At 52.2% G+C, this 115,343-nt stretch carries 91 protein-coding genes, 1 other RNA gene and 2 pseudogenes (2 of these 94 running past the window's edge); 6 read left to right on the top strand and 88 right to left on the bottom strand.

Annotated elements, in window-relative coordinates; translation table 11 throughout:
• From ftsZ to NST84_RS22800, 25 genes and pseudogenes are all read right to left on the bottom strand, one after another.
• Positions 1-538 carry the beginning of a cell division protein FtsZ gene (ftsZ, locus tag NST84_RS22680; protein WP_342562390.1) on the bottom strand. The gene continues 581 nt to the left of window position 1, outside the view, so the window shows 538 of its 1,119 coding nt (coding positions 1-538); it begins with the start codon at positions 536-538; its stop codon lies off the left edge, out of view.
• A 64-nt stretch (positions 539-602) separates the two neighbouring features.
• The gene (gene ftsA, locus NST84_RS22685; protein ID WP_342562391.1) at positions 603-1,868 is read right to left on the bottom strand and encodes a cell division protein FtsA; all 1,266 of its coding nucleotides are present in this window, start codon (positions 1,866-1,868) and stop codon (positions 603-605) included.
• A 344-nt stretch (positions 1,869-2,212) separates the two neighbouring features.
• On the bottom strand, positions 2,213-2,968 hold the full coding sequence (locus NST84_RS22690; RefSeq protein ID WP_342562392.1) for an FtsQ-type POTRA domain-containing protein: 756 nt from the start codon (positions 2,966-2,968) through the stop codon (positions 2,213-2,215).
• 64 nt (positions 2,969-3,032) lie between these two features.
• Positions 3,033-4,316 (bottom strand): UDP-N-acetylglucosamine 1-carboxyvinyltransferase, encoded by a 1,284-nt coding sequence (murA, locus tag NST84_RS22695; protein WP_342562393.1) that lies wholly within the window; start codon positions 4,314-4,316, stop codon positions 3,033-3,035.
• A gap of 236 nt (positions 4,317-4,552) precedes the next feature.
• On the bottom strand, positions 4,553-5,668 hold the full coding sequence (murG, locus tag NST84_RS22700; protein ID WP_342562394.1) for an undecaprenyldiphospho-muramoylpentapeptide beta-N-acetylglucosaminyltransferase: 1,116 nt from the start codon (positions 5,666-5,668) through the stop codon (positions 4,553-4,555).
• A 5-nt stretch (positions 5,669-5,673) separates the two neighbouring features.
• Positions 5,674-6,771, bottom strand: coding sequence for a stage V sporulation protein E (gene spoVE / locus NST84_RS22705; RefSeq protein WP_342562395.1), 1,098 nt, complete (start codon positions 6,769-6,771; stop codon positions 5,674-5,676).
• A gap of 49 nt (positions 6,772-6,820) precedes the next feature.
• Positions 6,821-8,239 carry a UDP-N-acetylmuramoyl-L-alanine--D-glutamate ligase gene (gene murD / locus NST84_RS22710; protein ID WP_342562396.1) on the bottom strand — a complete coding sequence of 473 codons (1,419 nt, stop codon included), beginning with the start codon at positions 8,237-8,239 and terminating at the stop codon, positions 6,821-6,823.
• A gap of 3 nt (positions 8,240-8,242) precedes the next feature.
• Positions 8,243-9,208, bottom strand: coding sequence for a phospho-N-acetylmuramoyl-pentapeptide-transferase (mraY, locus tag NST84_RS22715; protein ID WP_342562397.1), 966 nt, complete (start codon positions 9,206-9,208; stop codon positions 8,243-8,245).
• A gap of 20 nt (positions 9,209-9,228) precedes the next feature.
• Positions 9,229-10,635, bottom strand: a complete 1,407-nt coding sequence (murF, locus tag NST84_RS22720; protein WP_342562398.1) for a UDP-N-acetylmuramoyl-tripeptide--D-alanyl-D-alanine ligase — start codon at positions 10,633-10,635, stop codon at positions 9,229-9,231.
• Entirely contained in the window at positions 10,632-12,119 is a 1,488-nt protein-coding gene (locus NST84_RS22725; RefSeq protein WP_342562399.1) for a UDP-N-acetylmuramoyl-L-alanyl-D-glutamate--2,6-diaminopimelate ligase, read from the bottom strand. The genes murF and NST84_RS22725 overlap by 4 nt, the downstream gene beginning before the upstream one ends.
• Before the next feature lie 51 nt (positions 12,120-12,170).
• On the bottom strand, positions 12,171-14,096 hold the full coding sequence (locus NST84_RS22730; RefSeq protein ID WP_342562400.1) for a stage V sporulation protein D: 1,926 nt from the start codon (positions 14,094-14,096) through the stop codon (positions 12,171-12,173).
• A 139-nt stretch (positions 14,097-14,235) separates the two neighbouring features.
• Entirely contained in the window at positions 14,236-16,392 is a 2,157-nt protein-coding gene (locus NST84_RS22735; protein ID WP_342562401.1) for a penicillin-binding transpeptidase domain-containing protein, read from the bottom strand.
• A gap of 109 nt (positions 16,393-16,501) precedes the next feature.
• Entirely contained in the window at positions 16,502-16,897 is a 396-nt protein-coding gene (locus tag NST84_RS22740) for a hypothetical protein (RefSeq protein ID WP_342562402.1), read from the bottom strand.
• 28 nt (positions 16,898-16,925) lie between these two features.
• Positions 16,926-17,879 (bottom strand): 16S rRNA (cytosine(1402)-N(4))-methyltransferase RsmH, encoded by a 954-nt coding sequence (gene rsmH, locus NST84_RS22745; protein WP_342562403.1) that lies wholly within the window; start codon positions 17,877-17,879, stop codon positions 16,926-16,928.
• A 39-nt stretch (positions 17,880-17,918) separates the two neighbouring features.
• Positions 17,919-18,356, bottom strand: coding sequence for a division/cell wall cluster transcriptional repressor MraZ (gene mraZ / locus NST84_RS22750; RefSeq protein ID WP_342566499.1), 438 nt, complete (start codon positions 18,354-18,356; stop codon positions 17,919-17,921).
• Between the two features lie 393 nt (positions 18,357-18,749).
• Positions 18,750-20,021: an adenosylhomocysteinase gene (locus tag NST84_RS22755; protein ID WP_342562404.1), complete on the bottom strand. Its 1,272-nt coding sequence runs from the start codon at positions 20,019-20,021 to the stop codon at positions 18,750-18,752.
• Positions 20,022-20,058: 37 nt separating this feature from the next.
• The gene (gene bshC, locus NST84_RS22760; RefSeq protein ID WP_342562405.1) at positions 20,059-21,690 is read right to left on the bottom strand and encodes a bacillithiol biosynthesis cysteine-adding enzyme BshC; all 1,632 of its coding nucleotides are present in this window, start codon (positions 21,688-21,690) and stop codon (positions 20,059-20,061) included.
• A 160-nt stretch (positions 21,691-21,850) separates the two neighbouring features.
• A complete protein-coding gene (locus NST84_RS22765; protein ID WP_342562406.1) occupies positions 21,851-22,771 on the bottom strand; it encodes an ATP-binding cassette domain-containing protein in 921 nt (306 codons plus the stop codon).
• Positions 22,772-22,884: 113 nt separating this feature from the next.
• A pseudogene (locus NST84_RS22770) lies at positions 22,885-23,098 on the bottom strand (peptide ABC transporter ATP-binding protein); the annotation flags it as partial.
• A gap of 14 nt (positions 23,099-23,112) precedes the next feature.
• A complete protein-coding gene (locus NST84_RS22775) occupies positions 23,113-24,066 on the bottom strand; it encodes an ABC transporter permease (protein ID WP_342562407.1) in 954 nt (317 codons plus the stop codon).
• A 3-nt stretch (positions 24,067-24,069) separates the two neighbouring features.
• Positions 24,070-25,002 carry an ABC transporter permease gene (locus NST84_RS22780; protein WP_342566500.1) on the bottom strand — a complete coding sequence of 311 codons (933 nt, stop codon included), beginning with the start codon at positions 25,000-25,002 and terminating at the stop codon, positions 24,070-24,072.
• Positions 25,003-25,225: 223 nt separating this feature from the next.
• Positions 25,226-26,944, bottom strand: a complete 1,719-nt coding sequence (locus NST84_RS22785; RefSeq protein WP_342562408.1) for a peptide ABC transporter substrate-binding protein — start codon at positions 26,942-26,944, stop codon at positions 25,226-25,228.
• 150 nt (positions 26,945-27,094) lie between these two features.
• Complete coding sequence (locus NST84_RS22790; RefSeq protein ID WP_342562409.1) at positions 27,095-27,481, bottom strand: DUF3397 domain-containing protein; 387 nt, start codon at positions 27,479-27,481, stop codon at positions 27,095-27,097.
• Between the two features lie 6 nt (positions 27,482-27,487).
• Positions 27,488-28,465, bottom strand: a complete 978-nt coding sequence (locus tag NST84_RS22795; protein ID WP_342562410.1) for a 2-dehydropantoate 2-reductase — start codon at positions 28,463-28,465, stop codon at positions 27,488-27,490.
• 152 nt (positions 28,466-28,617) lie between these two features.
• The gene (locus NST84_RS22800) at positions 28,618-29,268 is read right to left on the bottom strand and encodes an RsfA family transcriptional regulator (RefSeq protein ID WP_342562411.1); all 651 of its coding nucleotides are present in this window, start codon (positions 29,266-29,268) and stop codon (positions 28,618-28,620) included.
• Between the two features lie 339 nt (positions 29,269-29,607).
• On the opposite strand from NST84_RS22800, the gene NST84_RS22805 reads away from it, so the two are divergent.
• Together NST84_RS22805 and NST84_RS22810 are read left to right on the top strand one after the other, a co-directional pair.
• Entirely contained in the window at positions 29,608-29,844 is a 237-nt protein-coding gene (locus NST84_RS22805; RefSeq protein WP_342562412.1) for a DUF2626 domain-containing protein, read from the top strand.
• Positions 29,845-29,994: 150 nt separating this feature from the next.
• The gene (locus NST84_RS22810) at positions 29,995-31,125 is read left to right on the top strand and encodes a hypothetical protein (protein ID WP_342562413.1); all 1,131 of its coding nucleotides are present in this window, start codon (positions 29,995-29,997) and stop codon (positions 31,123-31,125) included.
• Here the strand turns inward: NST84_RS22810 and NST84_RS22815 are convergent.
• A complete protein-coding gene (locus NST84_RS22815; protein ID WP_342562414.1) occupies positions 31,117-32,361 on the bottom strand; it encodes an extracellular solute-binding protein in 1,245 nt (414 codons plus the stop codon). The two genes, NST84_RS22810 and NST84_RS22815, sit on opposite strands and share 9 nt — an antisense overlap.
• Positions 32,362-32,782: 421 nt before the next feature.
• A complete protein-coding gene (locus tag NST84_RS22820; protein ID WP_342562415.1) occupies positions 32,783-34,114 on the bottom strand; it encodes a PhoH family protein in 1,332 nt (443 codons plus the stop codon).
• A gap of 104 nt (positions 34,115-34,218) precedes the next feature.
• Here NST84_RS22820 and NST84_RS22825 point away from each other — a divergent pair, with 104 nt between their 5' ends.
• Positions 34,219-34,800, top strand: coding sequence for a YhcN/YlaJ family sporulation lipoprotein (locus NST84_RS22825; RefSeq protein ID WP_342562416.1), 582 nt, complete (start codon positions 34,219-34,221; stop codon positions 34,798-34,800).
• 68 nt (positions 34,801-34,868) lie between these two features.
• Here the strand turns inward: NST84_RS22825 and NST84_RS22830 are convergent, their stop codons facing one another.
• The 12 genes from NST84_RS22830 to NST84_RS22885 form a co-directional block, all read right to left on the bottom strand.
• The gene (locus NST84_RS22830; RefSeq protein ID WP_342562417.1) at positions 34,869-35,324 is read right to left on the bottom strand and encodes a pyridoxamine 5'-phosphate oxidase family protein; all 456 of its coding nucleotides are present in this window, start codon (positions 35,322-35,324) and stop codon (positions 34,869-34,871) included.
• 115 nt (positions 35,325-35,439) lie between these two features.
• Complete coding sequence (locus NST84_RS22835) at positions 35,440-36,519, bottom strand: LCP family protein (RefSeq protein ID WP_342562418.1); 1,080 nt, start codon at positions 36,517-36,519, stop codon at positions 35,440-35,442.
• Positions 36,520-36,601: 82 nt separating this feature from the next.
• Complete coding sequence (locus NST84_RS22840) at positions 36,602-36,898, bottom strand: YlaH-like family protein (protein WP_342562419.1); 297 nt, start codon at positions 36,896-36,898, stop codon at positions 36,602-36,604.
• Positions 36,899-37,033: 135 nt separating this feature from the next.
• Positions 37,034-38,878: a translational GTPase TypA gene (typA, locus tag NST84_RS22845; RefSeq protein WP_342562420.1), complete on the bottom strand. Its 1,845-nt coding sequence runs from the start codon at positions 38,876-38,878 to the stop codon at positions 37,034-37,036.
• Between the two features lie 205 nt (positions 38,879-39,083).
• A complete protein-coding gene (locus NST84_RS22850) occupies positions 39,084-39,596 on the bottom strand; it encodes a hypothetical protein (protein ID WP_342562421.1) in 513 nt (170 codons plus the stop codon).
• Positions 39,597-39,785: 189 nt separating this feature from the next.
• A complete protein-coding gene (locus NST84_RS22855; RefSeq protein ID WP_342562422.1) occupies positions 39,786-40,445 on the bottom strand; it encodes a TerC family protein in 660 nt (219 codons plus the stop codon).
• Positions 40,446-40,547: 102 nt separating this feature from the next.
• Complete coding sequence (gene thiI, locus NST84_RS22860) at positions 40,548-41,837, bottom strand: tRNA uracil 4-sulfurtransferase ThiI (RefSeq protein WP_342562423.1); 1,290 nt, start codon at positions 41,835-41,837, stop codon at positions 40,548-40,550.
• Complete coding sequence (locus NST84_RS22865) at positions 41,834-42,988, bottom strand: cysteine desulfurase family protein (RefSeq protein ID WP_342562424.1); 1,155 nt, start codon at positions 42,986-42,988, stop codon at positions 41,834-41,836. Before NST84_RS22865 ends, thiI begins: the two co-directional genes overlap by 4 nt.
• A gap of 163 nt (positions 42,989-43,151) precedes the next feature.
• Positions 43,152-43,859 carry a lytic transglycosylase domain-containing protein gene (locus NST84_RS22870; RefSeq protein ID WP_342562425.1) on the bottom strand — a complete coding sequence of 236 codons (708 nt, stop codon included), beginning with the start codon at positions 43,857-43,859 and terminating at the stop codon, positions 43,152-43,154.
• 198 nt (positions 43,860-44,057) lie between these two features.
• The gene (locus NST84_RS22875; protein ID WP_342562426.1) at positions 44,058-44,465 is read right to left on the bottom strand and encodes a hypothetical protein; all 408 of its coding nucleotides are present in this window, start codon (positions 44,463-44,465) and stop codon (positions 44,058-44,060) included.
• Between the two features lie 14 nt (positions 44,466-44,479).
• Positions 44,480-44,704 carry a DUF1540 domain-containing protein gene (locus tag NST84_RS22880; protein WP_342562427.1) on the bottom strand — a complete coding sequence of 75 codons (225 nt, stop codon included), beginning with the start codon at positions 44,702-44,704 and terminating at the stop codon, positions 44,480-44,482.
• A gap of 223 nt (positions 44,705-44,927) precedes the next feature.
• Positions 44,928-45,425: a YpuI family protein gene (locus NST84_RS22885; protein ID WP_342562428.1), complete on the bottom strand. Its 498-nt coding sequence runs from the start codon at positions 45,423-45,425 to the stop codon at positions 44,928-44,930.
• A gap of 287 nt (positions 45,426-45,712) precedes the next feature.
• Between NST84_RS22885 and NST84_RS22890 the strand changes: the two genes are divergently transcribed.
• Positions 45,713-47,611 carry a S8 family peptidase gene (locus NST84_RS22890; protein WP_342562429.1) on the top strand — a complete coding sequence of 633 codons (1,899 nt, stop codon included), beginning with the start codon at positions 45,713-45,715 and terminating at the stop codon, positions 47,609-47,611.
• A 24-nt stretch (positions 47,612-47,635) separates the two neighbouring features.
• Here the strand turns inward: NST84_RS22890 and NST84_RS22895 are convergent, their stop codons facing one another.
• On the bottom strand, positions 47,636-49,081 hold the full coding sequence (locus NST84_RS22895; RefSeq protein ID WP_342562430.1) for a PLP-dependent aminotransferase family protein: 1,446 nt from the start codon (positions 49,079-49,081) through the stop codon (positions 47,636-47,638).
• A gap of 93 nt (positions 49,082-49,174) precedes the next feature.
• Between NST84_RS22895 and NST84_RS22900 the strand changes: the two genes are divergently transcribed.
• Positions 49,175-50,404 carry a PLP-dependent aminotransferase family protein gene (locus NST84_RS22900; protein WP_342562431.1) on the top strand — a complete coding sequence of 410 codons (1,230 nt, stop codon included), beginning with the start codon at positions 49,175-49,177 and terminating at the stop codon, positions 50,402-50,404.
• A gap of 65 nt (positions 50,405-50,469) precedes the next feature.
• Here NST84_RS22900 and NST84_RS22905 read toward each other — a convergent pair whose 3' ends face one another.
• From NST84_RS22905 to NST84_RS23065, 33 genes and pseudogenes are all read right to left on the bottom strand, one after another.
• On the bottom strand, positions 50,470-50,712 hold the full coding sequence (locus NST84_RS22905) for a hypothetical protein (RefSeq protein ID WP_342562432.1): 243 nt from the start codon (positions 50,710-50,712) through the stop codon (positions 50,470-50,472).
• A gap of 397 nt (positions 50,713-51,109) precedes the next feature.
• An RNA gene (rnpB, locus tag NST84_RS22910) (RNase P RNA component class A) lies at positions 51,110-51,518 on the bottom strand.
• A 62-nt stretch (positions 51,519-51,580) separates the two neighbouring features.
• A complete protein-coding gene (locus NST84_RS22915) occupies positions 51,581-52,696 on the bottom strand; it encodes a Nif3-like dinuclear metal center hexameric protein (protein ID WP_342562433.1) in 1,116 nt (371 codons plus the stop codon).
• Positions 52,672-53,469 (bottom strand): class I SAM-dependent methyltransferase, encoded by a 798-nt coding sequence (locus NST84_RS22920; RefSeq protein ID WP_342562434.1) that lies wholly within the window; start codon positions 53,467-53,469, stop codon positions 52,672-52,674. The genes NST84_RS22915 and NST84_RS22920 overlap by 25 nt, the downstream gene beginning before the upstream one ends.
• A complete protein-coding gene (locus tag NST84_RS22925; protein ID WP_342562435.1) occupies positions 53,445-54,269 on the bottom strand; it encodes a hypothetical protein in 825 nt (274 codons plus the stop codon). Before NST84_RS22925 ends, NST84_RS22920 begins: the two co-directional genes overlap by 25 nt.
• A 94-nt stretch (positions 54,270-54,363) precedes the next feature.
• Entirely contained in the window at positions 54,364-55,497 is a 1,134-nt protein-coding gene (gene rpoD / locus NST84_RS22930) for an RNA polymerase sigma factor RpoD (protein ID WP_042179394.1), read from the bottom strand.
• 40 nt (positions 55,498-55,537) lie between these two features.
• Positions 55,538-57,358, bottom strand: a complete 1,821-nt coding sequence (dnaG, locus tag NST84_RS22935) for a DNA primase (RefSeq protein WP_342562436.1) — start codon at positions 57,356-57,358, stop codon at positions 55,538-55,540.
• 41 nt (positions 57,359-57,399) lie between these two features.
• Positions 57,400-57,879: a YaiI/YqxD family protein gene (locus NST84_RS22940; protein WP_342562437.1), complete on the bottom strand. Its 480-nt coding sequence runs from the start codon at positions 57,877-57,879 to the stop codon at positions 57,400-57,402.
• 254 nt (positions 57,880-58,133) lie between these two features.
• The gene (glyS, locus tag NST84_RS22945; protein ID WP_342562438.1) at positions 58,134-60,215 is read right to left on the bottom strand and encodes a glycine--tRNA ligase subunit beta; all 2,082 of its coding nucleotides are present in this window, start codon (positions 60,213-60,215) and stop codon (positions 58,134-58,136) included.
• Positions 60,208-61,095, bottom strand: a complete 888-nt coding sequence (gene glyQ, locus NST84_RS22950) for a glycine--tRNA ligase subunit alpha (protein WP_039876047.1) — start codon at positions 61,093-61,095, stop codon at positions 60,208-60,210. Before glyQ ends, glyS begins: the two co-directional genes overlap by 8 nt.
• 437 nt (positions 61,096-61,532) lie before the next feature.
• Positions 61,533-62,288, bottom strand: a complete 756-nt coding sequence (gene recO, locus NST84_RS22955; protein WP_342562439.1) for a DNA repair protein RecO — start codon at positions 62,286-62,288, stop codon at positions 61,533-61,535.
• Between the two features lie 36 nt (positions 62,289-62,324).
• On the bottom strand, positions 62,325-62,468 hold the full coding sequence (locus NST84_RS22960; RefSeq protein WP_342562440.1) for a YqzL family protein: 144 nt from the start codon (positions 62,466-62,468) through the stop codon (positions 62,325-62,327).
• 107 nt (positions 62,469-62,575) lie between these two features.
• Positions 62,576-63,469, bottom strand: coding sequence for a GTPase Era (gene era, locus NST84_RS22965; protein ID WP_342562441.1), 894 nt, complete (start codon positions 63,467-63,469; stop codon positions 62,576-62,578).
• A gap of 951 nt (positions 63,470-64,420) precedes the next feature.
• A complete protein-coding gene (locus tag NST84_RS22970; RefSeq protein WP_342562442.1) occupies positions 64,421-64,840 on the bottom strand; it encodes a cytidine deaminase in 420 nt (139 codons plus the stop codon).
• Between the two features lie 290 nt (positions 64,841-65,130).
• Entirely contained in the window at positions 65,131-65,526 is a 396-nt protein-coding gene (locus NST84_RS22975; protein ID WP_342562443.1) for a diacylglycerol kinase family protein, read from the bottom strand.
• Positions 65,526-66,023, bottom strand: coding sequence for an rRNA maturation RNase YbeY (gene ybeY, locus NST84_RS22980; protein ID WP_342562444.1), 498 nt, complete (start codon positions 66,021-66,023; stop codon positions 65,526-65,528). The genes NST84_RS22975 and ybeY overlap by 1 nt, the downstream gene beginning before the upstream one ends.
• The gene (locus NST84_RS22985) at positions 66,020-68,281 is read right to left on the bottom strand and encodes an HDIG domain-containing metalloprotein (RefSeq protein ID WP_342562445.1); all 2,262 of its coding nucleotides are present in this window, start codon (positions 68,279-68,281) and stop codon (positions 66,020-66,022) included. Before NST84_RS22985 ends, ybeY begins: the two co-directional genes overlap by 4 nt.
• 17 nt (positions 68,282-68,298) lie before the next feature.
• Positions 68,299-69,270, bottom strand: coding sequence for a PhoH family protein (locus NST84_RS22990; protein ID WP_342562446.1), 972 nt, complete (start codon positions 69,268-69,270; stop codon positions 68,299-68,301).
• 15 nt (positions 69,271-69,285) lie between these two features.
• Positions 69,286-70,467, bottom strand: a complete 1,182-nt coding sequence (gene yqfD / locus NST84_RS22995) for a sporulation protein YqfD (RefSeq protein WP_342562447.1) — start codon at positions 70,465-70,467, stop codon at positions 69,286-69,288.
• Positions 70,464-70,757 (bottom strand): sporulation protein YqfC, encoded by a 294-nt coding sequence (gene yqfC / locus NST84_RS23000; RefSeq protein ID WP_277471149.1) that lies wholly within the window; start codon positions 70,755-70,757, stop codon positions 70,464-70,466. The genes yqfD and yqfC overlap by 4 nt, the downstream gene beginning before the upstream one ends.
• Positions 70,758-70,984: 227 nt before the next feature.
• Positions 70,985-71,599 (bottom strand): hypothetical protein, encoded by a 615-nt coding sequence (locus tag NST84_RS23005; protein WP_342562448.1) that lies wholly within the window; start codon positions 71,597-71,599, stop codon positions 70,985-70,987.
• 16 nt (positions 71,600-71,615) lie between these two features.
• Entirely contained in the window at positions 71,616-72,617 is a 1,002-nt protein-coding gene (floA, locus tag NST84_RS23010; protein WP_342562449.1) for a flotillin-like protein FloA, read from the bottom strand.
• Positions 72,618-72,680: 63 nt separating this feature from the next.
• Positions 72,681-74,078 (bottom strand): nodulation protein NfeD, encoded by a 1,398-nt coding sequence (locus tag NST84_RS23015; RefSeq protein ID WP_342566501.1) that lies wholly within the window; start codon positions 74,076-74,078, stop codon positions 72,681-72,683.
• A gap of 173 nt (positions 74,079-74,251) precedes the next feature.
• The gene (locus NST84_RS23020; RefSeq protein ID WP_039876079.1) at positions 74,252-74,695 is read right to left on the bottom strand and encodes a GatB/YqeY domain-containing protein; all 444 of its coding nucleotides are present in this window, start codon (positions 74,693-74,695) and stop codon (positions 74,252-74,254) included.
• Positions 74,696-74,710: 15 nt separating this feature from the next.
• The gene (gene rpsU / locus NST84_RS23025) at positions 74,711-74,884 is read right to left on the bottom strand and encodes a 30S ribosomal protein S21 (protein ID WP_005547957.1); all 174 of its coding nucleotides are present in this window, start codon (positions 74,882-74,884) and stop codon (positions 74,711-74,713) included.
• A gap of 138 nt (positions 74,885-75,022) precedes the next feature.
• The gene (locus tag NST84_RS23030; protein WP_068729315.1) at positions 75,023-75,382 is read right to left on the bottom strand and encodes a histidine triad nucleotide-binding protein; all 360 of its coding nucleotides are present in this window, start codon (positions 75,380-75,382) and stop codon (positions 75,023-75,025) included.
• Positions 75,383-76,483: 1,101 nt separating this feature from the next.
• Entirely contained in the window at positions 76,484-79,900 is a 3,417-nt protein-coding gene (locus NST84_RS23035; RefSeq protein WP_342562450.1) for an AAA family ATPase, read from the bottom strand.
• 1 nt (position 79,901) lies between these two features.
• Positions 79,902-81,086, bottom strand: coding sequence for an exonuclease SbcCD subunit D (locus tag NST84_RS23040; protein ID WP_342562451.1), 1,185 nt, complete (start codon positions 81,084-81,086; stop codon positions 79,902-79,904).
• 68 nt (positions 81,087-81,154) lie between these two features.
• On the bottom strand, positions 81,155-85,240 hold the full coding sequence (gene addA, locus NST84_RS23045; protein ID WP_342562452.1) for a helicase-exonuclease AddAB subunit AddA: 4,086 nt from the start codon (positions 85,238-85,240) through the stop codon (positions 81,155-81,157).
• Positions 85,237-88,758 carry a helicase-exonuclease AddAB subunit AddB gene (gene addB, locus NST84_RS23050; RefSeq protein WP_342562453.1) on the bottom strand — a complete coding sequence of 1,174 codons (3,522 nt, stop codon included), beginning with the start codon at positions 88,756-88,758 and terminating at the stop codon, positions 85,237-85,239. Before addB ends, addA begins: the two co-directional genes overlap by 4 nt.
• Before the next feature lie 232 nt (positions 88,759-88,990).
• Positions 88,991-89,212 (bottom strand): annotated as a pseudogene (locus NST84_RS23055) (ABC transporter transmembrane domain-containing protein); the annotation flags it as partial.
• 292 nt (positions 89,213-89,504) lie between these two features.
• Positions 89,505-89,999: a hypothetical protein gene (locus NST84_RS23060; protein ID WP_342562454.1), complete on the bottom strand. Its 495-nt coding sequence runs from the start codon at positions 89,997-89,999 to the stop codon at positions 89,505-89,507.
• A gap of 7 nt (positions 90,000-90,006) precedes the next feature.
• Entirely contained in the window at positions 90,007-91,407 is a 1,401-nt protein-coding gene (locus NST84_RS23065; protein ID WP_342562455.1) for a class I SAM-dependent rRNA methyltransferase, read from the bottom strand.
• A gap of 98 nt (positions 91,408-91,505) precedes the next feature.
• Here NST84_RS23065 and NST84_RS23070 point away from each other — a divergent pair, with 98 nt between their 5' ends.
• Positions 91,506-92,498: a Na/Pi symporter gene (locus tag NST84_RS23070; protein WP_342562456.1), complete on the top strand. Its 993-nt coding sequence runs from the start codon at positions 91,506-91,508 to the stop codon at positions 92,496-92,498.
• Positions 92,499-92,593: 95 nt separating this feature from the next.
• On the opposite strand, the gene NST84_RS23075 is transcribed toward NST84_RS23070, so the two are convergent.
• From NST84_RS23075 to NST84_RS23145, 15 genes are all read right to left on the bottom strand, one after another.
• Positions 92,594-93,421 carry an energy-coupling factor transporter transmembrane component T gene (locus tag NST84_RS23075; RefSeq protein WP_342562457.1) on the bottom strand — a complete coding sequence of 276 codons (828 nt, stop codon included), beginning with the start codon at positions 93,419-93,421 and terminating at the stop codon, positions 92,594-92,596.
• Positions 93,418-95,124, bottom strand: coding sequence for an ABC transporter ATP-binding protein (locus tag NST84_RS23080; RefSeq protein ID WP_342562458.1), 1,707 nt, complete (start codon positions 95,122-95,124; stop codon positions 93,418-93,420). The genes NST84_RS23075 and NST84_RS23080 overlap by 4 nt, the downstream gene beginning before the upstream one ends.
• A gap of 97 nt (positions 95,125-95,221) precedes the next feature.
• A complete protein-coding gene (locus tag NST84_RS23085; RefSeq protein WP_342562459.1) occupies positions 95,222-95,782 on the bottom strand; it encodes an ECF-type riboflavin transporter substrate-binding protein in 561 nt (186 codons plus the stop codon).
• 177 nt (positions 95,783-95,959) lie between these two features.
• On the bottom strand, positions 95,960-98,167 hold the full coding sequence (locus NST84_RS23090) for an Ig-like domain-containing protein (protein WP_342562460.1): 2,208 nt from the start codon (positions 98,165-98,167) through the stop codon (positions 95,960-95,962).
• Between the two features lie 159 nt (positions 98,168-98,326).
• Positions 98,327-98,764, bottom strand: coding sequence for an NUDIX domain-containing protein (locus tag NST84_RS23095; protein WP_342562461.1), 438 nt, complete (start codon positions 98,762-98,764; stop codon positions 98,327-98,329).
• A gap of 590 nt (positions 98,765-99,354) precedes the next feature.
• Complete coding sequence (gene mtaB / locus NST84_RS23100) at positions 99,355-100,698, bottom strand: tRNA (N(6)-L-threonylcarbamoyladenosine(37)-C(2))-methylthiotransferase MtaB (RefSeq protein WP_342562462.1); 1,344 nt, start codon at positions 100,696-100,698, stop codon at positions 99,355-99,357.
• Positions 100,699-100,701: 3 nt separating this feature from the next.
• Complete coding sequence (locus NST84_RS23105; RefSeq protein WP_342562463.1) at positions 100,702-101,466, bottom strand: RsmE family RNA methyltransferase; 765 nt, start codon at positions 101,464-101,466, stop codon at positions 100,702-100,704.
• Positions 101,467-101,548: 82 nt separating this feature from the next.
• Positions 101,549-102,241 carry a site-2 protease family protein gene (locus tag NST84_RS23110; protein ID WP_342562464.1) on the bottom strand — a complete coding sequence of 231 codons (693 nt, stop codon included), beginning with the start codon at positions 102,239-102,241 and terminating at the stop codon, positions 101,549-101,551.
• A 2-nt stretch (positions 102,242-102,243) separates the two neighbouring features.
• Positions 102,244-103,293 carry a 50S ribosomal protein L11 methyltransferase gene (gene prmA / locus NST84_RS23115; RefSeq protein ID WP_342562465.1) on the bottom strand — a complete coding sequence of 350 codons (1,050 nt, stop codon included), beginning with the start codon at positions 103,291-103,293 and terminating at the stop codon, positions 102,244-102,246.
• A gap of 108 nt (positions 103,294-103,401) precedes the next feature.
• Complete coding sequence (locus NST84_RS23120) at positions 103,402-103,965, bottom strand: DNA-3-methyladenine glycosylase I (protein ID WP_342562466.1); 564 nt, start codon at positions 103,963-103,965, stop codon at positions 103,402-103,404.
• A 156-nt stretch (positions 103,966-104,121) separates the two neighbouring features.
• Positions 104,122-105,780 carry a DUF4179 domain-containing protein gene (locus NST84_RS23125; protein WP_342562467.1) on the bottom strand — a complete coding sequence of 553 codons (1,659 nt, stop codon included), beginning with the start codon at positions 105,778-105,780 and terminating at the stop codon, positions 104,122-104,124.
• Entirely contained in the window at positions 105,740-106,303 is a 564-nt protein-coding gene (locus tag NST84_RS23130; protein WP_342562468.1) for an RNA polymerase sigma factor, read from the bottom strand. Before NST84_RS23130 ends, NST84_RS23125 begins: the two co-directional genes overlap by 41 nt.
• A 106-nt stretch (positions 106,304-106,409) precedes the next feature.
• A complete protein-coding gene (locus NST84_RS23135) occupies positions 106,410-108,863 on the bottom strand; it encodes an EAL domain-containing protein (RefSeq protein WP_342562469.1) in 2,454 nt (817 codons plus the stop codon).
• Between the two features lie 156 nt (positions 108,864-109,019).
• A complete protein-coding gene (locus NST84_RS23140; RefSeq protein WP_342562470.1) occupies positions 109,020-110,237 on the bottom strand; it encodes an MFS transporter in 1,218 nt (405 codons plus the stop codon).
• Between the two features lie 173 nt (positions 110,238-110,410).
• A protein-coding gene (locus tag NST84_RS23145; RefSeq protein WP_342562471.1) for an amino acid adenylation domain-containing protein crosses the window boundary here: on the bottom strand, positions 110,411-115,343 show its 3' portion. It continues 11,138 nt past the right edge of the window; the window shows 4,933 of its 16,071 coding nt (coding positions 11,139-16,071); the start codon falls outside the window, past its right edge; its stop codon occupies positions 110,411-110,413.

A 115,343-nucleotide genomic window follows, 5' to 3' on the forward strand; every position in this document is an offset into this window, starting at 1 on the left:
GCATCGGCGTTTTCTTGTCTACAATTTCCAGGAGCCGGTCATTTGGAATAACAATCAGCGTATCGACCTTTTCCTTAAGTGCTTCGATTCCGAGTTCTGCCTGATTAGCACGCTTTCTGCCTTCAAACGTAAACGGACGGGTTACAACCCCCACTGTCAGGGCTCCGCATTCTCTGGCGATTTCGGCAATCACAGGTGCTGCGCCGGTACCTGTACCGCCGCCCATTCCTGCGGTGACGAAGACCATATCTGCACCCTTAAGCGTATTTGAAATCAGATCGCGGGACTCCTCGGCCGCTTTCTTGCCTACTTCAGGATTGGCACCTGCGCCAAGACCCCGGGTAAGCTTGTCCCCGATTTGCAGTTTATGCTCCGATTTGGCCATATGCAGCGCTTGGGCATCTGTATTAACCGTGATGAACTCAACACCCTGAACGCCATTTTCAATCATCCGGTTGACAGCATTGCTTCCGCCGCCGCCTACGCCGATGACCTTTATTTGCGCCAAGCTCTCCATTTCAAAATCAAATTCCAACATATTGATTCCATCTCCCCCTTGAGTAGTGCTTGGATGGCCGGTCCAAGTATATCTGGACTTACTCTTATATGAACTCGCTGAACATATTTTTTATACGCTCCATCAGACCCGGCTTCTTATCCATCTCCTGGCTTGGAGCAGCGCTTTGCTTGCTTCGGTTGACCGTCTTCTTATTCGCGCTTCCGCCCGTATTGCTGCGTACGCGGAAACGGCGGACGACATTATGCAGAATGCCCACACCGCCGGTAAAACCCGGGTCGCGGACTCCGATATAGTCAGGAACAGCAATGCGCACAGAAGCCGCTAATTCAGTCTGGGCCGCCTTCAGGACGCCCGGCATAGATACAGTACCACCCGTAAGTATATAACCTCCGGGGAGCTCATTGTAACCCAGCCGCTTAACTTCCTGGCGGATCAGATGGAAGATTTCCTGGACTCTCGGCTCGATAATGGCTGCCAGATCCTCCTGGTTAAATTCCTTTTCCACATTGCTGCCGATACGGAGCACTTTGAACACAACGTCTGAAGCAGCATCATCGATCCAGGCGCAGCCGTATTTCAGCTTTACCTTCTCCGCCTGATCCGTAAGTGTTCGGAGTCCATAGGCAATATCATTGGTTACAAATTCTCCGCCGATTGGGATCGTGGAAGTGGCACAAAGAGAACCCTCTTCATATACGGCTACTGTCGTGGAGCCTGCACCGATATCAACCAGTACTGCACCCATCGATTTTTCATCTTTGGACAGCGCCAATCCGCCGGCTCCAAGAGACATCAGCACAAGATCCTTCACCTTCAGCCCTGATTTCTCTACACAACGAAGCAGATTATGTATTGGCGTCTTTGCCCCGGTTATAATCGTCGCCTCAACCTCAAGGCGGACTCCGATCATACCGCGGGGGTCCTGAATTCCTTCCAGACCGTCGACGATATACTGCTTGGCGACAACATCGATGACTTCTCGCTCTGGCGGCATTGCAATAACCTCGGCCGCTTTGATGACGCGATCAATGTCCTCTTCGCCAATCTCCCGATCTTCATTCTGGACGGCTACGACGCCATGACTGGACTGCAGACCGATATGATTGCCGGAAATCCCGACATAGACCTCGGATATTTGAATACCGACCATCTGCTCCGCATGCTCCACAGCGCTTCTGATCGATTGCACAGTCTGATCAATATCTACAATCGCACCCTTGCGTATCCCTTCCGAATCAGCAGATCCAACGCCAATAATATTAAAGGTTCCATTAGTAACTTCCCCAATAATTGCCCGCACTTTGGATGTACCGATGTCCAAACTAACAATGATGTCATTGTTGCTCAAGCCCTATGGCACCTCCTGTTATAATCATGATAAAAAAGGATGCTGAAAAAACACACGATTCCCATAGCCGGGAAGCTTCTCTGTACATATTCAACATCACTATTCCTTTCCCTCTTTTTTCTACAATTTTTTTGAATGGGATAATATGGAGTACCGGGTTTGAATAGGGAGTATCTTTTAACAGTCCGGGATATGCAGCTGCTCTGCAAGAAACAAATGGGATAATAAGAAAAAAGCAATCATATCCGGATATATTTCAAAAAATCCGCAGAAAAAAGAGGGATACACCTTATTGCCCGTAAATCCGATTGTAGCATTTTTTCCGCATTATTAGTAGGGACTATTTACTCTTGTGTGTCACCTGCGTCCTCATCATCAGCTACGAAGGGCACATACGTATCAGCCTCCAGCATTTTGATTAGTCCGGGCTCCTCGGTCTCTATTACCTGATTCAGGTATTCTACCTTATCTTTAAGCAGAGAGATTGCGGTAATCACCTCGAAATGCGAACGGGTGTACAGCTTAATCCGGTCCGGAAAGGATAAAGTCGGCGAAGGCACGATCTCGGAGATATCGCTGGTCAATTCATTGGGAATCTCCGCTAATGCCTGGCTCAGCTTGGTCTTATATGGGTCTTCTTCCTTCCAGCCGGTCAAAATAGGCTTCTCCACCGCAATCCCGGTCTCATTTACCTTAACTGCAGCTCCGCTGGACAGTATGGCCTCTAAGGTCCCCTGTTGATCCAGTTCGTAGGCTACAGCCGGATACTCTTCAATAGTAACATTAACAATTCCGGGGAATTTCTTAACCACTGTGGCCTCCTGGACGGTTTTTAGCCCCTTCAGCGATTCTTCCACAGAACCAGCCGAGGCTGCGAAGAACTGTCCGCCGATTACGAGGCCGCTTCTCTCCAGCAGTTCTTCCCTGGATGCATATTTGTTACCCTGAAAATTGATTTCCGTGATGCGGCTGACGGATGAGCGGAAAAAGATAACGGCCAGCAGCGCCAAAAACAGCAGCAGCAGGACAGCCGTAATTTTACGGCTCATTTTTTTAACAGGCTTGTCCTCTTTTAGACGAGGAAGTCGGGTTTTAGGCATTCTCATATCTCCGTAATAAGGCCCTGTCTCCTTCCCGGGCAAAAGCCGAAGGAGACAGGGAGCTTTAATTGGCCAAATCAAAGGGACCCGGTACAGGTACTTTGCGGCTGATGCGTGCACCCAGCTTCTGAAACAGCAGCTCAATGCCGTCATATCCGCGGTCAATGTGGTGGGCCTGCTCAACGACAGTAGTTCCCTGGGCAGCGAGACCGGCGATCACCAGAGCAGCCCCCGCCCGCAGGTCAGTTGCCTCCACCGTAGCCCCGTACAGCCGCTGCACACCGCGGATAAATGCCCGGTTCAGGTCGGTGGAAATATCCGCCCCCATGCGGGCCATCTCCTCCACATGCTTGAAGCGTCCCTCAAATACCGTCTCTTTGATAACACTGAAACCGTCGGCCAGCGACAGCAGCACCATCACCTGAGACTGTAAATCTGTTGGAAAAGAGGGGTATGGTGAAGTCACAATCCGTTCTACCGCACGTGGACGCCCCATGCAGCTGACATTAATTATATCATTGCAGACTGTGATTTGAACACCTGCACGCCTCAGCACGTGGATGAGCGAGGATAAATGACCGGCATTGGTATGCGTCAGTGTAACACTTCCGCGCGTCGCTGCAGCGGCAATCATAACCGTTCCGGCGACAATCCGGTCAGGAATCACCTCATACGTACAAGAATAGAGCTTTTCGACGCCGCGGATTGTAATGGTATCAGTGCCTGCGCCGATAATCTGGGCACCCATCGCATTCAGGAAATTCTGCAGATCCTGGATTTCCGGCTCTCTGGCCGCACCCGATATTGTAGTCGTTCCCTCAGCCATTGCCGCCGCCATCATAATATTCTCTGTGGCCCCGACACTGGGATAATCAAGATGAATGTCGCTCCCCTTCAGCCGGCCGGCCCGGCAGGAAATCCTCCCGTTGCTCTCCTCAATCTCGGCCCCCAGCAGCTTCAGTCCCTGCAGGTGAAGGTCAATCTTGCGTTCCCCGATTGCACAGCCGCCCGGCTGATAAATCGTCACCTCACCGAATCTGGCCAATAAGGGTCCCATCAGAAAAATGGAAGAACGCATCTGCCGCATCAAATCCTCCGGTACATGGGAAGTGCTTAAGGTTGACGTATCCATTGTTACTGTCTCTTCCTCATGCACAGCCCTGCAGCCCAGCCGTCCCAAAATATTCAGCATCGTCTCGATGTCCAGCAGCTTCGGCACATTATGCAGTGAGTGAACTCCTTCGGCCAGCAGGCTTGCCGCCAGGATCGGCAGTGCCGCATTTTTTGCTCCATGGATACGTATGGTGCCTGACAGGGGACTTCCACCCTCAATCACCAATTTGTCCAATGTATCACCTCCGAGATTACCGCTCACCCACCACCGGCCTTCCCTTTAACAATCAGTGAAATGCCCGGAAGCAAAATATCCGTTTCAGCATCTCGCCTTGCAGGAAGACCATGGGTGATTGTCACGATTATAGGATTATCCTATGTTCATAACCCCGGGTGTGTGACAGCAGGAGGATAACAAGCGCCTATGGTACAGCAGCCTTTTCTTTATAGCCGCCGGCAGCAGCTCACATTTTACTTTTTCTGTTTGGCGGCAAGCCGCCGCAGCTCGCTGACGACCAGCGCAGCGGAATCTCTTTTGCCCAGACGTCTGGAAGATTCCGCCATGCTGCTCCGCAGTGATTCTGCCCCGATAATCCGCTGTACCGCTTCATACAGGGCCTTACCGTTCAAATCCTTCTCCAGCAGCACGACAGCCGCCCCTTCGCGTTCCAGCTGTCTTGCATTCGCTTCCTGATGATTGTTCGTTACATTAGGGGACGGAATGAGGACGGAAGGAATGCCCAAAGCCGTAATCTCGGCCAGAAAGGAAGCGCCCGCCCGGTTCACAATCAGCGAGGTGCATGCCAGCACCTCAGGCATATTGTGGACATAAGGGAGCACATGCAGCCAGCTTGGCTCTCCCCCGAGCTTCTGACGCAGAGCCTTGCGGGTTTCTTCAAAGTAAGACTCACCTGTTACATACACGTAATGAACCCCATTACCCTTACCCACAAATGGTACCATTTCAATCATTGCCTGATTGATCGCCCTGGCCCCGCCGCTGCCTCCCACCACAAGCACCACTGTACTTCCTTCCGGAATTCCCAACGAGGCATAACCGCGCTGCGGGCTGGCAGCAGTTACGGTTGTAGCACGGGGATTCCCGGTATAGATCACGTTTTTGCTGCCCGGAAAAGCAGGTTCTGTGCCTTCAAAGCTTACGGCCACCGTATCGGCATACCGGCTGAGAAACTTGTTCGTCAGTCCGGGAATCGCATTCTGTTCATGGATCAGCGTCGGAATTCCCAGACGGGAAGCTGCATAAACAACAGGTCCGCACACGTACCCTCCGGTGCCGATAACGACATCCGGTTTGAACTCGCGCAGCATTTCCTTGGAGGCCTTGACCCCTTTCAGAAACCGCATGATTGTCTTTACGTTGTCCATGGAAATCTTCCGGCGGAAGCCGGTAATATCAATAGCTTTAAATGGAAGATTCTCCTGGGGAACCAGCCTGCTCTCCAGACCGCGTTTGCCGCCGATATAAAGAAAGGCCGATCCGCTCTCTTCCGCTTCAATCTGTCTGGCGACGGCAACGGCGGGATAAATATGCCCGCCCGTGCCTCCGCCGCTTAATACGATACGCATTTCTTTCACCTCGCATAACGGGATAGATTCAGTAAGATGCCGAGTGCTGTGAGCATCAGGGTCAGTGAAGAACCCCCATAGCTGATCAGCGGGAGGGTAATGCCAGTAACAGGCATCAGACCGATAACCACGCCAATATTAATAATGACCTGCACAGCCACCATGCTGACAATACCTACAGCCAGATAACTGCCGAACCGGTCCGGCAGGCTCATAGCTACCTTCATTCCCCGCCAGATCAGGATCAGGAACAGGATCAGAACGGCAATGCCCCCGATGAAGCCCAGCTCCTCAGCAAGAATGGAAAAAATAAAATCAGTCTGCGGCTCCGGTACGTAGCTGTATTTCTGCCGGCTCATTCCGAGCCCGAGACCGCCGAGGCCGCCGGGACCGATCGCATACAGCGACTGGATGATCTGATATCCCGCGCCAAGCGGATCAGACCACGGATCCAGGAAGGCTGTAATCCGCTTCAGCCGGTAAGGCGCAGCGGCAATCAGTCCGGCAAAGCCCAGCACGCCAACCGCCCCCAGCGAGAGCAGATGCTTCATCCGGGCGCCCGCTGTAAAGACCATCATCAGAGCCGCACCGAACATAACGGTGCCGGTGCCAAGGTCCGGCTGAAGCATAATCAGCGCGAACGCCGAGCCGATCAGGGCGAGCGGCGGCAACAGGCCGCGCGTGAAGGTGGAGATGTCATAATCATCCTTGCCCAGCCAGTTGGCCAGGAACAGAATCATCCCCATCTTCATAAACTCAGAAGGCTGAATACCGAAGCTGCTGATCCCCAGCCAGCTCCGTGCACCGCCGCGGACCACTCCAATGCCCGGAATTAATACCAGGACGAGCAGGATAAAACAGAGGATCAGGGCCGGCCGGGCAAATTTTTTCAGCACCAGGTAGTCCGTATTGGCGGTTACGAACATCGCGACGAGGCCAAGTCCGGCAAACAGCAGCTGTCTTTTGACAAAATAAAACGAATCGCCATAATTGCGGAAGCCCAGCACGGACCCGGCGCTGTAGACCATTACCATGCCGATGACCAGCAGGACAAGGATCGGAACCAGCAGCCAGATGTCAGGCGCATGACGCGATTTGTTCATCAGGAGCACACCTCTTGCATCCGTAGTAGGGGCTTATCCACCCCCCTACTTAAAGGTTATGCACCGCCTCTTTAAAAATACGCCCGCGCTCCTCATAGGATGTAAACATATCCCAGCTGGCACAGGCAGGAGACAGGAGAACAACTTCTCCAGGTTCCGTAAGAAGGGAAGCCTCCCGCACAGCCTGCTGCAGCACGTCGGCGGCGCTCTCCCCATTATCGACGGAGATGATATGCTTTACTCCTGCCATAGCGGCAACTTTGGCCAGCTTGTCCCTGGTTTCACCCAGGACGACAATCCCCTTCAGTCCGCCGAGGACAGGCAGCAGCTCCATATAATCGGAGCCGCGGTCAAGGCCCCCGGCGATCAGCACAAGCGGCTGCTTGAAGGAGCCCAGCGCCATTGTGGTCGCTTTGGAATTGGTAGCTTTGGAGTTGTTATAGTAGGCGGTCCCCACTTTCTCTGCGACATACTCCAGGCGGTGCTCAACGCCGCGGAATGAAGCCAGAACCCCGGCCAGCACCGCAGGATCAGCGCCTGCGGCAATGGCAATGCCGCAGGCTGCCAGCGCATTCTCTACATTGAAGCGGCCAGGCAGGCCGATCGAGCTGACCTTGGCAATTTCCGTCTCATGCTCGCTGTAATCGCGGTAGATGATGACCCGCTCCAGGTCATCTTCGGTATCCGGTACATAAGAAGGCCGGACAAAGATCCCCTGGACCAGCTTCTCACTCATGGAGAAAGGCAGGATACTCGCTTTGATGTAAGGAACCAGCTCGCGGCAAACCGGGTCATCCCAGTTCAGCACCGCCGTATCTTCCGGACCCTGGTTGGCAAACAGCTTCGCTTTGGAGGCTACGTAATCCTCCATGCCGCCGTGATAGTCCAGATGAGTCTCGGCTAAGTTCAGCAGGGCGCCTACTTTCGGACGGAACGTCTCAGTTCCTTTCAGCTGGAAGCTGCTTAGCTCCACAACCATCCAGTTATCCTCACCGGCCTCTTGCGCGGCCTGGCAAAGCGGGGTACCGATATTGCCGGCAACAATCGGATTCATTCCGGCGGCGTCCAACATTTTGCCTACCCAGGTAGTCGTGGTTGTCTTCCCGTTGGAGCCGGTAATCCCGATCATCGGCGCTGCGCAGATACGGTAGGCTACCTCCACCTCGGTGACAATTTCAATGCCGAGCTCCAGTGCCTGTTGCACCGGAGGCACCGAATACGGGATTCCCGGATTCTTCACCACCAGGCTAACACCTTCATGAATCAGCCCTTCCGGATGCCCTCCGCATATAACAGAAATTCCCAAAGTTTCCAGTTCGGAAGCTTCGGGACTTTGATCTCTTTCCTTTTTGTCATTGACCGTTACAACCGCACCGCGCTCATGCAGCACTTTGGCCACCTGGACGCCGCTTTTCGCGAGCCCCAGGACGACCACTTGTTTGCCTTTGTATTCATCTGGATGCTTCATTCCTTACAACCCCTTGCTCAAGATTAGTCCTACAGCAGCCAGTACCAGACCTACCGCCCAAAAGGTAGTGACAACCCGCCATTCCGACCAGCCGCCCAGTTCAAAGTGGTGATGAATCGGGCTCATGCGGAAGATACGCTTGCCGCGGGTTTTAAAAGACGCTACCTGCAGCACAACCGACAACATCTCGATTACAAACACGCCGCCGATAACGACGAAAAGCAGCTCACTTTTGGTAACAATGGCAATGGCTCCGATAGCGCCGCCAATCCCGAAGGAACCGAAGTCGCCCATGAACACTTTAGCCGGGTGGGCATTGAATACGAGAAAGCCGAGTACGGCACCAATCATCGCTGCGGCGCAGACACCTGCGGCAATCGAGGTTGCCTGCATGGCAATAACGGCAAAAGCGGCAAGTGCAATAGCACTGACCCCGGACAAGAGTCCGTCAACACCGTCCGTAAAGTTTACCGCATTGGTGACTGCCATCATCATGATGATAATGAACGGATAGTAGAACCAGGCGCCCCAGTCAAAGCTGATATCGGTGCCGGGAATGCTGATTCCGGTATTATGACCGGCATTGATCAGCAGCACGCTCAGTACGATGCCTACCAGAAGCTGGCCGGCCAGCTTTTGGCGTGCTGTAAGCCCCAGCGAACGCTTAAAGGCAATTTTAATATAGTCATCCAGGAACCCGATCAGCCCGTAGCCGAGCGTAGCCACCAAAAGAACATAAAAATCCGAATTTACTACAGAAAATTTCAAAAAGGACAGCGTAAACGCCACCATGATAATAATACCGCCCATAGTCGGCGTTCCCGCTTTTTTCAAGTGGGATTGCGGTCCGTCGTCCCGTACCTGCTGCCCGAATTTCATTCTGCGCAGCAGCGGAATGAATAGCGGAGCGGCAATGACCGCAAGGATAAAGGATACAGCACTAGTCAGCAGCAGAAGTTGATAATCCATGGGTACACCCCCTCCATTATTTATGTCTGTTTAAAATAATCATTAAGACTGTTCAGTGTTTCCTCCAGACGCATGCCTCTGGATGCTTTGAACAGCACGATATCTTTAACGGCGGCTTTGCTGTTCAGGGCAGCTGACAGCTCTGCCTTGTCGGTAAAGGCAAACACCCGCTCAGGCCCAAATTGCTTGACTGCAGCTTCTGCCAGGAGGGCTGAGAGCGGTCCATAGGCAAAGACCAGATCCGTCAAAGCCGGATCCAGATACTCGCCGATTTCCCGGTGAAAATCAGCTTCCTCCGGACCAAGTTCCAGCATGTCCCCCAGCACAGCGATCCGTTTGCCGGCTGTTTTCATAGACTGAAGCACATCAATAGCCGCCTTCATCGAGGTCGGACTGGCGTTATAGGCATCATTCAGCAGTGTCAGTCCCGAGGCGGTCAGCATCACTTCGATCCGCATACCGGTCAGCTTGAGCCGTTTCAGCCCTTCCTCAATGTTCGCCTCGGTAATGCCGTAATGACGGGCAACCGCAAATGCGGCCAGTGCATTACTGACATTGTGACGGCCCGGAAGCGGCAGTGTAAAAGCACGCTCCTCATTCAGGTAGGCAGTTGTAAACGTCATTCCGCCGATATGCGTCATCATCCCTGTAGGATAAGAATCGTTACCGGCAGTGAATCCGAAACGGAGGGTTTGCATCCCTTCCGGCGCACGGAAGGCAGACTCGGCCATCACTTCGGCAAGAAGCGGCTCATCCCCATTATAAATAAGCAGGCCGCCAGGCTTCAGCCCTTCAGCAATTTCCAGCTTGGCCCGGGCAATCTCCTTACGGGAGCCGAGCTGCAGCAGATGCGATTCACCTATATTTGTAATGACCGCAACATCAGGAGCAGCCAGCGAAGCCAGCAGGGCGATTTCCCCCCGCGCGCTCATCCCCATCTCCAGTACGGCAATCTCTGCATCCTCGCTCATGGAGAGCACCGTCAGCGGCAGCCCGATATGATTGTTGAAATTCCCCTGGGTTTTATGAACCTTATATTGGCCTTCCAGCAGGGAAGTAACCATATCCTTGGTTGTCGTTTTGCCGTTACTGCCCGTTATAGCCACAACCTGACAGCCTGTTTCGCTTAAATAAGCAGCAGCCAGCGTCTGCAGTGCAGTAAGGGTATCGTCAACCAGAATAACGGCGCCCTCCGGTGCAACACCTTTATCCCGTTGCCACAGCGTAGCCGCAGCCCCGGCAGTTAGTGCTGCCGCACTGTAATCATGACCGTCAAAATTGTCCCCGGTAAGGGGAACAAACAGACAGCCTGATGTAATTTTGCGGGAGTCAGTAACGACTCCTGCTATTTCCAAATCCGGATCTGCAGCGGAACCCGTTGCTCCTCCGCACATGTCAGCGATTTTTTGCAGCGTTCTTGTAATCAATAGCTTCGGCCCCTTATAACTTCTTTAGCGACAAGGCGGTCATCGAAATCATGAACCACTCCGCCGATCAGCTGGTAGGTCTCATGACCTTTCCCCGCAATCAATACTACATCGCCGGGGCTTGCCATTTCAATAGCATTTCTGATTGCCTCGCGGCGGTCCGGAATCATCTCATACTTCTCCTGCAGAACCCCGTCTTCCCTGAGGCCGGCTTCAATATCCTGCAGAATCAGCAGCGGATCCTCTGTCCGCGGGTTATCTGAAGTGACAAACACATGATCGCTGTATTTTGCAGCAATTTTGCCCATAAGCGGGCGTTTCGTCTTATCCCGGTCCCCGCCGCATCCGAACACAGTCAGCACCCTGCCGCCGGCGAACTCGCAAACGGCTTTCAGTACATTCTCCAGTCCATCCGGTGTATGAGCGTAGTCCACAATGACTGCGAAATCCTGACCTGCGTCAACCGACTCTACCCGTCCGGCCACTCCTGCCACCGACTCCAGAGATGCTTTGATCTCCTCCAGCGGTATATCTTCGAGCATTGCAGCAGTTATGGCAGCCAGCGCATTGTACACATTGAATTTGCCGACCATACGCAGCGAAATGTCTGCTTCTCCCTTAAACGTCTCTACATGGAAAAAGGTTCCTTTTGACGTAATCGAAATTTGCGATGCCCTCACGTTGGCGCTGTTGTCAATGCCGTATGTAATCACTTCTGCTGCAGTCTGTGCGGCAAAATAAACACTCGCCTCATCATCGGCATTCAGCACTGCATATTTGCGTTCTTCCTTCCAGGGTGAAATCACGTTGCCCAGACGCGAGAAGAACAGCCCTTTGGCCGCACGATACTCCTCCATCGTATGATGATAATCCAGATGATCCTGGGTTAAATTTGTAAAAATTGCTGTGCGGTAATCCGTGCCCTTTACCCGTCCCTGCTCAAGCGCATGGGAGGATACTTCCATTACACAGCATTCCACACCTTTCAGCGCCATATCGTTCAGGGTACGCTGCAGCTCAAGCGACTCCTGCGTCGTGCCGGAGGCCGGATAGATCTGGCCGTCATATTGCAGCTGGATCGTGCCGATCAGCCCGGTTTTCAGCCCGTGATCAGACATAATCCGCTCAATCAGATAGGTGGTGGTTGTTTTGCCGTTTGTTCCGGTCACACCGATCATTTTCATCCGGCTGCTTGGCGACCCGAAGAAGGCATTCCCGAGCACGGACATAGCAAACCGGCAGTCATCGACGATCAGCTGCGGCAGGTCCAGATCCAGCTTGCGTTCAACAACCAATGCTGCTGCACCGCCGGCTGCCGCCTGCGGTGCATAATCGTGGCCGTCTACCGTAAAACCAGGCAGGCAGATAAACAAATCCCCGGGCTTTACCTTCCGGGAATCTGCCTGAAGATTCGCAATTTCAGTTTCCCCGTCCCCGTGCAAGCGCGATGCCGCAAGACAGGAAGATAATTCTTTCAATTTCATAACTAATCCCTCACTCTGCAATTTCGGATAAGAAGACTGGCCTTACCTCTATCATTGACTTGAAGTACCCATATAAATCCTGATTGTTGAACCTTGTTCAACCCTTGCTCCCGCTTTTGGCGCCTGATTAATAACCGTGTCTCCGGTACCTGAGCGGGCGAGCGTAAAGTTCATATTCAGATCCTCATAAATGTCCTGCACGGTCGCCCCTGTAAGATCGGGAACCGTAACAATCGGAGTTTCACCATATTTGTAGGTTTTGGGAAGCTGATCCTTACGTTCTGGAACCTTCAGATAATGCAGCGAATCCTCCAGGATATTCTGGACGATCGGAGCAGCTACTACGCCCCCGAACTGTATCCCTTTCGGATTATCAACTGCTGTGTATACTACAATCTGCGGATCATCTGCAGGGGCAAACCCGATAAAGGAAACGATATGCTCTGTCGGAGAATAGCGCCCGTTAATAACCTTTTGTGCCGTCCCTGTCTTGCCTCCTACCCGGTAGCCGTCAATAAAAGCCGGCCGGCCCGTGCCTTTGGCAACTACGCTCTCAAGGGCAGCGCGCACCTTCTTAGATGTCTCTTCGGAAATAACCTGCCGCACTTCCTTGGGCTCAACCTCGGATACCGTCTCGCCCGTTTCCGGATTGATCCAGGCCTTGGCCACATGCGGGGTGAACAGCTTGCCGCCGTTAATAGCTGCCGATACAGCGGCAATCTGCTGAATCGGCGTAACCGAGACACCCTGGCCGAAAGCAGTGGTAGCGAGCTCCACCGGACCCACCTGGGACAGCTTGAACAGGATACCGCTCGCTTCCCCGTTCAAATCGATGCCCGTTTTCGCCCCGAAGCCGAAATTACGGATGTATTGAAACAGGGTCTCCTTGCCGAGCCGCTGCCCCAGTGCAACAAACCCGGGGTTGCAGGAATTCTCAACCACTTCAAGGAAGGTCTGGCTGCCGTGGCCGCCTTTTTTCCAGCAGCGCAGCCTGGCGCCCCCGACCTCTACATAGCCAGGATCGAAAAACTGCTCATTCTGCAGATCAACCTTATTCTCTTCCAGCGCAGCTGCAAGTGTAATGATTTTGAAAGTGGAACCCGGTTCGTAGGTCATCCAGATGGGCAGGTTGCGGTTATACACCTCAGCATCGTACTCCTTGTACGAGCCCGGCTCATACCCCGGCCGGCTGGCCATGGCCAGAATCTCACCGTTCTTCGGGTTCATGGCAATGGACCATGCGCCCTGCGCCTGATACTTCACCATAGCCTGATCCAGCTCACGTTCCATAATCGACTGGATTTGCTTATCGATGGTCAGCTGCAGGCTTAGACCTTCCTGCGGCTCGGAATATTTCTCCGAAGAACCCGGCATCAGCCGTCCGCCCGCATCAGACAGATAGGAGACGTTTCCCCCGATCCCCCTGAGCAGCTTGTCATATATGCTCTCAATACCAGTAATGCCCTGATTATCGATTCCGGTAAACCCGAGAATATGCGCAGCCAGATCGCCATAAGGATAATAACGTTTGTTATCCTCAGCCACAACGATGCCCGGCAGCTGCAAATCACGGATGCTCGCGGCAAGCTCCATCGTAATTTTGCGGCCGCCGGGCTGTAGCTTAACCGATGACTCACGTTTGGACATCAAAGTGACCAGCTTCTCCTCAGTCATGCCGAGGAGCGGAGCCAGCTGCTGAGCTGCCTTTTGCTTATCTTTCACCTGCACGGGAACGGCATAAACCGTTGGCGAGCTGACATTATAAGCCAGTGCAACACCTTCACGGTCCAATATTTCACCGCGCTTGGCAGTATAAGGAATATTGCGGCGCCACGACTCCTCCGCCTTGGCACTCAGCTTTTCGCCCTGATAAAGCTGTACATAAGCAAGACGCACAGTCAGTGAACCGAACACCACAGCCAGTCCGAGCAGTGTCCACAGCATTCTCCGCCGGGTTACAACCTTCGAAACCTTCATTCCGCTTTCCCCCGCTTTCCCTCGTAATAGACATGATCTCTTATCTTCATGACTATTCGGGACAAACAGGGGTTAGAACAAGCCCCGCTGGCGGTACAGCGGAATCCGTAAAGATCTTTTTACCCGGATATGCTGGGCATTAACCTCCGCTATCCCCGGTATCCTCTGCCTCGTCCTTAGCCGCAGCTACCGGGATGTTTTCGCCGTACTCATTAAGCGGATTAAGCTTCAGCTGCACCAGCTTCTTGCCGTTCTCGGTTGATACCGTCTGCTCGGTGACATATCCTTCGCCCTCGACGGAAATCTTAACCTTCAGCAAATTAAGCACCTCCAGCGCATCCCTCAGCGATTGTCCCTTAAGATCAGGGATCGCTGCCTGTTCACCCTGCTGGCTTAACAGATATATCCGCTGTCCCGAGGCGAGTAAAGTGTTTGCCTCCGGATACTGGCTGACTACGCTGGTTCCGCTGCCGACTGTTTCGAAATCATAACCCTGATCCAGCAGCAGTTCTCTGGCTTCTTTGACCGACTTGCCGGTCAGCGCCGGTGTAGAGCGCTGTACTACTGCAGTTTTGGTAACCTTTGTGCTCGCCGCTGAACCAACGACCGTTTTCGGCACACCCATGTACTGCAGTGACTGCGACACAATTTCCTTAAATACAGGAGCTGCAGCTGTTCCGCCGCCGACTTCAACATTGGGTTCATCGATAATAACGATAACTGCAATCTTCGGATCATTCACCGGAGCATAGCCGATAAAGGATACCAGCACCTTGGATTTGACGTAATCCTGGCCTTCTACCTTTATCGCTGTTCCCGTCTTCCCTGCTACCCGGTAACCTTCAATATAAGCATGTCTACCGGTACCGATATTCTGGTCTGATACAACCTGCTCCAGATAGCTGCCGGTTTCCCGGGCGCTTTCCTCCGTAATGACCTGGCGGACAACCTCTGGCTCGGTAACCGTTATCTCTCCGGTATTCGGGTTGCTGATCTCCTTGATCACATGGGGAACCAGCAGCTTGCCACCGTTAGCTATAGCTGCAACAGCCGTAAGCTGTTCAATCGGGGTGACCTGCACTTTACCGTGTCCGTAAGCCAGTGTTGCGTACTCAACAGAATACTGCGGCGTAACCCGGCCTGAGACCTCTCCGGGAAGATCAATACCTGTCTTCTCTTCAAAGCCAAAATCATGAATATACTTCATCAGCCTATCCTGCCCGAGCATTTCGAAGCCCAGCTTTACAAAGGCAACGTTGCTGGAGCGCTTCACCCCTTCAAGAAAGGAGATTTCCCCCCATCCCGCACGGTTAATGTCATGAAGCGGCTGGCTGTAGCCCTTAATCCGGATGGATCCTGATTTAAAGGTAGCATCTGCATTAAACAAATCCTCCTGCACCGCTCCGGCCAGTGTGACAATTTTGAAGGTCGAGCCCGGTTCATAAATGGACTTGATTGCATGGTTCAGGAAATTCTCCTGATCACCTGCATACTTCCAGAATTCATTGGGATTAAAGGTTGGCATGTTGGCCAAACCGAGAATCTCCATCGTATTCGGGTCGGCGGCAATGACGGTCATACTCTTAGGCTTGTACTGGTCATAGGCCTTCTGCATGGCTTCTTCAATATAACGCTGAATCGTACTGTCAATGGTCAGCTTGATATCGCTGCCGTTCACAGCAGGCTGGTAGGTGTCCTGGGAGTCCGGAAGCTTAATTCCCTTACCATCACTCTGATAGTAAAGCTTGCCGTTCGTGCCCTGAAGCTGTTTGTCAAAATAGCTTTCCAGCCCCATGATGGCTTCGCCGTCCCGGTTTGTGTAACCCAAAATATGCGCAGCTAAAGAGTCCTTAGGATAATAGCGCTTCTGCTCCGTGATCAGTCCGATTCCGGTTTCGAGCGTATTATGCTTTTCCTCCAGCTCTTTATTGAACGCCCTCACTTTATCCGCGAGCTCTTTATCTATTTTCCAGCCTTCGTTACGGATTTCACGGTTCTTCAAGAAGTTGCCTTCATCATCCTTGGCTTCAACCAGCTTCTTCAGTTCCGCTTCCGGCTTGCCGAGCAGCTTATTAAGCCCCTTGATCACTTCTTCGCCAATTCCCTTTTCAGCAATGACCTGAGGGTTTACAACGACTGTATACGCTGGAACATCACTGGCCAGTACACTGCCGTTACGGTCTTCAATGGTACCCCGCTTCGCCTTGATAATCGAGGTATGCGCCCATTGGGAGACTGCCTCCTTATGCCAGAAATCATTCTGTACAACCTGAATCCAAAATACCCGGATGACCAAAACAAGAAAAAAGAGGGTAATACACCCTCCTATAAACAGCGTGCGAAGTTTTATTCTCTTGACCATAAGGTAACCTCACAAACTCTATTATTGCGGCTTCTGCCAGCCGCTAATTGTCGTTTCCGTCAGCTGCCTTACCGTTTGCGGACACATAGATTGCAGAGTCTTCAGACGGCTGGACATATCCCAGCTTTTTGGCCTTTTCGGCTACCAGCTGCTCCAGTGTCTGCTTCTCCATCTGATAAGTGGCAATTTGCTTCTGTGTTTCAGCAATGTTGCTGTCCAGCTTTTGTGCCTGCATGTTCAAATCATAAATATGGACGTAACGCCAAATCAGGGCGACAGCCACCAGCACAAATGCTCCCAGGGTCAGCATATAACTCAGCTTCTCCTGTGTCGGCAGTACATTTCGTCTGGTGACGACTTTCGTCTTCTCGCGGTAAAGCGGGTTTACCTCTTGTTTTCTTTTAGGTTGAACTGCTAAATTGCCGCGGGTGTAGGCCATCTCTCTGACTCTCCTTTATCGTCGTTTTCTATAATTTCTCTGCAACGCGCAGTTTTGCTGAACGGGCACGCGGGTTATGTTCCAGCTCTTCCTCAGAAGGAACCAGCGGCTTACGGTTAACCAGCTTTAGCTTGCCTTCAGCGCCGCATACACAAAACGGAAAGTCAGGTGGACAAGTACATCTGCTCAAATAACTGCTGAAAATCTGTTTGCAGATTCTGTCCTCCAGCGAATGAAACGTAATAACGGATACTCTTCCTTCAGGCGCCAGACAGCGTACAGCTGCGTGCAGCCCTTCTTCAAAAGCTCCCAGTTCGTCATTCACGGCAATTCTTAGTGCCTGAAAGCTGCGTTTTGCCGGATGTCCTCCAGTTCTGCGCGCAGCTGCCGGAATGCCTTCCTTGATCAGCTCCGCCAGCTCACCAGTGTTCGTAACCGGCCGTTCCTCGCGTCTTTCCACAATTTTGCGGGCAATCCGCCGCGAGAATTTTTCTTCTCCATACTGGAAAAGCACGCGGGCGATTTCCTGCTCAGGCCAGGTGTTGATCACTTCGGCTGCAGTCAGCTCAGCGGACTGATCCATCCGCATATCCAGCGGGGCATCGTGATTGTAGCTGAATCCCCGCTCCCCTTCATCAAACTGGGGAGAAGATACGCCAAGGTCGAACAGTATGCCGTCTACCTGCGGAACTCCATCCTTTTGCGGAACAAACGGCAGTGTCTTCAGAACCTGTTCCAGGTCACGGAAGTTGGTTTTAACCATTACCACCTTGTCGCCGTATTCAGCCAGCCGTTCTTTGGCATTATTCAGAGCCCAGTCATCCTGATCCAGACAGATCAGCCGGCCGTTGCCGCTGAGTTTGGACGCAATCAAAGAGCTGTGTCCGGCTCCGCCAAGCGTACAGTCGACATATATGCCATCCTCTTTGATGTGCAGCCCCTCTGTCGCTTCTTCTTTAAGCACCGTGATGTGGTGAAACAAGCTGCATCCCTCCAGGGCAGTATTCGAATTGTGTATGTGTTATAGATCAAAATTGAAATCTACCAATTTCTCGGCAATCTCGTTGAACGATTCCTCTGACTGTTCGAAGTACTGTTCCCATAGCTCTTTGTTCCAGATTTCCACCCGGTTCGAAACGCCCAGAATAACACAGTCCTTATCCAGCTTAGCATATTGCCGTAAATTAACCGGCAAATTAACCCTGCCTTGCTTGTCCCATACACATTCTGTCGCTCCCGAGAAAAAGAAGCGGCTGAAGGCACGGGCATCCGATTTCATCAGTGAAAGGCTTTTGAGCTTTTGCTCCATGATTCCCCATTCTTCCATGGGATAAACAAATATGCAGGAATCGAGGCCGCGGGTGGCAACGAAAGAGGCTCCGAGCAATTCACGGAATTTAACCGGAATGATGATCCGGCCTTTGTCGTCAATGCTATGCTGGAACTCCCCCATAAACATCGATTTTCCCACTCCCTGCTACCGATTCCCCACTTTGCCCCACTTTACACCACCTAAGCATAATAGATTCGCCATTAAAAATCAAAAACCTTTTTCATATCCGAGGTAATTTTTTCTTGTTTGTCAAGTCTTCATTTCTACAAATCTTTGCAGTATTCTTCAGCCCTTTTACACATTTTAATTTTCCCCAATCAAAATATTGAGCGTTAAGCTTCAGAAAACGGGGTATATAATATCTTGAATCCTAGTAACCCTAGACTAAAGTCGGATACCCGCAGGAGGGCAGTATGGGCATATATATCGAAGTTAATCCGTTCATTAATTTACCTGAGACAGCAAAATGCCCGGGCCATTTGCATGGCTACCGGGCATTTGCTGATCCATACACTTTAATTAATCATTCAGATTCCAGCTGTCAAGATATTCAACTTGAGCCGGAGTCAGGCTGTCAATTGAAATTCCCAGGCTTTCCAGCTTGTAGCGTGCTACCTGCTCATCCAGCTCGTAAGGAACATTTTCCACTTTGACACCGATGTTTTTGTAATTGTCGTTTACATATTTGAGCGACAGCGCCTGCAGGGCAAAGGTTGTATCCATGATTTCTGCAGGATGGCCATCCGCCGCTCCCAGGTTGACCAGTCTGCCTTCAGCCAGCAGGTATAGCTTGCGTCCGTCCTTCAGCAGATATTCTTCGATATTCTTACGGACTGTGCGCTGGGATACGGAACGCTCGGACAGCTCTGGTTTGTTCACTTCCACATCGAAGTGCCCGGCGTTGCAGAGAATTGCCCCGTCCTTCATCACATCGTAATGTTCACCGCGGATTACATAACGGTTACCTGTTACGGTTACGAAGAAATCACCATGCTTGGCTGCTTCCTTCATCGGCATCACCTGGAATCCGTCCATATGGGCTTCAACCGCTTTAATCGCATCTACTTCGGTCACGATTACGTTGGCACCAAGGCCCTTTGCACGCATCGCTACACCCTTGCCGCACCAGCCGTAACCGACTACAACGACTGTTTTGCCGGCTACAATCAGATTGGTAGTCCGGACGATGCCGTCCCAGGCCGACTGGCCAGTGCCGTAACGGTTATCGAACAGGTACTTGCAGTAAGCATCATTGACAGCAACCATAGGGAACTTCAGGATGCCTTGCTTCTGCAGCGCTTTTAAGCGAATAATACCGGTAGTTGTCTCTTCCGCACCGCCGCGGATATTCTCCATCAGGTCCGGCCGCTCCGAGTGCAGCAGTGTTGCAAAATCGCCGCCGTCATCAATAATCAGATCCGGCTTGTTTTCCAGCGCTCTGATATTCAGAGCCTTGAACTCCTCAGGAGTCGGGTTATATTTGGCGAATACTGTAATTCCGTCTTCGACAAGCGCCGCACACACATCGTCCTGCGTGGAAAGGGGGTTGGAACCGGTAATGGTCACTTCGGCACCGCCGGCTTGAACCACTTTTGCCAGGTATGCTGTTTTGGCTTCCAGATGCAGTGTAATCGACACCTTCAGTCCCTTGAACGGCTGCTCCGCTTCAAACTGCTCACGGATGCGGTTCAATACCGGCATATGCTGGCGGACCCAGTCGATTTTGAGATGCCCTTCCGGGGCAAGCGACATATCTGCAACGATACTGTTTTGTTTCGACAATGAACTCATAAAAATACCTCCTATTAATTTGGATTAAACCGTGTTCCTACATATATATAATGCGATGTGTTCCGCTGAAGTCAGCGGGCATCGTAAGCAGCTCATCCAGCCAGGAGAGACCGTAGCGGTTCAAATAGTACATGACGTTATAGGCTCTTTCCTGCAGCTTGCCTGCAGGCATGAGCGACAGCTCAATCCGTTCCCACTGGCGCAGGGCGGCTTCATTCTGCTTCTCCATAGCATCCTGGGCTTTTGCCTGCAGGAAGGAGATCTGATCCATAATCTTGTCTTTGTTGTTGTTCCCCAGCTTGAGCAATCCGGCCTGGATGCTGCCGAGCTGTTCAATCAGCGGCTCATACATTGCTGTAAAAGCTCGCTTGGTCTCCTCGAACCGGCGTCCAAGCTCCAGCTCGTCCTGGGCAGACAGCCATTCCTTGCGCTTTGCATCAAGACCATTACGGACATCGCTAAAGGAAAGACCATACTTATCCATATGTTTATGGAGCGTGCCTTCAATAATCGTAAAGGACATACGCGGCATAATCAGCGGCATCTTGTCGTTCACCACACTGAATGCCTCACGCGGTATCGCCCAGTAGGCAATTTCCCCTTGTCCCAGCACAGTGGCCAGTACCGGCAGAACATAATTCTGCATCAGCGGACGGGTTAGCACATTGTTGCTGAACCGCTCAGGGTGTTCTTCCAGCTCAGCCAGCAGCCCGCTCTGTGAAAAGGACACGATTCCTTTGCGGTCGCTGAATCCGTCTTTTGTCTTATGCAGGAGGAGCCGTGCACCTTCATGTATATAGAAGATATTAGCATTGCCAGGTGTTACATCAGCCTGCAGCTCATAGCCGGCTGCTGTAATATCCCCTGCCGACTGCTTGTAAGCAGCCTCAAGCTCATCGTTCCGTTCGATGAGGGTAGCAAAGAACGGGCGCTCCAGGCTGCGCAGTGCAGGATCTGCAGAATCCAGCAGAACAAGCCCGAATTTGCCGAACAGTGAGCCTATCAGCTTGGCAAAAGCATCGCTCATGCTGCAGCCTCCCGCTGATGATTCGCGGATAAACTGCATAATCTCCGGTTTAAATTCACTTTCTTGCAGCATCCCGTCCAGCAGCTCAGTTACCTGCTGCCAGCTCTCCTGTCCTACTGAAATGGCGCTGACCGAAGCCCGAGGCCCTTCCGGCTTGTCCATTTTGATTTTGGCAAGCTCGCCGGTTCTGCTTAATACGTAGGTATGATTGACTTCATCCCAGTCATGATCCTCACCGGCAATCCAGAACAACGGAACGACAGACCGCCCAAGCTGGGCCGCAGCTTCTTTGGCCGCCAGAATTGCCGTAGCCGCTTTGTAAACAACAAAAAGAGGTCCTGTGAACAGGCCGCTTTGCTGTCCACCGGTAATGACCAGTGTTCCCGGCTGCTCCAGCAGGGATAACGAGTCCATTACTTCAGGATGATTGTTATGCTGCTGATTATAACCGCGCAGAACAGCAGCCACTTCAGTACGCCCGGCGCGCTGATCCTCTGTACTGTCCAGCCAGTCCGCCCGTTCCCTCCGGCTTGTCTCGTTTCTAAAATCCCCGCCGTACAGCTTGTCCACTGTTTCATAACGTTCTATATAGTCGCGGGCAAGCTTAGAGCCGCCCGTTAACGGTTCCGGTACTACATTCATCTGCAATTGCCTCCTGTTCTACTTCCTGCTGTATGTAAACATCTAGTCTGTAAACTCTATATGATTGTATCCAAAGTAACGGCGCGCGTCAAAGAATTCCGGCTGACGCATAACAGGCGGGAGCTTAACGCTCCCGCCTGCATCTGTAATACTGTATCCATTAAGCAAATTTTTTGGCAACAAAGTGACCTTTTGAAACTTCTACAAGCTCAAAGTCACTGTCATTGGATTTATCGCCAGCCGCGAAAATCGGGCTGCCAAGCTCATCATGCAGATGAATCCGCTTTTTGTTCGCTTCCACTTCCGGGTCCGGTTCAGGGATCGCCGACAGCAGCGATCTGGTGTACGGATGGAGCGGGTTGGCATACAGCTCTTCACTCTCTGCCAGTTCCACCATTCTGCCCAGGTACATAACCGCTACGCGGTCACTGATATGCTTAACCATGGACAGGTCATGCGCGATAAAGAGATAAGTAAGACCAAGACGTTCCTGCAATTCCTTGAGCAGATTGACAACCTGTGCCTGGATCGAAACGTCAAGCGCCGAAATCGGCTCATCACAGACGATAAATTTAGGATTTACCGCTAGCGAGCGGGCAATCCCGATACGCTGGCGTTGTCCGCCGGAGAACTCATGCGCATAACGGCTGGCATGGTCATGGTTAAGACCAACCATATCCAGCAGCTCTTCAATCCGCTTTTTGCGTTCAGCGCGGCTTCCGGCCATACCGTGAATATCCAGCGCTTCACCGATAATATCAGAAACCGTAAACCGGGGGTTCAGCGATGCGTACGGATCCTGGAAGATCATCTGCATATCGCGGCGCATTGTCTTCATTTTACCTGGAGACAATTTGTAAATATCGGTACCATTGTACTTCACGCTTCCGGCAGTCGGTTCATATAGACGGAGAACCGTACGGCCAGCAGTAGTTTTACCACAGCCGGATTCACCTACCATCCCGAGGGTTTCACCCTCACGGATAGAGAAACTGATATTATCAACAGCCTTAAGAACTTTACCTTTGCCTACATTAAAATATTTCTTAAGACCTTCAACTTCAATAAGGTTCTTACTCAAACGTACTGCACCTCCTTGGCCATCGAATGCAGCATTCAGCTGTGCGCATTATGCGTTTGCTGAATGCTGTGACTCTATAAACTTGCGCCTGAATAGTCACATCAAGCGCCGGATTCGTGGAGATATTGGTTAAAGCGAGCCTCAGCATTTTTGATGCCCGCTAATTGAAGCATCTCAATACCTTGCTGTTTCGCTTCGGCCGCTGACATTTCTGATGTGTGATCAAAACTTCGGTTATCTGTCTGCCCACTTTGATCGTAGGGTTCAAAGAAGTCATCGGGTCTTGAAAAACAAGCCAATATCTTTACCGCGAATACGTTACATTTGTTACATGCTATTGCTTATTTTTTCAGTTTAGGATCCAGTGCATCACGAAGACCGTCACCAAAAATGTTAAAGGACAGCATGATCAAGCTTACCAGAATAGCCGGGAACAGGAAGCGCCATGGATAGTACAACCATCCGGTCAATGAGTCATTGATCATCGATCCGAGGGATGCGACAGGTGCTTGTACACCAAGTCCCAGGAAGCTCAGGAATGCTTCAGCGAAGATCGCATTCGGAACGGACAGGGTAATCGTTACAATAATAGGACCAACCGCATTAGGAAGCAGGTGGCGGAACAACAGTCTCTTGGAGCCTGCACCCATGGAGCGGGAAGCAAGGACAAATTCACGGTTCTTAAGCTGCATGATCTCACCGCGTACAATCCACGACATGTTAATCCAGCCGGTAATGGTTAAAGCCAGGATAATGGTACCAAGGCTTGGCTCCATTACAACCAGCAGCAGGATAACTACCAGCAGGTAAGGGATGGCATACAAAATTTCTGAAAACTTATTCATAATGTTATCAACACGTCCGCCGAAATAACCCATGATGCCGCCATAAATAACACCGATCAGAAGGTCAATTGCTGCTGCAGCCAGACCTACGATCAGCGAGATACGGGCTCCATACCATGTACGGACAAAGATATCGCGTCCCAGATCATCAGTGCCGAAAAAGTGTTTGTTAGCGAATGAAGGGGGCTTATTCGTATTGAGCAAGTCATTAGAATAATAGTTGAACTTTGATAAATATGGTGCAAAAATAGCAGCCAGTACGATCAGGCCCAAAACACCAAGTGCGGTCATTGCCATTTTGTTCTGGCGCAGACGCTCCCAGGAATCTCTCCAGGACGAAAGACTTTCGCGCTGGATTACTTCAGCCTGCTTTTCATCAATTCCAATTTGTTTGAAATCTTCAGGTTTCAGGTTCGCGTCAAACGATGTCAAATTATTATTAGATGCCAATTCTTAGCCCTCCTTTCCTCCACTTAATTTGATCCGAGGATCTACAAAGACATACGCGATATCCGTCAGGAAGCGTGCAACCATCAGCAGTACGCCGTAGAAAATGGTAATCCCCATAATTACGGTATAGTCACGTGTACTAATGGCTTCCACAAACTGTTTGCCGATACCGCCGATACCGAAAATCTGCTCAATAACTACCGAACCGGTTACAATGTTAGCAGTCATTGGTCCAAGATAGGTAACAACCGGCAAAATCCCGTTACGCAGCACGTGGCGGCTCAGAATTGCTGGCCAGCTCAGACCTTTGGCTTTGGCTGTCTTAATGTACTCCGAATGAAGCACTTCAAGCATACTGGAGCGGGTCAAACGGGCTATAAAGGCTATAGGCTGCGCTGAGAGCGCCGCTACAGGCAGAATGTAATATATTGGTCCTTTAAATCCGGAAACCGGTACCCAGTGGAATTTATAGGCTAGTACATATTGTAATACAGAAGCGACTACAAAGCTCGGAACCGCAATCCCCAGCACCGCGATAACCATGGCGGCACTATCTATAAACTTACGGTGATAGAGTGCGGCTATCATACCGAGGAATACCCCGATAATAACCGACACGATAATTGCGACAATTCCCAGCTTCAAGGACGCCGAAAACGTCTGTCCGATCAAGTGGGTTACATCCTGGTTCAAACGCTTCATGGATACACCCAGATCACCTTGGGCAATATCACCCAAATACTTAAAATACTGATGATAGAGCGGCTTGTCCAGACCGTACTGCTCATATAAACGCGCTTTTATTTCCGGCGGAACTTTTTTCTCAGAAGTAAACGGGTCCCCCGGAATAGCTTTCATTAAGAAAAAGGTTGCTGAAATGAGCACAAACAGCGACACGAGCATGTAAAACAGCTTATTGGCAATATAACGAACCATCCCCATCAACACCTCCTTCGACATTTTTTTTAGGCACACTAATTGATTTTATGCAAAAAACGGCAGTTTGTCTATTTTCTAATTTTGTAATCAAAAGAAATCATTAACAAAAAGCCTGAAATGCAAAAAAAAGGGATATATATGGAATTCCACATATATATCCCGAAGTGTAACGCAACCTTCAGAACTAACTATTCAGTTTAGCTAACTGAAGTTTCTAATCTTAGTGCTCGAGCAGGTAGCCGCGAGTCAGGTCGATTGCACCGCTGAAGTCAAGAGTAACACCTTTGAGGTACTCTTTAGTCAGGGAGTTATTAGTGTAGTAGTACAGCGGAATCAGAACTTGATCATCACCGATCAGCATCTGCTCAGCTTTAGCAAACATTTCTTGGCGTGCAGCCAGGTCGGAGCTTGCTTTAGCATCGTTGATCAGTTTGTCGTATTCTGGGTTAGCGTAACCTGTATCATTGTTACCGCCGCCAGTTACCCACATGTCAAGGAAGGTCATTGGATCATTGTAGTCCGCAGTCCAGCCTGCACGTGCAACCTGATAGTTCAGGTTTTGACGGTTTTCGATGAACACAGCCCACTCTTGGTTAACTGTTTGTACATCGATACCCAGGTTGTTTTTCCACATATCAGCAATAGCCAGGGCAATTTTCTTGTGGCCTTCACTTGTGTTGTAAGTCAGTTCGAAAGTAGGAAGAGCTGTAAGTCCTTCTTCTTTCAGACCTTCAGCCAGCAGTGTTTTAGCTTGTTCTACATCTTCAGTGAAGTAGCTGTCTTTAACTGCAGTACGGTATTCACCGTCAGCACCTGCGATACCCGGAGGTACGAAACCGAATGCTGGAAGCTGTCCGCCCAGTGTTACGTTGTCAATCAGAACCTGACGGTCAATAGCCATCGACAGGGCTTTACGGATTTTAGCGTTTGTGAAAGGTTTTTCAGTGATATTGAATTCATAGTAGTAAACAGATGCGATTCCTTTTCTTACGAACTCGTTAGGAAGCTCTTTGGACACGATAGGAATCTGGTCTGTAGGAATTTCGCCTGTAGGACCGCCGGCGCGGTCAAGCTCGCCGTTCTTGTAGCTCAGCAGTTCAGTCGCACCGCTGTTAACAAGGGTGAAATCGATCTTGCTGAGTTTGATGTTTGCAGCATCCCAGTACTTGTCGTTCTTAGTTACTTGCAGGGATTGTCCAGTAGTCCACTCAGTCAGTGTGAACGCACCATTAGTGATCATGGTGTCTTTGCTGGTTGCCCATTTAGCATTATCCTCAACAGTTTTGTGTACAGGATAATAAGTATAGAAGGACAGCAATCCAAGGAAGTATGGAGTTGGAGCTTTCAGCGTAACTTCAAGAGTTTTCGCATCAACGGCTTTAACGCCTACTTCGTTGAAGTCTGTAACTTTCTTAGTAAAGTATTCTTCACCATTTTTCAGGTAGTACAATTGGTAAGCATATGGTGCAGCTGTTTCAGCATTAGGATCAAGCACGCGTTTCCAAGCGCGGACAAAATCACCAGATTCTACAGCGTCGCCGTTGCTCCATACTGCATCACGCAGGTGGAAGGTATATACCAGACCGTCAGCGGAAACATCCCAGCTTTCAGCAATACCTGGCTCAGCTTGGCCAGTCTCGTCATTCATACGAGTCAGACCTTCGTACATTGTTTTGAGGACAGTGTTTGCTTGGCTGTCTTGAGCCAATGCAGGGTCAAATGTTGGTGGCTCTGCGCTCAGGTTAATTCTAAGCGTCTGGTCAGCAGCCAGTTTCTCATCACCGGTGTTACCTGTGTTCGTTCCAGCATTGTCACTCGGCGCATTAGTCGCCGCTGCGTTGCCGCTGTTTGCATTGTTGTTACTTCCGCAGCCGGCAAGCACTGTGCCGATTACGAGAACCAATGCAATCATGAGCAAAAGACTTTTACTCTTTTTCATCTAGCAGTTCCCCCTAAATAGAATGTGGTATATGGTTTATGATTATACAACCAGTGGTCAAAAAAATCTAGAGCAATATTTTCTGAAAACACATTTTTTTTAAAACTTAAAAGTTTTGTGACATTGACGCTTTACCGGAGCAATGGAACATTACATCGCTTGTAATATGTATTGAATAAGGACTATGAACAAAAAAAGAATGTACAGGACACCTAAAAAAAAGAATGACATCCGCCAAACTACCCGGAATAACCGCCTCCCGTCGACCTTTCCCTTGATCCGGTTCTGGGCTCCGCCAATCAGTCCGGCGGATATTAATACAATAAGTAGTATAAAATAAAACCCCGATTTCGCATTAAAAAGAATATTGAACAAAGCTGAAACAGAAAGCAGTAAAAATAAAGTTGTCACATCCATTGCCAGCAGCAAAGTCTTTTTTCTATCCCGTTTGAACCCGGTTCCGATGAAATAGACTATTAAAAAAGGAACAACCGGAATGACACCCAATGTGACAAACGAGTTTTGCAGCAGCTCCAAACAGCGTCACCTCTCTCTCGCACTCATGCCTTCGACAAGCTGGCAAATCCAGCGGTGCAGTGGAACCTCAATTCCCCGGCGCTCAGCCATTTCCACAATACTGCCGTTAATCCAGCGGATTTCCGTACTCCTTCCGGCGAGTACATCGGCCAGCATGGATGAGATATTGCCTGCAGTTGCCCGGCATACCTCGGTAATATGCTCCCAGGCATCCATCTCATAGGCAATTCCGCAGGCATCATATACGGAAACCGCTTCAGCATACAGTTCCTTCATTAGCTGCACCCGCTGCCCGGAGGCCAGCAGCTCGCCATTCTGTATGCGCCATATCGCAGTAAGCGGATTGATCACAGCATTGATTAAGAGCTTCCGGTAAATCAGGGTATTCACTTTTTTCGACATAGAGGCGGAAAATCCTGCTGTTAAAAGTGCATCCGTGAAACTTCTTGCTGCCGCATGATGCGTCAGTTCTTCCGTTTCAAAGGTAGTATGACCCTTCTCTTCCTGTCCTATGTAAATTTCGCCTCTTCCGGTATGAATAACTTCTGTCGATGTTTTTCTTTTTGCCCCTTCTGTAGTCACTGCAGCCCAGATTGAAGCATGCGGCAGCAGCAGCCGGAGCTTCTCCAGGTGTCCGTACCCGTTTTGAAAGCAGACGGCTTTTACGCTGCTGCTGCTAAGGGGGCCCAGTATGTCCGGCAGTTCATGATGAAAAGCCTGCTGTTTAAGGGTAATGGCTACCCAATCAGCGGGCTCACACAGATAAGTTTCAGCAAATGCATCTGCACTTGAGGCAAAAAATGCTGTCCCCGGGATAACGGTCGGGGCGGCTCCATCCTCATAGCTGACCGTCAGCCCCTCTCTTATGAGAGCATCGGACTGCTCTTTGCTCCGGCACCATATCCTGATGTCCTGGCCGGCCTGGATCAGCTTGCCTGCCAGTAACAGCCCTATGGATCCGGCTCCGATAATGTCTATTTTCATACCCTTTTACGCATCCTCCCAATAATTTCCCCCATTATAGCCTGCTGCTGCCTGGAAATGCAAAGTACTCCCCGCTCACCTTTAACAAAAAATAAAAGCCGCATAACGCTTGCCTTCCGGCACTCGTCAGCAGCTTTTAACGAAAGAGATGGCTATTCCATCCGTTCCAGGTTACCGTTTGCATCCATTTTGAACCTTGTTTTCATCTCTTCTTCCTCTTCATTCAGAAACGCCAGTCTGCGCGCCCGGTCCATAATCTGGATTAGAGCCTTGTAATCATCATTTACCACGCGGTAATCACTTTGCGCAAGGTTAACCTCTTTGGAGAGCCGCTCATTCTCCGCCCGCAGCTCCGTCAGTTCATCTTCCTTATCCCGGAGATCACGCTCCAGCATTTTCAGCTGACGCCCTGCTTCCTGGAATGTCCCTTTCCACTGTCTGAGAAACCGGATGACTGCGTCGATAGATAAGGAGCTTTCATTCAGGTTGTCACTTCGCCCGTAATCCTCTTCAATGTCACCAAGAACCAGGCCGGCTACCTGCGCTCCCCTGTTCACCGGCTGCTTTTTCAGATAACTGCGCTTTTGGCGCTGTCCTTTCGCGATCCCGATTGCATCCTCATAGCTTTTACGGACACAGCTGTTCCAGCGGAACCCGCAGGCTGCCGAGGTTCTTCCGATTTTTTCGCCCACCTCTTCAAAAGCGGCAAGCTGGGTACTGCCTTCCCGGATATGACGCAGCGTTATTTCGGCCAAAATCAAATCATCTTCCGCACTCCAAGCATCCTGTCTAACGGCTGTCATAAAGCCTAACCCTCCTAACAACATCTCAAAGTAACCATCTTCATAACCGGCAGCTCCGCCGGATAGTGAATAGGATAAAAGCTGCTTACTCCATTTCTATGCCTCTGCTAGAGTTCATAGAATCTATTTGATACTAAATTGTATTTCCATTTTGCTTAGACATCATACGCCTGACGCTATATTTTCCCATCCAGAGAATATGTCAACAGCAAAAATCATATTTATTATAAAATCGCACATTTTTTTTCAATGAATTCGTTTACAGTTTTTTGACAAACAGGTATAATAGATCCAAAGAAGCGTTTTTCGGGAATCATTTCTAAGAAGGGGGATACTCTCTTGGACCGTATGTTCCGCGTATTGGGATTCTTCACATTAGTCATCGGGCTTATGGCCTTTGCCGGCAATCTGACTGAAATGGCTTTACTCTTCTTTTTACAGACCGCCTTTTTTGTTGTACTGGGCTATATGAAGTTTACGGAAAAAACATATATTCTGCTCTTCTGGGGCTATATGATCGTGACATTCACGGGATTCAGCTACTGGACGGTCTTTCAGATGGGGCTACCGTTGTAACATTAACTTTAAACTAATGGAGGTGCTCCTTGATTCAAGGAACACCTCCTTTTTTTGTGTGCTCCCTTAAGAAAAGAGGGTATGATATTTTAACAGGACAAAACATATTAATAGTACATAACCGTTCATTCTGCAAAAGGTGGTGATGTGGTGCTCTCCCGCAGCAAAATAATCCGAAGTTCCGCCTTCCTGATCATTCTCATTCTGCTTACTGTACTGCCGCTTGCGTCAACGGCTTATCTGTCAGCAGGCAGCGGCTCCACAGCCGTACCTCCGCCTGCCTTCGAGGATAATGAAGAAACGCGCAGACTGTTGGAGCAGACTCTGTCTTCCGCAGAAATCGAAAAAGAAATTGCCAGAATTACCGCCGAACAAGCCGCTCTTGAGCAAAAAGCAGCAAAACTGAAGGATCAGGCAGCAGACCAGCAAACCGCGATAGCTGACCAGCAGGAACGCGCAGGTGCCGTTGTCCGTTCTTATTATACGGGTGAGCGGGACGGGCTGCTTGCCGCCGTATTGTCTGCCAAAAGCATCAGCCGGGTGCTTGCGCTGTACGATTATTACGAGATTATTATCAGGCGGGATCATGATATCCTGAGGCAATATGAAGGGAATTATAAAGAGCTAAAAGCAACGCTGACAGCTGCAGAACGCAGTTCAAGGGAGCTCGAGGAGCTTAAAACCGCACTTTTGGAGCAGAAACAGCGGGTAGCTGTTTTGAACGAGGAGATTGAGGGCGGCATCAGGGCAAGCAGTGATCCGGAGAGTATGAGTGCTCTTTTGAATGAATTCACCAGGTATTGGGAGAACATCGGGCTGCACGAGGTTAAAACCTACTTTAAGGCGCTTTCCTCAGCCATGAACCGGCTTCCGCAGTTTGTCCAGGGGCGCGAGGGGATTCTGACCCGTAAGGGGATGACCTATAATCTTGCACTAAAAGAAGAGGATTTGAACGAGTTTCTGGTGTCGGAAAATAAGCTATTTAAAGATTTCGGCTTTGCGTTCAGTAACGGCAGCGTTATTGCCACAGGCTCAAGCGGTGGTTTGACCCTGACCTTATCGGGCCACTACTCCATTCAGGAGGAACCGGTGAATGGCCTGATGTTCCATATCGACAATGTGGTGTTCAACGGGCTGGAGCTGCCGGAATCCACCCGCCAGGATCTGGAGGATGAATTCGATCTCGGGTTCTATCCGGGCAAGATCGTCTCCTTCCTGCATGCGACTGAGGTGGAAAGCAAAGACGGCGTGCTGTATGTGAAGCTCTCTATTTCATTCTGATTCCAGACCTATAGACGCCTTGTATTCGGCTGCACCCTGCTTACCGGTCAGCAGCAGGGTGACCGCTTCCGAAACGGCATCCCAGCTGCTTCCTCCCGGAAGCGCAGTGATATCTTCTTCCGTTAACAACAGGCTTCCGTCAAACGGAAGAGCAGAAATTTCCGGCTGTGCTGAACGGTACAGCTCCTCCAGCGCCGGCAGCCGCCGCGTATTCTCCAGCCATTCGAGCTGTGCAGTGGGGGAAGTGACATATGCCAGCCAGTTCACCGCCGTTTCCGGATTGGAAGAGCCCGCAGGAAGAGCAAAAAAACGGCTTTGCATCGCTTCATATCCACTCTTTCCAGACACTCCTGCCGGCGCCTCCGCGGACAGTGAAGCATTGCCGTGCAGCTTCCACTCGGACAACGGAAGTGCAGCCAGTGCAAGCTTGCCGCTCTGCAGCATGTCCCACACATCCGTATTAAAGCGGCTGCTCAGATAGAAGTAACTCCGGGCAATTTCTACCCACTCCAGTGCAGCTGTATAATCACCGGCCATACTAAATCCCATGCTTTCCAGCAGCGCAGAGAAGCCATATGGATTGCGGCTGTCCATAGCCAGCAGGTACTGCTCTTTATCAGGCTCCCTCTGCTGCTGTTCCCTCAATCCGTTCAGGAGCCCGCTCCACTCCTCCAGGCTAACCGGTGCTGCAGTAAACCCCAGCTCAGCCAGCCGCTGAGGAGAGTAGACCAGTACATAAGGATCTATATCCAGCGGAACCCCCCAGTCATAGCCGTTCCACTGCATCTGCGGAATAAGCGCGGTAAGCGGCGCACTGCCCGGCACACTCTGATAGACGTCCACCGGGAGCAGATATCCGCGTGTGGCGAGATCCGGAATATTCCGGCCGTCGGTCATGATAATATCAGGACTTTCTCTTGTCGCCAGCTCCTGTTTGAGCATCACGGCATTTTCCTCATTGTCTACATTGCTGATCGATACCTGGATTCCGGTCGACAGGGTGTAATTGCTGCTGATCCGCTGCAGCGCCTTCAGCTCAGCGCCGCTCATGGACACACGGATGTTGAGACTGGTCACATTGTTCTTGTCTTTGGCATCCGGCAGCTCAGACAGGCTCAGCGGCTGTCTCGGCGGATTTGTCCCTTCTGTGGTATCGAGCTCCATGCTTGGCGACAAGCTTGTCAGCGCCAGCAGCAGTACCGCAAACAGCAGCCAGTAGTTCTTGCGTTTCAGCATGGTTCCGTCCCTCCTGTTTAAATACCTTTCCCTATTTTACCAGAGATCAGCGCTAATGTCTTTGGGTTGTGAAACCGTTCTCTTTCTATTATATATGTAATGGGGCAGGATGCTGAAAAGATTGCTGCCGCGATAGTAAGATTCATTCCAAGAAAGCTTTGGGCTTCCGGCCGCTGTTGTCTGCAGATTTTATGATTGTATGTATACCGCTGTTCGCGGGGGAAATCCGCAGACAAAGGCGGACGCTATCGCTCCTACAGCTCCAAACCTTCTTTCCACTCCTCTTATCGCAAAAACAATCTTAAAACCTCCCGCCCCGCTGGGGCGGGCAGGCAAAAAGCCGGGAAGGTGATCTCCCGGCTTTTTGAGGATACAGACTTGCGGTTATGCAGCCCGGGCTCTGCCCGGGAGCTGCATGTATTTACAGCAGATCGGCAGCCAACTGGGCCAGGCGCGAACGCTCGCCCTTTTCTAAAGTGATATGGCCGCTGATGCCCTCCTGCTTGAACTTTTCAACAATGTAACTGAGACCGTTGCTCGCCGCATCCAGATAAGGATGGTCAATCTGCTCAGGGTCGCCCATCAGGATGACCTTACTACCTTCACCGGCGCGGGAGACGATGGTCTTCACCTCATGGCGGGACAGGTTCTGCGCCTCGTCGATGATAATGAACTGCGACGGAATGGAGCGTCCGCGGATATAGGTGAGTGCCTCGACCTGGATGCTGCCCAGGCCCATCAATATTTTATCGATATCTCCGGCCTTCTTGGTATCAAACAGGAACTCCAGGTTGTCGTAAATCGGCTGCATCCACGGGCGGAGCTTCTCGTCCTTCTCGCCGGGCAGGTAGCCGATATCCTTACCCATCGGTACGACGGGCCGGGCGATCAGCAGCTTTTTGTAGCGATGCTCATCCTCAACCTTAAACAGCCCGGCGGCAAGCGCCAGCAGCGTCTTGCCTGTTCCCGCTTTACCGGTAATGGTCACGAGCGGGATATCCTCATTCAGCAGCAGCTCAAGCGCCATCCGCTGCTGTGCGTTGCGGGCGCTGATGCCCCAGACGGCGTCATTTCCGAGATACAGCGGCTCAAGTCTGGACGCATCACTGTTCACTTTGAGCAGAGCCGACTTCCCGCTGCCGATTTCATCCTTCAGAATGACGAATTCATGCGGATACAGCTTAAAGGACAGGTTCAGCTGCTTCACGGACAAGGAACGGTTGCTGTAATATTCATCAATCAGCGACGGATGAACCAGCAGTGACTGATAGCCTGTATACAGCTCATTCAGGTCACCGGTGCGGTCGGACAGATAATCCTCCGGCGTTATTCCAAGCACATCCGCTTTAATGCGGACGAGTACATCTTTACTTACGAGTACCACAGGGCGCGGTTCAGCTTTTTCGTTCTCCTCAAGGAGATAATTAAGCGCTACAGCCAATATCCGGTTGTCATTGGTGATTTCCCCGAACATCTCCTGTACCTTTACGAAGCTGCGGTGGTTAAGCTCCACCTTCAGCGTACCTCCATGCTCCAGCTCCACCCCGCTATGCAGGTGGCCCAGCTCACGGAGTCCGTCTAACAAGCGTGACACGGTGCGGGCGTTGCGGCCGATTTCATCGGCGTTGCGCTTCTTGGAGTCGATTTCTTCCAGAACTACAGCCGGAATGACTACTTCATTCTCCTTAAACGCAAAGATCGAATTGGGGTCGTGCAAAAGCACGTTAGTGTCTAGTACAAATATCTTTTTCATGATATCCCCTCCACAGCGCCTGGTTTGATTGATCATACATAACTCTTTTCAGCAAGGGCAACATAAGGTAAAGTACTGATTTTTGACTGAAAGGAGTATTTCATATGAGAAAATCAATGTGTCTGTTGCTGGTACTGCTGCTGCTGACAAGCTGCGGTATCGCTAATAAAGAGTCATCACCCTCTCCTCAGAGTAAACAATCGCCTGAAGCGTTAAGCAGCCAGGGGGATTACGGGGTGCAGCAGCTGTCTGACGACAACGCCAACGTCCGCGGGAGTAACATGGAGTCCGGAACCGGACAACCTTATAACGCTCAGGATAACAGCGATGTTGCATTGAAGGACCATTTTGAGCAGTTGGCCAAAAGAGTACCGGGAGTAAACGGAGCCCACTGTGTCGTCATGAACAATGTGGCTGTAGTCGGCCTTGATGTCGACGGGTCACTTGAGCGTTCCCGGGTCGGAAGCATTAAATATTCGGTAGCCGAGGCAATCCGCAAGGATCCCCGCGGTGTAAAGGCACTGGTCACAGCCGATATGGATCTTTCAGGCCGGCTGGATGACATGGGCCGCCATATTTCGCAGGGTAACCCGGTTTCCGGCTTTGCCTCCGAATTGGCAGATATTATCGGCCGGATCATCCCTCAGCTGCCCGGGGATACGAAGCCGCAAGGTAACAATCAATAATAGGTCCGCCGCTGAATCACTCCCTTATATTGGTATAACAAGTAGACAAAAAAAGCCTAGTGAGATAATCACTGGGCTTTTTGCATGGCGGCAAACACTTGTCCGTCCAGCTTCTCAGCTGCACGGGCATCATATACCTTGGCATATTTCGGGGCGGACTCAAGCGCAGCGCCATAAAACAACGCATTACGGACCGCTTCAATTTCAACATCAAAACAGCACAACTTAAAAGGCACATCCGGAAGCGGATCCTGCTTCACCGCAGCACGGCCGTTAATGGCGTGAACAGTTCCCTCGCCAAATACCGTAATCGTCACAAGCGGGTTAACCTTCATGTTGTTCACCAGCCGTGACCGGTGATCGACTGCCAGACGCAGAACAGAAGGGGAAACGGCGTAAATCCAGGAAATAGCTGTAGACGTAGGTCCTCCCGTTTCGGCATCCACCGTGTTAAGAAGAACAAAGGTCTCAGATTGCAGCATCGAAAGCAGGGATTCATTAAGCTGAGCAACGGCTTCGGACATAAGTACAGGCCCCCTATGCGGCAAATGTGCATTCAATTTATTATATTATAGCATACGCGTAAACTTGCATTCAATTTAGAGATGTTTCCATACAGCTGCTCAATGTGCCTTGGAATCAGTTACTGGAGCCTGTTGCTGCAGCACCGGCTAACGTAGCCTGGAGGCTCTGTTTGGCGTTATCCAGCTCTGTATCGTTAATATATACATACGGGCTGCGCCAGGTACCTGTTACCGGGACAAAAGAGATATTCTCTTTGGAAATCTTCCAGTAGGTAGCAATCATGCTCTTAATCTGCTCATTCTCAATATCAGTTTCCAGATTATTGCCGACTGCGTCCATAACCTTGCCGATTTTGAGTACACCGCCCAGCGACTGCATCTGTCCGACCAGCGCGTTCAGCACCTCATTCTGGCGCTTGTTGCGGTCAAAGTCATCCGATGCTGCTGTTTTCGGGCTGCAGTTGGACTTGCGGTACCGTACATAATCAAGCGCGTCATCCCCGCCCAGCTGTGCCGGACCCTTTTTGAGATTAATATCGGTTCCGTCCACACTGTCGGTATAGCACATATCAGCGCTGATGTTCACATCTACCCCGCCCAGCTCATCCACAATGTCCCGGAAGCCCTGGAAATCGAGTACAGTAACATAATCAATATCAATCCCCAGATATTTGCCCATCATCGTCTTCATCTCATCCTCGGCGGATAGGCCGGATGTATCTTCTTTACCCTTGAATCTTGCGTAGTAGGCATTAATCTTGTTCTTCTTATAACCGCTGAGCTCCACGTACGTATCACGGGGCAAGGAAACGACCGTTGCCGACTCTGTATCCGGATTCAGTGCAGCCACCATAATAACATCCGTCAGATTGGAGGGATGCTTAGGACGGTTGTCCGTGCCGAGCAGCAGCATGGTCAGCGGCTTGGCCGAGGCCAGCTGTCCGCTGTCTACAGCCTGGTCTGTACCGAAGCCGCCCTTATCGAACTTATAGTACAAATACCCTGCATATCCCAGTCCGCCCACCACGGCAATCAGTACCAGCGTCAGCAGCATTCTGGTCAGCCTTGCAAAAAAGCTGCGCTTTTTAACTTTTTTCTTAATTGTTTTGGTTTGCGGGGCAGTCCGGTTCTGTTGTCCCCTGCCCCCCTGCGGTCCGTTTGATCTTGGAGGCAGGCTTCCTTTTCTGGTATTCATAATGGAATAAAGTCCTTTTCAATTCACATGGATTTTGGTTCAAGCTACAGACTTAGACGAAATCCGCAGGCAAAAGTTGCGGTTACCGTTGTTTGTCCGGCGCTGCAGCCTTCCGTTTCTGCCGGGCCTCCACCATATAGCGGACCCTTACCAGCAGCATAAGACCTACTGCTACAAGCAGGCACTGGATAATCGGCAGCTTGTCATGCTGAAAGATCAGCAGCATACCGGAGCCGAGCGCCATCATCAGGTACAGTACAATCTCCTTGCCTAGCGGAAGCTTTTGATTCACACGGAAGACACGGTTATACACATAAGTCAGTAAAACAAAAATAACGATATAAGCGATTATCGGATGATCAGCGAACCAGCTCTGCACAGCCGTCACTCCTCCCGGAAATAAGGTCGCTTACATTATAGCATTCCTGCTCTTATTAATCCTTAAATTTAAGCAACCGCCATAAGACGCAGAAAAGCCGCCGGATTACTAATCCGGCGGCTTATGGCTGTCAGCTTAAGCCTGGCTAGCTTGAGCCTGCTTACGCTGCTTCTCTGCACGCTCGCGCTCACCCTTGTTAAGGATCTTCTTGCGCAGACGTACGGATTTAGGCGTGATTTCACAATATTCATCATCATTCAGGTACTCAAGTGCACCTTCCAGTGAGAACATACGCGGAGTTTTCATTTTTACCGTTTCATCCTTGGTAGCAGAACGCACGTTAGTCAGTGCTTTCTCCTTACAGATGTTAACGATAATGTCGTTATCACGGGTGTGTTCACCAACGATCATACCTTCGTAGATGTCAGTACCCGGCTCCAGGAACAGAATACCGCGGTCTTCAACACCCATCATGCCGTAGAATGTAGTTGTTCCGGTTTCGCTGGATACAAGTACGCCCTGATGACGTCCGCCAACCTGGCCGCCAATCAATGGAGCATAGCTGTCGAACGCATGGTTCATTACGCCATAACCGCGTGTCAGCGTCAGGAAGTGTGTATTATAACCGATCAGTCCGCGTGCCGGAATCAGGAATTCCAGACGTACCTGGCCGGTACCGTTATTGATCATGTTAACCATTTCAGCTTTGCGAGTTCCAAGGCTCTCCATAACGGAGCCCATGCTCTCTTCCGGAATATCGATGAGCAGGCGCTCAAGCGGCTCCATCTTGGCTCCGTCGATTTCCTTCACGATAACCTCAGGCTTGGAAACCTGCATTTCATAGCCTTCACGGCGCATATTCTCGATCAGGATACCCAGGTGAAGCTCACCGCGGCCGGATACGACAAATGCGTCAGGACTGTCTGTTTCATCTACACGCAAGCTGACATCTGTTTCAAGCTCTTTGAACAGACGCTCACGCAGTTTACGGGAAGTTACCCATTTACCTTCTTTACCTGCAAACGGGCTGTTGTTCACGAGGAACGTCATTTGCATAGTAGGCTCATCAATTTTCAGAACCGGCAGCGCTTCAGGGTTAGCCGGATCAGCAATCGTTTCACCAATGTTGATATCCTTGATTCCGGCAATTGCGACGATATCGCCTGCACCGGCCTCTTCGGTTTCAACACGCTTCAGGCCCTGGAAGCCGAACAGCTTCTCGATACGGGCAGTTTTACTCTTGCCGTCACGCATAATAACTGTTACGGACTGGCCTTGCTTGATAATACCGCGGTTAACACGTCCAACAGCGATACGTCCCAGATATTCGTTGTAATCCATCAGGGTTACCAGGAACTGCAGCGGCTCGTCAACTTTTTCGGTTGGAGACGGGATGTACTTGGTGATGGTGTCATAAAGTGCCTGCATGTTATCGTCCTGTTTCTCAGGATCAAGGCTCGATGTTCCGTTAAGCGCGGAAGCATATACAACCGGGAATTCCAGCTGGTCATCGTTTGCTTCAAGCTCAATGAACAGATCCAGTACTTCGTCGATAACTTCCTTCGGACGGGCAGCCGGACGGTCAATCTTGTTTACAACAACAATTGGTGTCAGGTTCTGCTCCAGCGCTTTGCGCAGAACGAACTTCGTCTGCGGCATGCAGCCTTCATAAGCATCAACAACGAGCAGTACGCCGTCAACCATCTTCATAATCCGTTCCACTTCGCCGCCGAAGTCAGCATGGCCCGGTGTATCTACGATGTTGATCAGGAACTCTTTATAGGTAATTGCTGTATTTTTGGCAAGGATCGTGATACCGCGTTCCCGCTCCAGGTCGTTAGAGTCCATAGCACGTTCCTGCAGGGTTTCATGGGCGCTGAAAATACCGGATTGCTGCAGCAGCTGATCGACGAGCGTTGTTTTACCATGGTCAACGTGGGCAATAATCGCGATATTGCGGATTTCTGTTCTTGAATGCATGATTTGTATCCAAATCCTCTCATTTATCAAATTAAAAATGTTTAAATTCTTGACATGTCACGGCAATCTCACAAAAGAAGCGCCTGGCAGAAAGCCGACGCTTCAACATTTCTTAATTCTATAGTGAAAGCACCATGAAAAGCAAGTCTTTTTATGAAAAAACGATTTCCAGCTCCGTTTAATTTTTCTAGTTCACAGAGCGTGATTACCAGCCGCCGTTCCATTTTTTGTGGCTTCCCGGCTTTCTGCGGCCAATCATCAGCCAGATTCCCGCAACTACCAGCATAATGCCGAGCAGATAGAACACGCCTGTACCAATCATGCTGAACACCAGAAGTGCAATACTAAACAGCCCGAGAATGACAGAAAAGGCTGTAAGACCTCCGGTCCGTCCCGGAGAATAAAACGCATATTCATACAGTCCTACAGCAACCCCGAGCAGCAGCACCGGCCACAGATGACGCATATATCCCCAGCCCCAGGTATTGCAGAAGCCCAGCAGCAGCCCGTAGACCGTCAGTATGCCGGCGGGAACCAGTATCATGGCTGAAGCCCTGCGGCTGAAAAAGAGCACATGCAGGAACAGGCCTGGAATCAGAATGACGAGCGGCCATAAGGTCCGTCCGAGAAATCCGAATACCCCCAGCTTTCCCAATAAAATAATAAGGCCGGCGGCGGCAATGAGGATCCCCAGTTTCATGTCTTTATTTGATGACATTGTTCACCTATCCCTTCATAGTTCACTTCTTTTCGCTGGATTCCTTTTATATTCTAGCTGAAACTGCCATAAAACGCCATCATTCAGCAGCATTTCCCTTCTAAAAAACGGCTTTCCCCGGCGCAGCAAAAAAGGCTGTGCCAAAGCTTATCCAGCTTGTGGCACAGCCTTCATTATTGCCGTTTTCGCTCAGGCCGATACCAGCCTTTTCCTGAATACGCCTGTCAGGACAACAATGATGCCCAGGGCAATTGGAAGGAGGGTGTGGTAGGAAGGCAGGAAGAACGAAATGACCAGCCCGAACTTGGCATCATGCAGCAGCATATCCCCCGCAGTATGCGCGAGAATAAATGCCCCGATGTAGACCAGAACCGGAAAACGGTGCAGCCAGCCTACAATAAGACCGCTTCCCCACACGACAATCGGAATACTGAGCATGATCCCGATGACAATCAGTGCCAGATCCCCTTTGGCTATCCCGGCAATGGCCAGTACATTGTCCAGGCTCATGACGAAGTCGGCCAGCAGGATGGTACGGATCGATCTCCATACGCTTGAGCCCTCATCACGGACCGTGACCTCATCCTCTTCCTCCAGCAGCAGCTTGAAGGCAATCCACAGCAGCAGAATCCCTCCGCCGGCTTGGATATAGGGGATCTGGAGCAGCAGCACAGCGGCAAAGGTCAGCACGCAGCGCAGGGCCACAGCTCCTGCAGCCCCCCACCAGACAGCCAGCTTCCTGTGCTTCTCGGGCAGATTTTTGCTGGCCATCGCGATCACCATCGCATTGTCCCCGCTCAGCACAAGATTGATCATCAGAATTTGACCAAGCAAAACTATCGAATCCATAGATTTCTTACCTCCCCGGACTACATGTATTACATGTATGTCCACAGAGGGCAAGCTATGCTACCTGTCCGGTTATTTATGCCGATACGAAAACAGGCAGGCCTAGAACCATTCCTCCTGCAGCCCTGACTGGGCAGGCACAAGGTCATGCGGCTTTTCATCACCGTAGGGGGTTATGGTGATCGTCTCTGTTCCTGCGACCGCTTCATCCAGCCGGGCTGAGTATCCGGGCAGGGTTGCCTCGATTTTATCAATAATCCGCAGGTTCGGGTTGGTTGTGGGCGATTTCGGAACAAACAGAGTACAACAATCTTCATATGGCAAAATCGACAGGTCATACGTTCCGATTCTCTGTGAAAGCTCCACAATATCGCTCTTATCCATCATCACGAGCGGGCGGAGCAGCGGCAGCGGTGTGGCGCGGCCGATAACATTCATGCTGGACAAGGTCTGGCTGGCCACCTGCCCCAGGCTGTCACCCGTTACTATCGCAAGCGCGCCTTCCCGCTCTGCGAGCTGGGTCGTAATTCTCAGCATCGCCCGCCGCATCAGCGTAATGATCAGGTTATCCTGCCCGATTCCGGTAAAAGAGGTCTGCACCTCGGTGAACGGAACCAGGTGCAGCTTGATTACCCCTGCATAACGCGACAGTACACGCGCCAGATCAACAACCTTCTGGCGGGCAAGCTCACTTGTATACGGGTAGCTGTAGAAGTGGACACATTCCACTTCCAGCCCCCGGCGCATCGAGGACCAGGCTGCTACCGGACTGTCGATGCCGCCGGACAGAAGCAGCATCGCCTTTCCGTTCGTTCCCAGCGGAAATCCGCCGACACCGTCAATCTGATCGCAGAAGATATACGTAGACCCCTCACGGATTTCCAGCTTCAGCTCAAGCGCTGGCGATTTCACATCAACCAGCAGTCCCGGATAACCCTGCAGCAGCGGGGTGGAAATCAGCTTATTCATTTCAATGGAGCCGTGCGGGAAGTCTTTCCACACACGCCGTGCGCTCACCTTGAAGGTAGTCCCCTGAGGCGGGGCAATAATCTCCAGGAAGCTGCGGCTGGCAGCCAGAATCTCGTCAAAATCCGAGCGCGAAACCTTGACCGGACTGATGGAAGCGATGCCGAACACATTCTTCAGCGCTTCGGCCAGCTCACGCCCGGGTTCCCCGTTCAGCGTGACATAAATCCTCCCGAATTCCTTGCTAAGCACAGCCTTAGGATAAGGCTTCACCATCTCTTTGACATGGCGCAGCACGGTCTTCTCAAACCGGTTGCGGTTCTTGCCCTTTAGTGTAAACTCCCCGAAGCGCAGCAGCAGCATATCCGCATAATCTATACTGCTTCCGCGGCCTGCCGCGGCTTCAGTCCCATTCTCTCTCATCATTCCGTTCTGCCCCTCTCTCCAATCTTCAATGCCTGTACAGCAGCCAGCAGCGCCTGCTCCAAAGCTGCTATATCAGCCTGTGCATGGGCATCGCCCAGGCTGATGCGCACCCCGCCGAGCGCGGCGGCGGCATCCCTGCCCATCGCCAGCAGGATCCGGCTCGGCTCCGCCAGCCGGGAGGAACAAGCGGACCGGGTAGCGACCGTCATTCCGAGCTCTTCCAGCTTACGGGCCATCACTTCGCCATTAACGGCCGGATAGGAAAAATGCACAATATGCGGCGCCCCGTCTCTGCTGCTGTTCACCACAAATTCCGGAATACCGGATAAAAAATCCAGCAGCCGGTTCCGCAGCGGTATAATCTGCTTATTATAAGCTTCCCTGTTTTCTGCACTCATGCGAACTGCCTTGGCCGAGGCAACGATCGCGGCTACGTTCTCCGTGCCTGCGCGCGCCCCCTGCTCCTGTGACCCTCCGGTAAGCAGCGGGAACAGTGTGATGCCCTCTCTGACATACAGAATGCCAACCCCGCGCGGGCCGCGGAGCTTATGGGCAGACAGGCAGTACAGATCAGCCTGCCATTTTTTCAGCTCAGTTGGCAGCTTTCCGAAGCCCTGCACGCCATCGACATGCAGCAGCGTGCGGTGATTGGCGGCCTTGACCAGCCGCCCGATCTCCGCCAGCGGCTGTACAGCCCCGGTCTCATTGTTGACATGCATCACGCTGACCAGAACGGTGTCCTTCCGGACTGCTTCGGCAATACAGGCAGGATCTACCACCCCGTTGCTGTCAGGAGCAACAAAGGTAACCTCCCAGCCCAGCGCCTGCAGCTGCAGGCAGCTTTCATACACAGAAGGATGCTCGATCTGCGTAGTAACGATATGGCGTCCCCTGCTCTGGTACTGCAGGGCAGCACCTTTAACAGCAAGGTTATTGCTCTCCGTGGCTCCCGAGGTGAACATAATTTCGTGCGGAGCTGCCCCTAGCGCGGCTGCACATACCTCTCTGGAGCGGGTAAGCAGCCGGTCTGCTTCCATGCCTGCGCGGTGCAGGGAGGAAGGGTTGGCATAATGAAGCCCCATGATCTGGCCCATTGTCTGGACCACTTCCTCATAAGGCGGGGTTGCTGCGGCATAATCCCAGTACAGCATATATTTAAGTTCTCCTTTAAATTGTTGGCTAATCCCATTAGGCAATGATCTTATCAAGACCTCTAGAATACCTCAAAGTACACGCCGTATAAAGTCCTGAACGAAAAAAGACCAAACGGCCAACCCCGTCGCAAAAGTCCGGGAATGCCGTTTGATCTTACTATTATAGCGCGTATTCCGCGCGGGCGCGGTCAATTTTGGTAATGTAGGCCTGGGTTTCCTTGGGAAGCTGGCTCAGCTTCTGCATCAGCTCTTCATCATTGCTTACCCCAAGCTTGCTCACCCGTCCCGGTCCGGCATTATATGCGGCCAGCGCCATCTTCTCTTCTCCGTCATAACGCTTCAGCTGATAGGACAGATAACGTACACCGCCGTCGATATTCTGGGCCGGATCAAACGGATCGGATACGCCCAGCCCGTTCGCCGTTCCATCCATCAGCTGCATCAGCCCTTTGGCTCCTGCCGATGAGACTACATTCGGGTTAAACGAGGACTCCGTGTCGATCACCGCTTTGATCAGGTCAGCCGGTACGCCGTATTTGGCACTCGCCGTCTGAATCAGCTCTTCATAATCCGTGGGTACAGTTTCGGTAGTACCATCAGAGACACTGCCGTACCCGACGCTCGTTGCACCAAGCTGCTGCCAGATCAGGCTGCTGAGCGCTGCACTGTCTGTAAGTATAGCTGCTCCTGAAGGGTTGCTTCCGTCCGCTGGCTGCGCGGTAAGCTGCTTCAGCGTAGCAGCAAATTCGGATTTGGACGAGCCCGGAGCTTCAGCCGTGCTTTTTCCGGCGGGCAATCCGGTGCTTGAGCGCAGGTTCACCCATTTCAGCTGCCCAAGTCCGCTTGCTGCCGCTGGATCTATACTCATATAACGCATCCCTCTTTCTGATTCATTCTGTATATACATGCACTGTTAGGAATAGGCTCTATTTTAAATTTTAGATACGCCTTTATTTTACAATTCATTTATTGGAAATGCTATATATCGACAGAAAAAAACAGACTTTCGACCCTCATAGTTAGGTCTAAAAGCCTGTTTCGATTGTTCCGCCCTTGGTTTAAACAGCTATCTTGCAAAAGGAATCATTACAAAATAGCTCAGTGTAGATACGATGCCCAGCCCCATTGCCCAGGCGCCTGCCGTTTTTTGCCCGCGGGAATAAGCACTGTAACCAAGCACCGCAGCTACAGGACCGGCAATGATCGACCAGATGAATAACGATACAATCCCGAACCCGAGTGCGATATAGCCCAGTTTTCTGCTGTCGGCTTGATTACCGGCTGTTTCCCGGGTCTCTGCACTGTCTCTGCTGGCCGTTTCCGGCCGGCGGACTAGGGGCGGGCTTACCTCAGCAGCATACTCTTCCCGGTGGGACGGATCCCGTCTCGGGTAATCCACCCGGCTGCGCGGACGCAAGATCACTTTTCTGCGCTGCCCCGGATCATGCTTCGTTCCCTCATTTTTCGGATCCATTGGCCATCATCCTCCTACTCGCCCGGCTTAAAGGTCAGACAGCAGGTTGCAGACGATGTACCGGCGTGATCATGGTGCTTGCCACGGCTTGTCAGCTCTTCGGCATATTCTTCCTTGAAGGCGCTGCCTGCATGCTTGTCGATCTCAATGACAATTTCCTCGGCCCGGCATACATTTTGTGAACCCCAATAATGGCAATTGCTGACGCTGCATCTTACAAGCGGTTTGGCGTTTGACATGTTATCATCACCTCAGCATCATTATGTCCCCGCGTCTTCCTCCGTATGCGGTTAAGGAGCTGCCACCTGCTGGTTCAGCAGGCAATGTAGAACTTTAGCAGAGAGGCACGCTTTTTAAATTACGCTCCATACCTTCAATGTGGCACAGCAAAAAGAAACCGGACCTGCCATATGCTATGGCAAGCCCGGTCCCTTGAATGAGTGCTGCAAAATTCTGTATAGATTATACCTGGTTCTGCATGCGTTTTTCGGTCAGATAATCGTTTTCGTAGTAATTAAGATCATCCCGCAGCTCTTCGTACACCTTGGTGATCTCCATAATAATGTCGCGTGCCGGACGGACAGGCTTTTTGCGGAAGCGGATGGCATCCTGGCCTGTATAAGCGTAACGCCCGTCTTCGGAATAGCTTTCATTTTTTGGATAAAAGAAGTTGTTCACTCCGTAATGATATACGTTGTAAAGCGCTTTTTGCGCGAAATCCTGATCAAATGTAGCGCGGCGCAAGGCCACTCCGAGCTTCTCGTAAGACATTTCGGAGAAAACCAGCAGATGGCGGAGATCGGACAGAAAGCCTTGATAAAATGCTACTGTTTCCTCATCCTCTTCCGTTACCAGCTGAGGCAGCGCATGATTGTTCAGGAATAGTTCCATTTTTCCGATTACGGTTTTCAATTTCTCTCTCGTCGTTTCACATAGTTTCTGCACATTAGCTGCTGACATGGCGGTTGCTCCCCCTTATTAGTCCTTGCTCTTATTGTTGGTTAAATACAGGTATTTCCAGGAAAAGTTATTCTCATCCCGGCCTCGAAAAGGCAGTGCAAGCGTTTCATTTCTTAGATAACAGTATAACAAAAACTTCATTGAATTGATACTTGGCCCGGACAGGCCGTTTAATGAGTATGATATTAACACAAAAACACAGCACAGGGTATCCTTTTCTGTAATGCATAAAAGCAGCGCTCTCTTCTAAACCTACAGCTATACGATACCTTGAAGGAGCGGTAAATATGTCCCGAAAAAATATGACTGTCGCCGGTCTGATGACCGCTGCGTTCACTGTGATTCTGCTTACTTTTCTGCTTCGCCCCACTGAAGAAACGAAGCCGAGGCAGGCAGCCCTCCCCGCGGTTCCCGGTCCTGTGCAGGAGAAGACCATCAAGAAGACCTCTCTCGTTCAGGATGTCAGCGCTACCGACCGCTTGAACCGGACTGATGTCAGTAAACATCTGCGGACCATGCTAGCCGAAACGCACGGTGCGCTTCCCCGGGATATTTCAGCATATGCCAAGCGCCTGCAGCAGGGACACGGGCATATCACCATGCTCATGTGGATTGATTATCAGAACCACAAGACAAGCACATTCAAATCTTCGCTGCCGGAAGGCACCGACCAGGAGAACAAACAGCTGCTGAAATACCTGAATACGGCAAAAGCCGCGATCAAAGGCCACCAGTCGTATGAATCGCCTTCTTTTATAATCGGAGATAAAAAGTATTACTTTACAGCCCAGCGTGACCAGGAGGGCAAGATCGGTGTCATCGCTTTAATCAGCCAGAATATTCTGGACCGAGTGGCCGATCATCAGCTCAAAAATCTGCGCCTGATCCCATATCCGAAGGAAGGCAAATACCGGGTTGAATCGGTCCATGCCGATACCCTGAAGGATATCACGGTTAAAACGGGCCATGACAATGAGAATGCCAGCCATTTTTACGAAAATGAAATTGTTGTCCGTTTCAAAAACGGCCATCCAACGCCAGGCCAGCTTCAGACAATATCCGCAGATATCCGCTGCAAGCAGCCGCGCAAGCTGGGGTATGCCTATATTTTCCGCTCGGATAAACTGAATTACTCCCGGCTCAAAACCTATTTCGAGAACAAGTGGAGTCCGGAATATACAGAGCCCCACTATATGTATTTAACCAATGATACCCCGTACGAAAATACCGGCACTGGAGTCGTTACACCTAACGACCTGCTGTTCTCCACCTATCAGTGGAACCTGCCGGCTATTGAAACCGAACAGGGGTGGAATTTGTCAAAAGGGAGCAAGGAGGTGGTCGTCGCGGTAGTGGACACCGGGGTCCAGGCGAGCCATCCTGATCTGCAGGGCCAGCTGCTGACCGGCTATAATGCCATCAGCAACGGTTCTGTACCGGATGATGATGTAGGACATGGAACGCATGTAGCCGGCATTATCGGCGCCGTTATCAACAACGAGGAAGGTGTGGCCGGCATCAGCTGGTATAACAAGATTCTTCCGGTAAAAGCGCTCGACAACTCCGGTGCGGGTACCACCTATTCTGTTGCCGAAGGTATTATCTGGGCTGCCGACAACGGGGCCAAGGTCATCAACCTGAGCCTTGGCAACTATGCGGATTCGCAGTTTCTGCATGATGCAATTAAATATGCGTATGACCGGGATGTGGTCATCGTCTCTGCCGCAGGCAATGACAACACGGAGCGCCCGGGCTATCCGGCCGCTTACGAGGAAGTTCTGGCTGTGGCCGCCACCAACGCTGCAGGTGAAAGAGCCTCTTTTTCCAATTATGGGGATTATATTGATGTAGCCGCTCCCGGCGAAAGCATTGCCAGCACCTATCCGGATAACCAGTATGCCGCCCTCTCCGGCACATCCATGGCCAGTCCGCATGTAGCTGCGCTTGCAGGGCTGGTCCGTTCACTCAATCCGGAGCTGACCAACAAAGAGGTTATGGAGCTGATGACCGCAAATGCTGTTGATCTGGGTGAAGCCGGTCATGATAAATATTACGGCTGGGGCCAGGTGGATATTTACAAGACGCTGCGGGCCGCAGGCGGCAGCGATGTGCCGCTGCAGCTGTTTCCGCAGCATGTCGGCCGGCAGCTGAAGAGTATGCAGGAGAACCCGGACAATGTTCATTAAAATAGAGCAGCTGACTGCCTTGGCTTACGCCTGACGGCCGGCTTTCAAATGCTCTGTCAGCAGCTCCAGGAACAGCCTGAGCCCCTCTTTCATATCGGCCTCCTTCATTTGGGAATAGCAGAGCCGGATGTTCCTGGAGGGAATCTCACCGGAGTAGCAGACGTCGCCCGGAAGGAAGGAAATCCCTGCCTGCTCTGCCCTTGCATGCAGCTTCCCGATTCCTTCTGCATCCGGCAGCTGCAGCCACAGGTTCAGCCCGCCTTCCGGCACGTTCCAGATAACTCCCGGCGGGGCGTAGCGTTTCAGCAGCTTTACAGCTGCCTCCATCCTTCCCCGCAGCAAGGTACGCAGCTGTTTTGCATAAGCATCATACCTGCGGCTGATGAACGGCAGGACTGCCCGCTGATTCAGCAGTGGGCTGCCGAGATCGCTCGCCGATTTGGCGGCGATCAGTCTGGACAGGATGTTGCCTCCGGCAGCTACGCAGGCGATCCGGCAGCCCGGCGCAATGACTTTGCTGAAGCTTTTCATATAAACCACATGGCCCTCCTCGTCCATCGACTTGATCGGCGGCGGGGGCGGCTTGTGAAAATAAAGATCACTGAACGGATCATCCTCGACAATCAGGCAGCGGTAGCTTCTGGCCAGTTCCAGCAGCCGCTGTCTTCTTGCTATACTCATCGTTACACCGCTCGGATTCTGAAAGGTAGGGTTGGTATAGATGACCTTAGGCGGCCGCTTGTCACAGAGCCTGGTAAGCACGTCGATCCGCATTCCCTCACTGTCCATGGGGACAAAGATCATCTCCGCTCCGCGTCCTGCAAAAACATCAATCGCCCCGGTATAACTGGGCCCCTCCAGATATACCGTATCCCCGGGACCGACAAACGTCCGGGCAACCAGATCAATCCCCTGCTGCGTACCGCTCGTAATCATCACATCCGAAGCCTGGACCTCCACTCCGCGGCTGTGCAGATGCCGGCACATCACTTCACGGAGCTCGGCATCACCCTGGAAATTCCCGTAGGTGGCCATCAGCTCAGGCTGGCCGGTTACCAGCGCGGACATCGCAGCCCCGATAAACTGCAGCGGCAGAAGCTCGCTATGAATGGCTGCAAGATGAAAGGGATACTGCACAGCTGAATAGTCAAAATTGCGCCAGAGCTGGGCCCGCGGCAGAAAGTCGTCATACCCGTCCTGCCAGGCGGATCCGGAATCCTGCTCATTATGCGGCCTCGCAGCAACGAAGCAGCCTTTTCCCTGGCTGCAGAGGATATGACCATGGCTCTCCAGCTCCGCATAGGCTTTGCTTACCGTGACCTGGCTGACCTTCAGCGAGGAGGCCAGACCGCGTACAGAAGGCAGCCGGGTGCCCGGCTGCAGCAGGCCGGAGGTGATACGCTGAGCCAGCGTATCGCTGATCTGCTGCGGCAGGGACTTGCTGCTGCTGCGGATTAAATCAATGTGCATCTGCCTTCCCTCCCAACTGTTATATTCAGCGCTTTACTGTTATACCGCTATGCCGTTATGATACAACAAAATTCAACTGCGGGGAGATTTTTTATGAAGATCCAATATGCTGAGATGACGAACCATCTGGGTTCATCAGCCGTTCGCGATATACTCAAGGTTACACAGGGCAAGGACATTATTTCGCTGGCCGGCGGGCTGCCCGGGGAAGAGCTTTTTCCGCTCGCAGCCGTGCAGGATGCTTATAACCGCGCTCTCTCCGGCAGTGCCTCGGCACTACAGTACGGGCTTACCGAAGGCTATACACCGCTGCGTGAAGCAGTAGCCGCACGGCTAGCGCGTCAGGGGATTCCTGTTCAGGCAAGCGATATGCTGCTCACCACAGGCTCCCAGCAGGCGATCGATCTGTTCTGCAAGGTGCTGCTCAATCCGGGGGATAAGGTGCTGGTTGAAGCGCCGACTTATCTTGCGGCTCTGCAGGTGCTGAACTCTTACAGGGCTGATATCATCACTGTAGAGGGTGATGCATTCGGTATGCTGCCGGAGCATCTGGAGGAGCAGCTCAAGCTGCACCGTCCTAAGATGCTCTACACTGTTCCTACTTTCAACAACCCTTCCGGAGGCAGCTGGAGCAGGGAGCGCAGAGAACAGGCTGTTGCTTTGTGCCGGCGCTATAATGTGCTGATTCTGGAGGATAATCCCTATGGGGAGATCGCATTTGATGAAACGCCCGGCGCTTATCCTCCCTCAATGGCTGCCATCGACAGAAGCTCCGGAGAAGAGCAGTGTGTCGTATACACCGGAACCTTCTCTAAAATCGTCGCACCGGCCCTGCGTACCGGCTGGATTACCGGGCCATCTGAGCTGATCAGCGTCATCGCCAAAGCCAAGCAGGCTGCCGATCTGCATTCCAGCGCCATTGACCAGCGGGCGCTTTATGAGTTGCTTCAGCATTTTGACATCGACAGCCATATCCGGCTCATCTCGCGGGAATATCATTCCCGGATGAAGCTGCTGGCCGGGGAGCTCAGCGGAGAACGCTGGAATGGCACCAGCTTCCGTGAGCCGCGCGGCGGGATGTTCCTGTGGCTGGAGCTGCCATCCGGCATAGATACAACCAAGCTGCTGCCTTTCGCGGTCGAGCAGGGCGTCGCTTTCGTACCGGGCGAGGTCTTCTATGCAGCCGAGCCGCTGAAAAATGCCATGCGCCTGAACTTCACCCACACGCCGCCTCATCTGCTGCCGGCCGCTGTGCGGCGGCTGGAGACGGCGCTGGAGCGCTACGGGCAGACGCTGGCCGGGGCAGTGGATACGCTGGTATAACATGCGGAGAGGCGCTGCTTCCGTTTACGAGGGGCTGACCGGAGGCACGCCAGTCCCTGCGACGCTCATATGAGGCTGCTCAAGCCGGAATAAATGCCGCGCAGGGTCAAATCAAGGGCACCCTTGCCCTTCATTCCGCCCATTTGACCGCGCTGGGTCAATTCAAGGGCATTTTTGCCCTTCATTCCGCCCATTTGACCGCGCAGGGTCAAATCAAGAGCATTTTTGCCCTTCATTCGTCCCATTTGACCGCGTTGGGTCAATTCAAGGGCATTTTTGCCCTTCAATCTGCCTATCTGAGCCATCATCGTGCAGCATAAGCTAAATTTGTTCCTACACCTAGTTACCTTTCGGTTCCTTCACTTCAGCTCATAGAATGGCGCCAGGATCTTCAGTTGGAAAAACGCGCCGTCTATTTCTCGCTAAACCGCCCTATATACACTCCCCGCAATCCCTTTTCACAATATTCCGTTCTAACCTTCTAAACGCCTATCCCCTATCCGTTTTAGCTCCACTCCATTTCTCTCCACACCACTCCGCTTATTTCATCCAACAGCGATTCATTTCAGTACACTCTTACTCCCAGGTATGTCCAATGTCCACAATCCCCGGAACACCAAAAAAAGCGGCCCTCCAATGGAGGGCCGCTATCTCGTCGTATATAAGCTGCTTAATCGAGCTTTATCAGTTACAACAGTTGTCAGTTAGGAAAGTTTGCCGTAAGCCGGGTTCTGTGCTCGTTGTGGTTCATACGGGAACAACCCTCCCACCATAAGCGACAATCATCTATCTAGGCCGTACATTACTGCACGGCTCCAGCGACCAACCTAGACACGCCTCAGGCGAAGGCTGCCCTTCCGGTAAAGGAAGCGCTGTGTCTCATTAGGTCTTGCTCCAGATGGGGTTTACCAGGAACGAAGTCACCAGCGTTCCTCGGGGTCTCTTACACCTCGGTTCCATCCTTGCCTGTGCCGCCCGAAAGCGGCCATCGGCGGTCCATTTCTGTGGCACTATCCTTCGGCTCGCGCCGACTGGACGTTATCCAGCACCCTGCCTTGTGGAGCCCGGACTTTCCTCCCGCGGCTAAGCCGCCGGCGATTGTCTGTCAAACTTCCCGAACAACATTGTATATTATACAGACTTGCATCAGCCTGCACAAGTGCAAATAAAGGGATTCTAGAGGAATTTAAATGGCTCTGTGCCGATTTCTGAAGCATAGACTGTTGTATCGTACTTATGCTCGGTCAGCTTTCCGCTCATCCACTCCGCTACCTTGACCTTCATAATCTTTTCCGCATTATGTCCCGGATCGATCAGCGTAATACCGGCTAGAGCAGCATCCTGCGCAGTATGGTAGTCAATATCTCCCGTTACCAGCACATCAGCCCCTTTAAAAATAGCGCTGTTATAATACTTGGCCCCTGAGCCGCCCATTACCGCCGCTTTACGGATCTTGCGGTTCAAGTCGCCTACAACCCGGACATGCTCAACGTCCAGACCCTTTTTTACCGTTTCGATGAATTCTCCGAGCGTTACCAGTTCCGTTAGCTTCCCAACCCGGCCCAGACCGAAGCTGCGTCCTTTCAGATCCATGGAGTAAAGGTCGTACGCGACCTCCTCATAAGGATGTGCCTTCAGCATCGCTTGCACCACTTTATTGCGGACAGACAGCGGAACGATGGTTTCAATCCGGATTTCCTCGGCACGCTCCATTTTCCCGGTTTCTCCGATAAAGGGATCTGAGCCCTCGCGCGGTACAAAAGTGCCGTAGCCCTCAATGTTAAAACTGCAGTGGCTATAGTTGCCGATCCAGCCGGCACCGGCGTTCAGAATCGCATCCAGTACCTTCTGGTGATGGTCCTTCGGCACGAACACCACCAGCTTGGACAGCTGATCCGTATGAATGTCTTTAATTGGCGCACCATTTTCGATCCCCAGCGCTTCAGCCATCCAGTCATTCATTCCGCCTTCAGCCACATCAAGGTTGGTATGGCTGATATAGACGGCGATATCGTTTTTAATCAGCTTTTCGTAGAGCTTTCCCATAGGAGTATCGGTCTGAATGCCTTTAATCGGCCGGAAAATAATCGCATGATGCGCGATGATCAGATTGCAGCCCTTGGCAATTGCCTCGTCTACAACCTCATCGTTCACATCCAACGCAACCAGCACGCCTGTAATTTCCTTCTGCAGGCTGCCAAGCTGTAGACCTACATTATCCCATTCCTCGGCCAGATGCTTCGGGGCAAGCTGCTCCATGTAGCTGATTACAGTCTGTCCTTTGGCAAACATTCCAGCACCTCCGAAATTTTCTTGATCTGCGCTTGAATTGTATTCCGCTTCTCTTCTGCCGATTCCAGCCCGGAACGGGACAGCGAAGCCAGAATCCCTTCCAGCTTGGTAATTTCACCCTGCCACTTCGCAAAGAATACCGCGTTCGGCTTCTCCAGCAGCCAAGGCCCCATCTGTATCAGCAGCTCGGGACTCAAAACAATGCCACCCGGCAGCACACGCTCAAGGTACAGCTGCTCATTTGTCAGTCCGAAGGCCTGTCCTTCAGGCAGCGCAGTCAGCACTTCATACATTTTGCCGTCTTCTTCAAGAATATGCTCGGTTGTGACAACCCAGCCGTTATTCAACAGCCAGCGGCGCAGAATATCCTCACCGACATTCGGCTGCAGCGCAAGTGTTTTGACACCCTCCAGCTTGCCGAGTACCCGACCGCGTTCAAGAATGGCAGCGATCAGTGATCCGCCCATGCCCGCAATCGAAATACAGTCGGCTTCGCCCGGTTCCAGCACTTCCAGGCCGTCACCGCGCCGTACAGCTATTTTGGCACCAAGTCCTGCTTCAGCAACACCTTTGCGCGCTGCATCGTACGGACCCGGATTGACTTCACCTGCGATTGCAGAGACGGCTTTGCCGCTCTCTACAGCAGCTACCGGAAGCAGTGCGTGATCAGAGCCGATATCGGCAAGTCTGCTTCCTTCCGGCACCTGTTCCAGCAAAAGCTGCAGCCGGTCTGACAATTTTACTTTGTTCATGATGCCACCCACGTTATCCATTTTTTTCGGAAAATAAACAGCAGAGCCAGCCCCGCCGCAATCTTCCCTATCAGTAAAAGTGAAACCCAGTCCGGAAAGCCCTGTCTAAGCCACAGCGCATCGATCTCCGGCATTAACCACAGTGAAACCCCGACTCCCAGATAGACCCCGGAGACGCCGCTCACCTTGTGATAGAGCAGCCAGCTTAACCATACCATCAGCACGCAGAGCGGCAGCCAGAGCAGCTCGAGCTCCAGCATGGATGCATCCGGACGCATCTGCCCGGAAAATCCGGCATAGAGGAGTGCCCAGAAGGCGATTCCGCAGTAATGCAGCAGCCCGATCCGCAGCGTAAAGCCGAGCACACTCCAGAGCAGCCCGCAGCCCGCAATCAGCAGAGGCCGCCAGAAATCAGGATCAAGATCATGCAGTGCAATCATCCACAGGCCAAAGCCCATAGTCAGCACACTTCCGGCTCCTGCCAGCAGCAGGCTGATGGTCTGGTTACGGTCCCGGAAAATGGCCGAATAACCGTAACAGACCACTAAGACACATAGTGCCGTTGCAAGTTGCAAAGGCCAGGGAAAAACGCTAAAATAAAGACTAATCATGAAAATCAAGGAAATTATTCCAAAACCAAACAACCATATTTTGATGCTTCCCTGCTGCAGATTTTGCAGCGACACCGGATTACTGTCCTTGATTTTATCCTCGTCATTATAGAGGTTGCTCAGGAAATCACAGTATTGCTCCGGCAGCAGCTTGCTTCTTCTCCAGTATTGAATCTCTTTGATAATGGTCTCACGTTTTTCCAGATTCAACGCCTGATCCCTCATTTCCCCTGGTGCTTAGGCTGTTCTTTAAGCGCAAAGGACCTCCTGCCGCCGTGCAGCAGAAGGTCCGGTTATATTACAGCTATTCGAGGAAATCCTTGAGCCGTTTACTGCGGCTCGGATGACGCAGCTTGCGCAGCGCCTTGGCTTCGATCTGGCGGATCCGCTCGCGGGTTACGCCGAATACCTTGCCCACTTCCTCAAGTGTTCTTGTCCGTCCGTCATCCAGACCAAAACGGAGTCTCAGCACGTTCTCTTCACGCTCGGTGAGCGTGTCCAGCACATCCTCCAGCTGTTCCTTCAGCAGCTCATAAGCAGCTGCATCCGCAGGGGCCAGTGCCTCCTGATCCTCAATAAAGTCACCCAGATGAGAGTCATCCTCTTCCCCGATCGGCGTTTCCAGCGATACCGGCTCCTGGGCGATCTTCATGATTTCTCTGACCTTCTCAACGGTCAGCTCCATCTCAGCAGCAATTTCCTCCGGCGACGGCTCGCGTCCCAGTTCCTGCAGCAGCTGACGGGATACCCGGATCAGCTTGTTGATCGTTTCCACCATATGCACCGGAATACGGATTGTACGTGCCTGGTCGGCAATCGCACGGGTGATCGCCTGGCGGATCCACCATGTAGCATAGGTACTGAATTTGAAGCCTTTGTTATGGTCGAACTTTTCAACCGCTTTGATCAGCCCCATGTTACCCTCCTGGATCAGATCCAGGAACAGCATGCCGCGTCCGACATAACGTTTGGCGATACTTACAACGAGACGCAGGTTCGCTTCTGCCAGACGGCGTTTAGCTTCCTCGTCACCGTTCTTGATCCGCATAGCCAGCTCAACTTCATCATCAGCTGAGAGCAGGGGCACACGGCCGATTTCCTTCAGATACATCCGGACAGGGTCATTGATCTTGATTCCCGGCGGAAGCGACAAATCATCGTCAAAGCTGAAATCATCGCTATCGTTATTCTCACTGTCCTCCCCCTGCCGCAGCGGAGAGCCTTCATCCTCGTTATCATTAACCACTTCAATCCCGTGATCGCTGAGCTGTTCGTAGAACTCCTCCATCTGCTCGGGGTCCTGGTCAAACGGCGACAGTTTCTCCATGATATCTTTGTAGTTCAGTGAAGATCTTTTTTTACCTTGTTCAATAAGCTGGTCCTTAACCTGATCCAGAGTAAATTCTGCTTCCAGTTCAGTATGCTGATCGTTCGCCATAATTCGACTCCCTCCTCCCTAGGTACATCCTGTCAATTCCTCATTGTCTCTCTAGGGTTATAATCTCACTTGCTATTTGTGCCGCACGCAAAAAGTCACCGGATTTCTCCGCTTGAATCATCTCTTCACGCTTTTGCTCCATCTTGCGCTGTATAGGGTATTTCTTCACTTCTCGGATGCAGTCGTCCAGAACCTGCGTGTTCCAGTCCGGAGGTGTGTCCATCATGGATATTGCCGTAGCGGTTTTCTCCAGACGGTCATCCTGAAGTGAGGATAGAAACCGGCTGATGCCGGGCGGTTTGCCTTGCGCGTAATAGGCATATAGATAAGCGGCAATTGCCGCATGATCATCGATGTTGAACTCTTCTCCGAGGCGTTCGCCCACATAAGCGGCTGCTTCCGGATCTTGTATCATTGAAGACAGCAGTCTCCGTTCCGCAGCATGATAAGCGGGCAACAAAGTAGGTGCCTGCACCTGCCCTTTTTTATGCCTACCATTATTCCACCTATTGTCGTTATTATCCCCTTCGGGCATGTTTTTTTGCATCGATGCCCGGAGTAAATTGCAGTCCTGCTTCAGGCTGTCATAGGACAGCTCCAGCTCGGAGGATATTTCCCGCAAATATACTTCCCGCTCAGTTGAGGATTGCAGGGTGGCAATAATCTGCAGCGCCTCCTTGACATAGGCAATTTTGCCGTCTTCCTCTAGGAGTATATGGTTTTTTTTCAGATATATAAGCTTAAATTTTATGGCTGAGACCGCGGAATCGATAATCCGCTCCATGAAGCTATCCCCGCCGTGACGGGAAATAAATTCATCCGGATCCATTCCGCCCGGCAGTACGGCCACCTTCACCCGCAGCCCGCTTTCCTCCAGCATCGGGATTGCCTTCAGCGCTGCAGCTTGTCCTGCCTTGTCGCCGTCATAGGAGAGAATAATTTCATCCCCCAGACTTTTCATCAGGGCCACATGGCTCTCCGTCAGTGACGTGCCCATAGTAGCCACACCGTTATGCACCCCTGCTTCCCAGGCCGAAATGACATCGCCATATCCTTCAAAAAGGACGATTTGCCGCGTTTTGCGGATGGATGCTTTGGACTGGTGCAGATTGTACAGAATCCGGCTCTTGTTAAAGATTCGGCTCTCTGCGGAATTCAGATATTTCGGCTGCCCGTCTCCGAGAATTCTTCCGGCAAAAGCAACCACCTTGCCCATCCGGTTCGCAATCGGAAAAATGATGCGCCCGCGGAAACGGTCAATATAGCCCTTGCCTTCACCTCTGGCAGACAGCAGCCCGCCTTTTTCCATTTCGGCGAGATCAAACCCGCGCTTCTCCAGAAATTGCAGCAGTGTATCCCAGCGGTCCGGAGCAAAACCGATCTGGAACTGGTCAATCATTTTATCGCTGAAGTTCCGGGATCTTAAATAATTCATCGCGGCTGTGCCGTATTCCGTGTTTTTCAGCAAAAAATGATAAAACTTTGCCGACAATTCATGAGCTGAAATCAGCCGGTCCCGTTCAGGATCAGGAGGAGACAGCGTTCCGCCCCTGCCCTCAGGAATTGCAATATCACTTTCTTCAGCCATTATTCTGACTGCTTCGGGGAAGGATAGTCCTTCGATTTCCATCCTGAATTTGATGGCATTTCCGCCCATACCGCAGCCAAAGCAATGAAATACTCCCCGGTCGGGGGTTACTGTGAAGGAAGGGGATTTCTCCGAGTGGAACGGGCAGAGGCCCCATAAATATTTCCCCTGCTTGGTCAGATGGACAACCTTGCCGACAGTTTCGGCAATATCATGCCGTGCCAGCACGCTCTCGATAACTTCTTCCGGAATATTACCGTGTCCGCTTGCCACTTTTAGCCACCTTCATCTCTTATACAAATAAATATAATTCGCTATTGCTGCACATTCTCCTGCAAAATTGTTAAAAGTTTTGTCAGTTTATGTTGAAAAAGATTTTTTTCCTCGGCTGTGATCGCTTTTGGCCCTTTGGAATAGTGTCCGCGCCTGCGCTCCACAGCTCTGGCATGCCTGCCTTCAAGCATAAAATCCATCTTGGAATCCTCATATTCCTGTCCGCGGTTCGACAGCACTCTGCAGCGTTTGCCAAGCGCAAGCGCAGCCAGACCGTAGTCCTGGGTAACGACGATATCCCCGGCAGCTATATGATTGGCAATGTACAGATCAGCACTGTCCGCTCCCCGGTCCACCTGAACCACTGTGACACCCTCATCCGCCTGAAGAACGTGGTCATAAGAAGAAACCATCAGCACAGGCACCCCGAAAGTACGCGCGCAAGACGCAATCTCCTTTTTAACCGGACAAGCATCACCGTCGACGACAATTTTCATTCCGCGGGACTTTTCCATCGCCATCGCCATCACCAGATTCCTGTGTAATATATATACGCTTTACGCAAACCGAAATCCTTCTTTCGGTGAAGCATAAATACGGAACGGATGTCAACTTAGGCATTGGCACCGTTCCGTATATTTATACCCCAAACCATCGATCTATACCATAGTTCACACAAAATCACAACTTTTTCAGGGCTATTGCCCAAAAACCGGTGAATGTTTCCTATAACAAAGCTTTAATAAAGCAAGTTACTGCTGTATTCAGCAGGCAATTACCACACCAGCTTGCCAAAATCAGCAAAGACTCTGGAGTCCGCATCCACACCAGCCAAAAGCGCAAGCCGGTTCGTTCGGATCTGCTCATCCTCGGCCATAACCATTACGGAATCGAAGAATCCGGTAACGGCATCCTTCAAGCCGGACAGAATCCGCAGCGCTTCAGCGGCATCACGGGCAGCAAGTGCTTCCTGATATGGCGTATGAATACTCTGCCATGTCTCATACAGCTTGACTTCCGCGGCTTCCTTCAGCAGCGTAGGTTCGATGACAGCACCCTCCGCGGCTTTGGCAGCCAGATTGCTCACACGGGTCAAGGAATCAACAGTAATTTTAAAATCATCCTGAGAACTTACAGCTTCGGTAAGCGCCCGGCTTCTGCCGACAACATCAACGATATCGTCAAAGCCTGCAGCAGTCACTGCTTCTACAACATCATATCGGATATTGTCGTCAGCCAGCAGGCGTTTTACACGCAGGCCAAAGAACTCGTACAGGTTATTACGCAGTTCCGGTGCAAAATGTTTCTCTGTACGTAAATTTTCATGAACTTCCACGGCTGCAGCGAAAATTTCCTGCAAGCTGATGGACAGCTTATGCTCCAGGAGCATCTGCACAATGCCTGCCGCCTGACGGCGCAGCGCGTAAGGATCCTGTGAACCGGTCGGAATGATACCGATGGAAAAGCTTCCAACAATCGTGTCGATTTTATCGGCAAGGCTGACAACCAGACCTGCTTCAGTCGAAGGTACGCTGTCTCCGGCAAAACGCGGCTGGTAATGCTCGAAAATCCCTTTTGCCACATTCTCGGCTTCACCGGCCTTGCGGGCGTAATCCTCACCCATTGTGCCCTGAAGCTCAGGGAATTCGCCTACCATCTGGGTTACAAGATCGAATTTGCAGATATCGGCAGTACGGCTGACTTCAGCTGCCGCAGCCCCGGACAGCCCCAGCTTAGCAGACAAGGAATCTGCAATCGCCCGGATTCTGCGCACTTTGTCGCCTACGCTGCCCAGCTCCACTTGATAAACGATATTTTCCAGCTTGGCCAGGGCATCGCTGATCTGCAGCTTCTGATCTTCCTCATAGAAGAACTTGGCATCCGACAGACGGGCGCGCAGTACCTTCTCGTTCCCTTTGGCAATCACATCAAGCGATTCTGCATTACCGTTACGCACGGTTACGAAGAACGGCAGCAGCTTGCCTGCACTGTCCAGAACAGGGAAATAACGCTGATGCTCACGCATCGAAGTAATCAGCACATCCTGCGGGATGTCCAGGAAGGATGAATCAAATGTACCGAACAGTACAGTTGGTGTCTCCACCAGGAACAGTACCTCTTCAAGCAGGTCATCCTTGATCGCGATCGTCCATTCTTTTTCTGCAGCCAGCTTGTTGATCTGGTTCAGAATCAGTTCCTCGCGTTCCTGCACATTGACCAGCACATGCTGTGCGCGCAGCACTTCAACATAATCTGCCGGCTGTGCAATAACCGCATCCGTACCCAGGAAACGATGTCCGCGGCTCACATTGCCTGCTTTGACTCCGGTAATTTCCAGGTTAACAATCTCCTGGCCGAACAAAGCTACCAGCCAGCGGATCGGGCGGACGAATTTAAAGTCATAGGCGCCCCAGCGCATATTTTTAGGGAAGGTCATCGCATTCACGATTCCGGTCAGGCCCTCAGCAAGCAGGGAAGAGGTCTCAACGCCATCGCTGTTTTTGGTCACATAGATATACTCTACGCCAGCCAGCTCCTTGAAAGTGAACTGCTCAGGAGAGACGCCCTGACTGCGGGCAAAACCAAGCGCGGCCTTGCTCCAGTCCCCGTTAGCATCCAGCGCGATTTTGCGGGAAGGACCCTTTACTTCTTCACTTACATCGGACTGCCGCTCAGCAGCCTCTTTTACCAGTACGGCCAGTCTGCGCGGGGTAGCATACGCTGTTACTCCGCTGTGCTCAATGCGTGAAGCTTCCAGCCATTTGGCTGTTCTTTCCTGCAGCTGCTCCATCGCCGCCCGGATAAAACGGGCCGGAATTTCCTCAAGTCCGATCTCGAACAAAATATCTTTAGACATGCTCAGCACCTTCTTTCTTCAGCAGCGGGAAGCCCAGCTTCTCGCGTTCCTCCATATAGGTCGCGGCAACCGTACGGGCCAGATTACGCACTCTTGTAATAAAGCCGGTCCGTTCCGTTACACTGATTGCTCCGCGCGCATCCAAAAGGTTGAAGGTATGCGAGCATTTCAGCACATAATCATAGGCCGGGAATACCAGATGGTTCTCCATAGCTCTGCGCGCTTCCTGTTCGTAGGTGTTAAACAGAGTGAACAGCATCTGCACATCAGATACCTCAAAGGTATACGTGGAATGCTCAACCTCAGGCTGATGGAAAACGTCACCGTAAGTCACGCCGTCCACCCATTCCAGGTCAAACACATTTTCCTTCTCCTGGATGTACGACGCCAGACGCTCCATACCGTAAGTAATTTCTACAGCTACCGGGCTGGTCTCAATTCCGCCAACCTGCTGGAAGTAAGTGAACTGTGTGATCTCCATTCCGTCCAGCCAAACTTCCCATCCGAGGCCTGCACAGCCCAGCGACGGATTCTCCCAGTTATCTTCAACAAAGCGGATGTCATGCAGCAGCGGGTCCACACCCAGCGCCTTCAGACTGTCCAAATACAGCTCCTGAATGTTGTCCGGCGACGGCTTGATGATAACCTGGAACTGGTGATGCTGGTACAGACGGTTAGGGTTCTCCCCATAACGGCCGTCTGAGGGGCGGCGGGAAGGCTCCACATAAGCTACTTTCCAAGGCTCGGGTCCCAGTGAACGCAGAAACGTCATCGGGTTCATCGTTCCGGCCCCTTTTTCCGTATCGTACGGGTTGACGAGGATACAGTTCTGTTCTGCCCAGAACTGCTGCAGCGTTAAAATCATCTGCTGAAAATTCATACTACCGACTCCTTCGCTTTACAAGTGTATTGGCATTGCTGCCGTGAAGCGTCTTACTGTGCCGCGATGGAGGCGGCGGTCTTTTATGCTGCAGCGTCTGTCTCAAGTTACAAGCGCCTGCAATGCAAAAAAGCTCCCGCCCCCATGCCTGATATCCAGACATAGGGACGAGAGCTTGACATATACTCCCGCGGTTCCACCCTACTTGATTACGTCATGAATAGACGAAATCCACTTTTCATTCTGCCGTTTCCGCACTCCCGGGTGCCCTGTTCATGAACCATGCGCTGCCAGGCTTCCACTCTCCCCGGCTCGCTTAAGCGGCAACTGTGTCCATTACTTTCCCGATCCCTGCACGTCTCTGGGCTTCCAGAGTCACTACGGCTGTAAATTTAAAAAAGAAACTGTTCCCATAGTAACGGAATTTTCGGGATTCGTCAAATATTGTATTTATCCAGCTGGTCTAGGAAGCCCTGTGACTTCAGCTTCAGCCCGAGCTGGGCATCCATGAAGGCACGCATTACAGTCTTGAGCTCACTGCGGGTCGCTTCCTTCACATCGACATTGCCAAGGCGTGTCAGATCAAGGGCAGCGAACAGGCGCAGCAGCTTCAGGGCACGGGGAGAAATCTCCATCGCCGGGGGATCATTATGCCTGCAGCTGCGGCATAATACACCGCCGAGCCGCGGGCTCACCCGCAGCTCTTCATCAGGCTTATCCCGCCCGCAGACAATGCACTGGTCCAGCTCCGGCCCGTACCCTGCGGCCTGCAGTATTTTCATTTCAAACACATTAATAATGATGCCGGGTTCCTTATCTTCCTCAAGTGCATTCAGACATGCCGACAGCTGGCGGAACCAGAAGCTGCCGGTTTCCTCGTCATGCAATACACGGTCAAGCAGCTCGCAGGCGTATGATGCATACGCCGCTTTGATGAGGTCTGTCCGCAGCGCGTGATGGGACTGGGTAATCTCTCCTGCATTCAGCGTCCCCAGTCCACCGTTGTTGCGGAAAAATACAAATTCCCCGGTTGTGAACAGCTGGATTAGCGCAGCATGACGGCTCTTGACCTTCTTCGCGCCGCGGACGAGAACGCCTACTTTGCCCGCGTTCTCGGTGCAAAGCGTAATGATGGCGTTCCCTTCCCCGTAATCCATACTGCGGATGACGATCCCTTCCACCCTGTGTAGCATGCCTCTTCCCCCAACCATCCGGCAAGCAACCAGTTTTCACTCGGCTTCTTCATCAAGAACCTGCTCTTCCTCCGCAAGCAGCGGTCCGCCCGTCTCCAGCGGATCTCCGGCTTTTCTGTACAGCAGATAAGCATCGACATCTCCAGTCATTGCAAAATACTTCCACGAAAAGTCTCGCATTCGTATTCATCCTTTCTTCGGAAACACGATGTCTCTTCAGAAATAGGATGTGCGCTGAGCGGAGCTTTATCCTTGCAATTCCTGCCAGAAAGCGGCGGAGTGAGGATTTACAGGTCTTTGTGGAAGCCCAGATCGCGCAGAACGCGGTCCTGGTTGCGCCAGTCTTTTTTCACTTTTACCCAAAGCTCCAAGAAAATCTTCGATCCCAGCAGGTTCTGGATATCGGTGCGGGCCCGTCTGCCGACTTCCTTGAGCAAAGCACCCTGTTTGCCGATAATAATCCCCTTCTGCGAATCGCGCTCAACAAAAATAATCGCGCTGATATGCACTACACCGTTTGGCTCAACACGCATATCCTCGATGCCTACCGCGATGGAATGCGGCACTTCTTCGCGGGTCATGTGCAGAATCTTCTCGCGGATCAGCTCGGCACAGACGAATTGCTCCGGATGATCCGTAACCTGGTCTTCCGGATAATACTGCGGCCCTTCCGGCAGATATTTAGTAATCTGTTCCAGCAGGGTATTCACGTTGCTGCCCATCTTGGCCGAAATCGGAACAATCTCAGCAAACGTATGCAGCTTGTTGTATTCCGTAATCAGCGGAAGCAATGCTTCCGGCTCGATTTTGTCAATCTTGTTCATCACCAGAATAACCGGTGTCTTAACCTCTTTCAGCTGCTCCGCGATAAAACGGTCGCCGCCGCCCATCCCTTCCGAAGCATCCACCAGGAACAGCACCGCTTCAACCTCATGCAATGTGCTTAGCGCTGTCATATTCATGTAATCGCCCAGCTTGGACTGTCTCTTATGGATACCCGGCGTGTCCAGGAACACGATCTGCGAATTATTCGCTGTATACACCCCGTGAATTTTGTTTCTTGTGGTCTGCGGCTTGTCCGACATGATGGCGATTTTCTGGCCGATCACCTGGTTCATGAGTGTCGATTTGCCTACATTCGGTCTGCCGATAATGGCGACAAACCCTGATTTGAATTTCATATGATCTTCCCTTCGATGGTGAAAAATTAATTTAAATGTGTTTTTATTTTAAAGCTGTTTGAGCTTAAAACCTTAATCACAAACCCTTAGGTCAAAAACTTTTCGATCCCCCTAAATCCCCCTTAGCCAAGGGGGACCCCAAGGGCCCCGGCCCTCTGGACACCCGGAAATGGTCGTTACCAATGGTAAGCGGCGCTTCGATCAGGCAATATGGTGCTATGAGCGCTTTCGTTCCCTCCGGGAACACGCTGGACTGTCGCGCTCGTAGTGGCGTGTAAGTGACTGTCGGTGCATGAGTGTACATATAGTGCTATGAGCGCTTTCGTTCCTTACAGGAACACGCTGGACGGTGGCGCTCGATGTAGCGTATGAGCGACTGTCGGTGCATGAGCGGACATTTGGTGTCATGAGCGCTTTCGTTCCCTCCGGGAACACGCTTGACGACGGTGCTCGGGAATTGTTAACTAACCAGTCTTCCAGATCTCTCATCCCTACCTACAGGGAGTCCCCAGCGACGCGGAGATACGAGATAATAGTTAACTAATATAGTGGCATCATAAGCTCTTTTTCGTTGGCTAGAGGTTATCAACGTTGGGTTCACGCTGACGGAGGCTTTAGTTGTATTTTGTACAATTATTTCAGCCTGAACCGGCTGTTTTGCTGGTTTAGCTGTATTTTGTGCAGTTATTTTTGGCTATTTGAGCGTTTTGGGCACAAAAACACCAAAATAGTTGCAGAAACTGCAGCTATTCTCAGCTGCGGGCAATTATAGCCACGTTTAAGTGTACAGAGTGCAGCTATTCTCAGTTGGCGGCAACTAGCTGCTGGCTGATCTGCTGATATTTCGCTTAGTTGTGCCACGGACAGACGAGACCCTACAGACAACAACCGTTCAGGCTACAACCTCAACACAGCAAACCAGCCTGGCATCAACCGGCCAGACATCACAGTCTACTCCGGTGCCTGTCCCTGCTCCAGATCCGCGGTCGTAAACGCGCCGGGCAACAGATCACGCACGGTTGTCTCGACAATGTCACCCTTTAGGTTGCCGAGGATAACCTTCATATCGGGGCTGCACAGCTCGACCATTACCTGGCGGCAGACGCCGCATGGGGATACAGGACCGTCGGTATCAGCAACAACGGCGATCGCCTTAAAGGTGCCGGGTTTATGCCCGTCAGCGACAGCACGGAACAGCGCGGTCCGCTCGCCGCAGTTCGTCGGGCCGTAGGCGGCATTTTCGATGTTGCAGCCGTGGTGGACATGGCCGTCCTGATCCAGCAGGGCAGCACCGACGCCGAAACGGGAATATGGTATATATGCATTGGCTCTGGCCTTAATCGCTTCCTGAAGAAGTAGAGCAGATTCCATAGTCGCCCTCCTAAAAGTTGTGTCAGCATATACTACCTGAGTGAACCCGTCCCAAATAGTCTTCGTAAGCGTTCACTTAGTTTGTTCAGCATCTTTTTCATCGTTTCGCTTCGCCCTAACTTGTGCGTAAGCTTTCACATAGTTTGTGAGCAATCAGAGCGGCTGCCAGTTTACACACCATTAAATTCCGGCACGCTCACATGCATGAATGCTGCATATCGGCTAATGCAAGATGGCGGAGGGCACAAACGCCGGTCCGCCTTCCCGCTGCAGCTGAATTGGTAAACTGATTATGACATAAATCCGGTGATCCAGTCCATTATGGGGTGATAAAAAACGTAGATTCCCACAATAACGGCAAAAACCGCAGTAAGCAGCACAGCTCCTGCGGCGGTATCTTTGGCGGTCTTGGCCAGGGGATGAATATCCGGCGACACCAGATCAATCGTCGCTTCAATCGCTGTATTCAGCAGTTCTGTGCTCAGTACAAGCGTTATTGCCAGCAGCAGCAGCATCCAGCCTGAAGGCGGAAGCCTGAAAAACGCTGCGGCGGCAAGTACCGCCACAGCAAGTACGCTGTGCACCTTCATATTCAGCTCCGATTTGAACGCAGTGACGATGCCCTGCGCTGCAAACCGGAATGAATGCCAGAATTTTTTGTGGCCTACCGCCGTATTTTTGACCATTAGCGGGTCAACCCTACCTGTGCCAATACCTGCTCCTGCTTGGACATCATCTCAGCCTCTGATTCAGCATCCTGATGATCGTACCCCAGCAGGTGCAGGAAGCCATGAACGAACAGGAACCCGAGCTCCCGTTCCAGGGAATGGCCGTATTCCTCAGCCTGCTCTTTAGCCCGTGTAACAGAGATAATGATATCCCCCAGCGTGTTCGGAACCTCGGCAAACTCTTCATTATCCCGGGAAGCATATATAATCTCCGGCTCGTCTTCCCCGGCCTCATTCATGGCAAAGGACAGCACATCCGTCGGACGGTCAATGCCCCGGTATTCAAGGTTCAGCTCATGAATGCGGTCATTATCAACAAAAGTGAGGTCTACCTCACCCTTGTCAATCCCTTCGGCTGCACCCGCTTTTTGCAGAATGCTGTCCAGGAGCGCAATCAGCGCGTCCGTTATTTCGTATTCTTCCTGCTCGTTGTTCCAATTGATGGCCAGACTCATGTTGTAGCCGCCCCTTCCTCTTTCTTCGGTTTCTTCACTTCTTCAGGATATTCGATCCGCGAGTGAAAAATCCCCATGACCGTCTCCTTGAGCGTCCGGGCAATAATATCAAGCTCCTTGATCGTCAGGTCACATTCGTCAAACTGGTGGTCATCCAGCCGGCTTTTGATAATTTTCTCGATCATCGTCTCCACCTGCACAACAGTAGGCTTGCGGAGTGAACGGACAGCAGCCTCCACACTGTCGGCGATCCCGACCACAGCCGCTTCCTTGGACTGCGCCTTTGGCCCCGGATAACGGAAATCCTCTTCGGTGAAGTCAGGCGTAACACCTTTTTCCTCCGCTATCTTCAGCGCTTTATGGTAAAAATAATGCAGGAACGTCGTGCCGTGATGCTGCTCGGCAATGTCGCGGATCGGCTTGGGCAGCTTGTACTCCTTCTGCATCTCCACCCCGTCCCGGGCATGTGCCACAATAATGGATTTGCTGAGCGCCGGCTCTATCGAATCATGCGGATTTTCCATGTTGTTCTGATTCTCAATGAAATAAAACGGCCGCTTCGTCTTCCCGATGTCGTGATAATAGGAGCCTACCCGGCAGAGCAGGCCGTCTGCACCAATCGCCTCGGCTGCCGCCTCCGACAGGTTGCCGACCATTACGCTGTGATGATAGGTTCCCGGCGTTTCCGTAAGCAGCTTGCGCAGCAGCGGATGGTTCGGGTTGGACAGCTCAACCAGCTTCAGCGCCGACAGGATCCCAAAGGTAGCCTCGAAGAACGGCATCAGCCCGATTACCAGCACCGCTGTCAGCAGGCCGCCGGCAAAAGCAAAGCCAAGCGAATACAAAGTCTGCGTATCATTCCAGGCCCCGCCGCCGAGCAGCTTCAGCATAAACACAGTGACGGTGCCGAATAGGGAGACCATGATCCCGCCCTTGAGGAGCGTGGAACGCTGACCCGCGCGGTGGGTGGCAAAAATTGCAACGTAAGATACCACCAGCGCAAAGAAACCGAAAGTAAAATCAAATACCGTGTTCTGCTGCACGTTCAAAATAATGCTGGCGAGCACACTGAACAGGATGGAGCAGAAATAGGCCAGGGTCATATCCAGCAGCATGGCAATCAGCATCGCCCCGATGGCGACCGGAGCCAGGAAGCCTACATAATAACGGACATCGGTCTGCAGGAAAGCAGCCAGCTTCATCGTGATAATGGTGATAATAAAGACAAGCACCAGCATCAGCAGCTGGGAGTTATTGTATTTGAATCCTGAGCCTCCTGTGCCGCCGGAATAGCGGATGAACACCATCATTCCCGCCGAGAGCATAACTGCCAGCAGCAGCAGGCCGAATTGCGGCCAGTAGTTGACCTCATTGCTGAGCAGCCCGTTTTCATCCAGAAGCGCATAAAGCTCGGGTGTAATGATATCTCCTTTGGCTACGAGCACATCCCCCTGCTCAATGAACACATCCGGCGTATTCTCGCGGGCTTCGACCTTCGCCTCTTTAGTAGCTTCCTCATCAAAAAATTTATTAGGCATAATGACCAGCCGGACCAGCTCCTGAGTCACCTCACGGGCTGTCCGCTGGCTGAGCGAGCTGACGCTGACCTGCTCCGCCACCTTCGCACGGGCGGTCTGGGCGTCAACAATCTGATCATTCATCAGCTTGATGACAATTTCCCGGGCAACCTGCTTCATCTCGATAATATCCTGGGAGGTCAGCCGCGGAATTTTGATATAGGTCTCTTCCGGAATAGTGTAAGCCTGTTCAGCAATGCCGGACTGGATCTCCTCCAGGAGCGTGTCCGAATATGTACCGGCGTTGCGGCTGGAATTAATAAAGCTCTGTACAAAATCATTGGCCCGCTGCGGAATAACGTCCTTGTATATGCCGATTTTGTCGCTTTGCGAGATCAGATCATCCTGATTCAGGCTGTCGATCCGGTCCAGCAGCAAAGTAACAAGACTGTCTGCCCTGATTGAAACGATTGCATACTTGTTTTGTACAGCCTCCGCCGCAGCTTCCTGAGCCTTCAGCTTTGCCTTGTTATCAAGAATCTGCTTCGGGGCCGTGATCTCCTTGGCGCTGGTCGTATTCACTTTAATATCATAGCGTTTCGGCAGCAGGTCGGACGAGAGGCTGAAGTAGAACACCAGCCCCAGGAACAGGAAAAGAGCATAGCGCGTCGCCGCGCTATACTTCCATCCGGTATTGCTGTATACGAATCCGCTTAGTTTCGATGGTTGCTTTGAAGCCATGAGGACAGTCCCCTTTGCTAGTCGAGGTTTTCGGCAGAGCGGTCATAGGCTACGATAATTTTCTGCACCAGTGAATGTCTTACTACATCCTGTTCAGCAAAATACACAAACCCGATTTCCTCAATGCCGGATAAAATCGCCTTGGCTTCGATTAATCCCGATTTCTTGCCGCGCGGCAGGTCGATCTGGGTCACATCACCGGTGATGACCATTTTGGAGCCGAAGCCAAGCCGGGTCAGAAACATCTTCATCTGCTCCGGAGTCGTATTCTGGGCCTCATCCAGGATAATAAAGGAATCATCCAGCGTACGTCCCCGCATATATGCAAGCGGTGCAATTTCAATTAGCCCCCGCTCAAGTGCCTTGGCTACCTGGTCAGGCCCCATGACGTCGTACAAGGCGTCGTAAAGCGGCCGGAGATACGGGTCAACCTTCTCCTGCAGATCGCCCGGCAGAAAGCCCAGGCTCTCGCCTGCTTCCACAGCAGGACGGGTAAGCACGATCCGCTTCACAGAGCCCTCCTTGAGAGCTGCAACGGCCAGAACAACAGCGAGGTAGGTTTTACCCGTTCCCGCAGGCCCGATACCGAAGACAATGTCGCGTTTCTTGATCGTGGTCACATAATGCTTCTGGCCGATGGTTTTAACGCGGATCGGCTTGCCGCGGAACGTAGTCGTAATTTCGCCTTTGAACAGGTCCAGCAACTGATCAGCACGGAACTCTTTGGCCAGCTCTACCGCATACTGGACATCGCGCTCACTGAGAATGTAACCGCTGCGGATGAGGGACAGCAGCACATTGAACAGCTGTTCAAGCATGTCCACTTCCCGCTCTGCCCCGCGTATTGTAATTTCTGCTTCACGCGAGTCAATCACTGCCGGAATTTCACTTTCAATGATTTTAAGAAATCCATCCTGCGGGCCGAACAGGGATTGCGCCTCTCCCGCATTTTGCAAAGATATACGAATGCTTGCAGTCTGTTCTGACAAGTAGCCTCATTCTCCTCAGTTGTTTACTATTGGAAGTTCTTCCGCGATTCTCTCTTCCACCTCAAAGAGCACTTTCATATAAACTTTACCATTCTCTTTCTTCTCATGCAAAATTTTTTGACTTTTAATGGTGCTGTCCGTGCCGTAACGGGCTAAAATATCGCTTTTCGCACGGGCAATCCCTTCCGTTCTAGCCTCTTCCGCCGACTTGACCGAAGATGAATACTGGACCTCCAGCTCCTTCTCTGTCATCACACCCAGCGGAAGCTGCAGCGAACGCCAGGACAGCATATTATTCTCTGTGAGTGTGCGCGATTTGCTGAAGCCCGCTTTGCCGTATCCCCACAGCTGGACAGCCCAGTCCCCCAGCACAAGGTACGTCCGGTCTTTACGCTCACCGGTATAGGAGCTGCCTGTCGTCTTCAGCGGAACCTCAATATTGTATTCATGCCAGACGAGACCCTTTACCTCGCCCTTGGCTACTACGTATTCTATGTTTTCTTCATCGCCCAGAGCGCCGGAAATGAGAATCTGCCCTTTTTTGACCCGGGAATTGATGCCGACCACCGGCCTGCCCTGCTCGGCGTAAATGCCGGTAATTACCGCGTCGGCCCTGCTGACCAGATGGCGCTGGCTCAGCAGCGGCCGCTGCTCCGGCTGGTCCGCCTCAACGACCTGGATCGTGATGCTCGTCCCAGTCCGCTCCACCCCGACCCAGGACAGCCCCGGCACGCGGGAGGTGAGCCTTTTGGAGAGCTTGTCCGGCTCGTCCATGCGCCAGATCCACTGAAACGGATAAATCCCCTCCTGACGGGCGGCGGCCAGCAGATCATCCGAGGCGATCCGTTCGTTGCCTTCGATCCGGACAGTCCAGATCATGGAGCAAAACAGCAGAAGCATCACTCCGAACAACAGGATACCGGCCGAAAAAAGCTTGCGCCTCCACAGTCTGGCCAGCCGGAAGGGCAGGCCGCTTCTGGCTGTGACGTGCATACGGCAGCCTGTCTTTTTCAAAAACGGCCGGAGACTGAAAAAGTCGTCCAGCAGCAGGTTCAGGGTAGCGCCGTCCCCTGCAGGCTTCACCTCCCAGATCACGATGCCGGCTTCGGTAACGGCGTTAATAAAGTTTTCCACCGCAGGACCCGTCACACGCAGTGTAACGAACCCCCGCAGTGATGACAGAGGCGGCTCTTTCATGGTTTCTCCTCGCTTCCCTTGTATCTGATTTCCCCGATAATACCTTCAACAGCCAGCTCCTGGCCGAGAATATTGCGGATCATTAGCTCCTGCCCGGAGATTTCAAGCGAACCATTAGCTAACGCGATCGTAAGCTGTCCGGACGAAAAATGCAGCACACCGCGGTGGTTCTCAATATACAGCTCCTTGTTGCCGATCAGGGTGATCCGGGGCAGCTCCTGCAGCACATCCTGCGGAAGATCCAGTACCCCGTTTGTCCATCCCCGCAGCCTGCGGCCAATACGGGTCATATGTAGACTTCTCCCCCTTCCTGCCTTCTGTACACCTTATGCGGCGCTGCAGCTTTTTATGAGAAATACTCACACGGGGCCAGAGAAATAAGGGTTAGGCGGACCACAGAGCCTGGAGCCAACGCAAAAAAGCCTTCAGACCCTTTAAAAAAGGGTCCAAAGGCTTGCTTTAATTATTGTACTTACACCCGGCTGGACGTTGCAGTATCCGCAGTACAACCAACTTGCTATCTTCTGGTTGAGTGCGGCCGCCGGGAACGCGGCGGACCGAGAATCTCTGCCCAAATCAGCCCGTTACGCAGCGCCTGCCGGCTGTCTGTGGCTCCTCCCGGAAGAGAGAGTCCAGCCTCACCCCGCTCAGACGCCGCTGGAGTCCCGTCTGAGCTCTTATCCATTCCATAGGTTGCCATCCCGTCGTAGGCGGCCTGCAGGCGCCTCAGCTCCCGCTCCATCCGTTCTGTGCGGATCTGGACGCTATCCTCCTGGTCCGCCGACTGCTCATAGGACATCCCTTCGCCCGTCTCATAGTCAGGAGTCGGAGTCTGCGGGGACTCCTGCCAGGCAGGAGCCAGCTCATGCTCATGCTCCTCATAGGATGAGCTGTCCCGTGACAGCTCACTACCTGCCGGCGCCGGAAAACCGCTGCCGGAGGCGGCAGGGCGCACTTCACGGCCGTCAGGCTCGGATGGCCGGACTCTGCGCGGCAGCGGATCATCTCCTCCGCCGCCAAAGGTCGGCATGCCGCCGCGCGCATTAGGTTTCTTCTTATTCTTGGCCGCTTTATTCACATTGGTAAAAATCGCGACCAGAATAATTACGGCAATATAAATCAGACTGCCCATGGGATCTCACATCCCCTTATTTATTGGTCGGACGGTTCGGATCGTCCCCGTCGTTCACTTTACCGAGTGAACCGCGCATCTGCGTGTCAGCCTCGATATTTTTAAGATTCATGTAGTCCATGACACCAAGCTGCCCGGACCGTAATGCCTCAGCCATAGCCAGCGGTACCTGGGATTCGGATTCGACTACGAGTGCCTTCATTTCGACCACCTTCGCCTTCATCTCCTGCTCATGGGCAACCGCCATCGCTCTGCGCTCCTCGGCTTTCGCCTGGGCAATGCGTTTGTCGGCTTCAGCCTGCTCTGTCTGCAGGTATGCACCGATATTTTTGCCGACATCCACATCCGCAATATCGATCGAGAGAATTTCAAAGGCCGTACCGGAATCCAGACCTTTGGACAGCACGGTTCTGGAGATAGAATCCGGATTTTCCAGAACGTCTTTATGCGAATTACTCGAACCTACAGTAGTAACAATACCCTCGCCGACACGGGCAATAATCGTTTCTTCACCCGCACCGCCGACCAGGCGGTCAATATTGGCACGGACCGTTACACGCGCTTTTACCTTCACTTCAATCCCGTTCCGGGCAACCGCAGCAACAATCGGCGTTTCAATGACACGCGGGTTAACGCTCATCTGCACTGCCAGCAGCACGTCACGACCGGCAAGGTCAATGGCTGCGGCACGCGTAAATTCAAGCGGAATGTCGGCCCGCTGCGCCGCAATCAGTGCATTAACAACCCGGTCAACGTTACCGCCGGCAAGATAATGGCTTTCCAGCTGGTTGATGTTAAGGCCCAGTCCGGCTTTTGTAGCCTTGATCAGCGGATTAACAATCCGGCTTGGCGTTACCCGGCGCAGTCTCATTGCCACCAGCGTAATAATGCTGATCCGCACACCGGATGCCAAAGCGGAAATCCACAGCATAACCGGGAAGAAGCTGAAGAACACACTCAATACAATGATCACGACAACCGCAATCAGCAAAATAGGAATCAATGACGCTTCACCCATACCTGTTCCCAACCTCCGTTACTTTTTTTTGTGAAAATTCAATCAAATCCATTCGGAAACCAGCTACTCTGCTGCTTCCTTTACCACCACACGGCCGCCTTCCACCTTCACCACGGCGATAGGCCGGTCAGGATTAATAAAGCTGCCTTCCGTAACCACATCCACCCGTTCTCCGTCAATCATCGCCGTTCCCGCCGGACGAAGCGGAGTAATACTCATTCCCGCTGCACCAACGAGGCTCAGCTTTTCCAGAGCAGGGACAAAGCCCGCTTCTTTGGTCAGGCTCTCCTGGAGAATGAACCGGTTCCAGATGCCGCGCTCTTTAAAAATAACCACAACAACCGCAATGACAACCACCGCTGCGGCAAAAGCAATCCCGAGATTAAGCAGGGCATGGGTGTAGCTGAAGGCTGCCCGTACAACGCCTGCAATCAGACAGGCCGAACCAAGCAGCCCCAGTATTCCAAAGCTTGGCACAAAGAGCTCCAGCACCAGCATGACCAGCCCAAGAATGAACAGCAGCCACGTCTCTGCCCCGGCGAAGCCGGCTACATAATTGCCGAAGAAATACAAGGCAAAGGCAATCGTTCCAATAATCCCCGGAGCACCGAAGCCTGGTACAAGCAGTTCAATGACAATCCCGGCAATCCCGATAAACAGCAGAATCGTCATGACAACCGGATTAGTGAGAAAATGCGACATTTTCTCAGCTCCAGTCTGCTTTACGTGAAAGATGTCGTCAGTAGAGTAACCCAGCCAGGAAATTCCTTCCTCCGGTGTAGCCGCCAAATGCTCGGCATATCCCGCTTTCAGCGCCTGGTCACTGGTCAGGGCAATAATCTGTCCTGCAGCCTTGTTCACGCCAAGCTCAGGCTTGTTCACGACCAGGTTTACATCCATCATACCTGCCGCAATGTCAGGATCACGGCCGTTCAGCAGAGCTGCCCCCACCATCTTGGATTTCCAGTATGAATTGATTTTGGCGTCATCAACATGATTTCCCTTCACATCCACAAGAGATGCTGCGCCGATCATGCTTCCGGGCTTCATAATAATGGTATCTGCGTTCAGCGCTATGTAACTGCCTGCTGACGCAGCATCGCCCTTGATAAAAGCAGTGACCGGGATACTGCTGTCTCTGACCAGCGTTCCGATCTGCTCAGCCGAATTCACCAGCCCTCCCGGTGTATCAATCTCCAGCACAATTAGCACCGCTCCATAATTGGCCGCCTCGGCGAAGCCGCGCTCCAAAAAGCTCTGCAGTCCGCGTTCAATCTCCTGATCAACCGGAATGATAAACACCGGACCGCTTTTGACTTCACCGTTTGTCCGGGCCGTTGACCCTGAGGATGCCGTTGCGCCGGCCAGAACCGGTATGCAGAGCATCAACAGCAGGATAACGGAAGTAAAGGAAACAAGCATTTTCCGGAATCTGCTCAAGTTATAACCTCCCTTCTTCATGATAACCCATTTCATACTCCCTAGTACGCCTTTATCCGGCAATTCGTTTCAAAACATTACCCCCGCTGGCATCTTCCTTCTCAGTGAAAAGGGGACAAACAGTAAGCAGAAGCTTAACATTTGTCCCCTGATAACGAAAAACACCCCTTATAAAAAGGGGTGTCAGCGCTATATTATTGCAGAAATTGCAGAACCGCCTGGTTCACAAGTTTACCATCGGCGCGACCTTTGACCTTAGGCATCAGTGCGCTCATGACCTTACCCATATCACTTTTCGAAGAAGCACCGGTTTCCTGGATGGTCTGCTGTACAATTACTTTAATTTCTTCTTCGGAAAGCTGCGCAGGAAGATACTTAATGATAATCTCGATTTCTGCCTTAGTATTCGCGGCAAGCTCTTCACGACCCGCTGATTCAAATTCTTGGAGGGCATCTTTGCGCTGTTTGATTTCACGACTAAGGATATCAAGCACTTCGTTGTCGTCTAATGTTCTCTTTAATTCTATTTCAGAATAATTTATCGTAGAACGAACCATTCGAATGGTGGAGAGTGTGAACTTGTCCTTACTCTTCATCGCTTGCTTCATATCTTCGTTCAATCGTTCGCTAAGATTCATGACTCGGTAATCCTCCTAAAACTTTCTCTTACGAGCAGCCTCAGACTTCTTCTTGCGCTTAACGCTTGGCTTCTCATAATGCTTGCGTTTCTTCACCTCAGCCAAGACACCATCTTTAGCGATGGAACGTTTAAAGCGACGAAGTGCAGCATCAATTGTCTCGTTTTTACGAACTTTCGTTTCAGACACCAGTTTTCCCTCCCTCCGACCAGACCGTCCAAGAGCATAACACGGTTCATCAAATTTCATTATAGGTCATACTGAAATATGGTGTCAACCTTCGTGTTATTCTTTTTTCTGGCAGGCACTCTGAATTTGGATAATACGCTAAGCGTGTGAATCTGAAATGCCCACGAGAGCACCCAGCTTGGCGCCGCCGATCAGATGATAATGCAGGTGTGGAACGGCTTGTCCGCTGTCCGGCCCGCAGTTGTTGATCAGCCGGTATCCTGTTTCGGCAACCCCAAGCTCTACGGCGATCTGCTGGGCCACCGCGTGAATCTCGGCGATCAGCGGCAGATCTTCAGCCGTCACATCGTTCATCGAGGCGATGAACTTTTTGGGAATAATCAGCACGTGCACCGGTGCCGCAGGCTGGATATCATGGAACGCCAGAATCCGCTCATTTTCAAACACCTTTTTTGAAGGAATCGTACCCTCAATAATTTTGCTAAAAACGGTTTCCATACCACACTTCCTCCTGAACATTTTGTGGAGCGAAAGTACTGAACTGATGTTGTAAAGCGTAAATGCTGGTGCTGACCTGATTTGTGAAGCATCACTGTTTAGGTGCTCTTCACAGCAGTGCTTGCTGCCTGGACAGGTGCTTGATTCCCAAGAATCTCCTGCCTGCCCTATCGACCGCCCGGCCTTCCCGCCATTGGTTTTTTATGTGTCTAATCATACAGGATTTTTGCGCAATACGAAAGTCGGAACGGAGAATGCATATGTTGGAGTGAACGCTGGCATAGGGTGCAGGACGGGGGATGCGTGATGGGGATATTCAGTACAACTGATTGTATATGACGCAGGGTGTGAGCTGGATATGAGGCAGCATACGGTGCGTGACAGGGATGCTGGGCATATCTGACTGTATGGCAGGGGCTGTAAGCCGGGAATAGGGCATGTGCTACTGGTGATTAATGGTATGGATATCAGCAGGTGCAGAAGGAAAAGCGGGGTTCTGATGTTCCGCCGGTGTACACATCCGGGCCCGCATAATAAATTATCGTATCTGTATTATAGTACAGTACAACGGTTAGGCACCATGAAACTGTATCAGTAACAGCTGAAGCGGTTCAGTGAATGGGTTCGTGTTAATACAGCCATTCCCACAGGACCATTGTGCCTATACTCTCTTTGCGGAGATACCCGTCAACATTTCATACCATTTTCACCACTATTAACGATCCTTTAGAAAAACGGAGTTATACAGTCTATTTGCCCTGCCTGCTACCAGCCATTTAACCCGTTTTTGTTGTATCAAATACAGCTATTTTGAGCACACACTGATTTTAGATGGCTTTAGCTGCTCAAAATGCAATTATCTCAGTATGGTCAATGACCAGAGCAATCCTCAACCCGGGTTCATAAAACCAGATACATAAAAATAAACAAAAAAAAGAAACACCCTATCAGCTGAAAGGCTGACTCGGCGGCGAACGTATGAAAAGGAGTGCATCCCGGTCATACGTCCGCCGAGGTGTTTCTAAAAGATGTCGGCTTAGCTGTATTATAACAGGGGCATGATGGTGTCTCTGTGACTGACATCACATCAAGCCCCAAGTTTCACATTTTTTCCAAAAGAATGTGCGATCCCCCGCCGCCCTGCTCGGCAGGAACGACAATCAGCTTGCGCGGCAGCCTGGCCCGGAGCTCGGGAACATGGCTGATAATACCGACGGACAGCTGGTCATTGTGCAGCTTTTCCAATGAAGTGATTACGGTATCCAGCAATTCTGTATCCAGAGTACCGAACCCTTCATCAAGGAAAAAGAACTGCAGCGGATACTGGCCGCGCAGCTGGATCTGTGCTGACAGGGCGAGCGCCAGAGACAAGGAGGTCAGGAACGTTTCACCGCCGGACAAGGTAGAAACGGGGCGGCGGACGCCGCCGTTGCCGTCATCGCGGATCACAAAGCCGCCGCCGGAGTCGACCTCAAGCGCATAACGCTGCTTGGACAGAAACCGCAGCCGCTGCGACGCGGCCTGGCAGACCTGCATCAGCTGCTCTTCGGCGATATACTCGACGAAGGCATTGCCGCGCAGCACAGTCTGCAGCTTGGACAGCTGGTCCTGAAGTACGGCATGACCGGCCCGCTGCTCCTCCAGCTCCATCCAGCGGACATGACGCTGCTGGAGATCCTCCAGATCGCGCTCTGCACGGGCCCGGCTCCGGAGCGATTCCTCGTCGTCCTCCTTGCATCGCTTGAGCCCGGCCTGGCTTGCCTGCCAATCCTCGTCACTGAGTACTTCCCCCTGCAGCTTATCAGCGATGCTCCGCAGCTGCAGGTTCATTTCAGCCTCCTCCTCACGGTGACTCCGCACACGGAGAACTGCTGCTGTCCGTTCTTCCGGCGGCAGCGCTGCAGCTTCAATTTCGGCCGCCGAAGCAAACGGCGAAGACTCCAGGCTCTCTTCCCAGCGCGCAGCAGCATCGCTGTAATGCTCGCGCGCAGATTCAGCAGCCTGACGGGCAATCGCTGCTTCCTTCAGCTCATGCTGTGCCTTATCGGCGGCCTGGCGGTGATTTAGCCTGCTGCTCTCAAGCGCAGACTGCAGACTCCGCAGCTGCCGCTCGCATTCAGCAAGCAGCTCAGCGGCAGCCCGTCCGCCGGTCCACTGCTGCAGGCGCTGCGATTTCTCGCGCTCCAGCGCTTCCTTACCTTCCAGCTGGGCATGCAGCTGGGCCAGCTCCTTGTCCAGACCGGTAATTTCCTCCTGCAGTGCCTGGACAGAAGCAGTTTTGTCCTCCAGGAATTTTACGCTGATCTCCAGCCGTCCCCTGATCTCCTCCGCCTGCTCGTCCTTCAGCTGAATGGCACGGTAGGCAGACTCCGCCTCATGTACCGCCAGCTCCGGGAACCGTCTTGTCCATTCCCCGCGCAGGCCCGCTAACTGGCCTGCAAGCTCCTCGGCTTTGGCGGCCAGCCCCTGCAGCCAGGCTGTCTCTGCTTCGACGGCAGCCGCCTCCTTATGGCACAGCTGCTGCTGCTCCTGCATGGACTGCTGCCAACGAGCCGCAGTGCTGCGCAGCGCTGCAGAACGGGATTTACCTGAGGCCATTCTGGCATCCAGCTCTGCAAGCAGGCCGGCATCAGGCACGTCCGTCTGCGTCTGCCCGGCCAGAGCAACAGCAGCAACGGCCTGCTCCAGACCCGCAGCAGCCGTGTTGTCCGTCACGCCGGCGCCGTATGCCTGCTCGAGCCACGCTCCATCCTGTTCCAGCAGGCTGCGGAACAGGTGGCGTGTATCGAGCGCCTGTCTGGCCAGCTGGCGCACCTGCTGGAGCCGGCCGGCCGGTTCCTCCTCCGCGCCGCCGTCCAGGACGGACGCAGGCGCGGGGTGATGCTCGCTGCCGCAGACCGGGCACGGCAGCCCGTCACGGAGTTCGCCGGCGAGCGCCAGCGAGAGCCGGTGAACCTCCCGCTCTTTGAGCGCGGTCTCCAGCGCGCTGCCGTGCTGCTCCAGGCGCACGGCAGCTTCCCCTGCGGCGGCTTCCGCAGCCCGCAGGTCCTCCAGGTGCAGCGCGGCCGAGGCGACCAGCCCGCTGCGCTGCGCAGCCAGCTCCTGCCGCCGGCCCTCGGCTGCGGCAAGGCGCGCCTCCGCCGCGGCGAGCACCGCCGCGCGGCCCTGGCGCTCGCGCTCAGCCGAGTCCCGCTGGGTCTCGGCCGAGCGCAGCCCCTGCAGTCTCTGCATCGCATCCTGCAGAGACTGCCGTTCCTGGGAGCGGACTGCCAGCTGCAGCAGGCTCTGCTGCAGCTCCTGCTGCTTCTTTTGGCCACGGGCCAAAAGCTCCCGCTCCCGGGCCATCTTCTCCTGCGCTGCGCCCAGCGCGCCGGAGAGCGTCCCGCTGCGCTCCAGCACAGCGGCGCGCTCCTGCCGCAGCCCGGAGAGCTCGGCTTCGAGCTCCAGCGCGCGGCGGTAGGTGTCTGCGCCTTCGCGCAGCGCAGGCTCCTCCGCCAGCAACGCAGCCTGCGCCGCAGCCTCAGCTGCGGCAAGCCCAGCCGCTTCCCGCTCAGCGGAAGCGGCCGTCACCTCGTGGCCCTCCGCGCGGGCCAGCCGGCTCTTCCAGGCGGCTTCTGCGCTGCGCCAGGCGGTCAGCACAGGCAGCCGCTGCTCGGCTTCGTCAGCCTGGCCGAGCTTCTGCTCCAGAAGGAGGATACCCTCCTCCTGGGCAAGCAGCTCCTGCCGCTTGGCCTCGCGGCGGGTACGCTCCTCCTGCAGCTCGCGGATCTTCGCGAAGCGGTCGGAGCGCTGCTGAGCTTCCTCCAGCAGCTTACGACACTCCTCCGCGCGAAGGACCGCTTCCTGCAGCCGGACTTCTGCCGCTTCAACATCCGCTTTGCCGGCGCTGCCAAGCCCTTGCTGCTCAGCCTCCAGCGCGCGCAGCGCAGCCTCGTTGTCCTTGACCCTGCGGCTGAGCTTCAGCGCCAGCTGGTCCCCGTACTGCTCCAGGTGGAACAGCCGCTGGAGCATCTGTCTGCGGTCGACACCCCGCAGCGACAGGAACTCGGCGAATTTGCCCTGCGGCAGCACAACCGCCCGGGTAAAGTCGTCCATCTTAAGCCCGATATGCTCCTCCACGCAGCGGGTAACATCGGCCAGCTTATCGGCCAGGACATGATCACCGTCCTCCGTAAGCTCAATAAAGCGGCTGATCGTGTTGCTGACCGACTGCTCGCCGGTACGTTTGAACTTCCGTTCCACCCTGAATCGGCGGGGTCCTGCCGAGGAAACAAGCTCAAAGGTGAAAGCGACGCTAAGCTGATCTTCGGAATGGTTCATGATGCCCTGCGTACCGTTCACTGCACGCTCCACCTTGCCGTACATCGCCAGCGTTATGGCATCCAGCAGGCTGGATTTGCCGCTGCCCGTCGGACCAAAAATCCCGAACAGCCCCGTCTCGGTCAGACTGGTAAAATCAATCTCCTGCTGCTCCCTATAGCTCTGCAGCCCGGACAGTTTTAATAGAATCGGCTTCACGTCAGCCCACCTCCCCTTCCTCCGGCTGGCGCCGGTCCTCATCTTCCGTCAGCTCCAGGAACAGCCGGATCAGTTCATCCTCCGGTTCCGCCCCGCCGGTCTGCCGCTGATAAAACTTGCGGAACAGCTCCTGGACCGGCATGCGCGAACGGGCAGTCTGTTCAAGTTCAAGCTCCATCTGCGGATATACCGGACGGATATGAATAATTCCTTCCCGTGCCTTGCGCAGACGCTGAATATCATTCAGCGACATCGCTTCCGTCAGCCGCAGCTCCAGATCGATAAAAGCATTAGCATCACGCCCCTCGTCGAGCCAGCTGTATACCTCCTGCAGCCCTCCGGCAGATTTCCAGTTAACCAGCGGACAGCCGCAGCTGAGGTAAATCTCCTCAAACACCGGCTCGCCTCCGGGGGCAACATCCACCATCGTTACCGACTTGGCCTGACCCGCTTCAGAAAAGCTGTAGGCCAGCGGCGATCCGCTGTAACGGATCATCCCGTCGCCTTTAACACGCTGGGCGCGGTGCAGGTGCCCGAGCGCTGTATACTGTGCGCCGCAGGACAAGGCAGACGGATCTACCGTATAAGCGCCGCCAACCTGAATCGGACGCTCCGAATCACTCTCCACACCGCCCAGCACATAGATGTGGCTCATGGCCAGATTTACCGTCTGCGGCGTAAACTCCCGGCCCAGCAGCTTCATCAGCCTGCCTACTCTGGCGCTGTATGCGAGCCGCAGCTCGTCTTCCCCGCTCTCACCGGCAAGCAGCTCGCCCAGACGGGCTTCCGAGGGATACGGGAGGGCAGCGATTTTGGCGATTTCACCTGTCCGCACTGCATGCACCGTTACCGGCTCCGAAGTCGGCATACCGACCAGTGTGATTCCCTGTCTGCGCACCAGCGGGGAGACGGAGGCCACGCGTTCCGGCTGGTCATGGTTACCCGAGATGACCACAAGCGGCCTGCCGCCCGCAGTCAGTCTAGCTGCCGCATCATAGAACAGCTGCTCTGCCGCCGCCGGAGGATTGACCGAATCATAGACATCCCCCGCCATCAAAATAAGATCCGCCTGCCCGGCGTCGGCAATTTCCACCAGCTCGTCAATGAACTGCTCCTGCTCCTTCTGCCGGCTCCGGCCTTCCAGCGTACGGCCCAAGTGCCAGTCGCCTGTATGCAATATGCGCATTTCCGCCCTCTTTTCCCCGCACAAACGCGGTATTTCATTGATCTGATATGTCAGTTCATTTAATAGACTTACAGACTCACAGCATGCCCGCCGTCAAAAAAGTACAGCCAGATCTCGCTGACCTGCTCGCCTGTAATATCCTGCAGCGCTTTGCTGTACAGCTCAAGCTGGAAACGGTATTTCTCTCTTAGCCCGTCCAGCCCGCCTGTATGCTCCAGAACGGCATCTGTTTTGTAATCGACCAGGATCAGCCGCCCATTCTCGCGGAACAGACAGTCGATCACCCCCTGGATCAGCACGGCTTCTGCAAGTGCACTCCCGCCTGTCACCGGAGTTTCTGCAGCAGCCTGATTATAGTAATCAAGCCCCTCGTAAGCCTCAACAGCCGGAACCATATAACTGAACGGCTGCTCCCTGCGCTTCCACTCGGCGTCAAGCAGTCTGCCGCCCAGCTCACTTCTAAAAAAAGCTTCCACCTCATCCAGTTCAACCGCTTCAGCCTGCTCACTGCTCAAAATGGCAACTCTGGCAAGGCGCGCCAGCGTCGCTTCCAGCACGGCACGGTCAACCGGACCATCCAGCGGAATGTGCTGCATTACCGTATGGTAGGCGGTACCGCGTTCCGCACCCGTGAGGCCGCGCTTCTCCATAAATTTGGGACGGCGCAGATGAAGACTGTCCGCACGCGAAGCTTGTGCTGTGCCCGGCCGGTCCTTCCGTCCGCCGGCTTCAGCCCGTTCCTCCAGCAGATCAAAGGAGGGCTGGTCCTGCAGCGACAGCATCGACTTCAGCTCCGTAACCGAAGTCTTCGCCGGAATAGCGGAGGCTGCGGCCAGCGGATATTGCCATTCGAGTCTGGCGGCAATCTCCCCCGCCGATGCTGTGGAGTAGGCGGTTACCGCCTTGCCTTTGCGCAGCGCTTCGAGCACCTGCCGTTTCTCTTCATTTTTGGCTGCATCGTCTTCCGCGGCAACATGTGTACTTGAGCTTAACGCGGCTGCATTCTGCACAGAGATGCTCCAGTTGGAGCTGTCGCCGTGCAGCACTGTTGATCCCGTTCCCTCTATACCCGCCAGCTTGCGCAGAATGGCTGCGGCGGGATGGCGGATCAGCGCCGGGCCGACCCAATCCAGATAGCTGCGGCCCCTGGCCAGCAGATGATCGGCAAGCAGCAGCTCCTCACGGCTCTGCGTTCCTGCCCACGCCGTTACGGTGCGCGATACATCCCGCAGCGTGCCGACGAGAATCATTTTGTCGCGCGGCCGGGTCAAGGCTACATAAAGCACACGCATCTCCTCAGCCAGCAGCTCCAGCCGGGACCGCCGGTTGATTGCAAGATACGGAAGGGTCGGGTAGCTGACCCGTGTCTCCCGCTCCACAAACCGCGGGCCGAAGCCCAGTTCCTTATGCATCAGGAACGGGGAGTGCAGATCCTGGCGGTTGAATTGCTTCGCCATCCCGGCGATAAAGACAACCGGGAATTCCAGTCCTTTGGACTTGTGGATTGTCATAATGTTTACTCCGCCGGTTTCTTCACCGGTTCCTGCGGCAACCCCGAGGTCCCCCCCGTTTTCACGGAGACGGTTGATAAAGACGAGAAAGCGGAACAGGCCGCGGGCCGTGGTATCATTTTCAAACTGGACTGCCCGATCATACAAGGCTTTGAGATTGTTCTGGCGCTGGAATCCGCCCGGCAGACCCCCGACCCATTCCAGATATCCGCTCTCCCCGTAAATACGCCAGATCAGCGTGCTCAGGCTGCCCTGGCGTGCGGCATCTCTCCAGCCCTCAAGCAGATCAAGGAAATGCTCCAGCTTCTCACGCAGCCGCGGCTGGATTGCAGAATCCGAGCCGAAGTCTGCAGAACCGGAATGTTCCAGCGCTGCCGCACTCTCTGCCTGGGCCAGAGCAGCATCAGTCCCGGTTCCGGCAGTTTGCTCTCCAGCTGCCGCTGTGAGAGCGTCATAAAAAGTACCGTTGCTGCACAGACGGACAGCAGCCAGCTCCTCCTCGGTCAAGCCGACAACCGGCGAGCGGAGCACTCCGGCCAGCGGAATGTCCTGGCTTGGGTTATCTGTAATCTGCAGCAGGGAGAGGGCAATTTCCACTTCGGTAGCCTGAAAATAACCTTTGTTCTGATCTCCGAAGGCCGGAATGCCCTCCAGACGCAGCTCTTCAATCATCAGCGGTGTCCAGATCCGGGCTGAGCGCAGCAGAATAACGATGTCCCCGTATACGACCGGACGCATCAGCTTCTGTGATTTATCATAAATCAGCAGCGGTGCGCCGCCGGTCATCCCGGTCATCTGCGAGATGCGCCGGGCGATGGCCCGTGCTTCCAGCTGCGCCGTTTCGCTCTCAATGGCCTCATTCTCCTGGACCGGGAGCTCGCCGTCTTCCCCGGATTCTTCTACCCCTCTTCCGGAGGAAGCTCCCTTGTCGATCAGCAGCAGCTCAGGGGCAAAATAAGGTACCGGCCCCTTCTCGGCCGCTCCGGGAAAGTTCGCTCCATAGACCAGCTCTGCCCGTTCATCATAACTGATCTCCGCAACCGTCTTGTCCATAATCTGCCGGAAAACCATATTAACGGCGTTGACGACTTCCATCCGGCTGCGGAAATTGCGGGCCAAGTCAATAACCATGCCGCTTCCGGGGGCTTCTTCTCCCGCTCCAGCAGCAGCCTCATCTCCCGCTTCCGTTGCACCTGCGGAGCTGAAGCTGTTGTATTTGTCCAGGAACAACCCCGGCTCGGCGAGCCGGAACCGGTAAATGCTCTGCTTCATGTCGCCAACCATGAACCGGTTGCCCGGCGACTCGCGTGCGATCAGCCGGACAATCTCCTCCTGCACACTGTTTGTATCCTGATATTCATCGAGCAGCACCTCATCGAACTGCCCACGGTATTCCACCGCAGCATCCGAAGGAAGTGAATGGCCCGGCTGTGAATCAGGATGACGCAGAATCTGCAGGCAGTAATGCTCCAGATCACTGAAGTCGACCAGTCCCCGGCCGGCCTTCTCCTGGCGGTAACGCTCACCGAAGGCGATAACCGTCTCAGCCAGCTCATGCATCAGCGGAGCCGCCTCATGCAGCTCAGCCAGAAAAGCATCTGCAGGACGCCCGAACAGTGATTTCTGCAGCTCAAGCAGGCTCTTCTTCACGTTATCACGCAGTTCCTTGACCATTTCCTGCAGCCCTGGATCGGTAGAATCCTTCCGGCAGGCCTTCAGCTTGCCGAAATAGATTTCCACAAACACATCATACAGCTCAGCCCAGAGCCGCGAGGCCAGAGCCTCCTGCATTCCTTGCACCATGGCCAGATCCTCGGCCAGATTATCCGCATACGGGGCAGGCCCGCCCGGCTGCAGGGCAATTTCCCTGGCCTGCAGCAGCTGGCTGGCAGCTCCGTCCAGCGTCAGCTTCGCTTCAGCCAGAATGCTCTGCACCCAGGGGGTCTCTCCCAGACTCTCCGTGTCCGGCAGGGCAAAATCAGCCGCAGTATCCCGCAGCCACTGATCGGGCCACGGATGACTGCGCGAAAAGTCATGCAGCCGCTGTATTAGCGCATGCACTGCATCATCGCTGCGTTCTCCGCTGAACCAGTCTGCCAGCTGCACAAATACAGGGTCTTCCTCTTCCTCATTCATTTCCCCGTATTTTTCCTCCAGGAGCTCTTCCAGCAGCTCCTGGCGCATCATTTCCGCTTCATGCTCATTCAGAATCCGGAAGCCCGGATCGATCGGGATGATCTGATAATATCTGCGGATGACTTCCAGGCAAAAGGAATGCAGCGTTGTAATGGAAGCTCTGCCCAGCAGGGCGAGCTGGCGGCGCAGATGATCCGCCTCAGGGCTCTGCCCGCCTGCGGCGCCTTCCGTCTCCTCCAGCTTCTGTTCCAGCGCCTCACGGATCCGCTGGCGCATTTCCGAGGCAGCTGCTTTCGTGAATGTGGCGACGAGCAGCCGGTCCACGCTGAAGCCGGTTTCCGCCCGGCTGATTTTGCGGATAATCCGCTCTACCAGTACCGCCGTTTTACCTGAGCCTGCCGCAGCCGCAACCAGTATATCGTCGCCGCTCTCGGCAATTGCCCGCCACTGGTCGTCACTCCAAAAGCTGCCTTCCGGCTTCGGTTCTATTTCCGCTCTGATCCTCACGGCTTCTCTCCTCCTTTATTCGACAGCAGCTCCCAGACGGCATCCTTGCCCGGTTTGCCCAGATTGTTATAGCCGTTACCTTCTACCGCCTCATCGAACTGGCAGACCGGCCGGAATGAACAGAAGGTACAAGCTGTCTCCTGCTGAATCCGGTAAGGCTGGATGGCCACATCCCCTTCGGTAATCCGCGTCCCGATCTCTGTAATATTGCTGCGTACAGAGGATAGCAGCTGTCCCCACTGCTCAGGCGTAGCCACGGATGCGCTGCTGTAGAAGCTTCCGTCACTTTTAAGCGCCACCGGTACAATGGAGGAATACCCCTTGTCGAGGGTCGTATCCATCAGCGAGACCACCTCACGGTCGGCAGTCAGCAGCCCCTTCATTTTGAAGCGCTTGAGCAGCTCCTGTGCCGCCTGTTCCCGGTTAAGGCCGTTCGGTGACGTAAGCAAGGGATCATGTACGTGAAAATATAACGTTCCGGCCGGAAGCGCCGCCCGGCCCAGCCACTGCTCCGAATAGGTAAGCAGCACATCGAGATAGGTCAACATCTGCAGCGACAAGCCGTAATACACCTCATGCAGCCTCAGATCCTTCTGGCTCGATTTGTAGTCGATCACCCGCAGCAGCACGCCCTGCTCGCTTTCCGCCTTATCAACCCGGTCAATCCGCCCGACCACCTCCATCACACAGCCGTTAGGCAGGGTGATTCTCAGCGGCGGCAGATCTTTGCCCGGTCCAAAATCCAGCTCCAGCCCCGCGGGCTCAAAGCTGCCCCGTCGGGCATGCTCGCCTAGAATAATCGAGGCGCGCCCGACAATATTCTTGAGCTTGCGGGAAATATATCCGTACCGTTTGGTACTCATGAGGATTTCTCCCTGCAGCAGCGGGGCAAGCTTGTCTACCGTTGCTCCGGCTTCCTTCCGGCATTCTTCGGCCGACAGGCTACCCCAGTCCTTGCCCTGTTTCTGCAGGTTTTTAGCCATGTCGCTAAGTGCCGCATGGAACAGCTGGCCGATATCCGGTGCCTGGAGCTTATAAAGCTGGCGCTCCTTGAGCCTCAGGCCGTACGAGGCAAAATGGGAAAACGAGCAGGCCACAAATTTCTCCATCCGCGAGACGCTGCCCCGCAGCGTTGAACCGCCGTACAGCCGCAGGCTGGTCTCACGCCGCAGCGGAATCCCGCTGTTGCGGTAGAACAGCGATCCGAGCAGACGCTCCAGCGGCAGCCGCCGTTCCCGGCCCCCGCTGATGTACCAGTTGTAGGCATCCCACCATATACCGGGTATGTCAACGCCCTGTTTCCATTGACGCAGCTGCATAATCAGCATGCGCAGCGTCTGTTCAGGCTGGCCGATGAAGCCGAGATGCCGTGCTTCCCCTTCGGTATCGTCCGGCTGGATTGTTGAAGGGAATCCGGACGTGATCTGTTCGGTCAAACCCTCAGGGAACATAACATGCAGCTGACGGATAATCTCGGAAGGCAAAAGTGCCTTGCCTTCATCATCCGCAGTCGCATAGCTGATCCACAGTCTGCAGCTGGCTGTCGTCAGCGCATTATAGACAAGGAAACGCTCGTCCAGCAGCTTGCGCGCCGCTCCCGGCGCAAGCTCCATGCCGGCATTCTCCAGCACCAGCCGCTCGCCCTCGGAAAGGATTCCGTCCTCCTTGAACTGTGCCGGTACAACTCCTTCATTGAAGCCGAGCAGAAACGCGTATTTCACGCCGGTTGTCCGGGTCCGGTCCATCGTTCCGACCAGCACCTGATCGAGAGACGGCGGTACAAGTCCCATTCTAAGTTCAGTAAGGCCGGTTTCCAGCACTCCGGCGAACAGCTCAAATTCCAGCCGTTCTCCGCCCATCATTTCAGCAATCTGGTCCAGCAGGTCAAGCACCGCATCCCACAGCTGGCTGTGTTCACGGGCAGCCGCCGGCTCACCCTGTTCAAGGGCTGCCCTACTACGCCGCTCCAGCTTGCGCGCGATATCCGTTTCCTGCAGCAGCTGATAAACGGCCGTACACAGCTCAAGACCGGTACGGCTCCGCTTGACCCGTGTCTCAAAGGCGTAGAGAGGCCCGGTGATTGCTTCACGGCAGGCTTCCATTTTTGCCAGCAGCGCCTCATCCACAACTCTGTCCCCTTCGAGCGACAGACTAGGTATCCCCTTCCACGGCTTACCGTTCGTCCAGCGGTAGCCCTGAATGCCGCAAGCCAGCACATAGTTCTCAAGCTGATCCATATCCTCACGGGTCAGGCTGCCGTCCAGCGGCAGCAGCAGGTCGGTCTTCACACAGCGGAACACGTCCTCGTAGCGCCAGCGCCGGCGCACAGTATCCAGCGCAGAGCGGATAAATTCCGCCAGCGGATGATGCAGCTCACTTGCCTTCCGGTCAAGGAAAAAGGGAATGCCGTAATCTTCGAATAACGGGGCAACCAGGGACTCATAGTCGCTGATATTCCGCACAAATACAGCCATTTCGCCATATCTGGCCCCTTCTTCGCGGGCCAGGCGTAGCATTTCCCGCAATGCGCCTTCTACTTCCGTTCTACGGGAGGAAGCTGCCGTTACTGACAGTTCCCTGCCAACCCGGCCGGCTTCGCCGTTCCACTTCCACCGGCGACCATAGCTCCGTTCCAGATGAGCAAGGGCCGGGCTGTCCGCAAAACGCGGCAGTACAGGAGGAGCAAGCAGCTCGTCCCAGACCTCAAGCCCCGCCTCCTCCGCCATCCCGCGCAGCTTGATATACGTAACGGCTGGGGGATGAAACAGCTCAAGCTCATGCGGCTGCAGTCCAGGCGGATAAATCTTGTCCAGGCTCAGTGCCACCGTCACCCTGGAGGCATGCAGCATAATCTCGCGCAGCACCATAAATTCCTGGGGAGTAAAGCCATGGAAGCCGTCAACCCAGACTTCGGCGCCGCGGATATAAGAAGAATCGGGAATATGGGCGGCCAGCTCGGCCAGCCGGTCCTCTTCATCGATATATAATCCGGACATGGCCTGCTCCAGATCGCCGAATACAAGCTGCAGATCATCCAGCTTGCCGGCGAGAATCGGACTGCCCGGCGAAGAGTCCCGCATTCTGGACAGCTGCTCTTCCAGATCGTTTGTCCCGAGGCAGCAGCGCTTCAGCTCGGTATGCAGGCTGCTCAGCCGCTCAACAAAGCCGGGCCGGTCGCCGGATGCGCCGAACAGCTTCAGCTCGTCCTTGCGGCGGCTGATAATTTTGTAGAGCAGCATTTTTTTGCCTTCCTCGCTGATCGGCAGACCTGCGCTGCCTCCTGTTTCCTGCTTAACCCGGTAAGCCAGCCGGGAGAAGCTGAGCGTCTGGGCCCTGATGCTGCCCTTCGCTTTCCCCGTACTCAGCAGCCCCCGTTCCGCACTGAACGAGCCCTGCTCCGGCACTAACACAATCAGCGGTGCGCCGAGCGGCTCCGCTTCCAGCCGTGAGGAGACTTCCTCACATATTTTCGTAGTTTTGCCGCTGCCCGAGCGGCCGAGCAAAAAGCGTACCGTCATTGCAGTAGACCCCTTCCGTGGCGCAGATAGAGTGCTTAAGTCCCGGCACCCTTGTTACATTCGTTCCAACATTATAGCATATTTGCTACTCTCGTAACAGAACGTACGTTTGCCATTGTTTTCAAATCTCAATATTTACCTGTACAGAACGAATAGAAGACAGCCGCAATGCCTGCGGCTGTGGTCTTGTTTTGCATAAGCAAAAATATCCTGTTTTTTTTTGCAGCAGCTAGGCAACCGGCAGCGCCGCAAACATGGAGAGCGCCATGCGCCAGTCCATAAACAGCATGCCGGCCAGTGCGGAGACCGGCAGGACGAATGCCCCGGCAAGCTGCGGCAGCAGATGGGAGGTCCCCGTTTCTACCAGCGTGAAGTCGCCCATCATCATATTGGCCAGATCACCGGGATCACGGCGGTACAGATAGCCGAGCGGCAGCTTGCGCAGATGCAGGCTTTTGCAGCTTCCGCTTCCCAGCTCTTCGGGCCGAAAAATCTCAAAGTGGCTTCTATCCAGACAGTACGTATATTGAAATCCTTCACAGACCAGTGTCTTATGCGCATCTATCACTTCATGGCCGCTGCTGCGGCCCTCGGTTTGGTTTCAGCATATGGTTCGCCCCTGTTAAGTAGGGCTAATTAAAACCAACATTGAGAATTGTTATCAATTGAAGATTAAAAGGTTTGCAACAGAAAAAGAGTACCCGGAGGTACTCTCAGGAATCTAGCTATATTGCAGCGCCCCCGCCCTATTGCAGGGGGTGAGCCGGAATCAAGGGCATTTTTGCCCTTGATCTCGCCCTTTTGCCAGCGGCGGCTGGAATCAAGGGCATTTCTGCCCTTGATTTCGTCCATTTACCCACGGCAGGCAGAATCAAGGGCATTTCTGCCTTTGATTTCGCCCATTTGCCCGCGGCAGGTAGAATCAAGGGCATTTTTGCCTTTGATTTCGCCCATTTACCCACGGCAGGCAGAATCAAGGGCATTTTTGCCCTTGATTTCACCCTTTTGCCCGCGGCAGGTAGAATCAAGGGCATTTTTGCCTTTGATTTCGCCCATTTACCCACGGCAGGCAGAATCAAGGGCATTTCTGCCCTTGATTTCGCCCATTTGCCCGCGGCAGGTAGAATCAAGGGCATTTCTGCCCTTGATTTCGCCCATATACCCGCGGCAGCCGGAATCAAGGGCATTTCTGCCTTTGATTTCGCCTGTAAGCGCGCGCCAGAAGTCAGCGCCGGCCGCATCAGTTCCTCACTTCTTGCTGCGCACCTCGAACACGGCAAACTTCAGGTAGTGGCCCTCGTCCACGCCGAGAATCTGCGGGTGGTCCTTGCCGGCTGCCCGCCATTCAATCAGGCGCAGCACCTTGCCGGCATCCCTGGCCGCTTCGGCGATAGTGTCCAGGAACAGCTGCGGCTGCATATGGTACGAGCAGCTTGCAGTCACCAGGTAGCCGCCCTCGTTAACCAGCTTCATGCCGTGCAGGTTGATGTCCTTATAGCCGCGGACGGCACCCGGTACTGCGCTTTTGGTTTTGGCAAAAGCAGGCGGGTCCAGGATGACGACATCCCAGGTGCGTCCGCCGCCGGCGGTCATCGGCTTCGCCGTGTCTGTCTTGGCTGCCGGCTTGCCTCCAGGCTTGACGTCCGCATTGCCGGTGGCCCGCTCCGAGCGCTCCTCCAGCCCTTTTATCTGATTGCGCAGGAAGGCAAAGGCATCGTCCACAACAAACTCGACGCGGTCTGTAAACCCGTTGATCTCGACATTCGCTTTGGCGCTTTCGATTGCATGGGCGGAAACGTCAAGGCAGGTTACCTTTTTCGCGCCGTATTTGCAGGCATGCAGCGTGAAGCTGCCCGTATGCGCGAAGCATTCCAGCACGGTTGCGCCGTCCCAGTAAGGGAAGGTGACCGGCTTGCCGCTTTTATTCACCGGAAGGGTCTGCACAGATCCGTCCTCTGTCTCCACTTCCTGTAGCGTAATGCCGCTGCGTCCGCCCCAGCCCTTCATCAGCGGAGCAATCGATGCCCTGTTTTCGCGCTGGTCAAAGAAATAGCCGGTCTTCTGGCCTTCTTCGATATCCACGATCACCTTCAGCCCGTTCTCGGTCACTGTAATATGGCGCGGGCATTCGCCGTACAATATGCCGGTTCTCTGCTCCAGGCCCTCCAACTCACGGACAGAGACATCGCTGCGTTCATAAATGCCCTGCGGTGCCATTACCTGTACGAGTGCCTCCACGATGGCATCCCGGCATTTGTCCATGCCCAGTGTCAGCAGCTGCACTACCAGCACATCGCCGAACCGGTCGATGATCAGCCCCGGCAAAAAATCCGCCTCGCCGTATACGAAACGGTATGCGTCCGCTCCCGGCAAAAACCGTTCCCGGTGCCGCAGGCAGCTTGTAAACCGTTCCACAAAAAATGCCGTATCCATCCCGGCGAGCGGGGACTCCGATACAATTCTTACCCGGATCTGTGAGGCCGGGTTATAATATCCGGTTGCCAGATATCTCCCCTGATGATTAAGCACATCCACCAAACCGCCGGCCTGCGCCTCTCCGTCCACTGAAGCTACCTCGCTGGCAAACACCCACGGGTGGCCTTGCTCCAGTCTTTTTTTGCGGCCGCGTTCCAGAATAACCGATGCCAATGACTTCAACTCCCTGTTCCTATTGTTAATTTCATACATGTCCAATGCATTGCTTTCATATATTGGTGTACAACCCCCGTTCAAAGGAGCATGTCCTTATGATCCGTGACCTGCTGTTCCCTGTCATATACGGCCTTGTTATATTTCTCGCCGGCATGAAGCTGATGGAGACCGCGCTGGCGAAGCTCGCCGGCCCGCTGCTGACGCGGAGCCTGCATAAAGCGACCTCTACGCCGCTGAAGGGCCTGTTCGCCAGCAGCCTGCTGTCGGCTCTGCTGCAGAGCAGCACCGCCGTAACCGTGCTGACCATCGGCATGGTCAATGCCGGGCTGCTCACGTATGCCCGCACGCTGGGCATTATACTCGGCAGCAACATCGGCACCTGCCTGACCACCGAGCTGATCGGACTGCAGATCAGCTCGGCAGCAGCGCCGCTGTTCACCGCGGCGCTCTGCCTCTGGGCATCAGCCGTCATCCTCGGCGAGCTGCCGCCCTTCTCCTGGCGGGCCGCCGAGGCCTGCCGCAAGGTTTCCGGCCCGCTCCAGTTCATCAGCCTGGCGGTGGCCGGCTTTGCCCTGGTGCTCTGGGGCATCGCCGTCATGCAGTCGGTCGGCCCCGCGCTTGAAGCCAGCGGCATGTTCCGCTGGTTCCTGGACCATGCGGCCACCAGCGCCCTGTGGGGCCTGGCCGCCGGGGCTTGCCTGACCGCGATGCTGCACAGCAGCGCTGCGGTCATCGGGATGGCCATGGGCCTGGCATCCGCAGGCACCATGCCGCCGGAAATCGGCATCGCCATTGTGCTCGGCGCCAACGTCGGCACCTGTGTCACCGCCGTCATTGCTTCAATCGGCGGCTCAGCCTCCGGCAAGTTCGTTGCCGGCTCGCATGTGGCGCTCAACGTCGGCGGTGCCCTGCTGTTCCTGCCGTTCATCGGACCGCTGCAGGACCTGTCCGCCTTGTTCGGCGGCGGCCCCGCCTCCCAGCTCGCCCATGCCCAGACGATCTTCAATGTCGTCTGCTCACTGGCCGTGCTGCCGCTGTGCTATCTGCCGCTCTGGTCCAGAGTCGAGCAGCGGCTCAGCCGCATCTGATCTATCTCAGGCCGCACAGCGGTTCTCCTTAACCGGGAGAATCGCTGTACTATTATACTTCAAACTGTCCTGTGATACTAATCTATTCTTTTCAATTAAAAGATACTGTAGAATCTTGAGCCATCATAAAAAGTAATAATCAGCGCTGCCGCAGCCAGGGACAGCATCAGCCCTAAGGCAATATAGTCCCTGTCCGTAAAGGGGCGGCCCATGTACCAGGTCCGTTTCCGGCCGCTGCCGAAGCCGCGCAGCTCCATCGCTGTGCTGATTTTCTCGATCCGCTCGATGCTCGACAGAATCAGCGGCAGCAGGATCGATACGATATTTTTCAGGCGCCGGGGCAGCTTCTCTTTGCGGGAAAGATCGATTCCCCTGGCCTGTGCCGAGAAGGAGATATTCTCGTAGTCCCGCTGAATATCAGGAATATAACGCAGAGCCAGGGATACGGAATAAGCAATCTTGTAGTTTACCCCGATCCGGTTCAGGGACGCGGCGAATTCGCTCGGATCTGTCGTCAGCAGGAACAGCAGCGCCACCGGGATGACTACGGTATACTTCAGCGCGATATTAAGCTGGTAGAACAGCTGTTCAGCTGTAACGGTGTACCGTCCGGCCAAGTGGAACAGATCGTGACGGGTGCCGTAAATCCGCGTGCCCTCCAAAGGGGAAAACAGAAAAATCGCCACATGGTTAAGCAGGAAAAAGAACAGGATAAAATACAGCACAAAAGCGTAGTCCTGAAACCTCACTTTTGAAACTTTAAACAAAACAAGACTGATCAGCAGCATAACGGCGAGGCATCTCGTATCGTAGGTAATCATGGCCGTCAGCGACCAGACAATGAACACAATCAGCTTGGCCGCTCCGCTGAGACGGTGGACCGCCGAGTCCTGTTTCGTATAGGTCAGCATTCTGGCCTTCATCCGCGCCGCACCTCCCTGTCAAAAGCGATAAACGTGCGGACAAGCTCCTCCGGCTGCTGCAGCCCCGCTTTTAGCGCAAGCGTATAGAGCGAGGTTTCTCTCAGGTTAGCCTTCTCTACAATAGAACGGTCCGTCAAAATCCGCTCCGGCAGGTCATCGCCCGCCTTCTTCCCGTCCGCCAGCACAATCGCCCGCTGGGCATATTCCAGCATCAGGTGCATATCATGCGTGATCATGATTACCGTGATTCCCCTGCTGCTCAGCCCCCGCAGAAATTCCATCATTTCATTATAGTGCCGGTAGTCCTGGCCGGCGGTAGGTTCATCCAGGATGATGATCTCCGGTTCCAGCACCAGGATCGAAGCGATGGTGACCCGCTTCTTCTGCCCGTAGCTGAGTGCGGATACCGGCCATTCACGGAATTCATGCAGGCCGCAGATTCGCAGCACGTTATGAACGCGTTCCCGGATCTGTTCCTCCGGAACATCGCGCAGTTTAAGGCCCAAGGCGACCTCATCATACAGCAGTGTCTTTGACAGCATATGATTCGGATTCTGCATGACAAAGCCGATGCGCTCCGCCCGCTCTTTGATGGTATCCCGGCCGATATCCCGGCCGTTCAACCAGATGCTTCCCGAGGATGGCTTATAGAAGCCGCAGATCAGCTTGGACACGGTTGACTTCCCGGCCCCGTTCCTGCCGGCGATGGCCAGCATCTCGCCCCGGTTAACGGTCAGTGACAGCTTGTCCAGCACGGCTGTCTCCCGGTCATAGCCGAAGGTGACCTCTTTCAGCTCAAGCAGCGGAACGGCTTCAGCCGGAGTGGTCTGCTCCCGGCAGCCGTCAATCCACTGCTGCAGCCGCCCGGCGGCATCCTCCAGCCGGAGCAGCTCCGGATGCTGGGGCTGGAGGTCAGGCGTTACCGCCACACCGGCATACCGCAGCGCGGTCAGGTACAGCGGCTCGCGGAGCCCGGTTCCGGCCAGCAGGCCGGAGCTTAGCAGCTCGGCAGGCGGCAGGTCAGCCACGATGACCCCGTCGTTCATGATGATGATCCGGTCCACCGGCCGGTGCAGGACCTCCTCCAGCCGGTGTTCGATGATAACCACCGTTTTGCCGGTTTCACGCTGGAGCTGGTCAATATGTTCAATTGTCCGGGTACCGGTGTAAGGATCTAGACTGGCCAGCGGCTCGTCGAACAGCAGAATATCGACATTGCCGGCGAGTACGCCGGCCAGCATCGTCTTCTGCTTCTGGCCGCCGGAGAGCTCCTGCGGCGAAGCCGGCAGCAGTTCCTCAATACCGGCAGCCCTGGCTGCCGCAGTGACCCGCTCCTTCATTTCATGCAGGGGCACTGCCGCATTCTCCAGCACAAAAGCGATATCTTCGCCTACTGTAAGCCCGACAAACTGACCGTCCGGGTCCTGCAGCACTGTTCCTACCGATTGGGACAATGCAGCGATACTCTGCGCCTGCTGCTCCTGCCCCATTATGCGCAGGCTTCCGGCCGTCTCTCCAGGGTAGTGAAAAGGGATAAGCCCGTTGATACAATGTGCCAGTGTACTCTTCCCGCTACCCGAAGGCCCGACAATCAGCACCTTTTCACCCTGACTGATGCTCAGATTGATTCCGCGCAGTGTCGGCTCCTGCTGGGCCCGGTAGGTGTAGCTGAAATCCGTAAACTCTATAACTGCTTTACTCATCTCTATCTTCCTCTTTCAACTGATTCATTACATTTGTATCCTCTTATTTCAACAGAAAAGCCGGTGATTGTCACCGGCTTTCTGTTAATCTGTTCAATTAGCCCAGCTTTCGCAGGCTTCCCTGCTTGGTTCGCGTCTTGGCATAAGCAGCTGCGAGCAGCGTGCCAATGACAGCCACGGTCACAATATTTGCCGCACCGGCAGCCAGCCCCTGCGTGTATACCTTATTCGCCGGCTCTGCATAGATCAGAATATCCAGCGTCGGCGCTACAGCGAACCAGGCAATGGCATTGGCCACAATCTGGGCCAGGTTAAAGCGGATAATCTCTCTTTTGCCGAACACACCATCCTGAATGGAGATGCCGGCAACCAGCAGGCCGATAATCAGGCCGACCAGTCCGGAGGAGATGACCCAGCTGAACCAGGGCGAGCCGTAAAAAATAAAATCCTTCAGCGTATGGCCGATGAGTCCGATCAGCAGTCCGGCTACAGGACCATACAGCAGGGAAAACAATGCAAGCAGCGCGTAGGTTGTTTCAATGCTCGTATTCGGAATGCCTGAGGGGATCGAACCGAATCTTCCTAAAATTACGAATAAGGCCGAGCCGATCCCCACCGCTACAATTGATCTAATCGATAATAACTCTTTCTTCGCCATCTGCTTCATCTCCCTGATAATTGAATTTACCCGTGGCGTACAGCATGTTATGCCTGACCTGGATACGCCTGTTATGTACTTTTCAGAATTATACATCGGATTACTAGGGTTTACTATAGCTTCAGCCAAAAAAAATCTGCAAAGCGCTGTAACTGCCGCTTTGCAGATCAGATTTCTTTATTTTACGGTAACGGATACGGTCACCGTCTTGTTGTTCCATTTACCCTTGATGGACGTTGTACCTTTGCCCACCGCTGTAATTGTACCGGAAGCATTCACCTTTGCTACAGAAGGCTTGGAGCTGGTCCAGACTACGCTGCCTGTAACGATAGTTGTTTTGCCTGTATCATACAATGCTGTCACCACTACACTCTGGGAAGCGCCGGCAGCAAGCGTCAGCTTAGTCTCATTTACAGTCAGCTTGGACAGCTTAGGTACTACGTTAACCTTAACTGTAGCGGCAATCCCCTGATAGGAGCCGGTCATTGTTGCCGTACCTTCAGTCACAGCTTTAACTGTCGTTCCCTTAACTGTTGCCACGGCAGTGTTGGAAGATTCCCAGTTCATCGCACCGGAGAAATTCGCCGATTTGCCGTTGGCAAAATATCCTGTTACCTTGATCGCTTTGGAGGATTTAAGATTCAGATCTACTGTGCCCGGCTCAACAACGAGCTTCACAACCTTCTGCTCAATCGTTACCGGAACATTGATTGTTTTGTTGGAATAAGTGCCTTTAAGTGTAGCCGACCCTTTGGTCAGGCCTTTAATTACCTTACCGTTCGCTGTCTGCTTGAGGACCGCATTGGTTCCGGTAATTTCCCAGGTAATAGTGCTTGTAACATCAACCTCTTCCCCATTTTCAAGCACTGCGTTTACGGACGGCAATCCCTGTTCTTCACCAATAACGAGACCCAGCGCATCCTCAGGTCCGATCAGCACCAGCACTTTGTTCTGTACGGTAACCTTCAGCTCCACGCTCTTGTCACGGATCGGGGAAGAACCGGAAGAAACATTACCCTTCTTGATCTTTCCTGTAAGGGTTACGGTTCCCGCCTTGACGGCAGACAGCTTGTTATCCTTGATCTCAGCAATGTCCTCGTTAGCCGAGGTCCATTCGATTTCCTGGCTGAGATCCAGCTTCGTTCCGTCCAGCTTCGTTCCGCTGACCTTCGGCAGGCTGACGCTGTCTGCTGTATAAGCTTCCAGTTCAGACTTATCCAGAGCCAGTTCAGTAATAGTCGGCAGCACGGTTACCTTCAATGTTTTGCTGACACCAAGGCTCTCTGCTTTAATCACTGCCGAACCGACCGCCTTACCGGTAACCGTTGCTGCTGCTGCATCTTTGGTAACTGTAGCCGCCAGCAGGTTGTCGGAGGTCCAGGTTGCATCGGAGGACTGATTTTGCTTCGAGTTTACAGCGTTTCTCATCTCCGCTTTTACCGTCAGGCTCTCACCCAGGAAAAGCGTCTGATCCTCGGAAGGAGTAAGCAGCACTGCCTCATAAGGGGCACGCACATAGACATCCACCGACTTGGATACACCAAGGTATTTTGCTGTAATTACAGCTTTACCGGAACCTACTACTGTAATGATACCGGCTTCTACTGTTGCTACACTTTCGCTGGAGCTTGTCCATTCGGCCTGATCGGCAATGTCTTTTTCCGGACTGTTCTCGGTCGCTTTGGTCGCTGCCGTCAGCTCTACCGGATTATCGCCCACCAGCAGTTCAAGCTCCTTAACCGCCACATTGTTTTCTTTCAGTACAATTGCTGAATAAGGCAGCTCTACCTTGGCTTTAAAAGTAGCAGTAAGCCCTTTGAATTTTGCGGTAATGGTTGCAGTTCCTTCACCCACCAGCGTGATCTGGCCTTCATCGATAGTCAATACGCCTGTATTGGAACTGCTCCAGTCAGCATCAGCCGAGACATCTTTAACCGAGGCTGCCGATTGTCCCCCTGTGGCTTTGGCCTTGACCAGCAGTGTTTCTTCGCTGTCACCCAGCTTATAATTTCCGTCAGAGCTGCGCTCCAGGGTCAAATCTTTGAAAGGATGCGTAACGGACACCTCAAGGGTAGCTACCGCATTCAGGTATGTAGCGGTAATCATGGCTGTACCGGTATCGACCGGCGTCAGCAATCCGTTGACTACTTTGACTGCGTTTGTATTTGAGGATACCCAGGTTGAAGCTGCTGTCACATCCTTCTTGGAGGAGGACCCTTCAATGTTGGCATATACTTTAAGCTGTTTAGGGGTTTGTCCAACGGTAAGCTCCACTTTTGCCGAGCTGTCAAAATCGATCGAGTTCGTATCGCCGGTAGCTGCAAAGACGTTTACCGGAAAAGCTGCGGCAGTAACCAATATCATAATGAGGAGCATCTTCGTCATTTTCCTGTACACGGTCATCTGTTCTCTCCTTAGGCAGTAAGTTTATCGGTGGGTATTACCACACTCTTCCACTATATCGACAATTACGCCTGAAGTGTTTACCCCATTTTCAGTTAATTTTCAGCTTTCAGCGAATTCGGGACTTTTTAACTAGATAGATTATCCGGTAAATGTAAGGTCAAGCATGGACAGCGCCTTTTGCAAAATAGGCACATTATTCGCATACAGCTTGCTCTTTCCCCGCTCCCAGGCAGCGTCCGCTTTATGCCACTCCACAGCGTTGATCTCCTCAGTCTGTGCTTTGGTGATCCCGCCCACTGCTTCCACCAGAAAATAATGGACCTCTTTATCCACTGTTCCATAGATATGATGCTCAAACGTATATTTTATAACATCAATCGGAGCCTTGATAATGCCGACAGCGCCGGTCTCCTCGCGGATTTCCCGCAGAGCCGTCTCTTCTACCGTTTCCCCTTCCTCCATCTTGCCTTTGGGCAGCGCCACCTTGCCGTAGCGGTCCAAGATCAGCTGGATCTCCAGACCGGCGCTGCCCCGCCGGTATACCACGCCGCCCGCTGAAATTTGCTTATGCGCCATGTTGATAGCTCCTTAACGTATTTGTGATTATAACTTAATTGCACTTTATACAACTATAACGCCTATTTTTCCTCACCTCGCCTGTTTAAGTGTACTTTGTACAACTAAAATGCCGCATATTCACCAGATTGAGCTGTTCTGGGCAGATTTAGTTGTACAAACTGCAGTTATATGCAGCGTACGCGAGTTTTCGTTACTTTTAAGTGTATGGAATGCAGCTATTTGGCCGGATAGAGAAGGGCAGCAGCAGACTGTTCGCCGAAATGGCCAGTGTTACCCTAACTGCATATATCAGCCAGGCAGATGAGCTAGTTAGATGAGCCAGGGTAAACTTGTTTCCGGAGATCCGCCCCCCCCTTGCATAATCCTTACCCTTTCTTCAGTGCTTCAAGCGCGGCATTCTGCTCCGGGCCTTCCGCGCCGGCATATACTTAGTCCAACCACGTCACCCCAAATAGCAACAAGGATTTCATCTCCCGGACGGGAAAGGAAATCCTTGCTGAATACGCGATATATTAATAGAAAACATACTCCAACTTACCGGAGTGTCCACTCCCAGAAGCTTTCACGCTGCATCCGTCTCCTGTCTGCTAGTTCGCAGTCTGGTGGAGTGCGGTGCGGCTGACGCCGACCAGCTCGCCCTTACATTCGTTAATGCCCGCTTCGGTAATCTTCACCTGGCAGAGCTCGCCCTGCAGCGAATCGTCGCCGCCGAAGAACACCTGCAGGTAGTTGTCGCTGAAGCCGTGCTGAATGCTGCGGCCCGGCGCGTCCTTGGCTGAGCGCTCGGCAATGACCGAGACGGTCTTGCCGACGAAGTTGTGGGCATAAGCCAGCTGCATCTCCTCGGAGAGGTCGATCAGCTGCTGTACGCGCGCATTTTTAATCTCCTCGTCCACCTGGTTCAGCATCCGTGCGGCCGGAGTACCCGTCCGCTTGGAATACGGGAACACATGCATTTCGGAGTAATTTACGGCCTTCATGAAGTCGTATCCGGCGCGGAACATTTCTTCCGTCTCGCCCGGGAAGCCGACGATAACGTCCGTAGTGATGCCTACATCCGGCATGGCCTGGCGGATCAGCTGCATTTTGGCGTAATATTCCTCAGTCGTATACTTGCGGCGCATCGTTTTGAGCACCTCGTTATGGCCGGCCTGCAGCGGAATATGCAAATGGCGGCACATTTTGGAGCTGCGGTTCAGCACTTCGAACAGCTTCTCATCGATCTGGCTCGCTTCAATCGAGCTGATCCGTACGCGTTCTAGACCGTCCACCTTGTCCAGCTCCCAGAGCAGGTCAGCCAGGCGGTAGTTGTCCAGATCATCGCCGTAGCCGCCGGTATGAATACCGGTCAGTACGAATTCCTTGTATCCCGCCTCAACCAGCTGGTGCGCCTGGGCTACAATCGATTTCGGATCACGGCTGCGCGACAGCCCGCGCGACCATGGAATGATGCAGAACGTGCAGAAGTTGTTGCAGCCGTCCTGGATTTTCATGAAGGCCCGCGTCCGGTCAGCAAAGCCCGGCACATCCATTTCCTCAAATTCACGCGTCTTCATAATGTTGCGCACCGCGTTAACAGGCTGGCGCGACTCCTGAATGTTCTTGACGTGAGTCATAATATGCTCACGGTCCTGGTTGCCGATGACCAGATCGACGCCGGGAATATCCAGAATCTCGCCCGGTGAAGTCTGCGCGTAGCAGCCCGTTACAGCGACAATCGCTTCCGGGTTGCGGCGTACGGCCCTGCGGATCATCTGCCGGCTCTTTTTGTCACCAGTATTCGTTACCGTACAGGTGTTGATCAGGTATACATCGGCGTTCCCCTCGAAATCTACCTGCTCGTAGCCTTCATTTTTGAAAAGCTGCCAGATGGCTTCAGTGTCATAGAAATTCACTTTACAACCTAAAGTATAAAATGCTACGGATGGCATTGCTTAAGCTCCCCCCATTTCTCCGGATTCATATAAAATACAGGCTGCAGCAACCATACCGGCTGTCTCGCAGCGCAGAATTCGCCGTCCAAGCCCTACAGATACCGCCCCGGCAGCTTCTGCCGCCTGGCACTCCTCCGGACTGAACCCGCCTTCAGGACCGACAACAACCAGCACCTTGCCCTGGGATCCGTCAGGCAATCCGGCAATCCATGGTGCGGCGGAGGTGCGCAGCTGCAAGCCTTCTTCTTTTTCATAACAGAAATAGACGGCATCGTATCCGCTGAAGCTCTGAAGCAGCTGCTTCCAGCTGAGCGGAGAATGAACCTCCGGAATGATATTACGGTGCGCCTGCTCGGCAGCCTCTTTACAGATCTTGCGCCAGCGCTCCAGCCGCTTGCTCTCCTTGCGCTCATCGTACTGCACAATGGTACGCTCCGAGAGGAACGGGACAAAGGCTACAGCACCGATCTCAGTGCATTTCTGGATTACCGTCTCCAGCTTGTCGCCCTTGGGCAGACTCTGGGCTATCGTAACCTGGATGCGCGGCTCATGCGTCATCTCAAGCAGCTCCACAATATTCACGACAACCTCGCCGATTTCAATCGAAGCAATCTCTGTCAGAGCCTCACGGGACACGCCGTCGCTGACAATCAGTTTATCCCCGGCCTTCCCGCGCATCACCTTGGCAATATGGCGTGCATCTTCACCGCCAATGCTCACCTGCTCTGCGCCAAACTGCTCCGGGCTTACGAAATAACGCTGCATAGTTTAGCCTCATCCTCTTGATTATTCATTGAAAAAAACACGTTCCATCATACAACGTTTGTCCGCCTGTGACCAGTCCCAGTTACAATCCGGAGTATCCGAACAGGCTGAGGAACATATTAATGAAGTCATTTGCAATTTGCAGTGCCCATACATTAAGCGGTGTAATCGTATAAGCTCTCAATCCGGGAATAAAGATAATCAGCAGGAAAATAAAGACCGTCCACTGCTCATACTGCTGCAGCTTGCCGCGGATCGGACGCGGGGCAATATCCTCCAAAATCCGGTAGCCGTCAAGCGGAGGCAGCGGGATCAGGTTAAACAGGAACAGGAAGAAATTGAACGGGATGAACATGCCGAAGAACCAGTAAAAGGCTCTCAGCAGCTGCTCGTTCTGAATCGAATCCACAACTCCGGTACCAATCAGAGCAGAGTAAATCAGCGCCCCGATAATTCCGAGCAGGAAGTTGCTCAGCGGTCCGGCTGCCGACACGACGATTCCCATCAGCCGCGGACGGCTGAAGTTGTCCCGGTTCACCGGAACCGGACGCGCCCAGCCGAACCCGGCGATGAGCAGCAGGATAATCCCGAACAGATCAAAATGGACCGCTGGATTCAGCGTCATGCGGCCAAGCAGCCTGGCCGTCGGATCACCGAATTTGTTGGCAAAGTAAGCATGCGCGAACTCATGCACAGTGAAAGCAATGACGATTGTAATCAGGAAAAACGGAAGCTGCTGCAGGGGATATACTAATATATCATTTAAAAAATCCATCTCTACCTCTTTCCGGCTGTAATGGCCACCCAGTCTTCTTCACGGGTAATTTCAATAATTTCAAAACCGGAAGCCTCCAGCGCCTGCGACACGAGACCTTCCTTATCCTTATAAATACCGGAGGTAATATAGAGTCCGCCCGGCTGCAGTGCACGGAACACATCATCCGTGAACAGCACAAGAATCTCCGCCAGTATATTGGCGACGATAAGCTTCACAGGCAGTGTAACGCCAAGGCTGGCATCTGCCGGTTCAGCTTTCTCTGCTGCTCCGGTATAGCCGGGTCTTGCCGCAGGCCACATGTCCCCTGCCGCAGTATCCGCTGCACCTTCGCCGCCGAGCAGTGTCAGCAGATCGCTTTCTTTTACCGTAACCGAACCCTGCAGTTTGTTAAGCTCCACATTCTCCCGTGCACTTTCGACAGCGACCGGGTCAAGATCAAGCGCCAGCACATTGCCCGCGCCAAGCAGAACCGCACCTACCGCCAGAATGCCGGAGCCGGTTCCCACGTCGATAACCTCTTCACCGCCGCTGATATGCTTCTCCAGCGCACGCAGACACAGCGCCGTAGTCGGATGCGTTCCAGTGCCGAAGGCCATGCCGGGATCAATTTCGATAATCTTTTCATCCGGACTGGCTGGTGTATATTCTTCCCAGGTCGGTTTGATCGTCAGACGGTCCGACACGCGCAGCGGCTTGAAGTAGGCCTTCCAGGCGTGAGCCCATTCCTCATCATCTACCGTTTTCCAGGAGATCAGCGCTTTGCCGGGATCAATCCCGAACTCACGCAGCTCCTCAACCCGCGGGGCTACCTCCTTGATGACCTCTTCCATTGATACATTTTCGGCATAGTAGCCTTTTATTACAGCCTCACCGGGGGGGATATCGTTCAGCGGCTCATCGTACAGTTCACCGTAACGGGTATTTCTGACTTTATCAAGTGTTCCCGATTCTTCAATAGAAACACCGCCTGCTCCGGCTTCATACAGCAGATTGGATATCATCTCCTGCGCCTCTTCTGTTGTATGTACCGTCAGTTCGTGCCATAACATGTGTGTGGGTCCTCCTAAAATATAATCCAGTTATTCAACTTTTATCAGTATACCATTTCTATTGCAGGTAGCGCCAAAACTACACTTTCTATACAAATACGCGGTTTATTATTCCCGGCAAAAGCAGTCCAGCGTATGATCATTCACCATACCGGAAGCCTGCATAAAAGCATAACAAATCGTAGAGCCGATGAACTTCATACCCTTCTTTTTTAGCGCTTTGCTCATAGAATCAGACTGCGCCGTTGTTGCCGGAACCTCTGCCCGCATCTTCCACTCATTAACGACCGGTTCTCCGCCCGCAAAACTCCACAGATATTCGGAAAAGCTGCCCTCTTCCCGGCAAATCTCATGATAGACCTTCGCATTCTGCACAATGGCATTAACTTTGAGGCGGTTGCGGATGATTCCGCTGTCCTGCATCAGTGCTTCTATTTTCACATCGTCATAATGGATGATAACGTGCGGATCAAATCCGTCGAACACTTCACGGTAATGCTCCCGCTTCTTCAGTACCGTATACCAGCTAAGCCCGGCCTGCATGCCCTCCAGCATCAGCAGCTCGAACAGCTTCTGATCATCATAGAGGGGGCTGCCCCATTCTTTATCATGATAGTCAATATACAGCGGATCATCATTAACCCAGGCACAGCGTGTTATTTGTTTGTCCAAGTTACTCTCTCCCTTTGGCTTCTGTCCTGCAAGGATAAAGGATCAGGCCGCAAAAAGCTACCCCGGTTTCATCGGCTGCAAAAAATGCAAAAACGCCCGCCCCTGCTGCCAGGGTACGGACGGCTCATCTTATTTTACCTGATATAAAAGCACTGGCTACGGCTGCAGCTGCACGCGCGTCTCCCGCTCTGGTTCATCTGTTGTATAGTGGAACATATATATAGAGGCTTCAGTTCCTTGGAAATCCTTATACACATCAATGGCCCGGTTATTTCCGTCCCCGTTAAAATTAACGGTAACCGGCCTGCCTATGATCCGGTCTTTGCCAAGATTGATATGGGTCTGATTAACTCCGCCGAAACGGGCATCCTCACTCTCCGTTTCAACAAAGAGATCGTTCCCCTCCATATAGTAGGTCCACTTCACCGGATATCCGCCTGTACTGCGCATTATTGTCTGCTTCTGCGCTGAAATACTGGTCAGCTGAAGCGGCGTCTTATCATCCTCATGCACCGTTACTTTATAGCTGCCGACAAAGGTAACTGGTGTTTCCGGAGTAACCTCAAGCTCTGCCGGGCGTTCAAAGCGCAGGGTCATAAGCTTGGGCTCATCCTTAGGCGACCTGTATTGGCTGCCCTCCAGCGTCCTGCCGCCAACCTCAAGCGCGTACTTATAGTAAGGGATCTGCGGATACTTTGCGTTTACCCGGATCGAAACACGGATTTGCGTCGGAGTAACAATCATATTTTCGATCGTATTGACCGTATCGCCCGGTTCCAGCGGGAGATCCAGCGCAGTTTTGACTGTACCGCTCTCCATCTGCTGTTTGCTCAGCTGCAGGTCAAAGACCCACGGCCCGGTAATATCCTGCTCCAGCCTGGTATACTGCAGCTTGTAGACAGTTTCGCCTGCAGGAACTTCGGCTGTTTTGAAGGTTTGCTTCATTGTATATTCACCATTGTCTCCTGGTGTCCCATAGGTACCTCCGGGCAGAGAACGGACTTCCGTACCGTTCCGGTAAGCAATAATCTCCGGAAACGTCCAGTCCTTTGCTTCCGGCCGGGTAAACGTAACGGCCGAAGACAGCAGCAGCTTATCCCCGCTTTGTATAAAAGGCTGAATCTCCAGTTTCTCCATACCCTCCTGCCCGACCGGGAAGCTCTGTATCGCCTGCGAACGGCTGTCCAGCGGGATATCCACCTGAGTCTGACTAAAGGACTGCACTGCGGTGGCGGTCAGCGTAACGCGGGCCTCTGATTTCTGCGGAGTCCAATCGCTTTCAAAATAACCGTTGTAACGGTTGTTTACTTCATCCCACTGCAAATAAGTGTACTCTCCTTCACTGCTGTTACCCTGTTCATCCTTCAAGGAGAGCTCCTGCACGTTCCAGAACCGGCCTTCTGCCTGATCTGCCGCTTCCAGGCTGTACAGGATGACGGTCCGGTTATCATCAACAATTGCTGTACGCAGCGTCAGTGTTACCCCTTCCCTTGTAACAGACTGTCCGAGCTGCTGACCCAGATTCTGCTCAAGTGCAGCCTGGACCCCTTCCTTGCCGTGCAGCAGATTTCCCCAGTCATACTGGATTGCGGCATATACCGGGGCAGCCGCGAGCAGTACGCTAAGGGAGGCTGCAAACGTAACTTTACGCCATTTCCCCCTTCTGTACATGCCTGTCCCTACTGCTGTATTGATTCCGGCAGGCGCAGTGTGACCTGACTGCTCCATCCGGCTCCACATCCCCTCGAAATCCGGGTAATTCACGGTATCCTCTTCATTTAATTGCCGCTCCAGCATAATTTCCAGCTTCTTCATGGTGTATCCCCCTCCATTCCTCATCTTGAAATCCGGCTTCATTCAGGATCTCCCTCATCATTTTAATGCCCTTGTGCTGCCTCGATTTTGCCGTCCCTACTGGTATGGACAGGGCCTCCGCAATTTCAGCCAGACTGAAATCATGCATGTATCTCAGGGTCAGCACCGCCCTGATCTTGGCAGGCAGCCTGGACATATAACCCGCCCATTCCTGCGCCGTTTCCTTCTGTTCGATCAGCCGTTCTACCGGCTCCTCGCTGCCGTTTCTGCCCCACAGATGCAAATTCTGCGCGAGCTTCTGCCGCAGGCTGTGTGAGCGCTTCAGGTGGTTAAGGCAGGTATTAACCGTAATTTTCATGATCCAGGCGCGGGTATACTCAACATTCTGCCACTGGCTGCGGAATACGGTAATAAACACCTCCTGGCAGAGATCTTCTGCGTCTGCTGCATCCTGCACCATATAGTAACAGGTGCGGTACACGGCTTTGCTGTAGGCTTCGAATATTTCACGGTTGCTTTGCAATTGGAATCCTCCCTTCTTGAATAAGTCTGTCTATTAAACAATCCGTCCGCCCAAAAGGTTCATTTCTCAAAAATAAAACGCGGCCCTTGCGGACCGCGCTGCATGATCAGACTATTATGCCAACAGGTTCTGCGGGCCGTAAGTATTTCCGTTCCAGTTCTTCAGCAGCCAGCGGCTTGCTGTAATAATAGCCTTGAATATCCCGGCAGCCGCTGCCCACCAAAACTTCCAGCTGCTCCTTCGTCTCGATGCCTTCGGCGATGACCTGCATTTTCAGATGCTCCGCCATGGTCAGGATCGTCGCCACAATCGCCCGGTCATCACTGCTGTCCGTAATGCCGCTGATGAATGACCGGTCGATCTTCACCTTATGAATCGGGTACAGCTTTAAATACCCCAGCGAGCTGTAGCCGGTCCCGAAATCATCCAGACTGATCCGGACTCCGCTCTTTACCAGATCATTCAGAATGGCACTTGCCCTGGAGGCATCCATCATCATACTCTCGGTAATCTCCAGTTCAAGATACTCAGGCGCCAGCCCTGTCTCGCGGAGAATATCACGGATATCCTCCAGCAGATTGTACTGAAGGAACTGCTGTGAGGATAAATTGACAGCCACGGGAATAAGCGGACCGCCGGCATCATGCCACTGCCTCATCTGCCGGCAGGCTTCGCGCAGCACAAAATTGCCAAGCTCAACAATCCGTCCGGTTACTTCCGCCGCAGGAATGAACATACCTGGTCCGAGCAGTCCTTTTACAGGATGATTCCAGCGCACCAGCGCCTCCACTCCGATAATCCGCTCATTGTCCGCTGCGCGGATCTGCGGCTGATAATGCACCGTGAACTCCCCGCGCGCCAGCCCTTTGCGCAGATCCGATTCCAGCTCCAGCTGCTCCATAATCTGGCCGTCCAGATCGTCCGAGAAAAACTGGTAGTCGTTTCTGCCGTTTTTCTTCACTTCATACATGGCTGTTCCGGCATTTTTGATCAGCTCTTCCGCAGCCTGGCCGTGACCCGGATAAAAAGAAATGCCAATACTGGCTGTGACGTACAGGTCCCGTCCTTTGAGATGAATCGGCTGTTTGATCGCCGCGACCAGCTGTTCGGTAATATCCGTTACATTCATCCGCTCCCGGGAGAAGCGGCACAGCAATGCGAACTCATCACCCTCCAGCCTGGCCAGAGAGGTCTGCGCGGTAACTACACTGCCGACAATACGGCTGCTCATCTCCTGCAGGAAAAGGTCGCCGTACAGATGCCCGAGCGTATCATTAATGAGCTTGAACCGGTCAATATCCATAACAAGCACGGCAAAAGGCTCCTGTGACTCCTGATGTGCCTCAATGGTCTGGGACAGCAGCTGACTGAACATCCTGCGGTTCGGAAGTCCGGTCAGTTCATCGTGGAAGGCCAGATAACGGGTCTGCTCCTTGGCCTGCTTCTCCTCTGTAATATCCCGGGCAATGACATAAATACCGGCAACCAGGCCGTCGACCATAACGGGCGCTATATTTATACTGACATCAACCTTCTGCCCGTCTCTGTGCGTGATTGCCGTTTCGTAGCCGACCTGCTCCCCGGTGAGAGACTGGCTGAACATGTCCCGGATCAGCTCCTGATCCTCAACAGCAATGATACTCAGAATAGAGGTAAGGGGCTGCTCCTTAAACTCCTTGCTGCTGATACCGGTAATCGTGGTAGCTGCAGGATTGGAGCCGATGATCCGCAGGTTAAGATCAATAGAAATGATGGCATCCTGATTATTTTCATAGAGTGACCTGTACCATTTTTCACTGATCAGGAGCTCTGTGTCTTTTCTGGAAAAACGTCTTGAAATATAAACGCCGATAATAGACAAGCCCAAAGTGAACAGCGTCCCGCCGGCGATGACATATGCCAGCCATTTCTGATCCAGCACCACCCCGGTATTCAGCCAGGACCGGCTCTCCGGTTCAAAGGTTGCTGCAAGCATGCCGGTATAATGCATGCCTACAATGGCGACACCCATTACAAGTGCGCTGATCATTTTTTGGGCCTGGCTGACTGCCTTACGGTTCATCATAAGCTGTGAGGAGAGTCCCAGAGCAACAATGGATGCGACCAGGGCGACGACAAAGGACAGAAAGACATAGTCTCCTCTATAGGAAATTCCGATTTGCATCGCGAACATGCCTATGTAATGCATTCCAAAAATACCAACAGCAAGCAGCAGGCCGCTTACCAGAAGCGGAAGCATTCCACGCCTGTACTGGCTGATAACAATCAGGGCAACCAGCGAGGCAACAATCGCCACCATAACAGACAGCAGGACGACCATCAGGTTATAGGCTACCGGTACAGCCAGTTTCAAGGCCAGCATGCCCACAAAATGCATCGACCAGATACCCATCCCCATGATGACCGCACCGAACACCAGCCATAGTGCCCGCCGCCTTCCTTTGGAAATCCCCACTATGCCTGCTAACTCTAATACAGTATAGGAGGCTGCAACAGCAATCAAATACGAAAAAAATACGAGCAGCTTGTCATGACTGCCATGCATATGCATGTGCTCCATGACCTCATCCCCCTTCAAACCATTCCAAACCAGACTGGCGATATTCTAAATTTTATATAATCTATTATATCGGCTAAAACAGCCGGAAATCTTATAACTTTCCAGCATGATAATCGGTTCGGAAAACTTTACAACAACAGCCTGCCAGGGAAGCTGCTATAACTGATATTTGCGTTGTTTTTTACTAAAAGGAATTATACGCAGTGTAACTGCAGCTAAAAAGACAGACATACCTAGTAGAATCCACAATACTGTATAACCCATATATGTATACTTACCGACAACAACAGGTCCCAGTGCATAACCTGCTCCTGTAATTATAGGCAACAATGAAAGAATCCTCCCTCTATGACTTTCTGGCACATTATTAGCTAAAAAGATATTGTAATTCATTACTATCATTACTTCACCTAAAGTCATTATTATAATACCCGCTACAAATATACTAATGGCATCGGCAAATCCAAACACCAAGAAGGCTGCAGCATAACATACTCCTCCAGAAACAATAAGTTTGATGGATCCAATATTCCTTAACCGGTATGTTAAAAAGGGGGTAAGGAGAATCACTGCTACCCCGTTGACACCAGCTACAATACCGTAAAGCCGGGTGCCTCCATCGCTGAATTGGTCGACCATTTGCAAAGGAAGCAGAAATCCCCATTGTGAATATGAGAATTGATATATAAACATAACCGCGGCGGTGACAATAAGTATCGGATGTCTTGCCAAAACTGCCAGTGTGCTTTTTTTTGAAGAAAACACATCTGCAATACCTTCTTGATTCTCCTTTTCCTCATACGTACGAGAGACAGGCTCTTGGATAAATATGCAAAACAGAATAAGAGAAATAATCATACTTACAGCATTAATAATGAATAGAACATTTAAATAGCTTGCAAACATTAATCCCCCTAACAGCGGAGCTATTGAAAAACCTATATTATTTGCCAAATACATAAGTGAAAATGATCCCTTACGGTTATCTTTATTTGTGAAATCAGTAATAAGAGTATTTAATACCGGCATTGAAATTGAAAAAAAGACAGAAGCCAATATAATCAATACCGCCATAAGGGTGCTTGGCTCAATCAGGCTGCACATTAAATAACAAATTGCAGCTAAGCCATAGGACAATATCATCAGCGGCTTTCTTCCATAATGGTCAATAAGCTTGCCTCCAATGATCAGGCATGGTGCCTGGCATATAATAAATAACGTTATTATCAAGCCAATCTGCTGCTCAGAATACCCTATTTTCAATTTGAATATAAAAGTGATTAAGGGGAGGACAAAATTACCCAGCCCATTTATAAGCATGCATATGCATAGTACGTAAATCTTATTGGGCAATTTGAGATACAGATTAGCCATATTTTTAAAGCTTCCCAATTATAAAATCCCCAATCTATCATCAGATTCCATTCCCTCAAAGGCAAAGGGATTGATTAAAACAAATAGGTCGGCGGTATCTTGTATCATCAACCGCCGACCTTAATCATTTGGTAATGCAATTACAGGATTGCCAAAACGATAAATTCGTTTAACTACTTCACAATATTTGTATTAAATTGTTCCAGGCAGGTTAAGAGCGTCTCCGTAAATACTCTCTTCAGTTCGTCTTCACTTTTTTTGTTTACATTATTGATCATAACAACAATATTATTTTCAGAATACATTACATTAAAGGTGAGCCCATTAAGCATGTGTGAAGTATCCCCGGAATTTTCACTCCGGCTAATGTTGGCTTTATACATATAACTTAGCAGATCTTGATCATGTAAGGACTTATACCCGAGAAAGTTAAACATCAACTGATAATTGAAAACTCCATTCTCATTAACAAAATACTCTTTAACAAAATTATTAGAGTCACTACTTAAAGCCAGATTGGAAAAATTAATTTTATTCTTCGATAAATACTTCATCTTTTCATCTATCAATGACCATTGTTTTGATGATGAAGATGTATCAATTACAACAGGAGTAAGATCAATATATTCTCCTATTGAACTATAGTAAGTATCCCCTTGTCTTCTGCCATTGCTATAAATCAATGCAGGAGCGCTATCAACCTTAAGGTAGGCGGCACAGAACACACAAAATAGTTCAAAAGAGATATTCCACACATTTTCATTAAACGACTTCTCATACTCTTCCGGGATCTTCAGGCTAACATTTAATAGATCTCCCTCGTCCTCCTCAAGATTTCCAAGTATTGCTGCTTGAATCTTATTCTGGAGAGCTTTATATTTCTCAAGTTCCAGTGTGCGAATCAAGTCCTGAGCCTGCACTCCCAGCTCCTGCCGGGTAATTTCGGTAATGAAATGATGGTAATCTTTGATCTGAATACGTTCATTTATACTGTTCACCTTATAATTGTTTAAATATTGCATAAATGTACGCTGAAGGACCCTGCCGCTCTCCCCATCAAAGATACTATGATGTAGCGACCACATAATTACTGATTGCTTTCTATTCTTCTTTACGATTATGACCTTGTGTAATAGCTCAATAAATTTTTGATCATTCAACTTTCCCCTAATTTCGTTTATCAGTTTTTTTTGCGAGCTTGGTTTGAATTTAGATATATCAATTTCCGATGCCCCTTTTAAAGCTGGTATGTGATTAGGGAATTCGTACTCCTCCCAGTATAATTCACGTCCTTCAGCTGCCACTTTGCTTCGGAGTAAACCAAAGGTTTGTATTACTTCATTTACAACATTTTGTAGAACGTTATCACCTATTGTTTCCTCAATTGCAAATTCAACTAAAATCTTTGAATCATATGCCATAGTATAGCGTTGGATTGGCAGCACAGAATATTTTTTCACATCAGCTTGAGCAAATAGTGTTTGTTCAAAATTATTAAATGTTTTTTCTGCCTCTTTCCATAATACTAATGAATTTAATTCACCAGTTTGGATGCTTTCCAGCTTGAGCAGCCGGCAGATTTCCTCATCATTCTGAAGGAGACTCCCCTTCCCGTAGCTGTTAACATTCCCTCCCTCAACTTGATGTATATAATGGGGTGATATTGAACCATCAAAGTTTTGACAGATAAATTTATTTGCTCCATCATTCATTTTATTCACGAAAAGTATAATACCCTCAGTATCTTCATGATGAAAGCGACCAAAAACACTTTTTATCCCAAATTTCGAGAGTAGTAAATTAGATGCCTCTTCCTCTGAATGAATGGCTTGCCTTTCCGGTTTTCTCAAATTTAGAGTGTCACTTAGATCTTTTATCGTTTGTGCTCTAAACAGATCACCTATATCCAGCTTATGTCTTTCCCGCAATCCCGCTACAATTTTCAATGCAGTCAATGAATTTCCGCCCAGATCAAAAAAGTTATCATTTATACCTATTTTTTCTACTTGTAATGCATCAGACCACAGCTTTTGTAAGTCTGCATCTAACGGGTTGCGTGCTGCTTCATATTGAAGGATATTTACAGACTGCATCTTCATTGCAAGGAGTGTTCTCTTATCAAGCTTTCCATTAACTGTAACCGGCAGCTTATCCAATTGAATGAATTGGGCTGGAAGCATATAATCGGGCAACGTCCGTGCAAGAAATCTCTTTAAATTAGAGGGTTCTTCCAATTCTGAACTTACAAAATAGGCACACAGCATTTTAACTGAACTGGCATCCTCTTTACTAAGAACCGCTACATGTTTAATGTTATTGTATTGTAACAATGCTTCCTCTACCTCTGAAAGTTCAATACGGTAACCTCTGATTTTCACTTGATTATCTATTCTTCCGGTGTATTCAATACAGCCATGACTTAACCATTTCCCTGAATCACCGGTCCGGTACATTCTCAAATCTTGAATAAAAGGGTTAGGAATAAATTTCTGACGGGATAAATGCTCATTGTTAATATAACCCCTGCCTACCCCATACCCCGAAATATAAATTTCTCCTTCTACACCTGCCGGAACCGGCTGCATATTAGAATCCAAGATATATATTTTTGTGTTCGCTAATGGTTTTCCTATCGGTATACTACCGCCCGTTATCATGTCGTAGTCATTCACTTTATATGCTGTTGCATCTACGCAGCATTCGGTTGGTCCATAAATATTTACGACATTAATTTCGTCTCCCATTGCCCGTCTGAATTCACGGATGGTTTGCGGCAGCATAACGTCTCCACCAATGATGAATGTGTCCACTCCAATTTGTGATCCGCTTACGTTATAAGCTTCGCTCAGCAGGTTTAAAATGAACGGTGTTCCGTCTGAAATATTAATCTCATGCTGATTGTAAAACTCGATAAGCCGCCGGCCGTCAGTTTTATAATCATCCCTTATTAAGCAAAGGCAGTGCCCGTTTAACAAGCTGGAAAATATCTGTTTGACCGATGCATCAAAAATATACGGGGCCAATAAAGCGATATTTAATGGTTGGCTGTATTGGTCGTAAATAAAGTCATTTAGCGAATAATTCAGGCTCACAAGGTTTCTATGCTCAATTACAACTCCTTTGGGTTTTCCTGTACTTCCAGAAGTATAGATTACATATACTGCATCATCAGGACTATTTAAATTCTCTATATGACGATCATTGCTGGTCTCCCCCAAATTAACCAAACATGAAATTTCATGTAACGTTCCTGTATAGGTATTCAATGGAATGGTACACTTATCTGTAATTAACAATTGCACTTGGCTGTCTGATAACTGATATTCAATTCTTTCAGTCGGATAATGAACGTCCAAAGGTAAATAGGCTGCTCCTGATTTGATCACTCCCATGATTCCAACAATCATATTAATAGACTTTTCCATTAATAATCCAACTACAGCGTTTGGCTGCACTCCCAGTTTCCTTAAAGAAAATGCTACTTGATTTGCCCTGTTGTTTAGTTCCGTGTAAGTTATAGCCTCATCTTCAAAACACACTGCCAGAGCCTCAGGATTTAATTGAACCTGTTCTTCAAAAAGAGCTTGAACTGTTAAACTGTCGTTCGGTTTAAATTCAGATTCATTATAGTCATACAGCAGTATGTCTCTTTCGTTTCTATCAAGAACATCGATATCTTTGATTTTCAAAGCATCGTTCTCAATAACTGCAGCAATGATATTTTTTAGATGTTGGCCCATTTGAACAATGGTATCCTCTTTAAACAGATCTGAACAATATTGGATGCTCACTGTAATATCTTCTTTCAACACAGCAACAGAGATGTTCAGATCAAACTTGCTTGTCTTATTACTTTCTTTATACGCCGTAAGGGACAGGCCATTCAAGCTCATTTCCGTCTTCTCATCTTCCAGCATGGTAAGCATGACATCAAACAGCGGATTTCTGCTTACATCCCTTTTAATATTCAGTTCATCAAGTAAAACTTCAAATGGATATTCCTGATTATCATAAGCTGCTATTACAACCTCTTTAACCTCCTGTAAAAAATCATTGAAATTCTTTTCTTTTACAGGATAATTCCTCATTACCAGAGTGTTCACAAACATTCCTACAATCTGCTGTAAGTCCGGATGTGTTCTCCCTGAAGCTGGTGTACCTATTAATATATCTTCTTGTCCAGTGTATTTGGCTAATAAAATGTTAAATATTGATAAAAAGAACATATACACTGTACATTCTTGCTTATTCACAAGCCTCTTAATTTCAATTCCTTCTTCTCTGCTTAACTTTATCGTCTGGATATTCCCCTTGAAGCTTTGGACTAAAGGTCTCGGAAAATCTGTCGGCATATTTAATAATGGTATTTCACCAGATAGCTTCTCCATCCAGTAAGCCCTTTTTGAAGCATGACTTCCACTGTTACGGGGATCATTACTCCACTCAGCGTAATCTTTATACTGTAATGCTAATGGAATCAGCTCTTGGCCTGATAGTAATTCTGCGAAGTCTTTAACCAAAATGCCTTTTGAGGTTCCATCTGAAATAATATGGTGCATATCAAAAATAAGGGCATGCTGATTAACCTTAATTTCAACAACTTTAACTCTAAAAAGCTCTGAACTGCTTAAGTCGAACGGCCGAATAAATTGATCAATCATACGATCAAGATGATCTCCGTCCTTTAATTGCTCATACTCGACGGCAACAGTTACATCTTCATCAACAATCTGGACAATCTCTCCGTTCAAAATATTAAAACGTGTTCTAAGGCTCTCATGCCTTGTGCAAAGACTATTAATTACAGACTGCAGTCTTTTTTTGTTGAAATTTCCTTCTATTAGAATAACTTCAGGCATGTTATAGACAGTGCTGTTCCTGTCAAATTGCTGCAGCAAATACATCCTTTTTTGTGCTGAAGACAACTTATAGTACGGCTGAACGCCTGCAACAGGGATTCCCTCTAAACGAGCCTTTGCATGTTGTTGAATATATACAGCTAATTCTCTAATAGTAGGCGCATTAAAGATTTCTCTAAAAGGCACATCTACACTTAGCTTTTTAGATAATAAAGAGATCATTTGGGTCACTTTAAGTGAATGTCCG

Source organism: Paenibacillus sp. FSL R7-0345 (assembly GCF_038595055.1).
GTDB lineage: Bacteria > Bacillota > Bacilli > Paenibacillales > Paenibacillaceae > Paenibacillus_AQ.

Bases quoted from the DNA above. Each gene is read 5' to 3' on its own strand.
- ybeY (WP_342562444.1), bottom strand. From the start codon at position 66,023: ATGAGTCTGGCCATCAATTGGAACAACGAGCAGGAAGAATACGAAATA.
- NST84_RS22960 (WP_342562440.1), bottom strand. From the start codon at position 62,468: ATGCGAGACTTTTCGTGGAAGTATTTTGCAATGACTGGAGATGTCGAT.
- NST84_RS23140 (WP_342562470.1), bottom strand. From the start codon at position 110,237: ATGGCTAATCTGTATCTCAAATTGCCCAATAAGATTTACGTACTATGC.
- NST84_RS22890 (WP_342562429.1), top strand. From the start codon at position 45,713: ATGTCCCGAAAAAATATGACTGTCGCCGGTCTGATGACCGCTGCGTTC.
- bshC (WP_342562405.1), bottom strand. From the start codon at position 21,690: ATGAATGTAGTACCGGAACCGTTAACGGGCGGCTCTAAGCTTGCCCGC.
- NST84_RS22880 (WP_342562427.1), bottom strand. From the start codon at position 44,704: ATGTCAAACGCCAAACCGCTTGTAAGATGCAGCGTCAGCAATTGCCAT.
- era (WP_342562441.1), bottom strand. From the start codon at position 63,469: ATGAAATTCAAATCAGGGTTTGTCGCCATTATCGGCAGACCGAATGTA.
- NST84_RS22795 (WP_342562410.1), bottom strand. From the start codon at position 28,465: ATGAAAATAGACATTATCGGAGCCGGATCCATAGGGCTGTTACTGGCA.
- NST84_RS22740 (WP_342562402.1), bottom strand. From the start codon at position 16,897: ATGGCCTACACCCGCGGCAATTTAGCAGTTCAACCTAAAAGAAAACAA.
- NST84_RS23040 (WP_342562451.1), bottom strand. From the start codon at position 81,086: ATGCGCATATTGCATACAGGCGACTGGCACTTGGGCCGTACGCTGGAA.
- NST84_RS22875 (WP_342562426.1), bottom strand. From the start codon at position 44,465: ATGGATCCGAAAAATGAGGGAACGAAGCATGATCCGGGGCAGCGCAGA.
- NST84_RS22800 (WP_342562411.1), bottom strand. From the start codon at position 29,268: ATGACAGCCGTTAGACAGGATGCTTGGAGTGCGGAAGATGATTTGATT.
- prmA (WP_342562465.1), bottom strand. From the start codon at position 103,293: ATGTTATGGCACGAACTGACGGTACATACAACAGAAGAGGCGCAGGAG.
- NST84_RS23005 (WP_342562448.1), bottom strand. From the start codon at position 71,599: ATGGGCAGTCTGATTTATATTGCCGTAATTATTCTGGTCGCGATTTTT.
- NST84_RS22895 (WP_342562430.1), bottom strand. From the start codon at position 49,081: ATGCACATTGATTTAATCCGCAGCAGCAGCAAGTCCCTGCCGCAGCAG.
- NST84_RS22730 (WP_342562400.1), bottom strand. From the start codon at position 14,096: ATGAAGGTTTCGAAGGTTGTAACCCGGCGGAGAATGCTGTGGACACTG.
- NST84_RS22785 (WP_342562408.1), bottom strand. From the start codon at position 26,944: ATGAAAAAGAGTAAAAGTCTTTTGCTCATGATTGCATTGGTTCTCGTA.
- NST84_RS23075 (WP_342562457.1), bottom strand. From the start codon at position 93,421: ATGAAGGCCAGAATGCTGACCTATACGAAACAGGACTCGGCGGTCCAC.
- NST84_RS23135 (WP_342562469.1), bottom strand. From the start codon at position 108,863: ATGGAGCACATGCATATGCATGGCAGTCATGACAAGCTGCTCGTATTT.
- floA (WP_342562449.1), bottom strand. From the start codon at position 72,617: ATGGGTGAAGCGTCATTGATTCCTATTTTGCTGATTGCGGTTGTCGTG.
- NST84_RS22940 (WP_342562437.1), bottom strand. From the start codon at position 57,879: ATGGCGATGGAAAAGTCCCGCGGAATGAAAATTGTCGTCGACGGTGAT.
- NST84_RS23105 (WP_342562463.1), bottom strand. From the start codon at position 101,466: ATGCAGCGTTATTTCGTAAGCCCGGAGCAGTTTGGCGCAGAGCAGGTG.
- NST84_RS23095 (WP_342562461.1), bottom strand. From the start codon at position 98,764: ATGGCGCATAAGCAAATTTCAGCGGGCGGCGTGGTATACCGGCGGGGC.
- NST84_RS23080 (WP_342562458.1), bottom strand. From the start codon at position 95,124: ATGAGTAAAGCAGTTATAGAGTTTACGGATTTCAGCTACACCTACCGG.
- glyQ (WP_039876047.1), bottom strand. From the start codon at position 61,095: ATGAATTTTCAGCAGATGATTTTAACGCTGCAGCAGTTCTGGGCAGAA.
- NST84_RS22870 (WP_342562425.1), bottom strand. From the start codon at position 43,859: ATGAGTATAGATCCAGCGGCAGCAAGCGGACTTGGGCAGCTGAAATGG.
- NST84_RS23070 (WP_342562456.1), top strand. From the start codon at position 91,506: ATGATCCGTGACCTGCTGTTCCCTGTCATATACGGCCTTGTTATATTT.
- yqfC (WP_277471149.1), bottom strand. From the start codon at position 70,757: ATGACCCGTATTGGCCGCAGGCTGCGGGGATGGACAAACGGGGTACTG.
- NST84_RS23020 (WP_039876079.1), bottom strand. From the start codon at position 74,695: ATGAATCTTAGCGAACGATTGAACGAAGATATGAAGCAAGCGATGAAG.
- NST84_RS22725 (WP_342562399.1), bottom strand. From the start codon at position 12,119: ATGAAATTGAAAGAATTATCTTCCTGTCTTGCGGCATCGCGCTTGCAC.
- NST84_RS22905 (WP_342562432.1), bottom strand. From the start codon at position 50,712: ATGATGGCTCAGATAGGCAGATTGAAGGGCAAAAATGCCCTTGAATTG.
- NST84_RS22985 (WP_342562445.1), bottom strand. From the start codon at position 68,281: ATGGCTTCAAAGCAACCATCGAAACTAAGCGGATTCGTATACAGCAAT.
- recO (WP_342562439.1), bottom strand. From the start codon at position 62,288: ATGCTACACAGGGTGGAAGGGATCGTCATCCGCAGTATGGATTACGGG.
- mraZ (WP_342566499.1), bottom strand. From the start codon at position 18,356: ATGTTTATGGGGGAGTTCCAGCATAGCATTGACGACAAAGGCCGGATC.
- NST84_RS23090 (WP_342562460.1), bottom strand. From the start codon at position 98,167: ATGACGAAGATGCTCCTCATTATGATATTGGTTACTGCCGCAGCTTTT.
- NST84_RS22885 (WP_342562428.1), bottom strand. From the start codon at position 45,425: ATGTCAGCAGCTAATGTGCAGAAACTATGTGAAACGACGAGAGAGAAA.
- yqfD (WP_342562447.1), bottom strand. From the start codon at position 70,467: ATGAAAGAGCCGCCTCTGTCATCACTGCGGGGGTTCGTTACACTGCGT.
- mtaB (WP_342562462.1), bottom strand. From the start codon at position 100,698: ATGCCATCCGTAGCATTTTATACTTTAGGTTGTAAAGTGAATTTCTAT.
- NST84_RS22975 (WP_342562443.1), bottom strand. From the start codon at position 65,526: ATGGTCAAAAATACGGCGGTAGGCCACAAAAAATTCTGGCATTCATTC.
- thiI (WP_342562423.1), bottom strand. From the start codon at position 41,837: ATGATGAGAGAGAATGGGACTGAAGCCGCGGCAGGCCGCGGAAGCAGT.
- NST84_RS22920 (WP_342562434.1), bottom strand. From the start codon at position 53,469: ATGGATAACGTGGGTGGCATCATGAACAAAGTAAAATTGTCAGACCGG.
- NST84_RS22780 (WP_342566500.1), bottom strand. From the start codon at position 25,002: ATGGTTCGTTATATTGCCAATAAGCTGTTTTACATGCTCGTGTCGCTG.
- NST84_RS22825 (WP_342562416.1), top strand. From the start codon at position 34,219: ATGAGAAAATCAATGTGTCTGTTGCTGGTACTGCTGCTGCTGACAAGC.
- NST84_RS22915 (WP_342562433.1), bottom strand. From the start codon at position 52,696: ATGTTTGCCAAAGGACAGACTGTAATCAGCTACATGGAGCAGCTTGCC.
- mraY (WP_342562397.1), bottom strand. From the start codon at position 9,208: ATGGATTATCAACTTCTGCTGCTGACTAGTGCTGTATCCTTTATCCTT.
- NST84_RS23015 (WP_342566501.1), bottom strand. From the start codon at position 74,078: ATGAAGAAGGGAGGTTATAACTTGAGCAGATTCCGGAAAATGCTTGTT.
- rpoD (WP_042179394.1), bottom strand. From the start codon at position 55,497: ATGGCGAACGATCAGCATACTGAACTGGAAGCAGAATTTACTCTGGAT.
- NST84_RS22855 (WP_342562422.1), bottom strand. From the start codon at position 40,445: ATGGATTCGATAGTTTTGCTTGGTCAAATTCTGATGATCAATCTTGTG.
- NST84_RS22755 (WP_342562404.1), bottom strand. From the start codon at position 20,021: ATGAGTTCATTGTCGAAACAAAACAGTATCGTTGCAGATATGTCGCTT.
- NST84_RS23030 (WP_068729315.1), bottom strand. From the start codon at position 75,382: ATGGAAACCGTTTTTAGCAAAATTATTGAGGGTACGATTCCTTCAAAA.
- addB (WP_342562453.1), bottom strand. From the start codon at position 88,758: ATGACGGTACGCTTTTTGCTCGGCCGCTCGGGCAGCGGCAAAACTACG.
- NST84_RS23060 (WP_342562454.1), bottom strand. From the start codon at position 89,999: ATGCGGCCGGCGCTGACTTCTGGCGCGCGCTTACAGGCGAAATCAAAG.
- NST84_RS23085 (WP_342562459.1), bottom strand. From the start codon at position 95,782: ATGGCGAAGAAAGAGTTATTATCGATTAGATCAATTGTAGCGGTGGGG.
- typA (WP_342562420.1), bottom strand. From the start codon at position 38,878: ATGCATTCAAGAACAGAAATCCGCAATATCGCGATTATTGCCCACGTT.
- glyS (WP_342562438.1), bottom strand. From the start codon at position 60,215: ATGTCTAAAGATATTTTGTTCGAGATCGGACTTGAGGAAATTCCGGCC.
- NST84_RS22820 (WP_342562415.1), bottom strand. From the start codon at position 34,114: ATGAAAAAGATATTTGTACTAGACACTAACGTGCTTTTGCACGACCCC.
- NST84_RS22690 (WP_342562392.1), bottom strand. From the start codon at position 2,968: ATGCCTAAAACCCGACTTCCTCGTCTAAAAGAGGACAAGCCTGTTAAA.
- NST84_RS23125 (WP_342562467.1), bottom strand. From the start codon at position 105,780: ATGAAGAAGCTGGAAATTATGCTGGAGCGGCAATTAAATGAAGAGGAT.
- murD (WP_342562396.1), bottom strand. From the start codon at position 8,239: ATGAAGCATCCAGATGAATACAAAGGCAAACAAGTGGTCGTCCTGGGG.
- NST84_RS22850 (WP_342562421.1), bottom strand. From the start codon at position 39,596: ATGTCATCAAATAAAGACATGAAACTGGGGATCCTCATTGCCGCCGCC.
- NST84_RS22900 (WP_342562431.1), top strand. From the start codon at position 49,175: ATGAAGATCCAATATGCTGAGATGACGAACCATCTGGGTTCATCAGCC.
- NST84_RS22815 (WP_342562414.1), bottom strand. From the start codon at position 32,361: ATGCTGAAACGCAAGAACTACTGGCTGCTGTTTGCGGTACTGCTGCTG.
- NST84_RS22835 (WP_342562418.1), bottom strand. From the start codon at position 36,519: ATGAATACCAGAAAAGGAAGCCTGCCTCCAAGATCAAACGGACCGCAG.
- NST84_RS22970 (WP_342562442.1), bottom strand. From the start codon at position 64,840: ATGGAATCTGCTCTACTTCTTCAGGAAGCGATTAAGGCCAGAGCCAAT.
- NST84_RS22865 (WP_342562424.1), bottom strand. From the start codon at position 42,988: ATGCTGTACTGGGATTATGCCGCAGCAACCCCGCCTTATGAGGAAGTG.
- spoVE (WP_342562395.1), bottom strand. From the start codon at position 6,771: ATGAACAAATCGCGTCATGCGCCTGACATCTGGCTGCTGGTTCCGATC.
- NST84_RS22830 (WP_342562417.1), bottom strand. From the start codon at position 35,324: ATGTCCGAAGCCGTTGCTCAGCTTAATGAATCCCTGCTTTCGATGCTG.
- NST84_RS23110 (WP_342562464.1), bottom strand. From the start codon at position 102,241: ATGGATTTTTTAAATGATATATTAGTATATCCCCTGCAGCAGCTTCCG.
- murG (WP_342562394.1), bottom strand. From the start codon at position 5,668: ATGCGTATCGTATTAAGCGGCGGAGGCACGGGCGGGCATATTTATCCC.